The sequence below is a fragment of the Pseudomonas sp. FW300-N2A2 genome, from assembly GCF_017351735.1.
Classification (GTDB): Bacteria; Pseudomonadota; Gammaproteobacteria; order Pseudomonadales; family Pseudomonadaceae; genus Aquipseudomonas; species Aquipseudomonas migulae.
On the sequence record NZ_JACNDU010000012.1, the window covers coordinates 1 to 114015 of the forward strand.

General features: G+C 59.0%; 110 protein-coding genes and 1 tRNA gene (1 of these 111 only partly in view). 45 read left to right on the forward strand and 66 right to left on the reverse strand.

The features are described from left to right. Positions 1-41 precede the first annotated feature (41 nt). Positions 42-1358 (forward strand): MFS transporter, encoded by a 1317-nt coding sequence (locus J4E42_RS16480; RefSeq protein WP_207285730.1) that lies wholly within the window; start codon positions 42-44, stop codon positions 1356-1358. A gap of 88 nt (positions 1359-1446) precedes the next feature. On the opposite strand, the gene purT is transcribed toward J4E42_RS16480, so the two are convergent. The 5 genes from purT to J4E42_RS16505 all read right to left on the reverse strand — a co-directional run bounded on the left by purT (position 1447) and on the right by J4E42_RS16505 (position 4758). Further along, positions 1447-2628 carry a formate-dependent phosphoribosylglycinamide formyltransferase gene (gene purT, locus J4E42_RS16485; RefSeq protein WP_008042382.1) on the reverse strand — a complete coding sequence of 394 codons (1182 nt, stop codon included), beginning with the start codon at positions 2626-2628 and terminating at the stop codon, positions 1447-1449. Between the two features lie 100 nt (positions 2629-2728). Continuing rightward, complete coding sequence (locus J4E42_RS16490) at positions 2729-3196, reverse strand: VUT family protein (protein WP_008042383.1); 468 nt, start codon at positions 3194-3196, stop codon at positions 2729-2731. 171 nt (positions 3197-3367) lie between these two features. Next, positions 3368-3583, reverse strand: coding sequence for a DUF1289 domain-containing protein (locus J4E42_RS16495; protein ID WP_207285677.1), 216 nt, complete (start codon positions 3581-3583; stop codon positions 3368-3370). Beyond that, positions 3580-4104: a gamma carbonic anhydrase family protein gene (locus tag J4E42_RS16500; protein ID WP_008025583.1), complete on the reverse strand. Its 525-nt coding sequence runs from the start codon at positions 4102-4104 to the stop codon at positions 3580-3582. The genes J4E42_RS16495 and J4E42_RS16500 overlap by 4 nt, the downstream gene beginning before the upstream one ends. A gap of 54 nt (positions 4105-4158) precedes the next feature. After that, a complete protein-coding gene (locus tag J4E42_RS16505; RefSeq protein ID WP_008025581.1) occupies positions 4159-4758 on the reverse strand; it encodes a CoA pyrophosphatase in 600 nt (199 codons plus the stop codon). Positions 4759-4905: 147 nt separating this feature from the next. Between J4E42_RS16505 and J4E42_RS16510 the strand changes: the two genes are divergently transcribed. From J4E42_RS16510 to cmoB, 12 genes are all read left to right on the forward strand, one after another. Next, complete coding sequence (locus J4E42_RS16510) at positions 4906-5457, forward strand: NUDIX hydrolase (RefSeq protein ID WP_008042386.1); 552 nt, start codon at positions 4906-4908, stop codon at positions 5455-5457. Positions 5458-5508: 51 nt separating this feature from the next. Continuing rightward, positions 5509-6012, forward strand: a complete 504-nt coding sequence (locus tag J4E42_RS16515; protein ID WP_008025576.1) for a murein L,D-transpeptidase family protein — start codon at positions 5509-5511, stop codon at positions 6010-6012. Between the two features lie 292 nt (positions 6013-6304). After that, positions 6305-7036 (forward strand): GntR family transcriptional regulator, encoded by a 732-nt coding sequence (locus J4E42_RS16520; RefSeq protein WP_008042387.1) that lies wholly within the window; start codon positions 6305-6307, stop codon positions 7034-7036. Positions 7037-7084: 48 nt separating this feature from the next. After that, a complete protein-coding gene (gene nagA / locus J4E42_RS16525; RefSeq protein ID WP_207285678.1) occupies positions 7085-8191 on the forward strand; it encodes an N-acetylglucosamine-6-phosphate deacetylase in 1107 nt (368 codons plus the stop codon). Further along, a complete protein-coding gene (locus J4E42_RS16530) occupies positions 8172-9194 on the forward strand; it encodes an SIS domain-containing protein (protein ID WP_207285679.1) in 1023 nt (340 codons plus the stop codon). Before nagA ends, J4E42_RS16530 begins: the two co-directional genes overlap by 20 nt. Positions 9195-9358: 164 nt before the next feature. Then, complete coding sequence (gene ptsP / locus J4E42_RS16535) at positions 9359-11875, forward strand: phosphoenolpyruvate--protein phosphotransferase (RefSeq protein ID WP_207285680.1); 2517 nt, start codon at positions 9359-9361, stop codon at positions 11873-11875. Positions 11876-11908: 33 nt separating this feature from the next. After that, positions 11909-13624, forward strand: coding sequence for an N-acetylglucosamine-specific PTS transporter subunit IIBC (nagE, locus tag J4E42_RS16540; RefSeq protein WP_207285681.1), 1716 nt, complete (start codon positions 11909-11911; stop codon positions 13622-13624). A gap of 234 nt (positions 13625-13858) precedes the next feature. Then, complete coding sequence (gene lon, locus J4E42_RS16545) at positions 13859-16276, forward strand: endopeptidase La (protein ID WP_008042395.1); 2418 nt, start codon at positions 13859-13861, stop codon at positions 16274-16276. A gap of 218 nt (positions 16277-16494) precedes the next feature. Then, entirely contained in the window at positions 16495-16887 is a 393-nt protein-coding gene (locus J4E42_RS16550; RefSeq protein WP_008042397.1) for a protease inhibitor I42 family protein, read from the forward strand. 2 nt (positions 16888-16889) lie between these two features. Then, a complete protein-coding gene (locus tag J4E42_RS16555) occupies positions 16890-17525 on the forward strand; it encodes a lysoplasmalogenase (protein WP_008042398.1) in 636 nt (211 codons plus the stop codon). 153 nt (positions 17526-17678) lie between these two features. Further along, on the forward strand, positions 17679-18458 hold the full coding sequence (gene cmoA / locus J4E42_RS16560) for a carboxy-S-adenosyl-L-methionine synthase CmoA (RefSeq protein ID WP_177318187.1): 780 nt from the start codon (positions 17679-17681) through the stop codon (positions 18456-18458). Beyond that, a complete protein-coding gene (cmoB, locus tag J4E42_RS16565) occupies positions 18455-19411 on the forward strand; it encodes a tRNA 5-methoxyuridine(34)/uridine 5-oxyacetic acid(34) synthase CmoB (RefSeq protein ID WP_207285682.1) in 957 nt (318 codons plus the stop codon). Before cmoA ends, cmoB begins: the two co-directional genes overlap by 4 nt. A 97-nt stretch (positions 19412-19508) precedes the next feature. Here cmoB and tadA read toward each other — a convergent pair whose 3' ends face one another. From tadA to treP, 7 genes are all read right to left on the reverse strand, one after another. Further along, positions 19509-20006 (reverse strand): tRNA adenosine(34) deaminase TadA, encoded by a 498-nt coding sequence (gene tadA / locus J4E42_RS16570; RefSeq protein WP_192420139.1) that lies wholly within the window; start codon positions 20004-20006, stop codon positions 19509-19511. Further along, complete coding sequence (locus J4E42_RS16575; RefSeq protein WP_192228449.1) at positions 20006-21382, reverse strand: multicopper oxidase family protein; 1377 nt, start codon at positions 21380-21382, stop codon at positions 20006-20008. The genes tadA and J4E42_RS16575 overlap by 1 nt, the downstream gene beginning before the upstream one ends. A 125-nt stretch (positions 21383-21507) precedes the next feature. After that, the gene (locus tag J4E42_RS16580; RefSeq protein ID WP_207285683.1) at positions 21508-21798 is read right to left on the reverse strand and encodes a PTS transporter subunit EIIB; all 291 of its coding nucleotides are present in this window, start codon (positions 21796-21798) and stop codon (positions 21508-21510) included. A 2-nt stretch (positions 21799-21800) separates the two neighbouring features. Then, on the reverse strand, positions 21801-24335 hold the full coding sequence (ptsP, locus tag J4E42_RS16585) for a phosphoenolpyruvate--protein phosphotransferase (RefSeq protein ID WP_207285684.1): 2535 nt from the start codon (positions 24333-24335) through the stop codon (positions 21801-21803). Between the two features lie 62 nt (positions 24336-24397). Next, positions 24398-25621, reverse strand: a complete 1224-nt coding sequence (locus tag J4E42_RS16590; protein WP_207285685.1) for a carbohydrate porin — start codon at positions 25619-25621, stop codon at positions 24398-24400. 104 nt (positions 25622-25725) lie between these two features. Beyond that, a complete protein-coding gene (gene treC, locus J4E42_RS16595; protein ID WP_207285686.1) occupies positions 25726-27375 on the reverse strand; it encodes an alpha,alpha-phosphotrehalase in 1650 nt (549 codons plus the stop codon). A 35-nt stretch (positions 27376-27410) separates the two neighbouring features. Further along, complete coding sequence (gene treP / locus J4E42_RS16600; RefSeq protein ID WP_008042405.1) at positions 27411-28853, reverse strand: PTS system trehalose-specific EIIBC component; 1443 nt, start codon at positions 28851-28853, stop codon at positions 27411-27413. Between the two features lie 238 nt (positions 28854-29091). Between treP and treR the strand changes: the two genes are divergently transcribed. Next, a complete protein-coding gene (treR, locus tag J4E42_RS16605) occupies positions 29092-29796 on the forward strand; it encodes a trehalose operon repressor (RefSeq protein ID WP_192420129.1) in 705 nt (234 codons plus the stop codon). Positions 29797-29895: 99 nt separating this feature from the next. Next, positions 29896-32949 carry a membrane-targeted effector domain-containing toxin gene (locus J4E42_RS16610; protein ID WP_207285687.1) on the forward strand — a complete coding sequence of 1018 codons (3054 nt, stop codon included), beginning with the start codon at positions 29896-29898 and terminating at the stop codon, positions 32947-32949. 70 nt (positions 32950-33019) lie between these two features. Here the strand turns inward: J4E42_RS16610 and guaA are convergent, their stop codons facing one another. From guaA to J4E42_RS16630, 4 genes are all read right to left on the reverse strand, one after another. After that, complete coding sequence (guaA, locus tag J4E42_RS16615; RefSeq protein ID WP_008025547.1) at positions 33020-34597, reverse strand: glutamine-hydrolyzing GMP synthase; 1578 nt, start codon at positions 34595-34597, stop codon at positions 33020-33022. 84 nt (positions 34598-34681) lie between these two features. After that, complete coding sequence (gene guaB / locus J4E42_RS16620; protein ID WP_008042411.1) at positions 34682-36151, reverse strand: IMP dehydrogenase; 1470 nt, start codon at positions 36149-36151, stop codon at positions 34682-34684. Between the two features lie 236 nt (positions 36152-36387). Continuing rightward, positions 36388-36936, reverse strand: a complete 549-nt coding sequence (locus J4E42_RS16625; RefSeq protein ID WP_207285688.1) for a sugar ABC transporter ATPase — start codon at positions 36934-36936, stop codon at positions 36388-36390. Between the two features lie 177 nt (positions 36937-37113). Continuing rightward, positions 37114-37881 carry a sulfite exporter TauE/SafE family protein gene (locus tag J4E42_RS16630; RefSeq protein WP_207285689.1) on the reverse strand — a complete coding sequence of 256 codons (768 nt, stop codon included), beginning with the start codon at positions 37879-37881 and terminating at the stop codon, positions 37114-37116. Between the two features lie 100 nt (positions 37882-37981). On the opposite strand from J4E42_RS16630, the gene J4E42_RS16635 reads away from it, so the two are divergent. From J4E42_RS16635 to J4E42_RS16645, 3 genes are all read left to right on the forward strand, one after another. Further along, entirely contained in the window at positions 37982-38929 is a 948-nt protein-coding gene (locus J4E42_RS16635; RefSeq protein ID WP_008042417.1) for a LysR family transcriptional regulator, read from the forward strand. Positions 38930-39006: 77 nt separating this feature from the next. Beyond that, positions 39007-40386, forward strand: coding sequence for an exodeoxyribonuclease VII large subunit (gene xseA, locus J4E42_RS16640; RefSeq protein WP_032832722.1), 1380 nt, complete (start codon positions 39007-39009; stop codon positions 40384-40386). A 3-nt stretch (positions 40387-40389) separates the two neighbouring features. After that, positions 40390-41211 (forward strand): M23 family metallopeptidase, encoded by an 822-nt coding sequence (locus J4E42_RS16645; RefSeq protein WP_192228443.1) that lies wholly within the window; start codon positions 40390-40392, stop codon positions 41209-41211. Positions 41212-41327: 116 nt separating this feature from the next. On the opposite strand, the gene J4E42_RS16650 is transcribed toward J4E42_RS16645, so the two are convergent. Next, on the reverse strand, positions 41328-41684 hold the full coding sequence (locus J4E42_RS16650; RefSeq protein ID WP_008025532.1) for a hypothetical protein: 357 nt from the start codon (positions 41682-41684) through the stop codon (positions 41328-41330). Between the two features lie 388 nt (positions 41685-42072). Here J4E42_RS16650 and leuA point away from each other — a divergent pair, with 388 nt between their 5' ends. Further along, positions 42073-43752: a 2-isopropylmalate synthase gene (gene leuA, locus J4E42_RS16655; protein ID WP_008025530.1), complete on the forward strand. Its 1680-nt coding sequence runs from the start codon at positions 42073-42075 to the stop codon at positions 43750-43752. Positions 43753-43946: 194 nt separating this feature from the next. Here the strand turns inward: leuA and J4E42_RS16660 are convergent, their stop codons facing one another. The 21 genes from J4E42_RS16660 to trmJ all read right to left on the reverse strand — a co-directional run bounded on the left by J4E42_RS16660 (position 43947) and on the right by trmJ (position 62881). Then, on the reverse strand, positions 43947-44738 hold the full coding sequence (locus J4E42_RS16660) for an amidohydrolase (protein WP_207285690.1): 792 nt from the start codon (positions 44736-44738) through the stop codon (positions 43947-43949). Next, the gene (locus J4E42_RS16665) at positions 44726-45874 is read right to left on the reverse strand and encodes a pyridoxal phosphate-dependent aminotransferase (RefSeq protein ID WP_008042421.1); all 1149 of its coding nucleotides are present in this window, start codon (positions 45872-45874) and stop codon (positions 44726-44728) included. Before J4E42_RS16665 ends, J4E42_RS16660 begins: the two co-directional genes overlap by 13 nt. A 225-nt stretch (positions 45875-46099) precedes the next feature. Further along, positions 46100-47569, reverse strand: a complete 1470-nt coding sequence (der, locus tag J4E42_RS16670; protein ID WP_008025521.1) for a ribosome biogenesis GTPase Der — start codon at positions 47567-47569, stop codon at positions 46100-46102. Between the two features lie 139 nt (positions 47570-47708). Further along, positions 47709-48860, reverse strand: coding sequence for an outer membrane protein assembly factor BamB (gene bamB, locus J4E42_RS16675; protein ID WP_032828591.1), 1152 nt, complete (start codon positions 48858-48860; stop codon positions 47709-47711). Next, a complete protein-coding gene (locus J4E42_RS16680) occupies positions 48853-49494 on the reverse strand; it encodes a tetratricopeptide repeat protein (RefSeq protein ID WP_192228439.1) in 642 nt (213 codons plus the stop codon). Before J4E42_RS16680 ends, bamB begins: the two co-directional genes overlap by 8 nt. 42 nt (positions 49495-49536) lie before the next feature. After that, positions 49537-50826, reverse strand: a complete 1290-nt coding sequence (gene hisS, locus J4E42_RS16685; protein WP_008042422.1) for a histidine--tRNA ligase — start codon at positions 50824-50826, stop codon at positions 49537-49539. Positions 50827-50849: 23 nt separating this feature from the next. After that, a complete protein-coding gene (gene ispG, locus J4E42_RS16690; RefSeq protein WP_007903603.1) occupies positions 50850-51959 on the reverse strand; it encodes a flavodoxin-dependent (E)-4-hydroxy-3-methylbut-2-enyl-diphosphate synthase in 1110 nt (369 codons plus the stop codon). A 3-nt stretch (positions 51960-51962) separates the two neighbouring features. Then, a complete protein-coding gene (locus J4E42_RS16695; RefSeq protein WP_207285691.1) occupies positions 51963-53027 on the reverse strand; it encodes a RodZ family helix-turn-helix domain-containing protein in 1065 nt (354 codons plus the stop codon). Beyond that, positions 53027-53785 (reverse strand): type IV pilus biogenesis/stability protein PilW, encoded by a 759-nt coding sequence (pilW, locus tag J4E42_RS16700; RefSeq protein ID WP_207285692.1) that lies wholly within the window; start codon positions 53783-53785, stop codon positions 53027-53029. The genes J4E42_RS16695 and pilW overlap by 1 nt, the downstream gene beginning before the upstream one ends. A 17-nt stretch (positions 53786-53802) precedes the next feature. Beyond that, positions 53803-54945, reverse strand: a complete 1143-nt coding sequence (rlmN, locus tag J4E42_RS16705) for a 23S rRNA (adenine(2503)-C(2))-methyltransferase RlmN (protein WP_008025507.1) — start codon at positions 54943-54945, stop codon at positions 53803-53805. Between the two features lie 28 nt (positions 54946-54973). Beyond that, positions 54974-55399 carry a nucleoside-diphosphate kinase gene (gene ndk, locus J4E42_RS16710; protein ID WP_007916882.1) on the reverse strand — a complete coding sequence of 142 codons (426 nt, stop codon included), beginning with the start codon at positions 55397-55399 and terminating at the stop codon, positions 54974-54976. 88 nt (positions 55400-55487) lie between these two features. Then, a complete protein-coding gene (iscX, locus tag J4E42_RS16715; protein WP_008025505.1) occupies positions 55488-55688 on the reverse strand; it encodes a Fe-S cluster assembly protein IscX in 201 nt (66 codons plus the stop codon). Between the two features lie 14 nt (positions 55689-55702). Next, positions 55703-56044 (reverse strand): ISC system 2Fe-2S type ferredoxin, encoded by a 342-nt coding sequence (fdx, locus tag J4E42_RS16720; RefSeq protein ID WP_008025503.1) that lies wholly within the window; start codon positions 56042-56044, stop codon positions 55703-55705. Beyond that, positions 56044-57909 (reverse strand): Fe-S protein assembly chaperone HscA, encoded by a 1866-nt coding sequence (gene hscA, locus J4E42_RS16725; protein ID WP_008025501.1) that lies wholly within the window; start codon positions 57907-57909, stop codon positions 56044-56046. Before hscA ends, fdx begins: the two co-directional genes overlap by 1 nt. A 51-nt stretch (positions 57910-57960) precedes the next feature. Next, positions 57961-58482 carry a co-chaperone HscB gene (gene hscB / locus J4E42_RS16730; protein ID WP_008025499.1) on the reverse strand — a complete coding sequence of 174 codons (522 nt, stop codon included), beginning with the start codon at positions 58480-58482 and terminating at the stop codon, positions 57961-57963. An 8-nt stretch (positions 58483-58490) separates the two neighbouring features. Beyond that, a complete protein-coding gene (iscA, locus tag J4E42_RS16735; protein WP_003227904.1) occupies positions 58491-58814 on the reverse strand; it encodes an iron-sulfur cluster assembly protein IscA in 324 nt (107 codons plus the stop codon). A 34-nt stretch (positions 58815-58848) separates the two neighbouring features. Further along, positions 58849-59235 (reverse strand): Fe-S cluster assembly scaffold IscU, encoded by a 387-nt coding sequence (gene iscU / locus J4E42_RS16740; protein ID WP_003443374.1) that lies wholly within the window; start codon positions 59233-59235, stop codon positions 58849-58851. An 86-nt stretch (positions 59236-59321) separates the two neighbouring features. After that, complete coding sequence (locus tag J4E42_RS16745; protein ID WP_008025496.1) at positions 59322-60536, reverse strand: IscS subfamily cysteine desulfurase; 1215 nt, start codon at positions 60534-60536, stop codon at positions 59322-59324. A 50-nt stretch (positions 60537-60586) separates the two neighbouring features. Continuing rightward, positions 60587-61078 carry a Fe-S cluster assembly transcriptional regulator IscR gene (gene iscR / locus J4E42_RS16750; protein WP_008042436.1) on the reverse strand — a complete coding sequence of 164 codons (492 nt, stop codon included), beginning with the start codon at positions 61076-61078 and terminating at the stop codon, positions 60587-60589. 253 nt (positions 61079-61331) lie between these two features. Next, positions 61332-62108 (reverse strand): serine O-acetyltransferase, encoded by a 777-nt coding sequence (cysE, locus tag J4E42_RS16755; RefSeq protein WP_008025494.1) that lies wholly within the window; start codon positions 62106-62108, stop codon positions 61332-61334. Positions 62109-62110: 2 nt separating this feature from the next. Continuing rightward, on the reverse strand, positions 62111-62881 hold the full coding sequence (gene trmJ / locus J4E42_RS16760; protein WP_008025492.1) for a tRNA (cytosine(32)/uridine(32)-2'-O)-methyltransferase TrmJ: 771 nt from the start codon (positions 62879-62881) through the stop codon (positions 62111-62113). A gap of 146 nt (positions 62882-63027) precedes the next feature. Between trmJ and suhB the strand changes: the two genes are divergently transcribed. Continuing rightward, complete coding sequence (suhB, locus tag J4E42_RS16765; protein WP_008014726.1) at positions 63028-63846, forward strand: inositol-phosphate phosphatase; 819 nt, start codon at positions 63028-63030, stop codon at positions 63844-63846. Positions 63847-64088: 242 nt separating this feature from the next. Here suhB and J4E42_RS16770 read toward each other — a convergent pair whose 3' ends face one another. The 6 genes from J4E42_RS16770 to queA all read right to left on the reverse strand — a co-directional run bounded on the left by J4E42_RS16770 (position 64089) and on the right by queA (position 70190). Next, positions 64089-64640 (reverse strand): glycine zipper 2TM domain-containing protein, encoded by a 552-nt coding sequence (locus J4E42_RS16770; RefSeq protein WP_008025488.1) that lies wholly within the window; start codon positions 64638-64640, stop codon positions 64089-64091. Positions 64641-64772: 132 nt separating this feature from the next. Further along, the gene (gene secF / locus J4E42_RS16775; protein WP_008025485.1) at positions 64773-65687 is read right to left on the reverse strand and encodes a protein translocase subunit SecF; all 915 of its coding nucleotides are present in this window, start codon (positions 65685-65687) and stop codon (positions 64773-64775) included. Positions 65688-65696: 9 nt separating this feature from the next. Next, positions 65697-67565 (reverse strand): protein translocase subunit SecD, encoded by a 1869-nt coding sequence (gene secD, locus J4E42_RS16780; RefSeq protein WP_008025484.1) that lies wholly within the window; start codon positions 67563-67565, stop codon positions 65697-65699. 63 nt (positions 67566-67628) lie between these two features. Continuing rightward, the gene (gene yajC, locus J4E42_RS16785; protein WP_007916913.1) at positions 67629-67967 is read right to left on the reverse strand and encodes a preprotein translocase subunit YajC; all 339 of its coding nucleotides are present in this window, start codon (positions 67965-67967) and stop codon (positions 67629-67631) included. 43 nt (positions 67968-68010) lie between these two features. Next, the gene (gene tgt, locus J4E42_RS16790; protein ID WP_162130630.1) at positions 68011-69126 is read right to left on the reverse strand and encodes a tRNA guanosine(34) transglycosylase Tgt; all 1116 of its coding nucleotides are present in this window, start codon (positions 69124-69126) and stop codon (positions 68011-68013) included. A 14-nt stretch (positions 69127-69140) separates the two neighbouring features. Beyond that, entirely contained in the window at positions 69141-70190 is a 1050-nt protein-coding gene (gene queA / locus J4E42_RS16795; RefSeq protein ID WP_008025479.1) for a tRNA preQ1(34) S-adenosylmethionine ribosyltransferase-isomerase QueA, read from the reverse strand. 107 nt (positions 70191-70297) lie between these two features. On the opposite strand from queA, the gene J4E42_RS16800 reads away from it, so the two are divergent. From J4E42_RS16800 to J4E42_RS16820, 5 genes are all read left to right on the forward strand, one after another. Beyond that, positions 70298-70382: transfer RNA gene (locus J4E42_RS16800), tRNA-Leu, on the forward strand. Between the two features lie 152 nt (positions 70383-70534). Beyond that, positions 70535-70864 carry a hypothetical protein gene (locus J4E42_RS16805; protein ID WP_207285693.1) on the forward strand — a complete coding sequence of 110 codons (330 nt, stop codon included), beginning with the start codon at positions 70535-70537 and terminating at the stop codon, positions 70862-70864. A gap of 213 nt (positions 70865-71077) precedes the next feature. Beyond that, positions 71078-72265 carry a hypothetical protein gene (locus J4E42_RS16810; RefSeq protein ID WP_207285694.1) on the forward strand — a complete coding sequence of 396 codons (1188 nt, stop codon included), beginning with the start codon at positions 71078-71080 and terminating at the stop codon, positions 72263-72265. Beyond that, on the forward strand, positions 72265-73536 hold the full coding sequence (locus J4E42_RS16815; RefSeq protein WP_207285695.1) for a hypothetical protein: 1272 nt from the start codon (positions 72265-72267) through the stop codon (positions 73534-73536). The genes J4E42_RS16810 and J4E42_RS16815 overlap by 1 nt, the downstream gene beginning before the upstream one ends. A gap of 80 nt (positions 73537-73616) precedes the next feature. Continuing rightward, complete coding sequence (locus J4E42_RS16820; protein WP_207285696.1) at positions 73617-74429, forward strand: TIR domain-containing protein; 813 nt, start codon at positions 73617-73619, stop codon at positions 74427-74429. A 230-nt stretch (positions 74430-74659) separates the two neighbouring features. Here the strand turns inward: J4E42_RS16820 and J4E42_RS16825 are convergent, their stop codons facing one another. Together J4E42_RS16825 and J4E42_RS16830 are read right to left on the reverse strand one after the other, a co-directional pair. Beyond that, positions 74660-75523, reverse strand: a complete 864-nt coding sequence (locus J4E42_RS16825; protein ID WP_207285697.1) for a DUF4231 domain-containing protein — start codon at positions 75521-75523, stop codon at positions 74660-74662. 2 nt (positions 75524-75525) lie between these two features. Beyond that, positions 75526-76002 (reverse strand): TIR domain-containing protein, encoded by a 477-nt coding sequence (locus tag J4E42_RS16830; protein ID WP_207285698.1) that lies wholly within the window; start codon positions 76000-76002, stop codon positions 75526-75528. Positions 76003-76674: 672 nt separating this feature from the next. On the opposite strand from J4E42_RS16830, the gene J4E42_RS16835 reads away from it, so the two are divergent. After that, positions 76675-76980, forward strand: a complete 306-nt coding sequence (locus J4E42_RS16835; RefSeq protein ID WP_008036612.1) for a DUF3077 domain-containing protein — start codon at positions 76675-76677, stop codon at positions 76978-76980. Between the two features lie 189 nt (positions 76981-77169). Then, the gene (locus tag J4E42_RS16840; RefSeq protein ID WP_192227813.1) at positions 77170-77535 is read left to right on the forward strand and encodes a hypothetical protein; all 366 of its coding nucleotides are present in this window, start codon (positions 77170-77172) and stop codon (positions 77533-77535) included. Between the two features lie 107 nt (positions 77536-77642). On the opposite strand, the gene J4E42_RS16845 is transcribed toward J4E42_RS16840, so the two are convergent. Continuing rightward, positions 77643-78011, reverse strand: a complete 369-nt coding sequence (locus tag J4E42_RS16845; RefSeq protein ID WP_008025469.1) for a PH domain-containing protein — start codon at positions 78009-78011, stop codon at positions 77643-77645. A gap of 35 nt (positions 78012-78046) precedes the next feature. Further along, complete coding sequence (locus J4E42_RS16850; RefSeq protein WP_207285699.1) at positions 78047-78796, reverse strand: hypothetical protein; 750 nt, start codon at positions 78794-78796, stop codon at positions 78047-78049. 424 nt (positions 78797-79220) lie between these two features. Here J4E42_RS16850 and J4E42_RS16855 point away from each other — a divergent pair, with 424 nt between their 5' ends. Genes J4E42_RS16855 through J4E42_RS16870 form a run of 4 tightly spaced genes read left to right on the forward strand, consistent with a single transcriptional unit; the run spans position 79221 to position 84347 of the window. Further along, positions 79221-79697 carry a formate dehydrogenase subunit gamma gene (locus J4E42_RS16855; protein ID WP_207285700.1) on the forward strand — a complete coding sequence of 159 codons (477 nt, stop codon included), beginning with the start codon at positions 79221-79223 and terminating at the stop codon, positions 79695-79697. Continuing rightward, positions 79697-81256 (forward strand): NADH-quinone oxidoreductase subunit NuoF, encoded by a 1560-nt coding sequence (locus J4E42_RS16860; RefSeq protein WP_207285701.1) that lies wholly within the window; start codon positions 79697-79699, stop codon positions 81254-81256. Before J4E42_RS16855 ends, J4E42_RS16860 begins: the two co-directional genes overlap by 1 nt. Beyond that, entirely contained in the window at positions 81253-84129 is a 2877-nt protein-coding gene (fdhF, locus tag J4E42_RS16865; protein ID WP_207285702.1) for a formate dehydrogenase subunit alpha, read from the forward strand. Before J4E42_RS16860 ends, fdhF begins: the two co-directional genes overlap by 4 nt. Beyond that, positions 84126-84347 (forward strand): formate dehydrogenase subunit delta, encoded by a 222-nt coding sequence (locus J4E42_RS16870; RefSeq protein ID WP_008025460.1) that lies wholly within the window; start codon positions 84126-84128, stop codon positions 84345-84347. The genes fdhF and J4E42_RS16870 overlap by 4 nt, the downstream gene beginning before the upstream one ends. Before the next feature lie 380 nt (positions 84348-84727). Here the strand turns inward: J4E42_RS16870 and J4E42_RS16875 are convergent, their stop codons facing one another. From J4E42_RS16875 to J4E42_RS16890, 4 genes are all read right to left on the reverse strand, one after another. Next, entirely contained in the window at positions 84728-85069 is a 342-nt protein-coding gene (locus J4E42_RS16875) for a potassium channel family protein (RefSeq protein ID WP_207285703.1), read from the reverse strand. 91 nt (positions 85070-85160) lie between these two features. Further along, positions 85161-85613, reverse strand: a complete 453-nt coding sequence (locus tag J4E42_RS16880) for a hypothetical protein (RefSeq protein ID WP_192227809.1) — start codon at positions 85611-85613, stop codon at positions 85161-85163. A 55-nt stretch (positions 85614-85668) separates the two neighbouring features. After that, a complete protein-coding gene (locus J4E42_RS16885) occupies positions 85669-87027 on the reverse strand; it encodes an ATP-binding protein (protein WP_207285704.1) in 1359 nt (452 codons plus the stop codon). Next, complete coding sequence (locus J4E42_RS16890; protein WP_008036621.1) at positions 87024-87734, reverse strand: response regulator; 711 nt, start codon at positions 87732-87734, stop codon at positions 87024-87026. The genes J4E42_RS16885 and J4E42_RS16890 overlap by 4 nt, the downstream gene beginning before the upstream one ends. Positions 87735-87901: 167 nt before the next feature. Between J4E42_RS16890 and J4E42_RS16895 the strand changes: the two genes are divergently transcribed. After that, positions 87902-88693: a VacJ family lipoprotein gene (locus tag J4E42_RS16895; protein ID WP_008036622.1), complete on the forward strand. Its 792-nt coding sequence runs from the start codon at positions 87902-87904 to the stop codon at positions 88691-88693. A 215-nt stretch (positions 88694-88908) separates the two neighbouring features. Here J4E42_RS16895 and J4E42_RS16900 read toward each other — a convergent pair whose 3' ends face one another. After that, complete coding sequence (locus tag J4E42_RS16900; protein ID WP_207285705.1) at positions 88909-89808, reverse strand: LysR family transcriptional regulator; 900 nt, start codon at positions 89806-89808, stop codon at positions 88909-88911. 92 nt (positions 89809-89900) lie between these two features. Between J4E42_RS16900 and J4E42_RS16905 the strand changes: the two genes are divergently transcribed. The 4 genes from J4E42_RS16905 to J4E42_RS16920 all read left to right on the forward strand — a co-directional run bounded on the left by J4E42_RS16905 (position 89901) and on the right by J4E42_RS16920 (position 93548). Beyond that, on the forward strand, positions 89901-90446 hold the full coding sequence (locus J4E42_RS16905) for an NAD(P)H-dependent oxidoreductase (protein ID WP_207285706.1): 546 nt from the start codon (positions 89901-89903) through the stop codon (positions 90444-90446). A 59-nt stretch (positions 90447-90505) separates the two neighbouring features. Continuing rightward, positions 90506-90889 (forward strand): hypothetical protein, encoded by a 384-nt coding sequence (locus tag J4E42_RS16910; RefSeq protein WP_259331692.1) that lies wholly within the window; start codon positions 90506-90508, stop codon positions 90887-90889. An 83-nt stretch (positions 90890-90972) separates the two neighbouring features. Next, a complete protein-coding gene (locus J4E42_RS16915; RefSeq protein ID WP_207285707.1) occupies positions 90973-92895 on the forward strand; it encodes an alkaline phosphatase D family protein in 1923 nt (640 codons plus the stop codon). 137 nt (positions 92896-93032) lie between these two features. Further along, positions 93033-93548 carry an adenylate kinase gene (locus tag J4E42_RS16920; RefSeq protein ID WP_207285708.1) on the forward strand — a complete coding sequence of 172 codons (516 nt, stop codon included), beginning with the start codon at positions 93033-93035 and terminating at the stop codon, positions 93546-93548. An 87-nt stretch (positions 93549-93635) separates the two neighbouring features. On the opposite strand, the gene J4E42_RS16925 is transcribed toward J4E42_RS16920, so the two are convergent. Next, positions 93636-94811, reverse strand: a complete 1176-nt coding sequence (locus J4E42_RS16925; RefSeq protein WP_207285709.1) for an aspartate aminotransferase family protein — start codon at positions 94809-94811, stop codon at positions 93636-93638. A 102-nt stretch (positions 94812-94913) separates the two neighbouring features. Between J4E42_RS16925 and J4E42_RS16930 the strand changes: the two genes are divergently transcribed. The 4 genes from J4E42_RS16930 to J4E42_RS16945 all read left to right on the forward strand — a co-directional run bounded on the left by J4E42_RS16930 (position 94914) and on the right by J4E42_RS16945 (position 98385). Further along, positions 94914-95819: a LysR family transcriptional regulator gene (locus J4E42_RS16930; RefSeq protein WP_008025440.1), complete on the forward strand. Its 906-nt coding sequence runs from the start codon at positions 94914-94916 to the stop codon at positions 95817-95819. Between the two features lie 65 nt (positions 95820-95884). Continuing rightward, the gene (locus tag J4E42_RS16935; RefSeq protein WP_008025438.1) at positions 95885-96898 is read left to right on the forward strand and encodes a sensor domain-containing diguanylate cyclase; all 1014 of its coding nucleotides are present in this window, start codon (positions 95885-95887) and stop codon (positions 96896-96898) included. 78 nt (positions 96899-96976) lie between these two features. Next, on the forward strand, positions 96977-97927 hold the full coding sequence (locus J4E42_RS16940; protein ID WP_207285710.1) for a phospholipase D family protein: 951 nt from the start codon (positions 96977-96979) through the stop codon (positions 97925-97927). A gap of 65 nt (positions 97928-97992) precedes the next feature. After that, on the forward strand, positions 97993-98385 hold the full coding sequence (locus J4E42_RS16945; protein ID WP_008025435.1) for a GNAT family N-acetyltransferase: 393 nt from the start codon (positions 97993-97995) through the stop codon (positions 98383-98385). Between the two features lie 12 nt (positions 98386-98397). Here J4E42_RS16945 and msrA read toward each other — a convergent pair whose 3' ends face one another. From msrA to msrB, 3 genes are read right to left on the reverse strand one after another with little or no spacing between them, the layout of a single operon-like run. Next, positions 98398-99105 carry a peptide-methionine (S)-S-oxide reductase MsrA gene (msrA, locus tag J4E42_RS16950; RefSeq protein ID WP_207285711.1) on the reverse strand — a complete coding sequence of 236 codons (708 nt, stop codon included), beginning with the start codon at positions 99103-99105 and terminating at the stop codon, positions 98398-98400. 31 nt (positions 99106-99136) lie between these two features. After that, entirely contained in the window at positions 99137-100912 is a 1776-nt protein-coding gene (locus J4E42_RS16955; protein WP_207285712.1) for a cytochrome c biogenesis protein DipZ, read from the reverse strand. A 34-nt stretch (positions 100913-100946) separates the two neighbouring features. Then, entirely contained in the window at positions 100947-101465 is a 519-nt protein-coding gene (gene msrB / locus J4E42_RS16960) for a peptide-methionine (R)-S-oxide reductase MsrB (RefSeq protein WP_207285713.1), read from the reverse strand. A gap of 150 nt (positions 101466-101615) precedes the next feature. Here msrB and J4E42_RS16965 point away from each other — a divergent pair, with 150 nt between their 5' ends. The 5 genes from J4E42_RS16965 to J4E42_RS16985 all read left to right on the forward strand — a co-directional run bounded on the left by J4E42_RS16965 (position 101616) and on the right by J4E42_RS16985 (position 106922). After that, positions 101616-102332 carry a response regulator transcription factor gene (locus J4E42_RS16965; RefSeq protein WP_207285714.1) on the forward strand — a complete coding sequence of 239 codons (717 nt, stop codon included), beginning with the start codon at positions 101616-101618 and terminating at the stop codon, positions 102330-102332. After that, positions 102329-103846: a HAMP domain-containing sensor histidine kinase gene (locus J4E42_RS16970; protein ID WP_207285715.1), complete on the forward strand. Its 1518-nt coding sequence runs from the start codon at positions 102329-102331 to the stop codon at positions 103844-103846. The genes J4E42_RS16965 and J4E42_RS16970 overlap by 4 nt, the downstream gene beginning before the upstream one ends. A gap of 52 nt (positions 103847-103898) precedes the next feature. Beyond that, positions 103899-104399 carry a DUF6622 family protein gene (locus J4E42_RS16975; RefSeq protein ID WP_207285716.1) on the forward strand — a complete coding sequence of 167 codons (501 nt, stop codon included), beginning with the start codon at positions 103899-103901 and terminating at the stop codon, positions 104397-104399. A gap of 166 nt (positions 104400-104565) precedes the next feature. Beyond that, on the forward strand, positions 104566-105270 hold the full coding sequence (locus tag J4E42_RS16980) for a hypothetical protein (RefSeq protein WP_008025424.1): 705 nt from the start codon (positions 104566-104568) through the stop codon (positions 105268-105270). A gap of 221 nt (positions 105271-105491) precedes the next feature. Then, positions 105492-106922, forward strand: coding sequence for a PLP-dependent aminotransferase family protein (locus tag J4E42_RS16985; protein ID WP_207285717.1), 1431 nt, complete (start codon positions 105492-105494; stop codon positions 106920-106922). A gap of 110 nt (positions 106923-107032) precedes the next feature. On the opposite strand, the gene J4E42_RS16990 is transcribed toward J4E42_RS16985, so the two are convergent. The 9 genes from J4E42_RS16990 to J4E42_RS17030 form a co-directional block, all read right to left on the reverse strand. Beyond that, positions 107033-107833 (reverse strand): N-acyl homoserine lactonase family protein, encoded by an 801-nt coding sequence (locus tag J4E42_RS16990; protein ID WP_207285718.1) that lies wholly within the window; start codon positions 107831-107833, stop codon positions 107033-107035. A gap of 13 nt (positions 107834-107846) precedes the next feature. Beyond that, complete coding sequence (locus J4E42_RS16995; RefSeq protein ID WP_207285719.1) at positions 107847-108806, reverse strand: diiron oxygenase; 960 nt, start codon at positions 108804-108806, stop codon at positions 107847-107849. 67 nt (positions 108807-108873) lie between these two features. Continuing rightward, positions 108874-109632 carry a TauD/TfdA family dioxygenase gene (locus J4E42_RS17000; RefSeq protein ID WP_008025417.1) on the reverse strand — a complete coding sequence of 253 codons (759 nt, stop codon included), beginning with the start codon at positions 109630-109632 and terminating at the stop codon, positions 108874-108876. Positions 109633-109653: 21 nt separating this feature from the next. Further along, a complete protein-coding gene (locus J4E42_RS17005) occupies positions 109654-110526 on the reverse strand; it encodes a branched-chain amino acid aminotransferase (RefSeq protein WP_008045173.1) in 873 nt (290 codons plus the stop codon). A 24-nt stretch (positions 110527-110550) separates the two neighbouring features. After that, positions 110551-111891, reverse strand: coding sequence for a KamA family radical SAM protein (locus tag J4E42_RS17010; protein ID WP_207285720.1), 1341 nt, complete (start codon positions 111889-111891; stop codon positions 110551-110553). A 31-nt stretch (positions 111892-111922) separates the two neighbouring features. After that, positions 111923-112567: a glutathione transferase gene (gene yfcF, locus J4E42_RS17015; protein WP_207285732.1), complete on the reverse strand. Its 645-nt coding sequence runs from the start codon at positions 112565-112567 to the stop codon at positions 111923-111925. A gap of 206 nt (positions 112568-112773) precedes the next feature. Next, on the reverse strand, positions 112774-113241 hold the full coding sequence (locus J4E42_RS17020; RefSeq protein WP_008045169.1) for a cupin domain-containing protein: 468 nt from the start codon (positions 113239-113241) through the stop codon (positions 112774-112776). A gap of 82 nt (positions 113242-113323) precedes the next feature. Beyond that, positions 113324-113821 (reverse strand): RidA family protein, encoded by a 498-nt coding sequence (locus J4E42_RS17025; RefSeq protein WP_008025407.1) that lies wholly within the window; start codon positions 113819-113821, stop codon positions 113324-113326. 49 nt (positions 113822-113870) lie between these two features. Further along, positions 113871-114015, reverse strand: partial view of a biotin carboxylase gene (locus J4E42_RS17030; protein WP_207285721.1) — the 3' portion only. 1136 nt of this gene lie beyond the right edge of the window; only the last 145 of its 1281 coding nucleotides appear in the window; its start codon lies off the right edge, out of view; its stop codon occupies positions 113871-113873.

Sequence of the window (114015 nt, forward strand, 5' to 3'; positions counted from 1 at the left end):
AATTCGCTCCACTGGGGCACATGACTGTCAGGGATTACCGCATGACTACCAGCACGACCTATACCGAAACCACGCCTGCACAACCGACGAACTCCGCCACCCGCGTGGCGACCGCGAGTTTCATCGGCACCGCCATCGAGTTCTACGACTTCTACGTGTACGCCACTGCCGCCGCGCTGGTGATCGGTCCGGTGTTTTTTCCGCAGACCTCCGGCACGGCCCAGATGCTCTCGGCGTTTCTCACGTTCGGCATCGCGTTCCTCGCCAGGCCGCTGGGCTCGGCACTGTTCGGCCACTTCGGTGACCGCATCGGGCGCAAATCGACCCTGGTCGCCTCTTTGCTGCTGATGGGCGTGTGCACCACGCTGATCGGCGTGCTGCCGGGTTACGACAGCATCGGGGCCTGGGCGCCGATCCTGCTCTGCGTGCTGCGCTTCGGCCAGGGTTTGGGCCTGGGCGGCGAATGGGGCGGCGCGGCATTGCTGGCGACGGAGAACGCGCCCAAGGGCAAGCGCGCCTGGTTCGGCATGTTCCCGCAGCTTGGCCCGTCGATTGGCTTTCTCGCGGCCAACGGGCTGTTTTTGACGCTGGCAATGACACTGAACGACGAACAGTTCCGTTCGTGGGGCTGGCGGATTCCGTTCCTGCTCAGCGCCGCGCTGGTGATGGTCGGCCTGTACGTGCGCCTCAAGCTGCACGAAACCCCGGTGTTCGCCAATGCCATGGCCCGTCAGGAGCGAGTGAAGATCCCGCTGGTCGAGCTGTTCAGCCAGTATTGGGCGCCGATGCTGCTGGGCGCCGGTTCGATGGTGGTGTGCTACGCGCTGTTCTACATCTCGACGGTGTTTTCGCTGAGTTATGGCGTGTCGACGCTGGGCTACACCCGCGAAACCTTCCTCGCGCTGCTGTGTTTTGCGGTGCTGTTCATGGCCGCCGCGACACCATTGTCGGCCTGGGCCAGTGACCGTTACGGGCGTAAACCGGTGCTGATCATCGGCGGCGTGCTGGCGATTCTGTCCGGGTTCTTGATGGAACCGCTGCTGACCCAGGGTTCGACCTGGGGCGTGGCGCTGTTTCTGAGCATCGAGCTGTTTCTGATGGGCGTGACGTTTGCGCCAATGGGTGCGCTGCTGCCGGAGCTGTTTCCGACACACGTGCGTTATACCGGTGCGTCAGCGGCCTACAACCTGGGCGGCATTGTCGGAGCCTCGGCGGCGCCGTTCTTTGCGCAGAAGTTGGTGGCGATGGGTGGTTTGAGTTACGTCGGCGGGTATGTGTCGGGGGCGGCGGTGCTGAGTTTGATTGCGGTGCTGTGCCTGAAAGAGACGCGTCACAACGATTTGAATCGGGTGGCCTGATAGAAAAAGCTTCGCGGGCAAGCCTCGCTCCTACAGAATCACGCGGTTCTTGTAGGAGCGAGGCTTGCCCGCGAAGGCCGCGCCTCGGTTACAGCTCTACAACGACCGCCTGAGAAGCGCGGGTCGCTTTAGCGCGAGCAGCCTCGATCGACTCATCCCGCGCCAGCGCCACACCCATCCGGCGCTGACCATTCACTTCAGGTTTGCCGAACAGACGCAACGCCGTGTCCGGCTCGCTCAATGCCGCGCCGAGATTGGCGAAAGCCGTCTGGGTCGACTGCCCTTCCACCAGAATTACCGCCGAAGCCGAAGGCGCGAACTGACGGATCAATGGAATCGGCAGCCCCAGAATGGCCCGTGCGTGCAGTGCGAACTGCGACAGGTCCTGAGAAATCAGGGTCACCAGGCCGGTGTCGTGCGGGCGCGGCGAGACTTCGCTGAACCACACTTGATCGCCTTTGATGAACAGTTCGACGCCAAACAGACCACGACCGCCCAAGGCTTCGGTGACCGCCTTGGCCACACGCTCGGATTCCGCCAGGGCAACCGGGCTCATGGCTTGTGGCTGCCAGGATTCCTGATAGTCGCCCTTCTCCTGGCGGTGACCGACCGGCGCGCAGAACGTGGTGCCGCCGACGTGACGCACGGTCAGCAAGGTGATTTCGTAATCGAAGTCGATGAAGCCCTCGACGATCACCCGACCTTTACCGGCACGGCCGCCTTCTTGCGCGTAATCCCACGCGGTTTTCACGTCATCGACGCTGCGCAGCAGGCTCTGGCCCTTGCCCGACGAACTCATCACCGGCTTGACCACGCACGGGAAGCCCAGGTCCTGAACGGCTTTGCTGTAATCCTCGAAGGTGTCGGCAAAGTGGTACGGCGAGGTCGGCAGGTCCAGCTCTTCAGCGGCCAGGCGACGGATGCCTTCACGGTTCATGGTCAGTTGCGCAGCGCGTGCAGTCGGGATCACGGTGAAGCCTTCGGCTTCCAGTTCAACCAGGGTCGCGGTGGCGATGGCTTCGATTTCCGGCACGATGAAGTGCGGCTTCTCGGCTTCGATCACGGCACGCAGGGCAGCGCCGTCGAGCATGTTGATCACATGGCTGCGGTGAGCGACTTGCATGGCCGGCGCGTTGGCGTAACGGTCAACGGCAATCACTTCAACGCCCAGGCGTTGCAGCTCGATCACCACTTCCTTGCCCAACTCACCACAGCCACACATCAATACGCGGGTCGCGGTTGGCGACAATGGAGTTCCGATACGGGTCATCTCAGGTCCTCAAAGGAGCGGATCATCGAGGGTCGCGGTGCCTGGCACGCTTCCCATGGGGAGAAAGCGCGGCATTTTACATGAACCTGAGGGTTTGGCTTCAGCCGGCGATGGCCAGTTTACGCAAGCGCCACGCCATGATCAGCCACACGACGGTCACGCCGGCGAACTTCGAGCCCATGGCGGTGAGGATCACCGCCGGGGTGAAGGCGTCGATCATGCCGAAGAAGATGAAGGTATCGAGGGGAATGCTCAGGGCCGAACTTATCCACAGGCGGTCGTGCAGCGGGCGTTTGGTGATGCTGAACACCAGCCAGTCGATGCATTCGGAGACCGCGAACGCGGTGGCGCTGGCCAGAGCGATGGACGGATCGGAGGTGACATAGGACAGCACCAGCGCTGCCAGCATCGCCGCGATTGCACCGTGGCCGAAGCGGGTTTGCACCATGTCGCGCAGGACGAAGACCAAACCGCCCCAGGCGGACCAGATGATGTCCAGGTGCGGCGCGGTGGAAAAGGCGTAGTTGATCAGCACGACGCTGCTGATGTAGGCGATCAGGAAGAGCATGGGGCGCGAGAGTACCTGTCAATTTGGCGCACAGAGTACTGCAGAGAAGGTTGTGGTGTCAGCGCTGATGCCTTCGCGGGCAAGCCTCGCTCCTACGGATCTGCGTCGAACACGTAATTGTGGTTCAACCCTCCCCCTGTAGGAGCGAGGCTTGCCCGCGAAGGGCGCACCTCAATTATCCGGTTTTGCCCCGATCATCCAGAGCAACCCACTGGATTTCGCCCGCTCATGGCACAACCCCAACACCTTGCGCCGCTCTTCGTTGTCCATCCGGCTCCAGCCCGTGATTTCCGCCACGGTGCGCTGGCACCCGGTGCAGATGTCATCGTCGTCCAGCGCACAAATATTCACGCAGGGTGATAGCACCGGGCGTTCGGGCGTGTTCATTCTTCCTGCTCTGCCAGATCGCGGGCATAACGCTGGGAGTTATGCACATAGTGCGCAGCGCTGGCCTCGAGCATTTTTTTCTGCGGCTCGGTCAGCTCGCGCACGACCTTGCCGGGCGAGCCCATGACCAGCGAACCGTCCGGAATCTCCTTGCCTTCGCCGATCAGCGAGTTGGCGCCGATGATGCAGTTCTTGCCGATTTTTGCGCCGTTGAGGATCACTGCATTAATACCTATCAGGCTGTAGTCACCGACGGTGCAGCCGTGGAGCATGGCGTTGTGGCCGATGGTCACGCCGGTGCCGATGGTCAGCGGGTAGCCCATGTCGGTGTGCATCACGGTGCCGTCCTGGACGTTGCTGTTCTTGCCGATCAGGATCAGTTCGTTGTCGCCACGCAGCACGGCGTTGAACCAGACGTTGGCGCCCTCTTCCAGTTTGACCTTGCCCACCAGCACAGCGTTGGGGGCAACCCAGCTTTGCGGATGGGTGTCGACGCGGGCGTCGCCCAGGCGGTATTTCATCGTGTTGTCCTCAGGCTCAGGCAGCCGCGGCTTCACGCCATACGAGCGATGGCTTCAGGTGTTGATAAAACTCTTGGGCGGCTGGTGCAGGCTGATTTTGGCGTCATAGAGCAAGTTGATCAACTCGACGATCATGATCGCGGTCAGGCCCCAGATCTTGTATTCGCCATAACGATAACTCGGCACGTACCAACTGCGGCCCTGGTAATCGATGCGATGGGTATGTTCACGCGGGTCTTTGCGGAAGAATTCCAGGGGAACGCTGAACACCGCAGCGATCTCGGCGTCGTTGGCCAGGTACTCGACAAAATCCGGGATCACGCCGACATAAGGCGTGACCTTGATGCCGTGCAGGGAAATCAGCGGGCTCAACGGCCCGATCACTTCGACCAGCCCCGGCGGCAGGCCGATTTCTTCTTCGGCCTCGCGTAGTGCGGTGAAAATCAGGTCCGGGTCTTCCGGGTCGCGGCGTCCGCCGGGGAAGGCCACTTCGCCGCCATGGGTCGAGAGCCCGCTGGCGCGCAGGGTCAGAACCAGTTCCGGTTCATCACTGCGAGTGATGGGCACCAGAACCGCAGCCTCCGGGAAACGCTTGTCGGTTTCCAGTGTGCGTGGGATGTGGTTGCTTACTCGATGCAGTAGCTCGTCCAGCATGAGTCTTCTCGATTTATTCGCTACTTCGCATCATGCACCAATCACACCGACCGCCCAACCCCCCGAACTGCGGAGTGTCGCTAAACGACAACTTGCCGACAGACACCGCCGCACGCCAAGATAGGCGCAGCATTCAGGAACCCAAGCATGAAATTTTGCAGTCAGTGCGGCAACCCGGTCACCCAGCGCATTCCCGAAGGCGATTCGCGTCTGCGTTTTGTCTGTGACAGCTGTCAGGCGATTCACTACCAGAACCCCAATATCGTCGCCGGCTGCGTGGCGACCTGGGGCTCGAAAGTGTTGCTGTGCCGGCGCGCCATCGAGCCACGGCTCGGTTACTGGACCCTGCCCGCCGGTTTCATGGAGAACGGTGAAACCATCGAACAGGCGGCCATTCGCGAAACGGCCGAAGAAGCCTGCGCGCGGGTGCGTAACTTGAGCATCTATACGTTGATCGATGTGCCGCACATCAGTCAGGTGCATGTGTTCTTTCGTGCAGAGCTGGTGGACCTGGATTTTTCCGCCGGTCCCGAGAGCCTGGAAGTGGCACTTTTCGACGAAGCCGACATCCCGTGGTCCGACCTGGCTTTCCGCACGGTGGGCCGTACCTTAGAATGCTTCTTCGCTGACCGGCGGACCGAGGTCTACCCCGTGAGATCCGAGTCGATCCCGCCGCTTGCTCAGCCTGCCATCACCTAAAAAACATCTATAAATAAAATAGCCGCGACACCTCTTAGGGATATCGTTTCAATGCGCTGGTTGCTTGCCCTGTTTTGCTTGTCGTTCGTCGCTATCTCCCAGGCTTCCGTAGCGGAAACGCTGGACGGCAAAGTCATCGACAAAGTTCTGGTTCTCAAGTCCGCCCACCAATTGCAATTGATCAACGACGGCAAACCGTTGAAGACCTACCGCATCTCCCTGGGCAAACGCCCCAAGGGGCCGAAACTGATGGAAGGCGACAAACGCACGCCTGAAGGTTTCTATTGGCTGGACTGGCGCAAGGTCAGCGATAAATTCAACCTGGCGATGCACATCTCCTACCCGAACATCAGCGACTCCGCGCGCGCCCGGCGCGAAGGCGTCGAGCCAGGCGGCATGATCATGATCCACGGCACGCCGGACACCGAAGAAAACCCTGAAAACCTGTTCCACACCCTGGACTGGACCGACGGCTGCATCGCCATGCGCAACATGGACATGCGCGAGGTATGGGGCCTGGTGCCGGACGGCACGATGATCGAAATCCGCCCGTAACACCGACCTTCGGTCGCCTGTCACAAAATAAATTCTAAAGATCGCAGCCTTTGGCGGCGCCTGCTGGGTTGATACCACTCCCACCCTCAGGCACTGCCAAACGCTGCGATTTTTGCTTGCAACGACCTCTCCGCTAATACCACTTAAAACCAACAACCCTGTATGCCACCCACAAAGGCAGGTTTTACCGCGCCAACAGCAAAGTGGTCTCATTGACATGGTATTCAAGTGGTATTAGGTTTCGCTGCACTACCGGGCGACAACACTCCAATATCCGCATCGGACACCCAACATGAATGACCTCCAGGCCCTGCGCCCTGACGACACCCAACCCACGCCGCTGTACCTGCAACTGGCGCGTAATCTGGAAGCGGCGATCCACGCCGGCCAGTGGAAAGCCGAGCAGGCGATGCCGTCGGAACGCAACCTCAGCGAAATACTGGGCATCTCCCGCGTCACCGCCCGCAAGGCGTTGGAAGTGCTGTTCGATCAAGGCCTGATCCGGCGCAATCAAGGGTCCGGCACCTTCATCACCCCGCGCCTGGAACAACCGCTGTCGCGCCTCTCGGGGTTCAGCGAGATGCTGCGGCTGAAGGGCTTCGTCCCCGGCTCGCAATGGCTGGAACGGGAAATCACCCCGCCGACCCACGAAGAACTGATTCGCCTCGGCTTGTCGCCAAACGACAAGGTCGCCCGGCTCAAACGCCTGCGCAAAGCCGACGACACGGTAATGGCAATCGAGATGAGCACCCTGCCCGCCTCGATCATTCCCAAGCCGCAAGCGGTGGGCGATTCCCTCTACGAATACCTCGACGGCATCGGCAAACCGGTGGTCCGCGCCTTGCAACACATCCAGGCGATCAACGCCTCGGACGAATTCGCCGCACTGGTCGGCATCGCCCCCGGCACCGCCATGTTGCTGATGACCCGGGTCGGCTACCTCGAAGACAACACGCCGATCGAAGTCACCGACACCTATTGCCGCAACGACTACTACGACTTTGTCGCAGAGCTTCGTAGATAAAGAGCTTCGTTGATAAAGAGCTTCGCCGCTAAGAACCGAGACCCCATCATGTCCGAAGACAACATCCTCACCGCCGGCGGCTGGATACGCGGCCGGCTGGTTCACGAACACGGCAAGGTCCTGTCGATCGAAGGCGTGCCGTGCGATCCGGCAGACAACGACCTGCCTTACTTGCTGCCCGGCTTCATCGACCTGCACGTTCACGGCGGCGGTGGCAAAGACATCATGGAAGGCGCGACCGCCTTCGAAACCATCACCCGAACCCACGTGCGTTTCGGCACCACCTCGTTGCTGGCGACCACCATGACCGCGCCGAGCGAAGAGATTTCCAGTGTGCTCAAAGCCGTCGGCGAGTTCTGCGAACAACGCCCGAGCGGCAGCGCCCGCGTGCTCGGTGTGCACCTGGAAGGCCCGTACATCAACCCCGGCAAACTTGGCGCGCAACCGAATTTCGCCCATACCGCGTTGATGACCGAAGTCGAGGAATACCTGGCCCTGGCGCCGATCCGGGTCATCACCATCGCCCCGGAAATCGCCGGCCACGATGCCCTGATCCGCGCCCTCAGTGCGCGCGGCGTGCGCATGCAGATCGGCCACACCCTTGGCAGTTACGAGGAAGGTGTGGCCGCACTGGCCGCCGGCGCGAGCAGTTTTACCCACCTCTACAACGCCATGAGCCCGCTGCATCATCGCGAGCCAGGCATCGTCGGCGCAGCGTTGGCGCATGCGAAATACGCGGAACTGATTCCGGACTTGCTGCATGTGCACCCCGGTGCGATGCGCGTAGCCCTGCGCTCGATACCGTGCCTGTATTGCGTTACCGACTCCACTGCCGCCGCCGGCATGCCGGACGGTGAATACAAGCTCGGTAGCCACACGGTGACCAAATGCCTGGGCGGCGTGCGCCTGGCCGACGGCACCCTGGCCGGCAGCACGCTGACCATGGATCAGGCGTTGCGCAACCTGGTGAAGATCGGTTTGCCGATCGCCGAGGCTTCGCAACGTCTTTCGCAATTCCCCGCCGACTACCTCGGCATCACCGAACGCGGACGCCTGCAACCCGGCGCCTGGGCCGACTGCGTGCGGCTGGATCGCTCACTCACACTGACCGCCGTCATGGTCGAAGGAGAAGACATTGACTTCAAAAATGCTTGAAGAGGCGCTGTCCTCGTTCGAAGCCGTGCAGGCGCAGTTGCAGCAACTCGACCCGCAGATGATCGAGATTGCCGGGCGTCTGCGCCGTCAGCCGCCGCAAGTGGCGATGACCGTCGCACGCGGCAGTTCCGACCATGCCGCCAGCTACTTCGCCTACCTGACCATGCAGCAACTGGGAATTCCCGTGGCGTCGCTGCCGATGTCGGTGGTGACCATGCAACAAGCGCCGTTGAAGGTCAGCGGTCAGGTGGCGTTTGCCTTCTCGCAATCAGGGCAAAGCCCGGATCTGGTGAACAGCCTGCGTCTGTTGCGCAAACGCGGCGCCTTGAGCATTTCCATGGTCAACGCCGAAAGTTCGCCGCTGGAAGCCGCGTGCGAATTCAGCCTGCCGCTGTGCGCGGGGACGGAAAGCAGCGTCGCCGCGACCAAGAGTTTTATCGCCACCCTCAGCGCCAGCGCCCGCCTGATCGCGCACTGGAAAGAAGACGAGCAATTGCTCGAAGCCGGCCACGCCTTGCCGGAAGGTCTGCGCGAAGCGGCGCAGCAGGACTGGAGCCTGGCCATCGATGCCCTGCGCGATTGCCAGCGCTTGATGGTGATCGGCCGTGGCGCCGGCTTCGCTATCGCCCAGGAAGCGGCGCTCAAATTCAAGGAAACCTCGGCGATTCAGGCCGAAGCCTTCAGCAGCGCCGAAGTCCGTCACGGCCCGATGGCGTTGATCGACGAGCACTATCCGCTGCTGGTGTTCGCCCCACGCGGTGCCGAGCAGGCGGGCCTGATCAGTCTCGCATCCGACATGCGTCTGCGGGGTGCCCGCGTATTGCTGGCCGCGCCGGATGACATCGCCGAACGAGACCTCACCCTGACCCGCGCCGAACACCCGGCCCTCGATCCGATTCTGGCGATCCAGAGTTTCTACGTCATGGCCGCCGGTCTGGCGGTGGCGCGCGGCATGGACCCGGACCATCCACGGCACCTGAGCAAAGTCACGCGAACGCATTGATTCGAATGGTGAATGCATCCCCCCTGTAGGAGCCGAGCTTGCTCGCGAAGACGTTGGTACATCCGACGCATCATCTGCGGCTGAAACGCCGCCTTCGTGAGCAAGCTTGGCTCCTACAGGGGACGGCGTTGATACGAACTGTTGTTTTTTGATGAGACCGAGCCATGCACAACAATAATAAAGAGCTGACCCTCAGCGCCCCGCTCAGCGGCCCGGTGCTCACACTCGCCAAGGTCCCGGACCCGGTGTTCGCCAGCGGCGCGATGGGCGACGGGATCGCCATCGATCCGCTGAACGATACCCTGCACGCGCCGTGCGCCGGCGTCGTGGTGCACGTCGCCCGCACCGGCCACGCCATCACCTTGCGCGCCGACAACGGCGCCGAATTGCTGCTGCACCTGGGCCTGGACACCGTCGAGTTGCAGGGCAACGGGTTCTCGATGCTGGTCAAGGAAGGGGCGCGCGTCGCCAATGGCCAGCCACTGCTGCGCTATGACCTGGACAAGGTCGCGCAGCAGTGCAAAAGCCTTGTCAGCCTGATGATCCTGACCAACAGCGAGGACTTTCAGGCGCGGCCAATCACGCTGAAATCGGTGAAGGTCGGCGAACCGTTGCTGCACATCATTCGTCGGCAGGCGTCTGGCGCGCAGGCAGAAGCGGACCTGTCCGGGGAAGCGTTTGTCGGCCACATCCGTATCGCCCATCGGGGTGGTTTACACGCCCGGCCGGCAGCGCTGATCCGCCAGACCGCACAAGGTTTCAAAAGCAAATCGCAGCTGCACTTCGCCGGCAAATCGGCGCGCTGCGACAGCCTGATCGGGCTGATGGGGCTGGCCATCGGTGAGCAGGACGAGGTTCAGGTCAGCTGTCAGGGCACGGATGCCGAAGCGGCGCTGCAAGCGTTGTTGACGGCATTGTCCACCGCGCTGGCCGAAGACAGTCACGCCATCGCGCCAACACCGATTGCCCAGCGTGGGCGTGCAGCCGAAGCGGGTGTGCTTCATGGTGTGTGCGCCGCGCCCGGCCTGGTCGGCGGACCGCTATTTCGCTTGAACACGATCAGCCTGCCGGAGGACGCCGGCAACCACGTTCCAGAGCAACAACGCCAAGCCCTGGATACCGCGCTGAACGCCGTGCGCCGCGAAATCGACACCACGCTGGCTCAGGCCAGGAAGCACAAGGACACCGAAGAAGAAGCGATCTTCGCCGCGCACCTCGCCCTGCTCGAAGACCCGGCGCTGTTGGATGCAGCGCACGCCGCCATCGACCGGGGCGTGGCCGCGACTCACGCCTGGAGCCAATCGATCGACGTGCAATGCGACGTGTTGCAGCAACTCGGCAGCCCATTGCTGGCCGAACGCGCCAACGACTTGCGCGACCTCAAGCAACGGGTATTGCGCGCCCTGCTCGGTGAGAGCTGGCACTACGACCTGCCGGCCGGCGCCATCGTCGCCGCGCATGAACTGACCCCGTCCGACCTGCTGCAACTCAGCCAGCAAGGGGTCGCCGGGCTGTGCATGGCCGAGGGCGGCGCGACGTCCCACGTGGCGATTCTCGCTCGCGGCAAAGGCTTGCCGTGCATGGTCGCGCTGGGGTCGGCGCTGCTGGATCAGCCACAGGGCCAGGCGGTGGTGCTGGATGCCGACGGTGGGCGTCTCGAACTCGCGCCTTCTGCCCAGCGCATGGCCGACGTGCATCAGGCGCAACGGGACCACCAGCAACGTCGAGCGCTGCAACAATCTCAGGCGCATACCCAGGCGCTGACGCTCGACGGGGTGCAGATCGAAGTCGCCGCCAATGTCGCCTCCAGCGCTGAGGCAGCCGATGCGCTGGCCAACGGCGCCGATGGCGTCGGCCTGCTGCGCACCGAGTTTCTGTTCGTCGACCGCCACACTGCGCCGGACGAAGAGGAACAGCGTGTCGCCTATCAAGCGGTGCTCGACGCCATGGGCGACAAATCGGTGATTATCCGCACCATCGACGTCGGCGGCGACAAGCAGCTCGATTACCTGCCATTGCCGGCCGAGGCCAATCCGGTGCTCGGCTTGCGCGGGATTCGCCTGGCTCAGGCCCGTCCGGAAATTCTCGATCAGCAACTGCGCGCCCTGCTGCACGTCAGCCCGTTGTCACGCTGCCGGATCCTGCTGCCGATGGTCACCGAAGTCGATGAGCTGTTGCACGTCCGCCAGCGTCTCGAGGCCTTGTGCGCGGAGCTCGGTGTCAGCGAGCGCCCGGAGCTGGGGGTGATGATCGAAGTCCCGGCCGCCGCGTTGCTGGCCGAGCAACTGGCCGAACACGCGGACTTCCTGTCCATCGGCACCAACGATTTGTCCCAGTACACCCTGGCGATGGACCGCGACCACGCCGGCCTCGCGTCGCGGGTCGATGCCATGCACCCGGCGCTGCTGCGGCTGATCGCCCAGACCTGCGCCGGTGCCGCCGTGCATGGCCGCTGGGTCGGCGTGTGCGGCGCGCTCGCCTCCGATCCGCTGGCGACGCCGGTCCTGATTGGCCTGGGCGTCAGCGAGTTGTCGGTCAGCCCGGTGCAAATCGGCGAAATCAAGGACCGGGTGCGCCACCTCGACGCCAGCGAATGCCGACGCATCAGCCTCGGCCTGCTCAAGCTGAGCAGCGCCAGCGCGGTGCGTCACGCCTGTCATCAACATTGGCCTCTGAGCTGAACAACTAATAACAAGAATCCAGGGAGATCCGCCATGTACCAATACTTCATCGAAGGCCTGCAGCGCCTCGGCCGTGCGCTGATGCTGCCGATCGCTATCCTGCCGATTGCCGGGTTGCTGCTGCGCCTGGGCGACACCGACCTGCTGGACATCGCGATCATCCACGATGCCGGTCAGGTCATCTTCGCCAACCTGGCGATGATCTTCGCCATCGGCATCGCGGTCGGCTTCGCCAAGGACAACAACGGCACCGCCGGCCTCGCTGGAGTGATTGGCTACCTGGTGATGATCTCCACCCTCAAGGTGCTCGACGCGAGCATCAACATGGGCATGCTCGCGGGGATCGTCAGCGGCTTGATGGCCGGCGCGCTGTACAACCGTTTCAAAGACATCAAGCTCCCGGAATACCTGGCGTTCTTCGGCGGCCGGCGCTTTGTGCCGATCATCACCGGGTTCGCCGCAGTCGGCCTGGGCGTGGTGTTCGGCCTGATCTGGCCGCCGATCCAGCACGGCATCAACAGCTTCGGCGTATTGATGCTGGAAAGCGGCAGTGTGGGCGCCTTCATTTTCGGCGTGCTCAACCGCCTGCTGATCGTGACCGGCCTGCACCACATCATCAACAACATGGCGTGGTTCGTCTTCGGCAACTTCACTGACCCGGCCACGGGCGCACTGGTGACCGGCGATATCTCGCGCTACTTCGCCGGTGACCCCAAGGGCGGCCAATTCACTACCGGCATGTTCCCGGTGATGCTCTTCGGCCTGCCAGCGGCGTGCCTGGCGATGTACCGCAATGCGTTGCCGGAACGGCGCAAAGTGATGGGCGGGATCTTCCTGTCGATGGCCCTGACCTCGTTCCTGACTGGGGTGACCGAGCCGATCGAATTCGCCTTCATGTTTCTCGCGCCGCTGCTGTATCTGCTGCACGCGCTGCTGACGGGGCTGTCGATGGCAGTCACCAACCTGCTGAACATCCACCTCGGTTTCACCTTCTCCGGCGGCTTCATCAACATGATTCTCGGCTGGGGGAAATCCACTAATGGGTGGCGAGTGATCCCGGTGGGCCTGGCCTATGCGGTGATTTATTACACGGTGTTCGATTTCTGCATTCGCCGGTTCAACCTGAAGACGCCGGGGCGTGAAGAGGTGACCACGGCCGAGAAAGCGCGAGTGGCAGAAAACCAACGGGCCGGGGCGTACATCAAGGCGCTGGGCGGTGCGCAGAATTTGCTCACCGTCGGTGCCTGCACCACACGACTGCGACTGGACATGGTGGATCGCAACAAGGCCAACGATGCCGAGCTCAAAGCACTGGGCGCTATGGCTGTGGTGCGTCCGGGCAAGGGCGGGAGTTTGCAGGTAGTGGTCGGGCCGATGGCCGACAGCATTGCCGATGAAATCCGCCTGGCGATGCCGGCACTGGGTCGTGCGGCGGTGTCGACACCGGCGGCTGCGATTGATACGCCTGCCCCCGCTGCAGTGGAGCACCCGCAAGCACAGCGCTGGCTGAATGCGTTGGGTGGTGGGGAAAACGTCTTGCAGATGGATTGCGTCGCCATGACCCGGATTCGCCTGCAACTGGCCGACGGCAAGGCCCTGTCGGAATGTGATTTGAAGGCGTTGGGTTGCCAGGGGGTCAGTCAACTGGACGGTGGCATCTGGCATCTGTTGGTCGGCGACAAGGCGCCGAGTCTGACCGATGCGCTGGAGGCGTTGGTCAATCGCAGTGAGGTGAGTGCCAAGGTTTAGCTCGGCAGTGCCTGACCATCCGCTATCGCTGGCAAGTCGGGTCGCCGCATCGCAGCTCCTACAAAGGTTACGCATACCTTGTAGGAGCTGGCTGCCAGCGATAAGGCCGCACAAACACCAAAAATCCCCCAACCCTGTCGAAAACCTGAACGCACATCACGAAACACCCCCAGCCATTGAAACCACCCCCCACCTGCCCCATCTAAGATCCATACCCCATTGCGCAGGTGCCCCATGAGCGACCAGCAAGAATTCCCCGAAGACCCGAGCGACTACGCCGACCCCGAAAACGCCCCGCACCACTCCACCGGCAAAGGCCTCGCCCTGCCCGGCCAGAACCTGCCGGACAAGGTCTACATCATCCCGATCCACAATCGCCCGTTCTTCCCGGCCCAAGTGCTGCCGGTGATCGTCAATGAAGAACCGTGGGCTGAAACGCTGGATCTGGTGAGCAAATCCGATCATCACTCCCTGGCCCTGTTCTACATGGACACGCCCCAGGAAGACCCGCGCCATTTCGACACCTCGGCCCTGCCGCTCTACGGCACGCTGGTCAAGGTGCACCACGCCAGTCGTGAAAACGGCAAACTGCAATTCGTCGCCCAGGGCCTGACCCGCGTACGCCTCAAGACCTGGCTCAAGCACCATCGCCCGCCGTACCTGGTGGAAGTCGAGTACCCGCACCAGCCGACCGAGCCGACCGACGAGGTCAAGGCCTACGGCATGGCGCTGATCAACGCGATCAAGGAACTGCTGCCGCTCAACCCGCTGTACAGCGAAGAGCTGAAGAACTACCTCAACCGCTTCAGCCCCAACGATCCGTCGCCGCTGACCGACTTCGCCGCCGCCCTGACTTCCGCGACCGGCAGCGAGCTGCAAGAAGTGCTCGACTGCGTGCCGATGCTCAAGCGCATGGAAAAAGTCCTGCCGATGCTGCGCAAGGAAGTTGAAGTTGCGCGGCTGCAAAAAGAAATTTCTGCCGAAGTTAACCGCAAGATCGGCGAGCATCAGCGCGAGTTCTTCCTTAAAGAACAGTTAAAAGTCATCCAGCAAGAGCTGGGCCTGACCAAGGACGACCGCAGCGCCGACATCGAGCAGTTCGAACAGCGCCTGGTCGGCAAGGTGTTGTCGACGCAGGCGCAGAAACGCATCGAAGAGGAAATGAACAAGCTCTCGATCCTCGAGACCGGTTCACCGGAGTACGCGGTCACCCGCAACTACCTCGACTGGGCGACCTCGGTGCCGTGGGGCGTGTATGGCGAGGACAAACTCGACCTCAAGCACGCCCGCAAGGTGCTGGACAAGCACCACGCCGGTCTCGACGACATCAAGGACCGCATCCTCGAGTTCCTCGCGGTCGGAGCCTATAAAGGCGAGATCAGCGGTTCCATCGTGCTGCTGGTCGGTCCGCCGGGCGTGGGTAAAACCAGCGTCGGCAAGTCCATCGCCGAATCCCTTGGCCGACCGTTCTATCGTTTCAGCCTCGGCGGCATGCGCGACGAAGCCGAGATCAAGGGCCACCGCCGCACCTACATTGGTGCGATGCCGGGCAAACTCGTGCAAGCGTTGAAAGACGTCGAAGTGATGAACCCGGTGATCATGCTCGACGAAATCGACAAGATGGGCCAGAGCTACCAGGGCGATCCGGCCTCGGCGCTGCTGGAAACCCTCGACCCGGAACAGAACGTCGAATTCCTCGACCATTACCTGGACCTGCGTCTGGACCTGTCGAAAGTGCTGTTCGTCTGCACCGCCAACACCCTCGATTCAATCCCCGGCCCGTTGCTGGACCGGATGGAAGTGATTCGCCTGTCGGGTTACATCACCGAAGAAAAAATCGCCATCGCCAAACGTCATCTGTGGCCCAAGCAGCTTGAGAAGGCGGGCGTGTCGAAAGGCAGCCTGAGCATCAGCGACACCGCGTTGAAGGCGCTGATCGACGGTTACGCCCGTGAAGCCGGGGTGCGGCAGTTGGAAAAACAACTGGGCAAACTGGTGCGCAAGGCGGTGATGAAGTTGATCGACGAGCCAAAAGCGGTGATCAAGCTCGGCCCGAAAGACCTCGAAGCCTCACTCGGCCACCCGGTGTTCCGCAACGAGCAAGTGCTGTCCGGTACCGGCGTGATCACCGGGCTGGCCTGGACCAGCATGGGCGGCGCGACACTGCCGATTGAAGCGACGCGGATTCACACGCTCAACCGTGGTTTCAAACTCACCGGGCAATTGGGTGACGTGATGAAGGAGTCGGCGGAAATTGCCTACAGCTACGTCAGCTCGAATCTGAAGTCGTTTGGCGGCGATCCGAAGTTCTTCGACGAGGCTTTCGTCCACCTGCACGTACCGGAAGGCGCCACCCCGAAAGACGGCCCGAGCGCCGGCGTGACCATGGCCAGCGCCCTGCTCTCGCTGGCACGCAATCAGCCGCCGAAAAAAGGCGTGGCCATGACCGGCGAACTGACGCTGACCGGGCATGTTTTACCGATTGGCGGAGTGCGCGAGAAGGTGATTGCGGCGCGGCGGCAGAAGATTTTTGAATTGATTTTGCCGGAGCCTAACCGTGGGAGCTTTGATGAATTGCCGGATTATCTGAAGGAAGGGATTACCGTGCATTTTGCCAAGCGGTTTGCGGATGTGGCGAAGGTGTTGTTCTGATAATCATGTAGCGCCTGCAAGATCGCCATCGCCGGCAAGCCGGCTCCTACAAAGTATGGGTGTCAGCCACAAAAAATGTGAGCGGCACAAATCCCCTGTAGGAGCCGGCTTGCCGGCGATGGCGCCTGCACGGCCAACATCACTCCCCAGGCCGTCACAATTTGTCTCATCTTCAGTTATGCTCGCCGTTCGTCGTGAATGCCGGAGCCACTGACCCCATGTCCCCCACCCGCCTGTTTGTCCCCTTCGCCCTCGCCTTGCTGGCCGCGTGCGCCACGCAACCGAAACAGAACGTGACCGTGGAAAAACAAAGCGAATGCCCCGTGCAACTGCACAACGGGCAAAACCTGATCCTGTCCCTGCCGAGCAACCCGACCACGGGTTACCGCTGGGCGATCCAGGATTCGGCCGGTGGCGTATTACGCGCTCTGGGGCCAGAAGTTTATCGAAACCCGGAAGATGCCGGTGTCGTGGGCGCAGCCGGTGTGTCGACCTGGCGCTTTCAGGCGTTCGCGGCCGGTTCGGGGCGCTTGCGCCTGACCTCGCAACAACCCTGGGCGCCGGAAGTGCCGGCGGTGGAAACCTTCGACTGCGCGATCTCGGTTAACTGATCATGGGCTGGCTGATTCTGGCGCTGATGGGCGCGGTGACCTTTCTTTACGGCCTGAGCGTGCACGCCGCGCTGCTCTGCCTGCTGGTCAAACCGTTGCCCGTGCTGGCCTTGCTCGGCTGGCTGCACGATGCGCCGCCCAGCGAATATCGACGCTGGATCAGCCTGGGCTTGATCTTTTCCCTGCTCGGCGATGTCTTGCTCGCGTGGCCGGGGGATTTGTTTGTGTTCGGCCTCGGGGCGTTTTTGGTCGCGCACCTTGCCTATCTGAAAGCTTATTTGAGTGATTGCCGGCGGTTGGCGGTGCTGCCGTTGATCCTCGCGCTGGGCGTCGGCGCGGTGCTGTTGGGGATTTTGATTGCCAATGGTCTGGGCCCATTGCTGATCCCGGTGATCGTCTACGGTCTGGCCATCAGCGCCATGCTTTGGCGGGCACTGGCGCGTCTGGGCACCGATGTACCGAAGCGCTCTGCGCTGCTGGCGGCGGCGGGTGCGTTGGCGTTTGTGTTTTCAGATAGCGTGATTGGTATCAATCGGTTTGTTGCGCCGTTTCATGCCGCGCCTTACGTGATCATCCTCAGTTACTGGCTGGGGCAATGGGGGATTGCGGCATCCGCGTTCGGCACCAAACCGCGCTGAATTCATCGCGAGCAAGCCCGCTCCCACAAGGACGGTGATAAACCTGTGGGAGCGGGCTTGCTCGCGAAAGCAGTATCACTGAACACACAGACCTCAGAGCCTGTCGGTCGGTTTATCAGACAACCCGCGCATCCCCGCGCCAAGTTGGCTAAAATGCCGGCCTTTTCCACATACGCCGCTGGAACCGCCGTGAGCAAAGAACCCGATCGCCTTTTCGCCCAGCCTTTGGCCCAGGTGCCCGACTTCGCCTTTAACGAGGACGTGGTGCGGGTGTTCCCGGACATGATCAAGCGCTCGGTGCCAGGTTATCCGACCATTGTCGAAAACCTCGGCGTGCTCGCCGCGCAATTCGCCCAGCCCAACAGCGTGCTCTACGACCTCGGCTCGTCCCTCGGCGCCGTGACCCAGGCGTTGCGCCGTCACGTGCGCACCGATGGCTGCCGCGTCATCGCTGTGGATAACTCGGCGGCGATGGTCGAACGCTGCCGCGAATACCTCAACGGTCAGGATTCGATGTTCCAGGAGTTGCTGCCGGTGGAAGTGATCGAAGGCGACATCCTCGCCCTCGACTTTCAGCCAGCCTCGGTGGTGGCGCTGAACTTCACCCTGCAATTCATCGCTCCCGAGCAGCGCACCGCGTTGCTGAGTCGCATCCGCCAGTCGCTGCTTCCCGGTGGCGCGTTGATCCTCTCGGAAAAGCTGCGCTTCAACGACCCAGAAGAACACGCGCTGCTCACCGACCTGCACGTCGCGTTCAAGCGCGCCAACGGCTACAGCGAACTGGAAATCGCCCAGAAGCGCAGCGCCATCGAAAACGTCATGAAGCCCGACAGCCTCGAAGAACACCGCGAGCGCCTGTTGGCCGCCGGGTTCTCGAAAGTCGTGCCGTGGTTCCAGTGTCTTAACTTTGCCTCGTTGATTGCCTTGCCATGATTGATCTGTCCCCCCTCGCCCGCCGTCTGGCCGGTACACCGCTGGCCGAATGGGCCAACACCCTGCAGGCGCAACTCGACAAGAAAATGGAAAAGGGTCATGGCGACCTGGAGCGCTGGCAGAGTGCGCTGGACGCCTTGCCAAAAATCCAGCCGAGTGAAGTCGACCTGCTGAATGGCCTGACCCTGGACACCGATTGCGACGCTGAGACCCGCGCGCAGATGCGTACGGCGCTGATGGGTTTGTCGCCGTGGCGCAAGGGCCCGTTTGATTTGTTCGGCGTGCACGTCGATACCGAATGGCGCTCGGACTGGAAATGGTCGCGAGTCGCGCCGCATCTGGACCTGAAGGGCAAACGCATCCTCGATGTCGGCTGCGGCAATGGTTACTACATGTGGCGCATGCTCGGTGCCGGCGCGGACAGCGTGATCGGCGTCGACCCGAACTGGCTGTTCTTCTGTCAGTTCCAGGCGGTTCAGCGCTATTTGTCCGAGCCGAATGCCTGGCACCTGCCGTTTCCTTTTGAAGACCTGCCAGCGGAACTCGAAGGCTTCGACACAGTGTTTTCCATGGGCGTGTTCTACCACCGCCGCTCGCCGATCGAGCATCTGCTGGCGCTGAAGGATTGCCTGGTCAAGGGCGGCGAACTGGTGCTGGAGACGCTGGTGATCGAAGGTGATCAACAGCAGGTGCTGGTGCCGGAAGATCGTTATGCGCAGATGCGTAACGTGTGGTTCTTGCCGTCGGTGCCAGCGCTGATGCTCTGGTTGCGGCGTGCCGGTTTCACGGACGTGAAGTGCGTGGATGTCAGCGTGACGACCGTCGAGGAACAGCGCGGGACGGAGTGGATGAAGTATCAGTCGTTGAGTGATTTCCTCGATCCCGAGGATCACAGCAAGACGATTGAAGGGTTGCCGGCGCCGATGCGTGCCGTCATCGTCGCCCGTAAATAACCCATCCCCTGTAGGAGCGAGCCTGCTCGCGATGGAGTGTCAGATACGTTGATGTCGACTGACACACCATCGCGAGCAGGCTCGCTCCTACAGGGGGTTAGTCTGTAGGTTTCGCGCGCCGGGCCTTGAAGAATTCGCTGAGCACCGCCCCGCATTCCTCGGCCAACACCCCACCTTCATACAGCACCCGGTGATTCAAAAAGCCCTGGGTAAAGAACTGCCCCTGACTCTGCACAATCCCCGCCTTGGGCTCCAGCGCGCCGTACACCACCCGCGCAATGCGCGAATGCACGATCAGCCCGGCGCACATGCTGCACGGCTCAAGCGTCACGTACAGCGTACTGCCGGGTAAACGATAATTGCTGGCGGCCAGTGCCGCTGCGCGGATAGCGACCATCTCGGCATGCGCGCTCGGGTCGTTGCCGCTGATAGGGCAATTGAAGCCACGGCCGATAATTTCACCGTCCTGCACCAACACCGCGCCCACCGGCACTTCACCCAGCGCAGCGCCTTGTGCGGCCAGCGCCAGCGCTTCGCGCATGAAGTCGCGATCACGACTGCGGTCGATGATCGCGGCGGGACGAATCTGACGCATCACGCTACCTCGATCGCGGCCATCAGGCCGGTTTCCATGTGGTCGATCACATGGCAATGGAACATCCACACCCCAGGGTTATCCGCTACCAGCGCCACTTGCGCCCGCTCGTTCTTGCCCAGCAAGTAGGTGTCGGTGAAATACGGGATGACCTTGTGCCGGTTCGAGGCAATGACCTTGAAGCTCATGCCATGCAGGTGAATCGGGTGCTGGTACTGAGTCATGTTCTTCAATTCGAAAATGTAGCTCTTGCCCTTCTCAAGCTTGGCAATCGGGCGGTCGGCGCAGGTCTTGTCGGTGATGTCCCAGGCCTTGCCGTTGATCTGCCACAGGCTCGGCGGCCGGCCGTTGTCGACGTTCACCGAGACTGAACCCACCCATTCGAAATTGAAGTTGAGTTTCTCGGCATTGGCCAGGTCCGGCTCGGCCACCGGGTTGGCGGGCAGCGCGGGCGGCCACTCGGTTGGGGCATCGGTGTTCGCCACAGAGCGGAACGTGCCCAAGCGTACCGGGCCGTTGCGCAGGGATAATTCTTCACCGGCCGCAGGTGCCTTGATTGCCAGGCAAATGCGCATGCCTGGCCCGAGCCAGTATTCCTTGCCCAATGGACGCGGCTCGACGGGATTGCCGTCCAACGCGTAGATCTGCGCCTCGACACCGGGAATGTTGAGGCGATAGGTCAAGGTGTTATCGAGATTGAGCAGGCGCACGCGGGTGATCTGCCCGGCCGGCAAATCGATGACCGCTTGCGGCACACCGTTGATCGTCGCCAGACGCCCCGCCGTGCCGCCCCGGGCCGCTTCCCGGGGAATGCTGAACTCGACGAAATTGCCCACTTCGTCGACATGCCAGCTCTTGAGGCTCAAGGTTTTCTCGTACTTGAAACCGGTCGGCTCGCGCTCTTCGACAATCAACGGCCCCACCAGACCACGGCCCAGTTCTTCGCTGCTGTTCACATGCGGGTGATACCAATAGCTGCCGGCATCGGGCACGCGGAATTTGTAGTCGAAGTACTCGCCCGGCAGCACCGGCAGCTGCGAGACGTAGGGCACTCCATCCATTTCCAGCGGCAGGCGGATGCCGTGCCAGTGAATGGTGGTCGCCACCGGCAAGTGGTTGATGAACCGCACCCGCAACCATTCGCCCTGACGCACGCGCAACTCGGTGCCCGGCGCCGATGGGCCGAACGCCCAGGCTTGGGTCTTGTGCCCGGCTACCAGTTCGACGTCCAGCGGCGCCGCAATCAGCTCATAGTCGTGGCCCGCATCGGCGTCGGCCATCTTGCCCAGCCAGTAACGCGACGCGCCCCCCGCACCGACGCCAACGACAACAAGACCGGCCAGGCCACCGAGGATTTGGCGACGGGTAAAGGACATGAACTCAACTACCTCACGTATCAGCGACAGGTCCGGGGACCTGGAAAAGGCGAATACGATACACCTGCGGTTGAGAAACGGTAAGGGCGACCGAGAGACGCACATCATCTGTGGCGAAGGATCGGTTATGGCTGAAGGCCGGTGATCAGGTGCACCACGCCGCCCTCCAGCATCATGACGCCTGGCACACCTGCCAGATTCAAAGCCTGTCGATTCATCCGCCCCACATCGCGCAATTCCACCCGAACCCGGGTCAGCGCCACAGGCTGCTGCGACTTGAGGTTATCCACACCACCCAACGCAGCCACCACATTCGCTGCCAGGCCAGGCGCCGATGGCGCAGCCACCTTCGGTTCATCCACGATCAGATCCGGCGTCAAGGCTCTCCAGAACGCTCGCTGCATTTTCTCGAACATGTTCAGTTCTCCATAACCAGTGAAGTTTCGACCGTCGCGTCGCGATACAGCCTCAAGACCTCGCGTACTTGCCCGGCACTTTCCAGACCCAGGATCTGTTGGGCGATGGCCTGGCAATCCACCAGGTCCACTGTGCGAACCGCCGCTTTGACCGCCGGAATCAACGGCACACTCACCGACAACTCATCCACGCCCAGCCCCAGCAAAAGCGGCGTGGCCAGGGTTTCGGAGGCCAGGGCGCCGCACACGCCTACCCACTTGCCGTGGCTATGGGCGGCTTTCACGGTGCTGGCGATCAATCGCAGCACCGCAGGATGAAAACTGTCAGCCTGACTGGCCAGCCGCGGATGATCGCGGTCCATGGCCAAGGTGTATTGGGTCAGGTCATTGGTGCCGATGGAGAAAAAATCCACTTCGGGCGCAAACAGATCAGCCATCAGCGCCGCTGCTGGCACCTCGATCATGATCCCCAGCTTCGGCAGTTCCGTGAGGCCCAGGGCCAGCGCCTCCTCTTCGAGCAGTTGACGAGCCACACGCAACTCCGACAGCTGCGTCACCATCGGCAGCATGATGTGCAAACGCGTCAGTCCCGCACAGCTCAGGATTGCCTTGAATTGATCGCGCAACAGCTGCGGACGCTCCAGGCACAGACGAATCCCGCGCACGCCCAGAAAGGGGTTGGTTTCACTGTCCATCGGGACATAGGCCAAAGGCTTGTCACCGCCAACATCCAGCGTGCGCACCACCAGATTACGCGCAGGCCCGAGAGCTCGGGCGATGGCGCTGTAGGTGGAGGCCTGCTCGTCCTGGCTCGGCGCATGATGGCGATCCAGATATAGAAACTCCGAACGCAGCAAACCCACACCCGCGCCTCCCAACGCCATGGCCTGTTCGGCTTCAGCCAGCGAAGCGATGTTGGCTGTCACCTCGACATGATGTCCGTCGCGAGTACAGGCAGCCAGCGACGCCTGCGCCAATTCATGGTGCTGACGTTGCTGCGCAAGCGCGCGCCTGGCTTGAAGTTCTTCAATGGCAGCCAGATCCGGGTCGAGCTGCAACTCCCCCTTATCGGCATCGAGCAACACCTGGGTACCGTTGACCAGCGCCAGCACTTGCACCGGTAACCCACAGATCGCCGGCAAACCGAACGCCCGCGCCAGGATCGCGACATGGCTGGTGGCGCCACCGCCGACCGTGGCAAAACCCAGCACCTTACGGGTATCGAGCCCGGCGGTCTGGGACGGTGTCAGTTGTTCAGCAATCAGAATGGCGCCTTCAGGCAACTCCAGCTCGCGGTCCCGCACGCCGAGTAGCAACTTGAGCACTCTCTGACTGACATCGGCCAGGTCTGCCGCTCGTTCGGCCAGCAGCGCATTGCCCAGGCCTTTGAATAAGGTTGCCGTCGACCCGGTGGCCGCACGCCAGGCGAATCCGGCGCTTTTGCCTTCGTCGATCAGCACATGAGCCACCTCTAACAAACCCGGGTCTTCGAGCAGTTCCTGATGCGCCCTGAAGATCTCTGCCTGAGCATCGCCCGTGGCGTTATCACGCATCTGCTGCAACGCTGAAATTGCCTCGGTCAACGCTGCGGACAGATGATCGCGCTCAACCCGCGAACTCTCACCCCATTCGCTGACATCAAGGACCTGCTCGGCGATCTGTACCACTTGGCCAAATGCCGAACCCGCCGAAGCACATACCCCACGCAGCACCTTGGGTGATGATGCCTCCAGGGGCTGCGGGGCAACATCCGCCGTCACGGGCACGGTCTCGCCGCATCCGGCGGTCAGCAGCTCGGCCAGTGCCTTGATCGCCGCCTCAGCATCCGGGCCGACCGCACTGACTTGCACAACATCATCATGAACGGTCTGCAATGCCATGATCGCTATCAGGGATTTCGCATTCGCACTCTCCTGCTGTTTATGCAGGTGAATGCTTGCCGAGAAACCTTTCGCCGCTTGGGCGAACACCGCCGCAGGACGGGCGTGCAAGCCGTTCGGGTTGGGCAACGTCACCGGTTTGGAGAACAGCGCCTCGCCCTCTTTAGCCACAGACTCATCCGTTGTCAGCTCGACAGAATTCAAACCCAGCAACGGCTGACCACTGTCTACCCACCCGGTTTCCGCCGTCAGCCAAGTGAACGGCTCACCGCTGACCACCAGCATCAAGGTCAGCAGGCTGCGTGCATTCAACGCAACAAAATCAGCATCGAACTCAATCAGCGACTGCCCGACGGCAACCTGCTGCCCCTCCTCCACCAACCGCGTGAACCCCTTTCCTGCAAGGTTCACCGTGTCGAGCCCAATGTGCATCAACACCTGCACGCCATTTTCATCGGTGATGCTGACCGCATGCCCACTGGCCTGCACATTGCTGACAACCCCTGCCAGCGGCGCGCACAACGTTGTTGACGTCGGATCGATGCATAGCCCATCGCCGATGATCCGGCTGGAAAAAACTCGATCGGGCACAAGGTCCAAGGGCATCAATACGCCGGACAGGGGTGCGTGAAGCTGCAATTGTTGGGGTGTGGCCATGACTTCACCTGCTGTTCTGTTCTTTGAAGTGCCGATGGAGCGCGACGCTCCGACAGCATCGCTTATTTCCACCAGTACTCGACCTGCAATCCGACGTTCGCACCGTGTCGCGCCGTGCCGAAGGCTCCGGTGTCGGACAACGCTGAACCCGCTGCCAGTTCATTGGCCGCACGCTTGGCCGCCTCGTTCCAGCTGGCATAGGTGTAATACAAGCGCACTTCGGGCCGCGCCCAGAATTCAGGCCCCTTGGGCGACCAGGTCGGGGCAAAGGTGAACTTGCTCAGCTTGCGCGTGCCACCTGTGGCGTCGACCTGATCGTGACCCAGCTCGGTCACCAGTTTGAACTGCTCGGTAATCGCGTAGGCCGGCCGAACGCCCAGGGAAATCCAGTTCTGGTCTGATCCGTCGGGGCGAATATCCTTCTGGTAAACCGCCTCGACCTGCCCGCCAAACCGGGGCGTCACCTGCCAGTCGAAGAACTCCACCACCCGGTAGCTTTTATTGCTGTCATCCAGTTTCACGTTACCGGTATAGCCCAACCCGGTGCCAGGCCCTTCACCGTACTGAAACGCGAGTTTGTTCTTGCCACCCAGAAATCCTTTTTGCACATGCTGGGTGGTAATCGCCCAGCCACGATGAGCGTCGCGGCTGTCGGGTTTGTCGATGTAGCTCAGGCCAAACTCCAGCTCACCGCCGGGGTTAGTGTTGAAACCGGCAACGTTGAAATCGTGACGATTGATGTAATCCTTCTGGTACAGGTTGTCCTTGCGCGAAAAGGCGTAGCTGTATTTCAGATCTCCGATCAGCACGTCCTCGATGCCGCCGCCGGTGGCGCTCTGGTTCCAGTAGTAGAAGTCGGAAATGTGGATGTCGTTCCGTTTGTAATAGCGGCGACCGGCCCACAGCGAACCGCCGTTGAGGCCAGGCATGTTCGACCATTGCGCGTACAGCTGCGGCAAGCGCACCGAGCCGTTGTCGCCATTGAACGTCAGGTCCTTGTCGTACTGGTTATACAGTGAGGCCATGCCATCGACACTTAGCACCGAACCGTCATCCAGCGTGTACAAGTCCTGACGAAGTTCCAGTTCCCCATATTGCTCGCACTCGTTACCGAGGCGGTATTTGGTCTGTGCTCCGGGCAGTTGGAAACACTGTTGTTTACCACTGTTGACCGACGTACCGACGCCGCTGCGCAGGTAACCGCCGAACTCCAGCGCATGGGCCGTCAGTGGCAATGCCAGGCAAATGCCAGCGGCTGCAAGGCCGCGATTTATTGTTGTTTTCAAGAAACACTCCATTATTTTTATTGTGTGCAGCAGCAAAATCGGCGCGCAAAACTCCCCCGCGCAGCGTTCTGCGTGTTTTTGAAACGGTGTTTTTTTGTGAGGGGTCAGTGGTCAGTCAAGTGCAAGACAAACGACTCATACGGTCGTAAAAACACCTGTCGATTTCGCGGCGGACAGTCCGCATAGTTGCTGATGACCAAGCGCTGACTCATGAATTCAGCGATCACTGCATCCGGCAATTCAACTTCGCAAGGCGTCCCGTAAAAGTTGTTCAATACCAGCAACCGTTCGCCGCTTCCTTCCCGTACATAAGCCCAAACTTGCGCGTGCTCAGGCAACAGCTGACGGTAAACACCGTCGGATATCAGCACTTCGGTACGCCGCAAATTGATCAACTGGCGGTAGTGATGCAGCACTGAATTCGGGTCGTCGAGTTGAGTGGCGACGTTGATCTGCGCCGAGTTGGCCGGTACGCCGATCCAGGGTTGCGCCGTGCTGAAACCAGCGTTCGGTCCGGTATTCCAATGCATCGGCGTACGGCCGTTGTCGCGGGACTTCTGCATGATCGCCGCCATGTTGTCGGCATCGCTCGCACCCGCCTCGCGCTTGAGCCGGAAGATGTTCAGGGTCTCTACGTCGCGGTATTGATCGATGTGATCGAAGCCCGGATTGGTCATACCCAGCTCTTCGCCCTGATACACAAATGGTGTGCCCTGGAGAAAATGCAGCGCGGTGCCGAGCATCTTCGCCGACACCACACGGTGCTCGCCGTCATGACCAAACCGCGAGACCACCCGAGGTTGGTCGTGATTACACCAGAACAGCGCGTTCCAACCGCCGCCGGCCTGCATGCCGGTTTGCCAGTCGGAGAGGATGCGCTTGAGCTCGAGGAAGTCGAAATCGGCGCGAATCCACTTTTGCAGATTCGGGTAATCGACTTTCAGGTGATGGAAGTTGAAGGTCATCGACAGCTCTTTGGAGTCCGGCCGCGAATAACGAATACAGTGTTCGAGACTGGTAGACGACATCTCGCCGACATTGATCAGGTCATGGCCTTCGAACACTTCGCGGTGCATTTGCTGCAAGTATTCGTGAACATTCGGCCCGTCGGTATAGAAGCGTCGGCCGTCGGTATTGTCCTCGGGAAAGTCCGCCGGTTTCGAGATCAGGTTGATCACATCCAGCCGGAACCCGCCCACACCTTTATCCCGCCAGAATCTCATCATCTTGAAAACTTCGGCGCGCACCTTCGGGTTGTCCCAGTTCAGGTCGGCTTGAGTGTGATCGAACAGGTGCAGGAAATACTGACCGGTCTGAGCCTCGTACTCCCATGCCGAACCACCAAACTTGGACTCCCAGTTATTGGGCTGATCACGCCAGATGTAGAAGTCGCGATACGGATTATCGAGACTGCTGCGCGCCTGCTGGAACCAGGTGTGCTCGATCGAAGTGTGGTTGACCACGATATCGAGCATCAACTTGATCCCGCGCTTGCCGGCCTCGGCGATCAGCAATTCACAGTCGGCCATGGTGCCGTAGCTCGGATCGATGGCGTAGTAATCGCTGATGTCGTAACCGTTGTCACGCTGGGGCGAACGCAGGAATGGCGTGATCCACAGGCAATCGACGCCCAGCCAGTGCAGGTAGTCGAGCTTGGCCGCGACGCCGAGCAAATCACCCGTGGGATTGCCTGCGTGGCTGTAAAAACTCTTCGGGTAGATCTGGTAGATCACCGAACGTTGCCAGTCTTGCATGGCTGTATTCCTTCTTGAACTGCGATAGCGATCTATCAGGCGACCCGATACCCAGGCCGAACAATCTTCATGCTCAACCCACAGGTCAAAACAAACGGCACGACCATGGCGATGATCATCCCGATCACAAACATCGGGATGAACTGCGGAATGATCGAGATAAATCCGGGCAAACCGCCGACACCGATGGCCGAGGCCTGGACCTTGTTCATCGACAGGAAGATGCCCCCCAGCGCCGAGCCAATCAGTGCCGCGTAAAACGGAAACTTGTAGCGCAGGTTGACCCCGAACATCGCCGGTTCGGTGATGCCGAAATAGGCCGAAATCGCTGAGGTCGACGCCATGGACTTGTCCCGCGCATTACGGGTCATGTAGAACACCGCGAGCGCCGCGCTGCCTTGGGCGAGGTTGGACATGACGATCATCGGCCAGATGAAAGTACCGCCCTGGGTCGAGATCAGCTGCAAGTCGACCGCGAGAAACATGTGGTGCATGCCGGTGATCACCAAGGGGGCGTAAAGCAGGCCGAAGATCGCGCCGCCGACCATCGGCGCCAGATCAAACAGGGTGACCACTCCTTCGGTGATGAGAATCCCCAGATGCCGGGTCACCGGGCCAATGACCGCCAGCGCCAGCACGCCGGTAACCACGATGGTGGTGATCGGCACCACCAGCAATTGCACCGCATTAGGCACTCTCGCCCGCAGCCATTTTTCGATGACGCTCATCACGTATGCCGCCAGCAGGATGGGCAGGATCTGCCCCTGATAACCGACCTTTTCGATCTGGAACAGACCGAGGATGTCGAAATACGGCAGGCTCTGGCCGTCGAGACCTGCGACTGCCTTGCCATAGTTCCAGGCATTGAGCAGATCGGGATGAACCAGCATCAGACCGAGCACGATGCCGAGGATTTCGCTGCCGCCAAACCGCTTGGCTGCTGACCAGCCCACTAGCGCAGGCAGGAACACGAACGAAGTGTTGGCCATCAGGTTGATCAGGCTCCAGAGCCCGTCAAGCTTGGGGTAAGCGTCCAGCAGGGTCTGGCCCTCGATGAACATGCCCTTGGCGCCGATCAGGTTATTGATGCCCATCAGCAGGCCCGCGATGATCAACGCCGGAAGGATCGGCATGAACACGTCGGAAAACACCCGCACCAGACGCTGCATGGCGTTTATCTTGTCGGCGCTTTTCTGTTTAACGTCGGCGATTGTTGACGCGGCAAGACCGGTTTGATGGCGCAGCTCTGCGTAAACCTTCTCCACCTCGCCAGGACCGATGACCACCTGGAACAGGCCGCCGGTAAAGAATGAGCCTTTGACCAGGTCAATCTGGTTCAGCGTGGTGCTGTTGACCCGGCTCGGGTCCTTGAGGGCAAGGCGCAGGCGTGTGACGCAATGCGCGGCTTGCTCGAGGTTGTCGCTGCCACCGAGGCTTTGCAGCAGCTCGCTGACGATGTTCGGATAGTCGTGGCTCATGCTTGTTTTTCCGCTGTGGTTTTTTGTTATTGGCAGCACGCCGAAGCGAAAAGTACTCGTCTGTACGAGTTAAATCAACAACTCGTACAGACGAGTTTGAATTTGTTGGCTTGTCACCCGACCGGCGGCGATTTTTCCCACCCTCTCAGACGATGAAAACCCAAACCCGCATGGACAAACCCCTACCCTGCCCTTAAGGTTCGAAACCTTGAGCACATTGCGGCACAGAGCCATCCCCATGAGTAAATACAACCAGATCTACAGCGATCTGCTTGCCAGCATCACGACCGAACGTCTGGAGCGCGGCGCCCGGTTGCCTTCCGAAACCGAATTGATGGACAGCTACCAGGCCAGTCGCGGCACCGTGCGCAAGGCCATCGAGCAATTACAGGAGCGCGGGTTCGCCCAGAAAGTCCATGGAAAAGGCACCTTTGTGTTGTCGACCGACCCGATCGAATTTCAGTTGGGCGGCATCGTCAGCTTTCAGGAAACCTATCCGCGACTGGGCAACAACGTCAGCACCGAAGTGGTCGAGTTCAGCCAGATCCCTCTCGAAGGTGCGCTGCTGGAACATATCAAGGCTGAAGAAGGCAGCCTGATCACGAGGATCAAACGCGTACGGCGGATCGATGGAAAACGAGTGATCCTCGACATCAACCATTTCGTCAGCGACGTGATCCCCGGACTATCGCGGGACATCGCCGAGCACTCGATCTACGCCTTCATCGAACAGACCTTGCAACTGCAAATCGCCTACGCCCAGCGAACCATCGAAGCCGTGCCCCGCAGCAAGGACGACCAGCAACACCTCGACCTCGACGGCCAGAGCCATGTGATCGTGGTCAGCAACCATACGTTTCTGCAGGACGGCCGGCAGTTCGAGTACACGGAATCACGGCACACCCTCGACAAATTCTACTTTTCGGATGTGGCACGGCGCTGACCCTACAGGTAATTGAATCGCGTTTGGGCATAACTATGTAGTGCACCTCCTGCATGGAAACGGGCAATCATCGCTGCCCATTTCTCAAGGAGCGAGAGCATGTCCACCGAACAAAACACCCCCGCATCAAGCAATGCCGCCGATCAGGAAACACTCAGACTCATCGCGCCGGTCGTGGTGACAGCCTGCCCCGGTTTGCAGGAGGAAGCCCATGCGGTCGCCAGTGAAATCCTGCAAAAACACGGCATCACCCACCTGGACCCGGATCAGGTCTGGTGGCATCGCTTCAACAATGTCTCGGCCAGCAGCACCAAGGCTTTTCTGGGTTGGGAGCACGCGCCCAAACCCAGTGAATCTTTAACCCTGACGCAACTGGTGATCCATCGGTACCGCGTGACCGACCAGGACGACGCCCTCGAACTGGACAGCAATGGCGGGTTTTACACGGCGGATGCGAACGCCAGTATTTACAACGAAACCAATGAAGTGCGGATGTACCCCAGGCAGGTGCTCGCGGACCTGTGGGAGAAGAACCTCAGTCAACGCTACCTGGATAAGCTGAATGCATTCTGGGCCAGCCATTTTGATGACTACCGCACACTGGCCAAATGTAACTACCTCAGCAAAGCCGTGGAGGCGCGGCAAAACGGGCAACTCGAAGAGGAGGATTTCCAGACAGTCATCAGGGCCGTCATCGGTGGCGCGTCCTGGCCGATCACCTTGGCTACCCTGAAAGCGCAAACCGCTACGCCTGCGGATCTTCGTGTTTGCGCGCTGGATGTCGCAGGGCATGTCGCCACCGATATTCTGCGCATTGTTGAGCCCAACGGTCGGCAAATCACCTACGTTCCCGGCGCCGCAGAACCCTTCCACGTGCACCCGACATTGACGGACATGCATTGGTGGATGCTGTTGCAGATGAACGAAGAACACCCCCGAACCGAATTCATGACCCATTTCCCGCTGTCGGTTCGCAAGGAGGTCCACGACAATATCACCCCGCTGATGAACCAACTGGTCGGCACCTGGGGCAAGTACGACCACCATTTGATCAATCAAAAAGACATCACCATCAGCGGTGACGTGTTCACCTGGCAGAGCCGGGCCGTCCAGCACACGATGCTGGAAGAGGCTGACCTGACGCTGGTGAGCAATGGGCAGATGCGTAAGCAGCTATGGCTGGGTTATCTCACCGCCGCACTGCACGTTTTCGGCCCGTTGGCGGTGCTTGGCTGGCCGATCGCATTGCCGGTGATCGGGGCCAGCATCGCGGCCATGGGTTTGAACATCGACAAAGCGGTGAATGGCAAAACAGCGGCAGAACGCAAGGCAGGCATCATCGGCGCGGTGCTCGATGGCATCAATGTGCTGTTCAATCTCCCGCTGCTCAAAGAGGTCAGTGTGTTGGACGAAACCGGGGCTGCGGCTGAGGCGGCAGAAGCGGCCGAGATGGCGGACTTGAACAAGACGCTCGATCCAGAAGAAACCGCTGGCACGCAAGAACCGCAGGCGCCCGACGAATCGGAGGAAGTCACCCTGCAACCTGGAGAGTTGCCGGGCGTGCCCGATGAAACCGCGCAAGCGTTTGATGTACCGGAGCACTGGCAAAGCAATGAAATCCTCGAAAGCTACCCGATGGCCACCAGCGGAAAATTCCAGGGTGTCTACACACTCGATTCACAACCCTCCAATGCCATCCTGATCAACGAGCAGGCTTACTTCGTACGTTTCGAAGCAGACGCCAATGGTGGCGGAACCTGGGCCATCATTGATCCGCAGAACCCGAATGCCTTTACGGGGTCGATTCCCGTGCGCCTGAATGCCGAAGGTGAATGGGAGCTGGCGCCGAAAAGCGGGTTGAAGGGTGGCGGCAAAGGCCCCAGCAAACTTGTTCCCGGCCCCTCCCGGCCCGCTGCCCCATTGCCGCCCAAAGTGAATGATCACGCACACCTGACCCGATACGATGCCCCTAACGGTCGCTCGTTGAATTTCCTGGCGCTGGGAAAACAGGAAACCCATATAAAAGTCGTCAACATGCCGGGTGGGCAAATCAGAGGGGTCTCCCCCTACGAAGAGTATGTCGCCGGACGCCGCACGGCACTGGCCAGGGATGCAATCGCATTCCAGAAACCCAAGGACTTTTTCGCCTCGCTGCCTCCCCGACCGGTCCAGCCCGTGATCACTCCATCCACGACGGTCACCGAACTCATCGAGAAGGTATTCGATGCATCACCGGGGCTGGTGGTCGGTGAAAGTCAGGATCGCATTGCCAGCATGCGCTTCCTGATCGAAAACATGCCGACGCTGGCCAGGAAAGGCGTCAAGACGATCTACCTGCATCGTCTGCTCAACGACTTCAATCAAGTCGACCTGAACAACTTCGCCGAAACCGGAAATATGCATGGCATGCTGGAGATGTACCTGAAAAAGTTGCCAGGCGATCCTGCGGGACAGTTCACGCCGCTGGAGGTCGTCAAAACGGCCCAACAGAACGGCATTCAAATCCAGGCCACTGACTGCCTGGCGAGTTATCGTTATGAAGACTCGACCATGACCCTCAGAGCACAGCAATCCTTCAAGACCTACCTTACCCACACCATCATGCAGGCGACTCAAGCCCGCAACGGCGGCGGAAAATGGCTGGTACTCACCGACCAGGAGAGTACCAACACGTTCAGGGGAATGGCCGGCATCAGCGAAACGGAGGGTGGTATCGGTTTGCGCATAGAAGAAGTGCAACCCGATCAGAGTCTGCATCTGGACATCGACCATGGTATCGAAGTAGGCCATGAGATTGCCGGGGGAACTGGCCCGATGCACGGTAATACCGACACCCTGTATGCCGACATCAGCCTGCAGATGCCGACGCCGTTCATTCAACGAACGCCCGAGCAGATCAATCAGCTGCTGTTCCGCCAAGGCATGTTCACCATTGAAAGGTCGGAAGACACCTTCTCGCTGATTCATCGCAGCCGCACTGGCCAGATTGTGCGAACGACAATCGAGCGAACGATGGATAGCGGCTTTCGGATCAACCGTCCGGCCTGGGCGGGTGTGCATCAGGTCACCTACGCGAATCTGATCAGCCTTGCCCACGCACTCAACCGCATGGGCCTGACGCTGCAAGGGCGCCTGCCGGCTGTAACTGCCTGATACGCAAAGGCCCCGTGAATTCACATTCACGGGGCCTTTGAGGTGTTACAGGCGATCAGTCAGACCGGGATCATTCCCACTCGATGGTCGCTGGCGGCTTGCTCGACACGTCGTAAGTGACGCGGGAGATGCCTTCGATTTCATTGATGATGCGGCCGCTGACGGTTTCCAGCAGTTCGTAAGGCAGGTGAGCCCAACGCGCAGTCATGAAGTCGATGGTTTCCACGGCACGCAGGGCCACGACCCAGGCGTAACGACGGCCATCGCCTACAACGCCAACCGATTTCACCGGCTGGAACACCACGAATGCCTGGCTGACTTTGTGGTACCAGTCGGCCTTGCGCAGTTCTTCGATGAAGATGTGGTCGGCGCGACGCAGCAGGTCGGCGTATTCCTTCTTCACTTCACCGAGGATCCGCACACCCAGGCCCGGGCCCGGGAACGGGTGACGGTAGACCATGTCGTACGGCAGGCCGAGTTCCAGGCCCAGACGACGGACTTCGTCCTTGAACAGCTCGCGCAGCGGTTCAACCAGCTTGAGGTTCATTTCTTCCGGCAGGCCGCCCACGTTGTGGTGCGACTTGATCACGTGCGCCTTGCCGCTTTTCGCGCCAGCCGACTCGATCACGTCCGGGTAGATGGTGCCTTGGGCGAGGTACTTGATGTTGTCCAGTTTGTTGGACTGGGCATCAAAGACGTCGATGAAGGTACGACCGATGATCTTGCGCTTCTTCTCTGGATCGCTTTCGCCAGCCAGGTTGTTCAGGAACTGGTCTTCAGCGTTGGCGCGGATCACCTTGACGCCCATGTTCTCGGCGAACATGGCCATCACTTGCTCGCCTTCGTGCAGACGCAGCAGGCCGTTGTCGACGAAGACGCAGGTCAGCTGGTCGCCGATGGCTTTGTGCAGCAGCGCGGCAACCACCGAGGAGTCAACGCCGCCGGACAGGCCGAGCAAGACGTTGTCGGTGCCGACCTGGGCGCGAACCTGGGCGATGGCGTCTTCAGCGATCTTCGACGGCGTCCACAGTGCTTCGCAGCCGCAGATCTCGAGGATGAAGCGCGACAGGATGCGGCCGCCCTGCTTGGTGTGGGTCACTTCCGGGTGGAACTGCACGCCGTAGTAGCGCAGGTCATCGTTGAACATGCCGGCAATCGGGCAGCTCGGGGTGCTGGCCAGGATGTGGAAGTCCTGCGGCATTTTGGTGACCTTGTCACCGTGGCTCATCCACACATCGAGACCGAACAGGCCGTCGGCGTCGATGTGGTCTTCGATGCCGTCCAGCAGCTGGCTCTTGCCGACCACGTCGACACGGGCATAACCGAATTCACGCAGTTCGGAACCTTCGACCTTGCCACCCAGCTGTTCAGCCATGGTCTGCATGCCGTAGCAGATGCCGAAGACCGGCACGCCCAGGTCAAACACCGCTTGCGGGCAGCGAGGGCTGTTGGCTTCGTGCACGGACTCGGGACCGCCGGCGAGAATGACGCCTTTTGGAGCGAATTCGCGAATCGCTTCGTCGTCCATGTCGAACGGATGCAGTTCGCAGTACACGCCGATTTCACGCACGCGGCGGGCGATCAGCTGGGTGTACTGGGAACCGAAGTCGAGGATCAGGATGCGGTGGGCGTGAATGTCGAGGGCCATGAAGTCAGTCTCGTCTATGTAATTCAGAAACAACTCGGGGCTGAATAAAACAGCCCCGGGTTACTTAACGTTTTGCTTGAAGGCTCAACCTACGCGGTAGTTTGGCGCTTCTTTGGTGATCTGTACGTCATGAACGTGGGACTCGGCCATGCCAGCGCCGGTGATCCGCACGAACTCAGGCTTGGTGCGCATTTCTTCGATGTCGGCACTGCCGGTGTAACCCATCGAGGAACGCAGGCCGCCCATCAGTTGATGGATGATCGCGCTCAGGGTGCCCTTGTACGGAACACGCCCTTCGATACCTTCCGGAACCAGTTTCTCGGCGCCTGCCGAGGAGTCCTGGAAGTAACGGTCGGAGGAACCTTGAGCCTGGGACATGGCGCCCAGCGAACCCATGCCACGGTAAGCCTTGTACGAACGACCCTGGAACAGTTCGATCTCGCCTGGCGCTTCTTCAGTACCGGCGAACATCGAGCCCATCATCACGCAGGAAGCACCGGCTACGATGGCCTTGGACAGGTCACCGGAGAAACGGATGCCGCCGTCGGCGATCAACGGAACACCGGTGCCTTCAAGGGCAGCGGCGACGTTGGCGATGGCACTGATTTGCGGGACGCCGACACCGGCGACGATACGGGTGGTGCAGATCGAGCCAGGGCCGATACCGACCTTGACCGCATCGGCGCCAGCTTCGGCCAGGGCCTTGGCGGCAGCGCCGGTGGCGATGTTGCCGCCGATGACCTGCACTTCAGGGAAATTCTGTTTGACCCAGCGAACGCGGTCGATCACACCTTTGGAGTGACCGTGAGCGGTGTCGACCACCACCACGTCAACGCCGGCATTGACCAGCGCGGCAACGCGGTCACCGGTGTCTTTACCGGTGCCGACCGCAGCGCCTACGCGCAGACGACCTTGATCGTCCTTGCTGGCCAGCGGGTAAGCCTTGGCTTTTTCGATGTCTTTGACGGTCATCATGCCTTTGAGGGCAAACTTGTCATCGACGATCAGGACTTTTTCCAGGCGGTGCTTGTGCAGCAACTCGCGGACTTCGTTCTTGTTGGCGCCTTCACGGACGGTGACCAGACGCTCTTTAGGCGTCATCACTTCACGTACGGTGGCTTCCAGACGGGTTTCGAAGCGCACGTCACGGGAAGTGACGATGCCGACCAGGTCGCCATCGTGCAGTACCGGAACGCCGGAGATATTGTGCATGCGGGTCAGTTCGAACAGATCACGGACCGTGGCGTCAGCCTCGATGGTGATCGGATCCTTGACTACGCCGGCTTCGAACTTCTTGACCTTGCGAACTTCGGCAGCTTGCTGCTCGATGGTCATGTTCTTGTGGATAATGCCGATGCCACCTTCCTGAGCCATGGCGATTGCCAGACGGGCTTCAGTAACGGTGTCCATGGCGGCAGAAACCAGAGGAATGTTCAGCTCGATGCCACGGGTAAGGCGGGTCTTGAGACTGACTTCGTTAGGAAGCACCTCGGAATAACCGGGCACTAGGAGAATGTCGTCGAATGTCAGAGCTTCTTGGCTGATACGCAGCATCGCGGGGGCTCCCGAGCGGGAAAATGGAAGCGCGCCATTATAGTCAGACACCCCCTCGGGTTCAATGTAAAACTCTGTCTATTATCGATGCGGTGATCGACGGGGGGTTGGAACGCAAATCCTGTAGGAGCGAGGCTTGCCCGCGAAGGCGTCATCACTGGCGCTAAAAGCTTCGCGGGCAAGTCGGATCGCCGCACCGCTCGCTCCTACAGGTTATGGTTACGATACGGGTGCGGTTACAGTTCGACCTTCACCCAACTGACAGGTTGATCCAGCCAATCGGCAAACTCATCGATAAAGCTCTGCTTGAACCCGGCCTCGGCCCAGTTGTTGAAAATGAACCCCAGGTTGGAAAACCCGCATTCCTGCAAAAACAGAAAGCCATTGATGTCATCTTCATGCCCGCATTCGGGACAGGTGAAGTTATCGGTACGCCCCGGCATCCAGTCTTCGAGGCTTTCGAACAGCGCCTCGCCGATTTCCTTGCGGCACTCGGCGCAACCCGCCTCCCCCAGAAAACCTTTGGCCGGCGTATAAATGCAGCGTTTGGTAATGATCTCCAGGCCATTGACCGGCTCGCCGAACGGCAGCGCATCCGGGTGCAGCACCACGGTGCGGGCACCATCGGCGATCGCGTGGCCCATGCGGTTGCCGGTGCGGCCGCAAGTGGTCAGCTCTTCCTTGATGATGTCCTTGCGCACCAGCCACCGCACGACCGCCCGGGCCCGGGGTTCATGTACCGGCAGCGTGGAGATTTTCGGGACGATGATGCTTTGGGAATTCATGGGTGCAAGCCTGCTGCGTCAAATGGAAGTTCTGCGGTGTGCCGTCCTACGCCATCGCGGGCAAGCCTCGCTCCTACAAAGGCAGGCGCAGAACCTGTAGGAGCGAGCGGTGCGGCGACCCGACTTGCCCGCGAAGGCGTCCGAGCGGGCGGCAGCTTAATCCCTGACACTCTGAGGTCAAGTACTCAAATACCGCCCGATCAACGCAATCCCGCTGGCCAGCACCAACCAGGTCACCAGCCGCACAAACGCCTCGCGGGACAATCGCATGGTCAACCGCCGGCCGACCCACAACCCCAGCGCCATGGCCGGCAACAAACACAGCGCCAATACCAACAAGGGTAGCTCGGCATATACACCCGCGACAGCAAACAGGCTCAGGCGCACCACGGTGCTGCAGCTGATCAGCGCACTCTGGGTCGCCCGCGCCGCGTCTTTCGGCAACCGACTGTTCAAATAGATCGCATATAAAAAGCCACCACTGCCAAACAACGCCCCGAACATCCCGCCCACCGTGCCCATCGGCACTGCCCAGACGGCAGACAACTGCGTCGGCCGGGTTTTGACCCACAGGCTGTAAACCGCATAGGCGCTGATAAACAGCCCCATCAACAGCAACAACACGTCGGATTTCAGGTTCAGCAGAAAGATAACCCCCAGCGTGCAACCCACCGCCATGCACGGCAACAGCCGCAGCAACTCAGGCCTGGCCACATCCCGCCGCGAGGGCAGCAGATTGCCGAACGCCGCGACAAAATCCAGCAGCACCAGCAACGGCACGATCTTCGACAGCGGCATGAACACAATCAGAATCGGCCCCGCCACCAGTGCGGTGCCGAACCCGGCGATGCCAAACACGATGTACGCCAGGGCGATGGCCAGGCCGATCACCAACCAATCCGTCGCGCCGAATGGCCATTGGTGTAACAACTCCAGCACGTTCATCTGCACGCCTTTATCAAATACCTGTGATGACTTTAGCCAGCGCCGAGCCTTGCGACTAATATCTTCAAAGCCAACCTCTCATCTCAAAAAGGCATGACTTGTGCTTTCAACCCGTCAATTGCGTTACTTCGTGGAAATCGCCGAGTGCGGCAGCTTCAGTGCAGCCGCTGAGCGTTTGTTTGTTGCGCAGTCAGCCCTGAGCCGGCAGATCAAGGACATGGAAACCCGCCTGCAAACCCCGCTGTTCGAACGCACGGCGCGCCAGCCGCGACTGACCGCCGCTGGGGAGGCGTTCTTGCCGCGCGCCAGAAACCTGCTGAACGAACTGACCAAGGCCAGTGAAATGGCCACCCAAGTGGGCAACGGGCAACTGGGCACCTTGCGCCTGAGTCACTCCAGCACCGTGCCCATGAGTGGTCGCCTGCTACGGGGTATCAGTGCTTATCTGGACCAGCAGGCCGGCGTGTCCATGGAGATCGTCAAGCTGTCTTCCGAAGCGCAGCTTGAAGCGTTGGTCGACAATCGACTTGATGTCGGACTGCTGCGCCTGCCGGTGTTGCGCCAACGTGAAGGCGTGCAGATTGTTCCTTTGTATAGCGAACGATTGCTGCTGGCCGTTCCACCCAATCATCGGCTGGTTGTGGATAAGTCCGCTCAGGGCATCGATCTGGCGCAGTTGAAGGATGAAGCCTTTATCTCCATCCCTCACCCGCAGCGCGGCGGTTTGAGTTATCTGTCCGCCGAGCTGTGTATGCGCCAGGGATTTTTCCCGAAGGCGGCGCGGGTGGTCTCGCGCAAAACCACGCAACTGCAATTAATCCAGGCCGGATTCGGCATCGCCCTGCTGCCTGAGTCGATGCAGGACATCGCGCCACCCGACATTCATTTTCTGCCCCTGGCCGACCCGGATTGCCACAGCACCGTCGCCCTCGCCTGCCGGCAGAATCCCACGGCGCTGATTCAACACTTCATAAATGTCTGCACAGACCATTGTGGGAGCGAGCCTGCTCGCGATAGCGGTTTAACATTCAATAGCACTGTCGACTGACACACTGCCATCGCGAGCAGGCTCGCTCCTATAGGGGATCGTGCATTCGGTTGGAGAATGCCTTTATCATGCGCCCCATGATTAAAGATCCCTTTGCAAGACTCGGCCTGGACCGTGAAGTCCTGACTGTCAGCCAGCTCAACGGCCGCGCGCGGGTGTTGCTCGAAGACGTGTTCAGCAATATCTGGGTCGAAGGCGAAATCTCCAACCTCGCACGCCCGGCGTCCGGCCACGTGTATTTCACCCTCAAGGACAGCGGCGCCCAAGTACGTTGCGCGCTGTTTCGGCAGAACGCGGCGCGGGTTCGTCAGGCGCTGAAGGACGGCCTGGCGGTCAAGGTGCGCGGCAAGGTTTCGCTGTTCGAAGGCCGTGGCGACTATCAGCTGATTCTCGACACCGTCGAGCCGGCCGGTGACGGTGCGCTGCGCCTCGCCTTCGATGCCTTGAAGGAAAAACTCAGCGCCGAAGGCCTGTTCAGCGCCGAGCGCAAAGTGCCGCTGCCGGCGCATCCGCAGCGTATCGGCATCATCAGTTCGCCGACCGGCGCGGTGATCCGCGACATCATCAGCGTGTTCCGCCGTCGCGCACCGCAGATCCAGCTGACGCTGATCCCCACCGCCGTGCAGGGCCGCGAAGCGACGGCGCAGATTGTCCGAGCGTTGAAACTGGCGGACGCCCGTGGTTTCGATGCATTGATCCTGGCCCGAGGCGGTGGCTCGCTGGAAGACCTCTGGTGCTTCAACGAAGAAGCCGTGGCCCGCGCCGTGGATGCTTGCGTGACGCCGATTGTCAGCGCCGTCGGCCATGAAACCGATGTATCGATCAGTGATTTCGTGGCCGACGTTCGCGCCCCGACGCCGTCCGCCGCCGCTGAACTGCTGGCGCCGGATTCCAGCGACCTGGTGCGTCGGGTCGAAAGCCTGCACCGTCGGCTGGTGATGCGCATGCGCGACCGTTTGATGCGTGATCGCCTGCGCCTGGAAGGCATCTCTCGTCGCCTGCGCCATCCCGGTGAACGTCTGCGCCAACAGGCGCAACGTCTGGATGATCTGGACATGCGCATGCGCCGCGCCTTCGAGCGAAGCCTCAATACCCGTCGCGAACGGCTGATCCGCCTGGAAACCCGCCTCGCCGGACAACATCCGGGGCGGCAACTGGCGATGTTGCGTCAGCGCCTCGACAGCCTCGCCGAACGCCTGCCTCGGGCCATGCGCGAAGGGCTCAAATCCCGTCGTCTGCAACTGCAAAGCCAGGTGCAGACCCTGCACGTGGTCAGCCCTTTGGCGACCCTCGGGCGTGGCTACAGCATTTTGCTGGACGAGCGTGGCAACGCGATCCGCAACGCCGCGCAAACCCACAACGGCCAGCGCCTGAAAGCCAAACTGGGTGAAGGCGAGCTGCAAGTGCGGGTCGAAGACAACCACCTGACACCTGTCACCCTTTCTTTACTGGATTGATCCATGCCGCGTTTTTTAGCTTCGCTGCTGTTGCTGTGCCTGACCTTCAACGCCCACGCTGACAGCTACATCACCCGCCTGTTGAACAAACCGGTTCCGGGGGGCGTGGCGGTGGTGGATCTGGGCAGCTCTGCCCAGGCGCCGAAAGCCAGCTATCAGGGCAAACCTGTGCTGGTGGTCAAGGAACAGGACAATTGGCTGGCGATTGTCGGTGTGCCGTTGACCGTCAAACCGGGCGCCCAGTCCATCAGCAGCGGCGGCCGCAACTTGAGTTTCACCGTTGGCAACAAGAAGTATCCGGAACAGCGCATCACGTTGAAAAACACTCAACAGGTCAACCCGGACCCGGACAATCTCAAGCGCATCGAGCGCGAACTGGCCGAACAGATCGCCGCGTACCGCACGTTCAGCCCGAATACGCCGAGCAACCTGCTGCTGGACAAACCGGTCAACGGCCCGCTGTCGAGCAAGTTCGGCGTGCGCCGTTTCTTCAACGGTGAAGAGCGCAATCCCCACTCAGGCCTGGATTTCGCCGTGGGCGCCGGCACGCCGATCAAGACCCCGGCGGCGGGCAAGGTGATTTTGATCGGTAACTACTTCTTTAACGGCAACACGGTGTTTGTCGACCATGGGCAGGGCTTTATCAGCATGTTCTGTCACATGTCGAAGATCGATGTGAAGGTGGGGCAGCAACTGGCGCGTGGTGGTGTGGTTGGCAAGGTCGGTTCGACTGGACGGGCGACCGGGCCGCACATGCACTGGAATGTCAGCCTGAATGATGCGCGGGTGGATCCGGCGATTTTCATAGGCGCGTTTCAACCTTAGATTTTCGGTGAGGTTGATGGCCTCATCGCGAGCAGGCTCGCTCCCACATTTACCGTGTTCACACCGAACAAATGTGGGAGCGGGCTTGCCCGCGAAGGCGGCATCACTGACAACAATTACTCCGCGTCCAGGTCCTCTATCCCATGGACCTCTCGATCCGCCAGGCAGTGTTTGACCCACTCCTGCGTCTCGACTGAAAACCAGCTCAACTCCTCTGCCGTGATCAATTCCCGCGCGCACAACCCAAGCAAGTGCGAGCGGGCTTCATGACGCGAAAACCTGAAAACACCAAACGCCCAGTACAGCTCCTTTTGCCCGGCTTTCAGCAGCTCCTCGCTGGCATCTATTCGTTCGTAGGGCGCGTTGCTCTTATCCAGCAGCGTTTTTTCGACATCCGACAAAATCCGCTCGCACATCCGCTCATGTGCCACCGGCCGTAACACGCAATACTGCTTCCAGTCAGACTCGTTCATCGCCGACTCCTGAATGCCAGTCGAGGCTTTAAGAATAGCCCGACTGTCAGCGCCCGGCGCTCAAACCATCAATTGCGCATCGCTTGAAGCTCGCGCAAAAAACCAAACAATCACGGGGACTCACAGCAATAAAATCTCGATAAATACGCGCTAGCGAGTATTCCTCTCAATTTTTTTCGACTGCTTGCCATCCTTCACCCTCGCGGTTAGGGTTGAAGACATGAAAACCTCTCACACCCTCATTCAGCTTCGCCAGCACCGCAGCCTGTGCCTCGTCAGCGCACGACTGCCGGGCTGAATCGCGACGCCTCGTTTTACGCTTTTCCCCAAGAACTTTTGATCCACCGGCAGGCCGCCTTTTTTCGGCCCACACAATAAGGATTTCCCGATGAGCATGCTCAAAGACCCGTCTTCGAAATACCGCGCGTTCCCGACCATCGACATTCCGGACCGCACCTGGCCGTCGAAGACCATCACCGCCGCGCCGATCTGGTGCAGCTCCGACCTGCGCGACGGCAACCAGTCGCTGATCGAGCCGATGGACGCGGTCAAGAAGCTGCGTTTCTGGAAAACCCTCGTACAGGTTGGCGTGAAAGAAATCGAAGCGTCCTTCCCGGCTGCGTCGCAAACCGACTTCGACTTCGTGCGCACCCTGATCGAAGGCAACCACATCCCGGACGACACCACCATTCAGGTGTTGACCCAAGGCCGTGAAGACCTGATCGAGCGCACCTTCGAATCCCTGCGCGGGGCGAAGAAAGCCATCGTTCACCTGTACAACGCGACCTCCCCTTCCTTCCGCCGCATTGTCTTCAACCAGGACAAGGACGGGATCAAGGCCATCGCCGTGAACGCCGCCAAGCTGTTCGTCAAGTACGCTGCCCAGCAGCCGGACACGCAGTGGACCTTCGAATACTCGCCGGAAACCTTCAGCGCCACCGAGCTGGAGTTCGCCAAGGAAGTCTGCGACGCGGTCATCGAAGTCTGGAACCCGACGCCTGAGCACAAGGTGATCCTCAACCTGCCGGCCACCGTCGAATGCGCGACCCCGAACATCTATGCCGACCAGATCGAATGGTTCGGCCGCCACATCAACCGTCGTGACAGCGTGATCATCAGCCTGCACACCCACAACGACCGTGGCACCGGCGTGGCCGCCACCGAGTTGGGCCTGATGGCGGGTGCGGATCGTGTCGAAGGCTGCCTGTTCGGCAACGGCGAGCGTACCGGCAACGTCGACCTGGTCACCGTGGCACTGAACCTCTACACCCAGGGCATCCACCCTGAGCTCGATTTCTCGGACATCGACGGCGTGCGCAAAGTCGTCGAAGAATGCAACCAGATCCAGGTGCACCCGCGTCACCCGTACGTCGGCGACCTGGTTCACACCGCGTTCTCCGGCTCCCACCAGGATGCCATCCGCAAGGGCTTCGCCCAGCAGAAACCGGACGCCCTGTGGGAAGTGCCGTACTTGCCGATCGACCCGGCCGACATCGGCCGCAGCTACGAGGCGGTGATCCGCGTCAACAGCCAGTCGGGCAAGGGCGGTATCGCTTACCTGCTGGAACAGGAATACGGCATCAGCTTGCCGCGTCGCATGCAGATCGAGTTCAGCCAGGTCGTGCAGCGTGAAACCGATCGTCTGGGCCTCGAAATGACCGCCCAGCAGATCCACGCGTTGCTGCACAGCGAGTACTTGCAGGCCAACACCCCGTACGCGCTGGTCAGCCATCGCCTGCAGGAAGAAAACGGTCACAGCGCCGTGGAAGTGGAAGTTTCCGGCAAGGGCCAGGGCGAAACCAACCTGCACTGGCGTGGCAAAGGCAACGGCGCGCTGGAAGCGCTGGTGGCCGGTCTGCCGATTCCGGTGGAGATCATGGACTACAACGAGCACGCCATCGGTGCGGGCACCAACGCCAAGGCCGCGGCCTACATTGAGCTGCGCGTGGAAGGCCAACGTGCGGTGCACGGTGTGGGCATCGATGAAAACATCACCACCGCCAGCTTCAAGGCCCTGTTCAGCGCGCTGAACCGCTCGTTGAGCCAGCCGGAAGCGAAAGCGGCGTAAGCCTTCGCTGCAATGCAAAAGGCCCCAAGGTGCGAACCTTGGGGCCTTTTTGTTTGCCTGCAATATTTATGTTGTCTGTCCCGGCCCCATCGCCAGCAAGCTGGCTCCTACAGTTGACCGAGTTGTTCTGACAGACGCGGTCAACTGTAGGAGCCGGCTTGCCGGCGATGGCGTCCTGTCAGTCAGCAAAAATCTCAGGTGAACTCGAACGTATCCGCATCCAGATTCGCCGGAAACCGCGTGCGATAAGCCGCCAGTTCCGCCGCATCCAGAACAACCTGAAACACCCCATCCGCCTCACCGGCGCTGAGCAATGTCTCGCCCTGAAAATCCAGGACCTGGCTGTCGCCGGTATAGGCAAAGCCTTTCCCGTCAGTGCCGATGCGATTCACCGCCGCCACGTAGCACAGGTTTTCGATTGCCCGCGCCGGCAGCAAACGGTTCCAGTGCTGGCGCCGCGCCCCCGGCCAGTTGGCGGTGTACAGCAAAAGGTCTGTGTCCTGGGCATCGCGGCTCCACACCGGGAAACGCAGGTCGTAGCAAATCAGCGGCCGGACGCGCCAGCCTTTGAGCTCGAACTGCACCTGGCGCTCGCCCGGTGTGTAGTGATTGTGCTCGCCGGCCATACGGAACAAGTGGCGCTTGTCGTAATGCCAGACTTCGCCATCCGGCCGCGCCCACAACAGGCGATTGCGATGGCTGCCATCAGCGGCCTGAACGATGATGCTGCCGGTGATCACCGCATCGAGTTTTGCCGCCTGGGCGCGCAGCCATTTGCTGGTGGGACCGTTTTCCGCCTCGGCAAGCGTCTCGGACTCCATGGAAAAACCGGTGGTGAACATCTCCGGCAGGATTATCAGGTCCGCGCCGCGAGCCTGCTCCAGCAGTTGCTCGAAATGCTCCAGATTGGCCTGGCGGTCGTGCCAGGCCAGGGTTGTCTGGACCAGCGCGATGGTCAGATTCGGCAATGCACTCAGATCACGCATAGTTTTGCCGCTGCTTCACGCAGGGTCTCCTCGCGTTTGGCGAAGCACAGGCGCACCAGGCGCTGGCCTTCGGGTGGCGTCTGGTAGAACACCGAGATCGGGATGCTCGCCACGCCGTGTTCGCGGGTCATCCACAGCGCCATCTCGACGTCGTTGAGGTCGGGACGGATCTGCGAGTAATCGACCAACTGGAAATAGGTGCCGGTGACGCGGGTGAAACTGAAACGCGATGGCATCAGCAAGTCGCAGAACAGATCGCGCTTGGCCTGGTAGAAGCCGGGCAATTCTTCGACGTGTTCAGGATGCTCCGCCATGAAGTCGGCCAAGGCGTATTGCAAGGGGGTTACGCCGCAAAAATTGACGTACTGGTGCACCTTGCGCAGCTCTGCCGACAAGGCCGGTGGCGCGACCACGTAGCCGGTTTTCCAGCCGGTGACGTGGTACGTCTTGCCGAAGGAGCTGACCACGAAGGCGCGCTGATACAGCTCTTCATGGGCCAGCACACTGACATGGGGCACACCGTCGTAGACCAGGTGCTCGTAGACCTCATCGCTGATCACATAGATGTCGCGGTCACGGATCAACGCCGCCAGTTGGTCCAGCTCGGCACGGTTGATCAGTGCGCCGCTGGGATTGTGCGGGGTATTGAGGATGATCATCCGCGTGCGCGGACTCAGCGCCTGGGCGAGCTTTTCGAAATCGATGCTGAAGTCGTCCAGCCCCAGTTGCACGTGAACGCAACGGCCACCGGCCAGCTGGACCGAGGGCTCGTAACTGTCATAGGCCGGATCAAACACGATGACTTCGTCACCGTTGTGGATAACGGCCTGAATGGCGCAAAAAATCGCCTCAGTCGCACCGGGAGTCACGGTCACTTCGCTGTCCGCATCGACGGTGACGCCATAGCTGCGGGCAATTTTCGCCACGATCTGCTGACGCAGTACCGGCAGGCCGGTCATCGGCGAGTACTGGTTATGGCCATTGGCAATGTGCCGACCCACCGCATCGCACAAGGCTTGCGGGGCATCGAAATCGGGGAAACCCTGTGACAGGTTGATCGCCCCGGTTTGCGCCGCAAGCTGAGACATCTGCGTGAAGATAGTGATGCCGACATTCGGCAGCTTACTGGTGATCATCGGTGATTCCCTGCTCTACACCCGGCTCTAACGGCGGCGCGGGAGAGCCCGAGGATAGCCAAACGGCGCCCATAAAAAAAGGGCACATAAAGTGCCCTTTCTGCAACCGCGATCCCTGTAGGAGCGAGGCTTGCCCGCGAAGGCCACACCGCGGTGTATCAGATACACCGCGTTATCGTTGTTCGCGGGCAAGCCACGCTCCTACAGGGGCGCGTGAACCTACAATCAGCGCTTGTCGCGGCGCTTCTTGTCGGCTTTCTTGTGGTGCGACATCAAGCGACGCTTCTTGTTGACCTGACGGTCAGTGAGCGAGTTCTTGTTGCCTTCGTACGGGTTCTCGCCGCCCTTGAACTCGATGCGGATCGGCGTACCGACCAGCTTCAAGACACGACGGTAAGTGTTTTCCAGGTAACGCACGTAGGACTTCGGCACCTTCTCGATCTGGTTACCGTGAATCACGATGATCGGCGGGTTGGCACCACCCAAGTGCGCATAACGCAGCTTGATCCGGCGGTTGTTAACCATCGGTGGCGCGTGCTCGCCAACCGCATCTTCCAGAATCTGGGTCAGGCGGTTGGTCGGCCAGCGGGTGACCGCGGACTTGAACGAGTTCTGTACGGAAGCGTAGAGGTTGCCCACGCCCGTGCCGTGCAGCGCCGAGATGAAGTGAATGTCGGCGTAGTCAACGAAGAACAGTCGACGTTGCAGCTCGACCTTCACGAAGTCACGCTCGCTCGGCGTCATGCCGTCCCACTTGTTGATCGCGATGACCAGCGCACGACCCGACTCAATGGCGAAGCCCAGCAGGTTGAGGTCGTGGTCCACCACGCCTTCGCGGGCGTCCATCACGAAGATCACCACGTTGGCGTCTTTGATCGCTTGCAGGGTTTTGACCACGGAGAATTTTTCGACTTCTTCGTGGATCTTGCCGCGCTTGCGCACACCGGCGGTGTCGATCAGCGTGTACTTCTCGTCGTTACGCTCGAACGGGATGTAGATACTGTCGCGGGTAGTGCCGGGCTGGTCATACACGATGACCCGGTCTTCACCGAGCATGCGGTTGACCAGGGTCGACTTGCCGACGTTCGGGCGGCCGATGATGGCGATCTTGATCCCGTCTTTTTCGCTTGGGCCAGGAATGCGCTTGGCTTCCTCGCCTTCGGCAACGTCCTCTTCCTCGCCTTCTTCCAGCTCTTCTTCGTCTTTCGGGAAGTCGCTCAGGGCGATTTCCAGCATCTGGGTGATGCCACGACCATGAGCACCAGCGATCGGGATCGCGTGGCCCATGCCCAACGGGGCGAATTCGGCGCGGGCCATTTCAGGGTCGATGTTGTCGACCTTGTTGGCAACCACGTAGGAACGCTTGTTACGTTTGCGCAAATGCTCGGCGATCATCTGGTCGGCGGCGGTGAAACCGGCCTTGGCATCTACCAGGAACAGAACGACATCGGCTTCTTCAATGGCCAGCAGCGACTGCTCGGCCATTTTTTCGTCCATACCGTGCTCGTCACCGGAGATACCGCCGGTGTCGACCAGAATGTAGGAACGCCCTTGCCACTTGGCCTCACCGTATTGGCGATCACGGGTCAGACCGGACAAGTCGCCGACGATGGCGTCGCGAGTCCTGGTCAGGCGGTTGAACAAGGTGGACTTGCCGACGTTCGGTCGGCCCACCAGGGCGATTACGGGAACCATGCGGCTCTCCACTTCGTTATTTCAGAAAATACAAAAGCCGCTGCGAGGCAGCGGCTGGTGCTCGGGGCAGCGTTTGAAAACGCTGCGAGCCCCGCAGAACGGGGCCGCTTGGGGGTTAACCCCAAGCATAGTCAAAACATTACTTGATGGTCAGGGCTTCCAGTTTGCCGCTGTTGCCATAAAGATAAATCGTGTCACCCACCACCAGCGGACGGGCACGCAGGCCGTCGCTGTCGATGCGTTCGCGGCCGACAAAACGACCGTCCACCTGGCTCAGCAGGTGCACATAGCCTTCCATGTCACCGACTGCAACATAGCTGGAGAACACTTCCGGAGCCGACAGTTGACGGCGAGCCAGCGAGTCGTTGCTCCACAAGGCTGTGGTGGAACGCTCGTCAACGCCTTCAACGGTGCCCGAAGCCAGGCTCACGTACACAGTGCCGAAGCCCTGCGCAACGCCGGCATAGCTGGAAGCATCACGCTGCCAGAGCTGACGACCGCTTTCCAGGTCCAGTGCCGCAACGCGCCCCTGATAGCTGGCGACGTACAAGGTACCGCCGGACAGCAGCAGACCACCGTCGATATCGACAACGCGCTCCAGCTCCGAACGACCTTGTGGGATCGCAACCCGCTGTTCCCACACCGGCACGCCGTTGGAGATATCGAGTGCAACCACTTTACCGGTCGACAGGCCAGCCACCGCAAGGCGGTTGGTCACGATCGGCGCACTGGTGCCACGCAGGGTCAGGACCGCAGGCGTGCTGTCATACAACCAGCGCTGGTTGCCGGTAGAGGCGTCCAGACCGATCAGACGGTCATCCTGAGTCTGAACGACCACCACGTCACCGTTGTTGGCCGGCGGCGCGAGAACTTCGCTGGACACGCGAGCGCGCCATTTCTCTTCACCGTTGGTGGCGTCCATCGCAACGATTTCGCCCTTGGTCGTACCGATCACGAGCAGGCCATAACCTACGCCAACGGCGCCGGAAACAGGCAGTTCGAGGTCTTTCTTCCATTTGACGTCGCCATTGCTGCGATCCATCGCCATCACCACGCCAGTGACGTCGGCGGCATAGATGGTATCGCCATCGATCGCCGGAACCAGCATGTTGTAGGTTTCGCCCTGACCGTCACCGATCGAACGACTCCACTGCTTTTGCAGGACCACTTCTTCTTTGAAGTCGACCAGCTCGGCAGGCGGCAATTCTTTTTTGCTGTTGCTGCTGCAACCCGCGGCCAAAACGGCCAGAGCCAGCAATGCTGCATGTTTCCAACGGATCACGTCACGCATCCCCTTTGGCCAGATCGTCCAACTTGATTTGTAGGCCACCGACTGCCGCTTCATCCGACAGTGCCGCCTTGGCTTTTTGATACGCAGCGTGCGCTTCGTCGGTACGACCCAACTGCACCAGCAGGTCGCCCTTGAGTTCTTCGCGGGTGGCGAGGAATGCTTTATCGGCATCGCCTTCGAGCAGTTTCAGGGCTTCATCGACCTTGTTCTGCGCGGCCAGTACCTGCGCCAGACGCTGACGGGCGATTTCGCCCAGTGCCGGGTTGGCCGGTTTGGCAACGATTGCTTTCAGCTCGGTGGCAGCGTCGTCCAGCTTGCCGCTGTCGACCGCGACTTTCGCCACGAACAGGCTGCCGTATTGCGCGTAGGCGCTGCCGCCAAATTCGCTGTTGAGCTTGCCGGCCAGGTCCGAAACACGGGCGGCATCAGGCTTGCCGTTGGGCGTCAGCGTGGTTTCGAGCAATTGCTGATAGAGCATCGAGGCGCCTTGCGACTGATTGCTCTGATACTTTTGAAAGGCCTGCCAGCCGAACACGATGACCAGCGCCAACAGGCCGCCAGTGACCAGGGGCTTGCCGTTGCGTGTCCACCAGTCCTTCAAATCCGCCAGCTGTTCGTCTTCGGTACTCGACACCCCAATACTCCTTAATCGCTAAATCGGCTGTTTATGACAGCTTCAACCCTGCACGACGCAGGTGGCCAGGTGTGCAGCAAGCGCATCCCAGGCAATGCTTTGTTGTTCGCCCTGGCCACGCAGGGGTTTGAAACCTACCACTTGCTGGGCCATTTCGTCGTCACCGAGGATCAGCGCGTACAGCGCACCGCTCTTGTCGGCCTTCTTGAATTGACTTTTGAAGCTGCCGGCGCCGGCATTGATCTGCAGACGCAGGTTGGGCAACTGATCGCGCACCTTCTCGCTCAACGTCAGGGCCGCCAGTTCGGCAGCCTCGCCGAATGCGCAGAGATAGACGTCGACCTGACGGGAGATCTCTTCCGGGATCTGCTCCAGGGTTTCAAGCAGCAGCACCAGGCGCTCGATGCCCATGGCGAAACCAACGCCCGGGGTCGGCTTGCCGCCCATCTGTTCCACCAGACCGTCGTAGCGGCCGCCGGCACACACGGTGCCTTGAGCGCCCAACTTGTCGGTGACCCACTCGAAAACCGTCTTGCTGTAGTAATCCAGCCCGCGTACCAGCTTCGGGTTGATCACGTAAGGAATACCGGCGGCGTCCAGGCGAGCCTTGAGGCCCTCGAAGTGCACGCGGGATTCGTCGTCGAGGTAGTCGGCCATTTTCGGCGCGTCGACCAGGATCGCTTGAGTGTCGGCGTTCTTGGTGTCCAGAACGCGCAACGGGTTGGTCTTCAGACGGCGCTGGCTGTCTTCGTCGAGCTTGTCCAGGTGAGCGGACAGGAACTCGACCAGCGCTTCGCGATAACGACCACGGGATTCGCTGGTGCCCAGGCTGTTGAGTTCGAGCTTGACCGCATCACGGATGCCCAGCTCGCCCCACAGGCGCCAGGTCAGCACGATCAGCTCGGCGTCGATGTCCGGACCGTCGAGGTTGAACACTTCGACTCCGATCTGGTGGAACTGGCGATAACGGCCTTTCTGCGGACGTTCGTGGCGGAACATCGGGCCGATGTACCAGAGTTTCTGCACCTGGCCGCCGCCAGTGATGCCGTGCTCGAGCACCGCACGCACGCAAGCCGCCGTGCCTTCAGGGCGCAGGGTCAGCGAATCACCGTTACGGTCTTCGAAGGTGTACATCTCTTTTTCGACGATGTCGGTCACTTCACCGATCGAGCGCTTGAACAGCTCGGTGAACTCGACGATCGGCATGCGGATCTGCTTGTAACCGTAGTTATCCAGCAGACGCGAAACGGTGCCCTCGAAATGACGCCACAGGGGAGTCTGTTCGGGCAGGATGTCGTTCATGCCACGAATGGCTTGCAGAGACTTGCTCACTTTAAATCCTTAAATTCGTTCGATCAGCCGCGAGCGATTACAGCTGCGTCAGCTTCGACCTTCTCGGCCGCTTTCTGGCGGATCAAGCGTTCAAGCTCATCCACCAGATTGTCATTCGTCAGTTTCTGCGACGGCTTGCCGTCGATGTAAATCAGGTTTGGCGTGCCGCCGGTCAAGCCGATATGGGCTTCCTTGGCTTCGCCCGGCCCGTTGACCACGCAACCGATGACCGCGACATCCAGCGGCACCAGCAGATCTTCGAGGCGCCCTTCCAGTTCGTTCATGGTCTTGACCACATCGAAGTTCTGCCGCGAGCAGCTCGGGCAGGCGATGAAGTTGATGCCACGGGAACGCAGGTGCAGGGATTTGAGAATGTCGTAGCCGACTTTCACTTCCTCGACCGGGTCGGCCGCCAACGAGATGCGGATAGTATCGCCAATCCCTTCGGCGAGCAGCATACCGAGGCCCACGGCGGATTTCACTGTGCCTGAACGCAAACCACCGGCTTCGGTGATGCCCAAGTGCAGCGGCTGGACGATTTCCTTGGCCAGCAAGCGGTAAGCGGCGACGGCCATGAACACGTCGGAGGCTTTCACGCTGACCTTGAAGTCCTGGAAGTTCAGGCGCTCAAGGTGCTCGACGTGACGCAAGGCGGATTCGACCAGCGCGGCCGGGGTCGGCTCGCCGTATTTCTTTTGCAGGTCTTTTTCCAGGGAACCGGCGTTGACGCCGATGCGGATCGGAATCCCGCGATCACGGGCGGCATCGACCACCGCACGCACGCGGTCTTCACGACCGATGTTGCCCGGGTTGATCCGCAGGCAATCAACGCCCAGTTCGGCTACGCGCAAAGCGATCTTGTAGTCGAAGTGGATGTCGGCCACCAACGGCACTTTGACCAGTTGCTTGATCTTGCCGAAGGCTTCGGCGGCGTCCATGTCCGGCACGGAAACCCGCACGATATCAACACCAGCGGCTTCCAGACGATTGATCTGGGCAACGGTGGCGGCAACGTCATTGGTGTCGCTGTTGGTCATGCTCTGCACAGCGATGGGCGCATCGCCGCCAACAGGCACGTTACCGACCCAGATTTTCCGGGATTCGCGACGCTTGATTGGAGATTCGCCGTGCATGACTTATTGACCCAACTTCAGGCGAGCAGTCTCGCCACTGGTGAATGGAGCGACATCAACCACCTGACCGTTGTAGCTGACCTGCGCGCCACGGGCGAAGCCCAGACGCACGGCAAACGGCGGCTTACCACTGAGGGAAACGGTTTCGCCTTTGCGCTTGAGACCACTGAGCAGCACTTTGCCAGTGCCGTCGGTGACTTGTGTCCAGCAATCAGCGGTGAATTGCAGTTGAACCTGGCCTTGGCCGGCAACCGGAGCAGCCGGAGCAGCCGCTGCCGGAGCAGGAATGGTCGGCGTTACCGAGGCAGTTGCAGGCGGGGTCGACACAACCGGAGCCGTCGGGGCCGCAGGCGCGACAACTGGCGCGGTGCTGTGCGCCGGGGCAACGGGTGCCGGAGCAGCCGGCGCGGTGTTATGTGTCGGTGCAACTGGCGCCGGGGTAGCCGGAGCGGTCGGAGCGACCACAGGCGTAGCCGGCTCAGCTTCAGTCGAAGTCTCGGCTTGCGGCAATGCGAGAGCGGTCGAACTTTCAGCCTGACCTTCCGCGACAGCCTGGTCTTCCGGCTCGTCCAGCGGATGGATCTGGGTGGTGCCGTCGGCGCCTTCGACTTCAACGTGCTCCGGGCTCAGGCTGATCAGGTCCTTGGTGCGCAATGAGGTTTGATCCTGCCACCAGATGAAACCGCCGCCGATCACCGCGATCAGCAACAGCAAGCTGACGATTCGCAAAATAGTGTGGGAAACCCGAACCGGCTCTTCGATGCGACCCAGGCTGTGGACGTTGGCGCCCTGGGAGTCGGTACCGGTGGACTGGTCGAATTGCTGAACCAGAACGGTCTGGTCCATGCCGAGCAATTTGGCGTAGGCGCGAATATAACCGCGGGCAAAGGTATGCCCCGGCAGCTTGTCGAATGCGCCGGCTTCCAGATTACTCAGGGAATTAACGGTGAGGTTGAGCTTGAGGGCCACTTCGGCCAGCGACCAGCCATTGCTTTCGCGGGCCTGGCGCAAGGTTTCACCGGGGTTAACGCGATTCGCTGCTACAACTTCGGGATGCGCCGCTTTCATCATTGCTCCGACAGGTATTGCTGATATTCCGGCGTACCGGGATAGAGTCGTTTTAGTTGCAGGCCATAACTGGCTGCCTTGTCGCGATCTTCGAACACTTTTGCCAGCCGAACGCCGAGCAATAGACTACGTGCATTTTGCTCGGTGAGCAGGCTAAAACGGTCGTAATAGTCACGCGCGGGCACATAATGCCTGTCTTCGTAAGACAACTCAGCCATTTCCAGCAATGCACGGGGTTGCTGACGGTTCAAACGCAAAGCTTTTTCCAGCTGCTGCTGGGCCAGATCACGCTGGCCAAGCTTGGAAGCGGTCATGCCCAGGTTCTCGAACACTCGCGAACGCTCAGGATACAGGGTATCGGCAGCGGCTTGCTCGAAGCGCTCGTAAGCCTCTTTGTAACGTTTCTGTTCGAAAAGAAAACTGCCGTAATTATTCAGGATACGGGCATCGTTGGGGCGGGAAGAAAGCGCCTTGCGAAAGTGCTCATCCGCCAGCTCCGGCTCCATCTCGGCCTGAAACACCAGACCCAATGCGGCATTGGCGTCAGGATCCGAACCGTCCAGCTCCAAGGCCTTTTTCAGCGGGACCTTGGCGCGTTCGGTCATGCCCTGCTGCAAATAGCCCAAGCCCAGTTGCACGTAGGCAACTCGCGCTTCATCGCGGCCCTTGCTGGTCTTCATCGGATTGAAATCGCCCGACAGGACGCAGCCAGCACAAAGACTGGCCAACAGCAAAAGCAGCGCAAAGCGCAGGGACATAGAGATCCTCTCTTGAATTATTTCGCAGCGTTCGAAGCCATATCGTTGTCGGCGCTCAACTCGCGCACGGCGATATAACGTTCACTGCGACGGGTGCGATCCAGCACCTGCCCTACCAATTGGCCACACGCGGCATCGATGTCTTCACCGCGGGTGGTGCGTACGGTGACATTGAAACCTGCATGGTGAAGCTGATCCTGGAAACGACGAATCGCATTGTTGCTCGGACGCTCGTAACCGGAATGCGGGAACGGGTTGAACGGAATCAGGTTGATCTTGCACGGGATGTTCTTGAGCAACTCGATCATCTCAACGGCATGTTCAACCTTGTCGTTGATGTCCTTGAGCAAGGTGTACTCGATAGTCAGCACGCGTTTTTCGCCCAGGGACGACATGTAGCGCTGGCACGACTCGAGCAGCATCTTAAGCGGATATTTCTTGTTGATCGGCACCAATTGGTTACGCAATGCGTCATTCGGTGCGTGCAGGGACAACGCCAGGGAGACGTCGATGTGCTTGGACAGCTCATCGATCATCGGCACCACGCCGGAGGTCGACAGGGTCACACGGCGCTTGGAAATGCCGTAACCCAGGTCGTCCATCATCAGATGCATGGCCGCAACGACGTTGTCGAAGTTCAGCAGCGGCTCGCCCATGCCCATCATCACCACGTTGGTGATGGCACGGTCGGCGGTCGCCGGGATGCTGCCGAACGATTTATTGGCAATCCACACCTGGCCGATGACTTCGGCGGCGGTGAGGTTGCTGTTGAAACCTTGCTTGCCGGTAGAGCAGAAACTGCAATCCAGGGCACAGCCTGCCTGGGACGAAACGCACAGAGTGCCGCGTTTGCCCTGGGGAATGTAAACGGTCTCGACGCAGCTGCCGGACGCCACGCGCACCACCCACTTACGGGTGCCGTCGGTGGAAATGTCCTCGCTGACGACTTCAGGACCGCGAACTTCGGCAATGGCCTTGAGCTTGTCGCGCAGGGCCTTGCTGACGTTCGTCATGGCGTCGAAATCATCGACGCCAAGGTGGTGAATCCATTTCATTACCTGACCGGCACGGAAACGCTTCTCCCCGATTGAGTCGAAGAATTTTTCCATTTCCTGTTGAGTCAGACCCAGCAGGTTGGTTTTTACAGTCGATGTAGTCATGGATTCACCTTCACTCTTAAGCCAATGCTTAGCGAGTGGTTACTTCAGTAGCTGCGAAGAAGTACGAGATTTCGCGAGCAGCAGCGGCTTCGGAGTCCGAACCGTGTACAGCGTTGGCGTCGATGGAATCAGCGAAGTCAGCACGGATGGTGCCGGCAGCAGCTTCTTTAGGGTTGGTAGCGCCCATCAGCTCACGGTTCAGAGCGATAGCGTTTTCGCCTTCCAGAACCTGAACAACAACAGGACCGGAGATCATGAAAGCAACCAGGTCGCCGAAGAAACCACGAGCGCTGTGCTCAGCGTAGAAGCCTTCAGCTTCGGCTTTGGACAGTTGCTTCAGTTTCGAAGCTACAACGCGCAGGCCTGCTTTTTCGAAACGAGTGGTGATCTCGCCGATGACGTTTTTAGCAACAGCGTCAGGCTTGATGATGGAGAAAGTACGTTGAACAGCCATGGTGTAACTCCAGAAACGGTAATTTGTGAAAAATTAAACCCGCGAATTATACGCGGGTTCTTGGGTATTGCCTAACCTGCAGCGTGGCTCAGTCGCGTTCTTCGATCCAGTGGGCCTGAATGGCCTCGAGGATCTTTTCGCCACAATGCTCAGGCAGGTCGTCGAACTCGGGCAATTCCATCACCCACTTGCGCAGATCGACGAAGTTGACCGACAAAGGGTCAACATCGGGCTTGCTTTCAGCCAGCTGGATTGCGATTTCCAGCACATCAGTCCACTTGAGACTCATGACAGTTCCTTGAATCAGTGCGGCGCTTCGGCGGCGTGGTTGAGCGAATACTTCGGAATCTCGATGGTCAGGTCTTCAGTCCCGACGATCGCCTGGCAGGCCAGACGCGATTGAGCTTCCAGACCCCAGGCACGATCGAGGAAATCTTCTTCCAGTTCATCCGCTTCTTCCAGCGAATCAAACCCTTCTCGAACGATGCAGTGACAAGTGGTACAGGCGCAAACGCCGCCACAGGCACTTTCCATCTCGATGTGGTGCTCATGGGCCAGCTCGAGAATCGATGTACCGGGCTCAGCCTCGACCACCATGCCTTCCGGGCAAAACTTCTCGTGTGGCAGAAAAATGACCTGCGGCATCAGTTATCCTCGATTTCATTCAGATTGCGCCCCGCCAGCGCGGCTTTCACCGTCGAGTCCAGGCGGCGGGCAGCAAAGGCGTCGGTGACTTGCGACAGACGCTTGGTCTGCTGCTCAATGGCGTATCCATCGGCACCTTTCATCAGTTCGGTCAGTTCCTGCATCTGCAATTCGATGACCATGCGCTCCTCAGCGTCGAGCAAACGCTCGCCGTCGGCTTCGAGAGCGGCTTGCACCGCTTCGATCAGGCGCTGGGCATCGACCTGCTGCTCACGCAGCACACGGGCGACCTTGTCGTCGTTGGCGTGCTGGAACGAATCCTTGAGCATCTTGGCGATTTCGCCGTCGGTCAGGCCGTAGGACGGCTTGACCTGAATGCTTGCTTCAACACCCGAACCCAACTCACGGGCCGAGACGCTGAGCAGACCGTCGGCGTCAACCTGGAAGGTCACGCGGATCTTCGCTGCACCGGCGACCATCGCCGGAATGCCGCGCAACTCGAAGCGTGCCAGGGAGCGGCAGTCACTGATCAGCTCGCGCTCACCCTGCAACACGTGGATCGCCATGGCCGACTGGCCATCTTTGTACGTGGTGAAATCCTGGGCACGAGCGACGGGAATGGTGGTGTTGCGCGGAATCACCTTCTCCATCAGGCCGCCCATGGTTTCCAGCCCCAGGGACAACGGAATCACGTCGAGCAACAGCAGTTCGCCGCCATCGCGCTTGTTGCCGGCCAGCGTATCGGCCTGGATCGCAGCACCGATGGCCACCACTTGATCCGGGTCGATTTCAGTCAGCGGCTGGCGACCGAAGGCTTCGGCGACGGCTTCGCGAACGCGAGGCACACGCGTCGAACCGCCAACCATGACCACCGCGTGCACGTCTTCCAGCTCGACGCCGGAATCACGCACCGCGCGACGGCAGGCTTTCAGGCTGCGAGCAACCATCGGCTCGATCAGCGCATTGAAAGCTTCGCGAGTCAGCTCGGCTTTCCAGTCGCCATAAGCGACTTCAACGGCCGCAACATTGGTCAGCGCTTCCTTGGCCGCGCAGGCAGTTTGCAGCAGGTTACGTTGCGCACCCGGATCGAGATCAGCGGACAAACCGGCGCTCTCGATGATCCAGCCGGCAATCGCATGGTCGAAGTCATCGCCGCCCAGGGCGCTGTCGCCGCCGGTGGCCAGCACTTCGAACACACCGCCGGTCAGGCGCAGAATCGAAATATCGAAGGTGCCGCCGCCCAGGTCATAAATCGCGACCAGGCCTTCAGCATGTTGATCCAGACCGTAAGCCACGGCAGCGGCGGTCGGCTCATTGAGCAAACGCAGCACGTTCAGGCCGGCCAGTTTGGCCGCGTCCTTGGTGGCTTGACGCTGAGCATCGTCGAAATAGGCCGGAACGGTGATCACCGCACCCACCAGCTCGCCACCCAATGTCGCTTCAGCGCGCTGACGCAATACCTTGAGGATATCGGCGGAGACTTCGACCGGGCTTTTCGGCCCTTGAATGGTTTCGATGAACGGCATGTGCGACTCGCCACCGACAAAGCGGTACGGCAGTTGCTCGCCCAATTGCTTGACGTCGGACAGACCACGACCCATCAAGCGCTTGACCGACAGCACGGTGTTCAACGGATCGGTAGCGGCAGCCAGCTTGGCCGACTCGCCCACTTCGACGCGATCGGCGTGGTAACGCACGGCGGACGGCAGGATGACCTGCCCGTCAGCGTCGGCCAGAGGCTCGGAAAGACCACTGCGCAATGCAGCGACCAGCGAATTGGTAGTGCCCAAGTCGATCCCCACAGCCAGACGACGCTGGTGCGGTTGAGGACTTTGGCCGGGTTCGGCGATCTGCAGTAGGGCCATCGTGATCAGGACTTATCTGTATATCAGGCGTGCGACCGGAGCGGCACTGGGTTAATCGTCGAGGCGCTCTTCTAACTGGCGCACTTCGTAGGTGAGCTTGTCGAGGAACTGCATGCGCCGCATCAGGCGTTCGGCCTGTTCACGTTGCGCTGCATCATTCCAACAGGCTGCGAAACTGTCGTTCAGTTTTTCCTGAGCAACTTTCAAACGACGCTTGAAGACCGCAACGCCATTCAGGTCGGCGCTGTCCTGCAGGTCTTCGAGCTCTTCGCGCAACTCCATCTGTTGCAGAAGAAACTCCGGATCATGCACCGTGACCTCCAGCGGCAGCTCGCCACCATTCAGGGCGAGCAGGTATCGCGCGCGCTTCGGGGGACTTTTGAGCGTCTGGTAGGCCTCGTTGAGGCTCGCGGATTGCTCTAGCGCCAGCCGTTGCTCGCGCTCGGAAGCGTCCGCAAAACGGTCCGGATGAACACTGCGCGCCAACTCACGGTAGCGCGTAGCCAGCTGGTCGAGGTCCAGATTGAAACTCGGTTGCAGCTCGAATAAAGCGAAATGACAAGGAGTACCCACAAGAAGCCTCAGATGTTGAAGCTTTCGCCGCAGCCACATTCACCGCGTACGTTGGGGTTGTTGAACTTGAAGCCTTCGTTCAACCCTTCCTTGACGAAATCGAGCTCGGTGCCGTCCAGGTAGGCCAGGCTTTTCGGGTCGATGATCACTTTCTCGCCGTGACTTTCGAACACCTGATCCTCGGCAACCACCTCGTCGACAAACTCCAGCACATAGGCAAGGCCGGAACAGCCCGTGGTGCGAACACCCAGACGAATCCCTTCACCTTTGCCGCGCCCGTCGAGGGAGCGTCGCACGTGTCGAGCAGCCGCTTCTGTCATGCTGATAGCCATCGGTGACTCCTTACTCGTCGCAAAATCTTGAAAATCAGATCAAGCCTTTCTTCTGCTTGTAGTCGCGAACGGCCGCTTTGATAGCGTCTTCAGCGAGTACGGAGCAGTGAATTTTCACCGGCGGCAGAGCCAGTTCTTCGGCCAGTTGAGTGTTTTTGATGGTCTCTGCTTCATCCAGAGTCTTGCCTTTCATCCACTCGGTCGCCAGGGAGCTGGAGGCGATAGCCGAACCGCAACCGTAGGTCTTGAACTTGGCGTCTTCGATGATGCCTTGCTCGTTGACCTTGATCTGCAGGCGCATCACGTCGCCGCACGCCGGAGCGCCGACCATGCCGGTGCCGACATCCGGGTCTTCCGCGTCCATCTTGCCGACGTTACGCGGGTTTTCGTAGTGGTCGATGACCTTTTCGCTGTAAGCCATGATTCTTAATCCTCACTCATCAGAGAGTCGCTCTTGAAGCCCTGCCTACCTTAAGTTTACAGGGCCTGGTTTGCGGCGACTTGAAATCAGTGTGCCGCCCACTCGATTTTCGAAATGTCGACACCGTCTTTGTACATGTCCCACAGCGGCGACAGAGCGCGCAGCTTGGTAACGGCCTCGCAGACTTTCTGCGCGGCGTAGTCGATTTCTTCTTCGGTGGTGAAACGACCGAAGGTGAAGCGGATCGAGCTGTGTGCCAGTTCGTCGTTGCGGCCCAGGGCGCGCAGTACGTACGAAGGCTCCAGCGAAGCCGAGGTGCAAGCCGAACCGGACGAAACAGCCAGATCCTTGAGCGCCATGATCAGCGACTCGCCTTCAACGTAGTTGAAGCTCAGGTTCAGGTTGTGCGGAACGCGGGCGGTCATGCTGCCGTTGACGTACAGCTCTTCCAGGTCTTCGACCTGCTTGAAGAAACGGTCGCTCAAGGCTTTGATGCGCACGTTCTCGGCAGCCATGTCTTCCTTGGCTACGCGGAAGGCTTCACCCATGCCGACGATCTGGTGGGTCGCCAGGGTGCCGGAACGCATGCCGCGCTCGTGACCGCCGCCGTGCATGGTCGCTTCGATGCGCACACGCGGCTTGCGGCTGACGTACAGCGCGCCGATGCCTTTAGGGCCATAGGTTTTGTGGGCGGAGAACGACATCATGTCGACTTTCAGCTTCTGCAGGTCGATCTCGACCTTGCCGGTGGACTGAGCGGCGTCGACGTGGAACAGGATCCCTTTGGAGCGGGTCAGTTCGCCGATGGCTGCGATGTCGTTGATGGTGCCAATTTCGTTGTTCACGTGCATGACCGAAACCAGGATGGTGTCGTCACGCAGTTCAGCTTCGATCATTTCCGGCGTAACCAGACCGTCAGTGCGAGGCTCGATGTAGGTCACTTCGAAACCTTCACGCTCCAGTTGGCGCATGGTGTCGAGGACAGCCTTGTGCTCAATCTTGGTGGTGATCAGGTGTTTGCCCTTGGTCGCATAGAAATGCGCCGCACCCTTGATTGCCAGGTTGTCGGACTCGGTGGCACCGGAGGTCCAGACGATTTCACGCGGATCGGCGTTGACCAGGTCTGCGACCTGACGACGGGCGTTTTCGACGGACTCTTCAGCTTTCCAGCCGAACACGTGGGAACGGGACGCCGGGTTACCGAAGTTTCCGTCGACCAGCAGGCATTCACTCATTTTTTGCGCAACACGCGGATCAACCGGGGTGGTCGCAGAGTAATCAAGGTAAATCGGCAATTTCATGGACTATCTCCTAAATCAGGCTGGCTGGCGTGCCGCTAGCTCTTTGGCTGTCATTCGACGGCGGACGCTTCAATCTTGTCCAGGCGTGGCGTCTTGCTGTTGCAACGACGCTGGTCCTGACGCTGGGCTACTTCTTGTACCTCACGGCGAGTAACAAGATCAGCCAAGCTGATACCGCTCAGAAATTCGTGGATCTGCAGGCTCAGGTCGCACCACAGGTGGTGGGTCAGACAGGTGTCGCCTTGATGGCAATCGCCCTGCCCCTGGCACTTGGTGGCATCAACCGATTCGTTTACCGCATCGATCACCTGGGCGACCTGGATGCCCTGCATGTCGCGGGACAGCTGGTAACCGCCGCCCGGACCGCGGACGCTGGACACCAGATTGCTGCGGCGCAATTTGGCGAAAAGCTGTTCGAGGTAGGACAGGGAGATGCCTTGGCGCTCGGAGATATCGGCCAGGGACACGGGCCCGTGCTGCGCATGCAACGCCAGATCAAGCATGGCGGTCACGGCGTATCGGCCTTTTGTAGTCAGTCGCATGGACAATTACCACGGAGTTCGGAATGGGGCGAGTATGCAATTCCCGAGTATTTAAGTCAACTATAAGACCTAGTACTTTAGTCAGGTTTACCCGCAAAAGAGCGGCCGCATCATAACAAAGGCTGGGCGGTTACAGCCAGCAATTGCGCGTTATCGTTCTTCGCGGGCAAGTCGGATCGCCGCCCGCTCGCTCCTACAGGATTAACGAAACCCTTGTAGGAGCGAGGCTTGCCCGCGAAGGGGTCGACTCGGTCTAGCTGGCCTGGCTCTGATCCTTGTCCTTCACACACGCAAAGTCTTCTTCGCGCAGCTCAGGCAGATCTTTCGCACAGTAATTACTGCCCAGATCCTTCAACGCCCCGCACATCCCCTCCAGACGACCATCAACAGCCTGCAGGTGATCGAGCAATTGGTTAATGGCACGCGCCACCGGGTCCGGCATGTCTTCGCCAACACCGTAGGCATCGAAACCGATCTTCTCGGCCATGGCCTTGCGCTTGGCGTCCTGCTCTTCATCGGATTTGACGATGATCCGCCCTGGAATGCCGACCACTGTTGCACCGGGCGGCACAGCCTTGGTCACCACGGCATTTGAACCGACCTTGGCGCCGGCACCCACGGTGAACGGGCCGAGCACCTTGGCACCAGCCCCCACCACCACACCGTCTTCCAGTGTCGGGTGACGCTTGCCTTTATTCCAGCTGGTGCCGCCCAGCGTCACACCCTGATAAAGGGTGACGTCGTTGCCGATCTCGGCGGTTTCACCGATGACAATGCCCATGCCATGGTCAATGAAGAACCGACGACCGACCTTGGCGCCCGGATGGATCTCGATCCCGGTCAACCAGCGACCGAAGTTCGACACCAGCCGCGCCAGCCATTTCAGCTCGGCGCGCCACAAGGCTGCCGACAACCGGTGGATCCAGATGGCGTGCATGCCCGGGTAGCAAGTCAGGACTTCAAAAGCGTTACGCGCCGCCGGGTCACGATGGAAAACACTCTGGATATCTTCACGCAAACGCTCGAACATCATTAATCCTTCCGCTTTAGAAGCTCACCACGGGCCGCTTTCTGGGTTTCCGTGAGGATGCCACGCAATATATTCATTTCCGCCCGGCTGACCGAGCTTCGTCCGTACAACCGACGCAGGCGCGCCATCAAGTGCCGTGGCTTTTCAGGATCGAGGAATTCGATGGCCACCAGGGTTTGCTCCAGGTGCTCATAGAACCGCTCCAGCTCATCCATGGTCGCCAGCTCAGCGCTTTTGACCGATGCCACTTCTTCCTTCTCGACCTTGCTCGGCTGGCCTTGGGCCGCCAGCCAGGACATGCGCACTTCATAGCTCAACACCTGCACCGCCGCCCCAAGGTTCAGCGAACTGAACTCAGGGTCTGATGGGATGTGCACGTGATAATGACATCGCTGCAGCTCTTCATTGGTCAGGCCGGAATCTTCACGACCAAATACCAAGGCGATTTCGGCGCCCTGCCCGGCTTCCTCGACCACTTTCGTCCCGCATTCGCGGGGATCGAGCAGCGGCCAGGGAATGCGCCGGTCACGGGCGCTGGTGCCGAGCACCAGATTGCAGCCGACCAAGGCATCTTCCAAAGTGGCGACGACTTGCGCGTTTTCAAGGATGTCCCCGGCGCCAGATGCACGGGCATCGGCTTCGTGGTGCGGGAACAACCGTGGTTCGACCAGCACCAGCCGCGACAGGCCCATGTTCTTCATGGCACGCGCAGCCCCGCCGATATTGCCGGGGTGGCTGGTATTGACCAGGACGACACGAATGTTTTGCAGCACGGGAGGCGTTCTCGAACACAATAATCGGGAGCCGAATCTTACAGCTCAACCTACCGTTAAGCTATGAAAGCGAACACTGACCTTCACCTGTAGAAAAGTTCTGATAGAATGCCCGGCTTTCTTTAACAACCTTAGGTGACACATCCATGCAGCCCATGCTGAATATCGCGCTGCGCGCCGCCCGCAGCGCCAGTGAATTGATCTTCCGCTCCATCGAGCGCCTGGATACCATCAAGGTCGACGAAAAAGACGCCAAGGATTACGTATCCGAGGTGGATCGCGCCGCTGAACAGAAAATCATCGACGCGCTGCGCAAGGCTTACCCGAACCACTCGATCATGGGTGAAGAAACCGGCATGCACGCCGGCACTGGGATCGAAGGCGAAGAATACCTGTGGATCATCGATCCGCTGGACGGCACCACCAACTTCCTGCGCGGCATTCCTCACTTCGCTGTCAGCATCGCCTGCAAATACCGCGGTCGCCTGGAACACGCTGTTGTTCTGGACCCGGTTCGCCAGGAAGAATTCACCGCCAGCCGTGGTCGCGGCGCTCAACTGAACGGTCGTCGCCTGCGCGTCAGCGGCCGCACCAGCCTGGACGGCGCCCTGCTGGGTACCGGCTTCCCGTTCCGTGACGACCAGATGGACAACCTCGACAACTACCTGGGCATGTTCCGCGCCCTGGTTGGCCAGACCGCCGGCATCCGCCGCGCTGGCTCGGCGAGCCTGGACCTGGCCTACGTGGCTGCCGGCCGTTTCGACGCTTTCTGGGAGTCGGGCCTGTCCGAGTGGGACATGGCTGCAGGCGCCCTGCTGATCCAGGAAGCTGGCGGCTTGGTGAGCGACTTCACCGGCGGTCACGATTTCCTTGAGAAAGGCCACATCGTTGCCGGTAACACCAAGTGCTTCAAGGCAGTGCTGACGGCGATCCAGCCGCACCTGCCGGCCTCGCTGAAGCGCTAAGCTGCCAGCGACAAAAAAGCACCCTGCGGGGTGCTTTTTTTATGCCTGGAATTCGCCCTCAAGAACACCGCATATCCCTGTAGGAGCCGGCTTGCCGGCGATAACGGTCTGACATTCAACATTTATGTCGACAGTTATACCGCTATCGCCGGCAAGCCGGCTCCTACAGGGGTTGCGTGAATTTTGGGTACAAAAAAGCACCCCGAAGGGTGCTTCTTTTTCAGCGGCTGACAATCAGCTCATCAATGCGCCTGTTCATTCTGCGTCAGGATCAACTTACCTTCCTTATCCACCGGAATCTGGTTGCCCGGATCACGATCCATCCGCACCTTGCCTTCCTTGCCGTCCAGCGAATAACGAACGTCGTACCCAACAACCTTGTCGCTGATGTCATTCACCGTGTTACAGCGAGTTTGCGTCGTGGTGTAGGTGTCACGCTCTTGCATGCCCTCCTGAACCTTGTTGCCGGCGTAACCACCACCGACCGCGCCCGCAACCGTGGCAATTTTCTTGCCGGTGCCGCCGCCGATCTGGTTACCCAGCAGACCGCCTGCCAGCGCACCCACCACCGTACCGGCAATCTGGTGTTGATCTTTCACCGGCGCTTGCCGGGTGACCGCTACATCCTTGCACACTTCACGTGGAGTCTTGATTTGCGTCTTGACCGGCTCAACGGCGAGCACTTGCGCATACTCGGGACCGTTATTTTTTACCAGGCTGTAGGTGGCCACAGCACCCCCGGCAGTCACACCGACAGCACCCAGTACAGCACCAACCAGCATCGACTTGTTCACATGAACCTCCTGACCATCACATGCGGGATAAACCCGTGCTTCTCCCAGCCTTGGAGCATAAAAAAAGGCGCGAGTTCAACTCGCGCCTTTTTGGACTACATCGCTGGGGAACTGCTCTGGACTAGAGAGTCCTCAAGGACGGTCGTCGACTTCCTTCTCGGTATTCACCGTCGGGATCAGGTCTTCGGAACTCAGGTTCAGCCAGATCAACACCACGTTGGCGATGTAGATCGACGAATAAGTACCCGCCAGAACACCCACCAGCAGCGCCAGGGAGAAGCCGTAGAGGTTGTCACCACCGAAGAACAGCAGTGCCGCAATCGCCAACAAGGTAGAAACCGACGTCGCGATAGTCCGCAGCAGGGTTTGCGTGGTCGAGATGTTGATGTTCTCGATCAGGCTGGCCTTGCGCAGTACACGGAAGTTCTCACGAACCCGGTCAAATACCACGATGGTGTCGTTGAGCGAGTAACCGATGATCGCCAGTACCGCCGCCAGCACCGTCAGGTCGAAGGTGATCTGGAAGAACGACAGGATACCGATGGTCACGATCACGTCGTGAATCAAGGACACGATCGCACCGACGGCGAATTTCCACTGAAAGCGGAACGCCAGGTAGATCAGGATGCCGCCCAGCGCCATCAGCATGCCGAGGCCGCCCTGGTCGCGTAGTTCTTCACCCACCTGCGGGCCGACGAACTCGACGCGCTTGACCGTCGCCGGGTTATCGCCGCCGACCTTCTGCAACGCCGCTGCCACCTGGTGACCCAGCTGCGGATCTTCGCCAGGCATGCGCACCAGCAGATCGGTAGTCGCTCCGAAGTTCTGCACGATGGCTTCGTGATAACCGGACGAAACCAGCTGCTCACGCACCTTGGTGACGTCGGCCGGACGCTCGTAGGTCAGCTCGATGAGCGTACCGCCGGTGAAGTCCAGCCCCCAGTTCATGCCTTTGTGGAAGACACTGAAAATGGCCAGCGCAGTAAGGAACAATGTGACGCCGAACGCGAAGTTGCGAACGCCCATGAAGTTGATTGTACGTAACATGGCAGCCCCTTAAATCCACAACTTCTTGAAGTCACGACCGCCGAAGATCAAGTTGACCATCGCGCGGGTGACCATGATGGCCGTGAACATCGAAGTCAAAACCCCGAGGGACATGGTCACTGCGAAGCCTTTGACCGGACCTGTACCCATGGCAAACAGGATCCCGCCCACCAGCAAGGTGGTCAGGTTGGCGTCGAGAATCGCCGTGAATGCGCGACCGAAACCTTCGTTGATTGCCCGCTGTACGGTCATGCCCGCCGCGATCTCTTCACGAATCCGCGAGAAGATCAGTACGTTGGCGTCGACCGCCATACCCATGGTCAATACGATACCGGCGATACCCGGCAGGGTCAGCGTTGCACCCAGCAGCGACATCAGTGCCAGCAGCAGCACCATGTTCACACCCAGCGCAACGGTGGCGATGATGCCGAAGAAGCGATAGATGGCGATGATGAACAGCGAGACAAACAGCATGCCCCACAGCGATGCATCGATACCTTTGGTGATGTTGTCCGCACCCAGGCTCGGGCCAATGGTGCGTTCTTCAGCGAAGTACATCGGCGCCGCCAGACCACCGGCACGCAACAGCAGCGCCAGTTCGGACGATTCGCCCTGGCCGTTCAGGCCAGTGATGCGGAATTGAGCACCCAGCGGCGACTGAATGGTCGCCAGGCTGATGATCTTCTTCTCTTCCTTGAACGACTGCACCGCCACGTCTTTCTCGACGCCATCAACCACTTGCTTGGTGTAAGTGGTAACCGGACGCTGCTCGATGAAGATCACCGCCATGCTGCGACCGACGTTCGAACGGGTTGCGCGGCTCATCAGCTCGCCACCGTGGCCATCCAGACGGATGTTCACCTCTGGCGTGCCGTGCTCGCCGAAGCCAGCCTTGGCGTCAGTTACCTGGTCGCCGGTGATGATCAGGCCACGCTCGATCAGCGCAGGAGGACGATTGCCTTCACGGAACTCGAAGGATTCGGAAGTGGCTTTCGAAGCGCCAGGCTCAGCAGCCAGACGGAACTCAAGGTTGGCCGTCTTGCCGAGGATACGCTTGGCTTCTGCGGTGTCTTGTACGCCCGGCAGCTCAACCACGATGCGGTTGGCGCCCTGACGCTGAACGATCGGTTCGGCAACACCCAGCTCGTTGACGCGGTTACGTACCGTGGTCAAGTTCTGCTTGATGGAGTATTCGCGGATTTCCGCCAGCTTGGCCGGGGTCATCGCCAGACGCAGCACCGCCTGACCATTGAGGTCGGCCGGAACAATGTCGAAATCGTTGAAGTTCTTGCGGATCAGCGCACGGGCCTGTTCACGGGAAGCTTCATCAGAGAAGCCCAGCTGAATGGCACCGCCCAGTTGCGGCAGGCTGCGATAGCGCAGTTTCTCTTTACGCAACAGGCTCTTTACATCGCCCTCGTACACTTTCAAGCGTGCGTCGAGGGCTTTGTCCATGTCCACTTCGAGCAGGAAGTGCACACCACCGGACAAGTCCAGACCCAGCTTCATCGGGTGCGCGGCCAGGCTGCGCAGCCATTGCGGGGTGGTTTGTGCCAGGTTCAGAGCAACGACGTAGTCATCACCCAACGCCTTACGCACGACGTCCTTGGCAGGCAACTGGTCTTCAGCCTTGACCAGACGAATCAGACCGCCCTTGCCGTTGGTCGCCAGCGTGGCCGCCTTGACGTTGATCCCGGATTCCTTGAGCGCAGCGCTCACTCGATCCAGATCAGCCTGATTGACCTGCAGCGCAGTGCTTGCACCGCTGACCTGAATGGCCGGGTCATCAGGATATAGATTGGGAGCGGAATAAATCAGACCGATCGCCAGCACCGCCAGGATCAGAATGTATTTCCACAGAGGGTATTTGTTCAGCATCACGCCGCCCGCTTATGACGCGGGGCGCCTTGCGCGCCCCGTCGATTGAGTAGAAGTTGAAACTTAGATCGCTTTCAGCGTGCCTTTTGGCAGCGTGGCGGCAATGGCGCCTTTCTGGAACTTCATTTCGACGGTGTCGGAAACTTCCAGAACCACGAAATCGTCAGCCACTTTAGTGATCTTGCCGGCGATGCCGCCGGTGGTCACAACTTCGTCGCCTTTTTGCAGGCTGCTCAGCAGGTTCTTCTGCTCTTTGGCGCGCTTGGCCTGTGGACGCCAGATCATCAGGTAGAAGATGACCAGGAAACCGACCAGGAAAATCCACTCAAAACCGCCACCCATTGGGCCGGCAGCGGCCGGTGCAGCGGCGTCAGCCATGGCATTCGAGATAAAAAAGCTCATTTAGCACTCCAGTTGCAAATGTTGAATCTTGGGGTCAGAAAACTCAGTCCAAAGGCGGAACAGGTAACCCGCGTTTGGCGTAGAAGGCATCGACAAAGGCGGCCAATGTACCCTGTTGAATAGCCTCGCGCAAACCAGCCATAAGCACTTGATAATGACGCAAGTTATGGATGGTATTGAGCATGCTTCCCAGCATTTCGCCGCACTTGTCCAGGTGATGCAGATAAGCGCGAGAGAAGTTCTGGCAGGTATAGCAATCGCAGGTCGGATCGAGCGGCGAATCATCATGGCGATGGAACGCGTTACGGATCTTCAGCACGCCAGTATCAATGAACAGATGCCCATTGCGGGCATTACGGGTTGGCATCACGCAATCGAACATGTCCACACCGCGGCGCACACCCTCAACCAGATCTTCCGGTTTGCCAACGCCCATAAGGTAACGAGGTTTGTCAGCCGGCATCTGACCCGGCAGGTAATCCAGCACCTTGATCATCTCGTGCTTCGGCTCGCCCACCGACAAACCGCCGATAGCCAGGCCATCAAAGCCGATCTTGTCGAGGCCTTCCAGCGAACGCATACGCAAATCCTGGTGCATGCCGCCCTGAACGATGCCGAACAGCGCCGCCGTGTTGTCGCCATGGGCATTTTTCGAACGCTGGGCCCAACGCAACGACAGTTCCATCGACACGCGAGCGACGTCTTCGTCAGCCGGGTACGGCGTGCATTCGTCGAAAATCATCACGATGTCCGAGCCCAGGTCGCGCTGGACCTGCATCGACTCTTCCGGCCCCATGAACACTTTGGCGCCGTCGACCGGAGAAGCGAAGGTCACGCCCTCCTCCTTGATCTTGCGCATCGCACCCAGGCTGAACACCTGAAAACCGCCGGAGTCTGTAAGAATCGGGCCTTTCCACTGCATGAAATCGTGCAGGTCGCCGTGCTTCTTGATCACTTCGGTGCCAGGACGCAGCCACAAGTGGAAGGTGTTGCCCAGAATGATTTCCGCGCCGGTCGCGGTGATGTCCCGCGGCAGCATGCCCTTCACGGTGCCGTAAGTACCGACCGGCATGAAGGCCGGGGTCTCGACGGTACCGCGCGGGAAGGTCAAGCGACCGCGACGAGCCTTGCCGTCAGTAGCAAGCAACTCAAACGACATACGACTTTGGCGACTCATTCTTTGTCCTCAGGGCCACGTGGTGCGGGATTACGGGTGATAAACATCGCATCACCGTAGCTGAAAAAGCGGTATTCATGCTCAACGGCGGCTTTATAAGCGGCCATGGCTTCGGGATAACCGGCGAACGCCGAAACCAGCATCAACAGCGTGGATTCGGGCAAATGGAAGTTGGTGACCAGGGCATCGACCACATGAAACGGCCGGCCCGGGTAGATAAAGATGTCCGTGTCGCCACTGAACGGCTTGAGCACGCCATCGCGCGCGGCACTTTCCAGCGAACGCACGCTGGTAGTCCCCACCGCCACCACACGCCCACCGCGAGCGCGGCACGCCGCAACGGCATCGACCACGTCCTGGCCGACTTCCAGCCATTCGCTGTGCATGTGATGGTCTTCGATCTTCTCGACCCGCACCGGCTGGAACGTGCCCGCGCCAACGTGCAAGGTCACGAACGCCGTCTCGACGCCCTTGGCCGCAATCGCCTCCATCAGCGGCTGATCGAAATGCAGCCCCGCCGTCGGCGCCGCCACCGCGCCCAGGCGCTCGGCGTACACCGTCTGATAACGCTCGCGGTCCGAGCCTTCATCCGGGCGGTCTATATAAGGAGGCAACGGCATGTGCCCGACGCGGTCGAGCAACGGCAACACCTCTTCGGCGAACCCCAACTCGAACAACGCATCGTGACGCGCCAGCATTTCAGCCTCGCCACCGCCATCGATCAGGATCTTCGAACCCGGCTTCGGCGACTTGCTGGAGCGCACATGGGCCAGCACGCGATGACTGTCGAGCACCCGCTCCACCAGGATTTCCAGCTTGCCGCCGGAAGCCTTCTGGCCAAACAGCCGCGCCGGAATCACCCGGGTATTGTTGAACACCATCAAATCGCCCGGGCGCAAATGCTCAAGCAAATCAGTGAATTGACGGTGTGCCAGGGCGCCGCTGACCCCATCAAGGGTCAACAGGCGACTGTTGCGACGCTCGGCCAAAGGGTGGCGAGCAATCAGCGAATCAGGGAGTTCGAAAGTAAAGTCAGCAACGCGCATGATGGGGTTCGTCTAGCAGGGCCCGGAAGTCTAGCCGAAATAGTGAAAATTCTCTATGTACCTGATTGACCGACGGTAATCTCATCTCTATACTTCGCCGCCATTGAGCCCTGATGGCGGAATTGGTAGACGCGGCGGATTCAAAATCCGTTTTCGAAAGGAGTGGGAGTTCGAGTCTCCCTCGGGGCACCAAAATTAAGAAAGGTCTTGCATTGCAAGGCCTTTTTTTTCGCCTGCGATAAAGTGGTTGGCCTCCCGCCGACCTGTAGGAGCCGGCTTGCTGGTGATGCTTTTGACCTTCTCGCTTGTTTCGGCGGGCACGACAATTCTCAAGGATTCATCCCATGGAACTGCTGCTGGAAACTGTTGCTCTGTTCTGTCTCAAGCTGGCTTATGAGACGGAGGGGTCGAGTCCGATTTTACGGGATGATCCGATCATGAGTGATTATGAGCGGGAGGTGTTTGGGTTGTTGGTGCGGCGGGGGGATGTTGAGGGGATTCAGGTGAAGGTGGGTGAGTGTGTGGGGTTGGCGCTGAAGGCCATTGGGGGTGTGGATAAACCGTTGGGGCGGGAGTTGGGGAGGTTGGCGAGTGAATTGGCCGGGATTCAGACGATGGAGCAGCTTCATGGTCCGCTCATCGCGCTCAAGGACTATCTGAAAGACATTCTATGAATGAAGACGGGCGGCCTAAAAAACAGGAACGTCTGATAGCGGGCTACGTTGATCGCCACGCCTTATCCAACAATAAATCTGCCCCCCTTTCCGATGGCGTTGCGCTACCATCTCGTATCTAGGGGTAGCAATGGGGGGTTAGCCGCTTTTGACATTGCTGCCCACCCCCAAACGGAACGTCTGACTTGTAAGAATAAAAAAATGGAGAATTCGATGTTTGTTCACAAAATGGAAGACAGTAGGATTAATTGCATTTCAATCCTTACAAGCATGCCTACGATTGAATACCTAACTATTATAGATGGCGTTTATAAAGATAAGGGTGGAATCGACGGACAACGTAGTGCCCTTAAAACTAAAACAGCCATAACAATTCGAAATCGAATGGTAGACGACATCAAATCCGGAGCTATTTTACCCCCTATTGTTATCGGGATAATGGCAAAAGGAAATGAAATGGACATAATTCGGAGCATTCAAAATCCGAATGAGCTCATAAAATATGTCAGCGAGCTTGAAATCGGCAGAGTCTCCATTATTGATGGCATGCAAAGAACAACAGCAATCATTGATGCACATCGTGAATCACCACTCGAAGCGAATCACGAAACAAGAGTTGAGTTCTGGGTAGCAAATAACGTCAACTCGTTAATATATCGTATGCTAGTACTAAATACTGGACAAGTTCCTTGGGATATCGGCCGTCAACTCGAAACAGTATACTGGCAACTAATCCTACAAATTAAGGAATCACTTGGAGAAAACGTCACTATATTCCTAGCCGACAGCAAAAAACGCAGATCTCAGCCCGGGCAATACCAAAGCAAAAACATAGTAGAGCTTTTTCTTTTATTCTCCTCTAGAAAAAGCGAGGTAGAAATTAAGGACAAAATCTCGGAAGACTTTGTTCGACTGGATGCCATTGAAACCACATCAAACAATGAAATCCTTGAATTCTTCATTAAAACCGTAGCACTTATGAGCAAATTAGATCGGGAATTTGCAAGACTTTTAACAGATCAAGGTGCAGCACAACCTGAGTCTGAACGAATAAACAACGGGAAAGATGTATTTAAGAGCTTTCCTGCTATGGCTGGTTTTTGTGCAGCTTGTGCAATTGCGGTACTGGATGAACCAGGCTTCCCCATTGATATACGCTCCGCCCACACAAAAATGGAAGAGGTTGAAAAATCGATTAACGGGCTATGCGCGAAAATATCCGACCACACTCAAGATCAACTTAATAATTTCATGCAGCTTGAACTTCTCAATGAAAAATTGAAACAGCGCAGTAGTCAGGTTGGGCGATTTGAAAGGGAGTTTTTCAGAAAAGCATTTGCCTCTATGATTAGAAACTCAGATCGGCTAGAAACCTTGGAACCGTGCTGGATGGCTCATTAATGGCGGTTGAGATCGGCGGATTAATGGCAGCCGCATTTACAGAGCTTTTGTCGGCAGGTGGAGCCGTTAGCGGCGACTACAAACTTCTTAAAACTACGCAGATAAGTGATGACCGCAGGATCGACCAGTACCGTAGGATTAAGGATCTTTGTGGACAGCGGCCCGAAATTATACATCTGCACAACGACGGGTTCATTGTAAGATTTAAGTGCGAAAACGATTTTTATTTAATTCTAAAAACCGAGGACTTGACAGAAACTGAGATTCGTAAAACTTCCGACTACTTAGCAACCTTCGGCCTTTCCGATCACGAAATGGAGGAATGCTTTTTTCTTTACCTAAGGCTCCACTTAAACAAACTATTCAAAGTCAAAAAAATACGTAGAGACGTCGACCGCGCAAGGGACATACTGGAAGTATCCGTAGAGCCAGGGTACGCCGGACATGACATATATGATCTTATAACCTATCACGAAAACCTTAACATATATAAAATCGATCAAAACAGTACATTCTCAACCGACGAAATGTGGCAAATCGCCTCAAATATCGCTTGCAATCTTTCTGGTTACAGATCCGTCTTGATTGAAGAAAGCACAGCTCAAGAAATGCTTTCAATATCAGACATCGCCCCGCATCTTTCAGAAAACGTATACACCGCGCTAACCTCCATTCACTGGAAGTATACTTTTTTTGAACTATACAAATGCTTGGAGGCCTTATTTTTCTTACCTTGGGGCATGTCGACAAAAAATGCGTTTCAGTTAAAGCTTACAGCTTTAGAATCTCACCGCGCAGTTATGAAGATCACATCCTTTCGGGAAAAAGAAGCCGAATCAGTGGTAAAACTCTTTGAAATGCTCGACGACTCTATCGTTGCCAATGCCAAAGCTGGGACGATAATATCGTTCCGAAGTCTCGCACTGGATGGTGCAGAAGATAAACTCACCGCATCTAAGCAGTCGATAGGGCGTAGGATTTACAAAATAAGGAACACTTTAGTTCACCAGGAGGACTATGAGGACAGAGACCCCTTAGACCTTGAAAATGAAAACTGGAGTGAGCTCATAAAATTCTTATGCGAATCCATAAAGTACCTGTATGGTAATTACAGATCAGATTTAGATATAAGACAAACCACTACCTCAACTGAAGTCACTGGTTCATCTTTTACATTAGCTCTAATTCCATCGACAAGCGAACAAACTTTTACTCCTATTTCGCCCGATGCCTTTAACGACTTACCGGCTCGAGTTGATGTATGGGATTAAAATGGGGGCGGTTTTATTTTCGGAATTAATCCAATAACAACCCGCCCCCTTCCTCTGCAAACAAACCAGGAGCCTCTGAGTTGATTTCAAAAGAAAAAGCCATCGAAAAAATTAAATTATTGATCGCAAGAATTAGCGATCTTCAAAAGTCAAAGAGAGGAAGCGCACAATTCAAAAAATGGATCCGCGATACCCAAGTAGCGTTAGAACATATTTTTGGTAGCGAGTCTCGGCACATTACTGATTTCAGTCAAATAAGGTATTCACTAGGTGCGTTTTCTAGCTCAACCGTCGAGTATAAATTTCAGGAACGTTACGTTGACGGCTTAGAAAATGCGAGACATGTCCTTACATCAATGATTGAAGAAATTCAGGAGTACTGGAACGAAGGAGCGGAGACAACTTCCACTCCAGATAAAACCTTGAGAGATCCGCTCGAAAAAACCGACTCCAGCAAAGTATTTATTATTCATGGCCATGATGGAGGAACAAAGGAAACCGTAGCGCGGTTTATCTCAAAACTGGGGCTTGAACCTGTGATCCTGCATGAGGAGGCAAATCAAGGAAGAACAATTATCGAAAAATTTGAAAATCATTCAGATGTTGGTTATGCAATCGCCCTTATAACACCTGATGATGCTGGCTCCTCTATCAAAGAACCTGAAAATATTCGCCAAAGAGCCAGACAGAACGTGATTTTTGAGTTCGGATACTTTATAGGAAAACTAGGCCGCCACCGAGTTTCCGGCTTGGTAAAGGGCGATATCGAGATCCCATCCGATTATGCCGGCATTATGTATATACCGATCGACGAATCGGGAGCATGGCGTTTTCTACTAATAAAAGAGCTAAAATCAGCGGGTTATGATGTTGATGCCAACAAGGCAATATAGACCTACAGATTTCAAACAATAATGTGACGCACCGCGTATGATCACTAATTAACTACTCAATTACAATTGCCTGACCTATGCCCCCCCTACTTAAACAACCTCAGAAATTGACTTAGAATGCGCCACTCCATTATCTTGAGTGGCAATCTTAGGCACTCTAAAAGCCACAACCCGAAATAAAAACACTCATCACAGTTAAAAGCCATGCCTATGAACCATTCCCAATGAATTCAAACATCTTGCCTAGCTACCCATTGAGTATGCTCGCGCGAGAAAGCATTTTCAGCATCACCAACGAATTTAGAGAACTCCTCGTCAGTGATTGGCATTAGTGCTTGCTCACGAATCAATCCAATTTCATGAGCAGCAAGTGCGTAAGATGCAGCAAGCTCAGAAAACCTTTTTGCTTGCATCCAACTTAATATACTAGCAGCCATCGCAACAAACACATCGGTCGGCCAGAATTGCGCATCAGGGAATTTAATTCGTAAAGCCGCACACACTACCGCGACTACGTTAATAACAATTAAAATCCAGAAAAATACATTAGACGTTTTCTTATTAAAAACCGCCTTTTTAGCATACCAACTTAATTGGTTTTTTATGCGACCCTTCTCGTAACTTTCCTTTCTTTTATCAAGAGACGCAGCCCGCATTCGCGTCATCGTTTGAGTTACTTGAGGATCATCCAAATGTTCCGTCAATGACTGAGCTACATCCTTATTCTGATCTACAATTGCCTTCAGTCTATTATGAAAATCTTTCAGCGCAAAGGCGTCACTACCCTGAAATGGCTCCGCACGGCAAACAAAACGCCATGTGATTGTTTTTATTGACTCGGCTACAGCTCTACCAGCATACCAGTTATGATCGGGACGCCTGCTGAATAAGTAAACAGAGCAGGATAATGCACCTAACAATGCAAGAAGTTGGCAAACCGCGATAGCCCAATGAGGAGAGCTCACAATTGATAGACCGGCAGCAAACACTAGCAGTAACAAGTGCACCTTCAGCGCTCGCAAAAATTGCCTTTGCGACTCCGAAGACAGCCTATCCGCCGATCGATATAGCGCAGGAAAATCATGTTCCAACATAATCAAACCTTATATCCCAAACCAGCATATACATGATCATTATAATGATAATCATCATTTGGGCTAGCGCGATAATTTTCTAGCGCATAGGCAACAATTTTAGGCGAAAACGGGACGAAAACAGCCCCAACATCACGAATAATCGGTGGGCAAGTAGAATCTACTACCCTTCGAGAACCATCCAAATTTATTCCAATAATTCTACATTTTTTTTCTAGTGCAACCTCCATCTCCCAACGCACATACTTATGCTTTGATCGAGTATCCCTCCCAATCAATACAGCAAACGTACCCGCCATATCAATCCTTTCGCGACACTTACGTTTGATATAAGCCTCATCCCAAGAGTTTATCTCCTGAGACAACTGACAATTGGTGAAGTTGAAATTAATATGCTCATGCTCCTTCCAGGCGAGCATTAGCCTATAGTAATTAATATCAGTACTACTAAACCCAATAAAAGTACGCGGAAGACCCATAACACCCTCCAAACCTTAATAAAATATATCGCTTATCGCACAACAAACTCGCCAACCATATAGGTTACTGCCGTATTTTAGTGACAATTGTACACCACCCGGGCGACATGCCCCAAGAAACTACACGATCAATAACCCTCGAAACCTCACCAAACTCTGATCCCATGCGTGATCTACGGCAGGAGTTAGTATTAGGGAGTCATGTACAGAATAAATTTCCATCACTACGATAATTGTTTGATTAATTAGGGGGACAGCGCACATTTTCTCATTTCGGGTGATCGTAGATCCCCTTCAAGGTTGCAGGAAAAACGTCTGCACGATACCCTCCCACCCGTCGCTGCCAATTCAGCGACCGGGTGTGGAAACCCGTGTAATTCAAGGCGCAACAGCGCCCCCATCACGTCTGCCGGCGCTTTTTTTATGCCTGCGGCGTGAGTTATGGCGGCTGTGCGTGGGACGTCTTCGGGCGTGCCGGTTTCCTTGATTCCCGGTTTTCCACCCTGCGCACAGCTGTCACCCATTCGTGTGGAAACGAACGTGGCAGCTCCATATATCAAGGAGTCTGATAATGCGCAGCATCAATCCGTACAAATTTTGGCTTTTCCCTCTACGCAATTCCCAATCGCGTAACGCCTTCCCCCATTGCCTCTCCATCCTTGGAGGTGCCCAATGACCAACCAACCCGAACTCAAAACCATCGGCCTAACCCCCGCCATTTACTGCGGCGATCAACCACTCTTCCACGTCACCCGCGACGTCCCCCTCGGCGATGCGTTATCTATGGCTTCCGATTTCCTGTTCCTCGCCAAAACGCTCACCGAAGATGCTGCCTATGCCAAAGACACCGACCGCCACGCCTGGGCTGCGCATTATTTGACGTCGATGAGTAAGGCGCTGGTGGATGATGCGGTGAAGGTGTTGACGCGGGATCGGGATTCTTTGTCGGGGTCCAAGCGGGCGGGGGCGAAGGCTTAAGGGTTGTAGCCGTCAGTCGATAAGGTAGGAAGTCTGTGGGGGCGGGTTGCTTGCGATGGTGGCAGTCGTTCGGTGGTGATGTTGGCTGGTTTGGCGCTATCGCCAGCAAGCTGGCTCCTACAGGGGGTTGGGGTTGTTTGTAGGGTGATGTTGGCCCTGAATTTTTTTAACCAAGGAGTGGAGTGAGTAATGTTGTTTGATTCGCTGGTTATTTACGGTGCTTGGATTGGGGTGTGGGTTTGGATCGTGCGCTGTCGTGGCACGCTGAATCTGTGGCTGGCTAATCTGGCGGGGTTTGTGTGTGGCTGTATTGTCGGGATGGTGGTGGAGCAATTGACTCGTGCCGCCAGCGGGATTCTGTCGCCGGATGCGCCATTTATGTTGTATTCGATTATGGCTGGGTTTGGCACGTTGGTTGGGACATGGATGTGGCTTATTGCGAGGCTTGAGCAGCCGGAGGATCTGTTTCTGCGCCATTTGTTTGCCGGGGCGGTGAGTGTTTTTGTTGGCGCGGTTGTGCTTGGGCAGGCTTGGTCGTATTTGGTTTCTGGGTGAGTGTCTTTGGGGTTGGTGGTGGCTGGTTTGGCGCTATCGCCAGCAAGCCGGCTCCTACAGGGGGTGGGCGTTAGCCCCGGGGTTTTCGGGGCTTTGGGGTGCTCGGGTTAGAGGAGGTGTTGGGAGATCAGTTTTGAGATTTCTACCATCGATGTTCTGCCGGTGAATTCGAATTTCACTTTGCCCAGCGACGAGAAGTAGATCTCCAGTTCCGAGTCCAGGTCGAAGGTGCCGGAGGTTTCTACCGAGTAGGCGACGATGTTTTTGTAGGGCAGTGAGGTGAAGTCTTTTTTGCTGCCGGTGATGCCCTGTACGTTGACGGCGATGATGCGTTTGTTGGTGAAGACGACGCCGTCGCGCATGGATTTGTACGAGTCGATGACGTGCTCGCCTTCCAGCAGCAGTGCACTGACCCGTTCTGCGTATTCTTCGTTTTGCTTGAGTTTGAAGAAGCCTTTGTTGTTGAAGTCGATCATCTGCCCATCCTCCGTTCGAAGAAAAATCCTGCGGATTACTTCACCACTTTCACGACTCGAATGTTGACGGGGAATCCATCCTGTCCGGGCAGTTTCTTCCATCCCACATACTGAAAAATCGCTTCTTCATCAATGTACTCGCCCCACTCCGCGACTTTGCCGCCCAACACTGCGACGTTCCGGTTAATGGCGCAGGTGCCATCGTCAGGACCGACGGTGTAGATCACATAAGGTTTGACGTATTTCGCGGCGCGGAAATGTTCGCCGCAACCAGAATCGACTCTGATCATCAAGGTCTTCAGATTTGCTTCACCATCCAGCTCGGCGTGCTGGTCGAGTTCCCCGATTTCGCCGACGTCGGTGAAGCCCAGAGAGCGAGCGCGCTTGTATGCCGGGGAGGCCAGGTGTTTGATCTGGGCTTGCGCGAGATACTCGTCCACGTCTTTGCTGAGTTCAATTTCGCCCTTGTGCGCGATCTCTTCCGCTATGGGAACGCCGCTCTCACAACGAGCGTATTCGGGGGAGCCAAGGCTTGACGGGGATAGGTAGTAGCGATGGAACTCAAGGGTACTCAGATGCATCTTGATAGCGGGATTAGCTTCTTTGGGCGTCTGGCGCCCGGCCTGCACCTCGGCCACCACCTGCAGAAATTTCTGGCAATCGGAGAGGTAGCCGTCCCAGGCGTATGTCGGGGTTTCACTCGACAGGCCGGCGAGCGCCGGGGTCATCACGACGGCGAAAGTGATTGCGCAGAACAGGCGCGAGACTCGAGTGACAGTGGCCATGTGTAGTCCGTTACAAAGTTGATGAAAGTGGCGCAACGCTACTGTTTTGCCGCCTTGCCGTCCACTGGCAGCAAAGGGGACAGACTCTATTTCCTGCTAGTCCCTGCTTATTGAATTGAATCCCGAGTGCCAGGTACATCTGACGCCTTCGGCTGCCTCTCGTCTAGACTTAATGGGTGGTCGTAGACAGAACCGAACACGTCGCTTTGGTGCGGACTAATAAAAGGCCGCGTGGCAATCTGACTTTTATGCCCTTACTGAGGTGCGGCGAAGACCGTGCCGGGCACAACAAGATGCCCATTCAGGGTGCCCTGGCCACCGGCCTGAAATTGCCACGATACCGTGACGTGGTGTGAGTGCCGCAGCCGACACTTTCGGACGACCGACAACCTTCTGGTTTGTCCGTGACCGTGAGGATTGCTGAATGCCTGATGAGAGTTTGCACCTGCCTTTGGTCAACAGCCTGCTGGAGCGCCACAAAGGCTCCCCCGGCGCTCTGTTGCCCATTCTTCATGATATTCAGGAACGCATCGGTTACATCCCCGATGTGGCCGTCCCCGAGATTGCTCATGCCCTCAACCTGAGTCAGGCCGAGGTTCGCGGGGTGATCAGTTTTTACCATGACTTCCGTACCGCGCCGCCGGCCCGCCATATTCTGCGTTTGTGCCGGGCTGAGTCCTGCAAAAGCCGTGGTGCCGAAGAGTTGGCTGCGCAGTTGCGCGACCGCCTGCAACTGGACGATCACGGCAGCAGCGCCGACGGCAACATCAGTTTGCGCCCCGTTTATTGCCTCGGCGCCTGCGCCTGTTCGCCGGCCCTGGAGCTGGATGGCCGGGTGCATGCGCGGCTCAGTGCTGAGCGTCTCGATGCCTTGCTCGACGCTTGCCGGGAGGACGCGTGATGCCGACTCTTTATTTGCCCTGTGATTCCCTTGCCCGTGCTGTTGGGGCCGATGAAGTCTCCACAGCGCTGATCACTCAGGCCAAGGAACGCAATCTGCCGCTGGAGTTGCAGCGCACCAGCTCGCGCGGTTTGTATTGGCTGGAACCGCTGCTGGAAGTGGACAGCCCGCAAGGCCGGATCGGCTTCGGTCCGCTGACCGCAGGCGATGTGCCGTCCGTGCTCGATGCCTTGAAAGGCGACCCATCCGCTCACCCACTGGCCTTGGGCCTGGTGGAGGAGCTGCCTTATCTCAAGTCTCAACAACGCCTGCTGTTCGCCCGCGCCGGTATTACCCGGCCGCTGTCGCTTGACGATTACCGGGCCCACGGCGGTTTCGAAGGCCTGACAAGGTCCATCGCCATTGGCGGCGAAGAGACCGCAACCTCAGTGTTCGATTCCGGCCTGCGTGGCCGTGGCGGCGCGGCCTTCCCCGCCGGAATCAAATGGCGCACGGTGCGCGGCACTCAGGCGGCGCAGAAGTACATTGTGTGCAACGCCGACGAAGGCGATTCCGGCACCTTCGCCGACCGCATGTTGATGGAAGGCGACCCCTTCCTGCTGATCGAAGGCATGGCCATCGCCGGCATTACCGTCGGCGCCACCTTCGGATACATCTATGTTCGTTCGGAATATCCGGATGCCGTAGCCACTCTGCGTGCAGCGCTGAACATTGCTCGTGAAGCGGGTTACCTCGGCGCCAATGTCGGCGGCAGCGGTCTGGCCTTCGACATGGAAGTGCGGGTCGGTGCCGGCGCTTACATCTGCGGTGAAGAAACCGCGCTGCTGGACTCGCTTGAAGGCAAGCGCGGGATCGTCCGCGCCAAGCCGCCGATCCCTGCGTTGCAGGGCCTGTTCGGCCAACCGACGCTGGTGCACAACGTGCTGACCCTGGCCTCGGTGCCGCTGATTCTGGCGAAAGGTGCGCAGTTTTATCGCGACTATGGGATTGGCCGTTCAATGGGCACGATGCCTTTCCAACTCGCGGGCAATATTCGTCACGGCGGCCTGGTGGAACGGGCGTTTGGCCTGACCCTGCGGGAACTGGTGGAAGACTACGGCGGCGGAACCGCCAGTGGTCGACCGCTGAAAGCCGCGCAGGTGGGCGGCCCGCTCGGCACCTGGGTACCGCCGTCGCAATTCGATACACCGCTGGATTACGAGGCCTTCGCCGGCATCGGCGCGATGGTCGGTCACGGCGGTGTGGTCGTGGCTGACGACACCTTGGACATGGCGCAAATGGCCCGTTTCGCCATGCAGTTCTGCGCCGAGGAATCCTGTGGCAAATGCACGCCTTGCCGCATCGGCTCGACCCGGGGCGTTGAGGTTATCGATCGGATGCTGGCCGCGCCGGACCAGAGCGAACGCGATGCGCAGGTGATCATCCTCAAGGACCTGTGCGACACGATGCAATACGGTTCGCTGTGCGCCTTGGGCGGCATGGCCCCCTTCCCGGTCACCAGCGCCCTCAAGTATTTCCCCGCTGACTTCGGTCTGCAGCCTTCGGAGGCCGAGCAATGATTACTCTCTTCGACCCGAAAACCGATATCGACCTTGGCACTCCCGCTCGCGAAAGCCAGGTGCAAGTCACCCTGAACATCGACGGCCGCAGCATCAGCGTGCCGGAAGGCACCTCGGTGATGCGCGCCGCTGCGCTGATGGGCACCACCATTCCGAAACTGTGTGCCACCGACAGCCTGGAAGCCTTCGGCTCCTGCCGCATGTGCCTGGTGGAGATCGACGGCATGCGCGGTTATCCCGCGTCCTGCACCACGCCGGTCACCGAAGGCATGACCGTGCATACGCAGACGCCGAAGCTCGCGACCCTGCGCCGCAATGTCATGGAGTTGTACATCTCCGATCACCCGCTGGACTGCCTGACCTGCTCGGCCAACGGCAACTGCGAACTGCAAACCGTCGCCGGCCAGGTCGGTCTTCGCGAGGTGCGTTACGGTTATGAAGGCGAGAACCATCTGGAGGACGTGAAAGACACCTCCAACCCTTATTTCGACTACGACCCGAGCAAGTGCATCGTCTGCAACCGCTGCGTGCGCGCCTGCGAAGAAACCCAGGGCACCTTTGCCCTGACCATTACCGGTCGCGGTTTCGAATCCCGCGTGGCCGCTGCTGGCGGTGATAACTTCCTCGATTCGGAATGCGTGTCCTGCGGCGCCTGTGTGCAGGCCTGTCCTACCGCGACGCTGATGGAAAAAAGCGTGGTCGAACTCGGCCAGCCGGAACGCAGCGTGATCACCACCTGCGCTTATTGCGGCGTAGGCTGCTCGTTCCGCGCCGAGATGAAAGGCGACCAACTGGTGCGCATGGTTCCGGACAAGAACGGTCAGGCCAACCACGGCCACTCTTGCGTCAAAGGGCGCTTTGCCTGGGGCTACGCGACCCACCCGGATCGCATCACCAAACCGATGATTCGCAAGAACATCAGCGACCCATGGCAGGAAGTCAGCTGGGATGAAGCGGTGACCTACGCCGCCAGCGAATTCCGTCGCTTGCAGCAAAAATATGGCCGCGATTCCATCGGTGGCATCACCTCCAGCCGTTGCACCAACGAAGAAACCTATCTCGTACAAAAACTGGTGCGCGCCGCGTTCGGCAATAACAACGTCGACACCTGTGCGCGGGTTTGCCACTCGCCGACCGGTTATGGCTTGAAACAAACCTTGGGCGAGTCCGCCGGCACCCAGAGTTTCGACTCGGTGATGCAGGCTGACGTGATCCTGGTGATGGGCGCCAACCCGAGCGATGCGCACCCGGTGTTCGCTTCGCAGCTCAAACGCCGCTTGCGTGAAGGCGCACGGCTGATCGTTATCGACCCACGTCGCATCGATCTGGTGGATTCGGTGCATGCCCGCGCCGAATATCACTTGGCCCTGCGCCCCGGCACCAACGTCGCCATGCTCAACGCGTTGGCCCACACGATCATCACCGAAGGCTTGCAAGACCAGCCCTTTATCGACGCTCGTTGCGAGGGCAATGACTTCGCCCGCTGGAGCGAGTTTGTCAGCCGTGCGGAGAATTCGCCGGAAGCCCTTGCCCCTGTCTGCGGGGTCGATGCTGCCGACATCCGCGCCGCCGCCCGCCTGTATGCCACTGGTGGCAACGCGGCGATCTATTACGGCCTGGGCGTCACCGAACACAGTCAGGGCAGTACCGCCGTGATGGGCATCGCCAACCTGGCCATGGCGACCGGCAACATCGGCCGCGAAGGCGTGGGCGTGAACCCGCTGCGTGGGCAGAACAACGTGCAAGGTTCCTGCGACATGGGTTCCTTCCCCCACGAGTTGCCCGGCTATCGGCACATTTCCAACGAAACGGTCCGTACGCAGTTCGAACAGGCGTGGAACGTCACCCTGCAACCCGATCCGGGCCTGCGGATTCCGAACATGTTCGAGTCTGCGCTGGCCGGCAGTTTCAAGGGCCTGTATTGCCAGGGCGAAGACATCGCTCAAAGCGATCCGAATACCCAGCACGTCACCGCAGCCCTGTCGGCCATGGAATGCGTGGTGGTGCAGGATATCTTCCTCAACGAAACCGCCAAGTTCGCCCATGTGTTCCTGCCGGGCGCTTCGTTCCTGGAAAAAGACGGCACCTTCACCAACGCCGAGCGCCGTATCTCGCGGGTGCGCAAGGTCATGGACCCTCTGGGCGGCAAGGCCGACTGGGAAGGCACCGTGGCGCTGGCCAACGCCTTGGGTTACCCGATGAACTACAAACACCCATCGGAAATCATGGATGAAATCGCCAGCCTGACACCGACGTTCACCAACGTCAGCTACGCCGAACTGGACCGCCACGGCAGCCTGCAATGGCCGTGCAACGCCGCCGCACCGGACGGCACGCCGACCATGCACATCGATCAATTCGTGCGTGGCAAAGGGCGGTTCATGCTCACCGGTTATGTGCCTACCGAGGAGAAGGTCAACAACCGCTATCCGCTGCTGCTGACCACCGGACGCATCCTCAGCCAGTACAACGTCGGCGCTCAAACCCGGCGTACCGAGAACGTCGCGTGGCACGACGAAGACCGTCTGGAAATCCACCCGACCGATGCTGAAAGCCGTGGTATCAACGAAGGCGACTGGGTGGGCATTGGCAGCCGCGCCGGGCAAACCGTGCTGCGTGCGCGAGTCACCGAACGGGTTGCGCCGGGCGTGGTGTACACCACGTTCCACTTCCCTGAATCGGGGGCCAACGTGATCACCACCGATAACTCCGACTGGGCCACCAACTGTCCGGAGTACAAGGTCACCGCCGTGGAAGTCAGCCGCGTGTACCACCCTTCGGAGTGGCAAAAACGCTTCCAGGAATTCACCGACGAACAGCACCGTTTGCTCAAGGAACGTCGTCAAGGTGCTAAAGCGGAGGTGCGCCGATGAGCACTGCCAACCTGATCAAGATGGTCAACCAGATCGCCCAGTACTTCGCCACCGAACCGGACCGGAAACAGGCCGTGCTCGGTGTGCGTAATCATCTGCAGATGTACTGGACGCCGGGCATGCGCAAGGAGTTGCTGGCCTGGCAGACAGAGCATCAGGGGGCGGATTTGCATCCGTTGGCGCAAGAGGCGGTCAGCGGGGCGGGTTGGGAGGCGTAGATCTAGAAAACGACGAAAAAACCTGTAGGAGCGAGCCTGCTCGCGATGCGGTGTGTCAGTCACCATCATTATTGACTGACATACCGCTATCGCCGGCAAGCCGGTCTCGCTCCCACAGGGGTTGTGTGTAGTGTTCCGCCTTATTTATCGCCATCGGTCACCCGCACCGCGATCTCAATCGCCCGCACGCTGATCGCCGCAAAGGCGGTCAGCGGGGCGGGTTGGGAAGCTTAGATCTAAAAAACGACGAAAAAACCTGTGGGAGCGAGCCTGCTCGCGATGGTCGTCAACGATAACGCGGGCTGTCTGGATGCCCGCGTTGTATGGACTTGCATCGCGAGCAGGCTCGCTCCTACAGGGGTTGTGTGTGGTGTTCCGCCTTATTTATCCCCACCGGTCACCCGCACCGCGATCTCAATCGCCCGCACGCTGATCGCCGCAAAGATCGCCGTGAGCAGCACGCCGTTGAACCCGAGCAATATTGCCAATATCCGCGAAACCGGCAACTTCGGCACCAACTCGCCATAGCCGATGGTCAAGCCGGTCACGAAGCCGAAATAGATGCCGTCGAAAGGATCCCAACCTTCCAGGTAGCTGATGATCAGGCCGCACGTGACGATGACGATCAGCATGGTGGAAAGGATGGGCCAGACAACTCGAAGGTAATAGCCGACAGCTTTGTAGAACTCTCGACGGATGTTCGACGTATTTGCAGGCTTCATGTCGTGGGTTTCCTGAGGGCGGCAGGCGGATTGACACTCATCAGCTTGGCACAAGTATTGGAAATCGATGCCGCGTCCCAGGATGTAATGGCTACTCGATCTGAATCGGCCCCTTGGTCCCGGCATCGCTGTCGGTCCAGTAATCCTCATTCTGCAACCGCCGATCGCCCTGAATCGTGAAGGTGAGTTTGCCCTGATGAAACTGCAGCGTGCCATCGGTGCGCTTGGCATTGACCCGCTTGCCGTTGACCCAGACCTGCTCCTTGGCATCGATACGAATCGTCGCAACGGTCGCGCCGGCATCGCTCTTGGCGACCCATTGCCCGGCGTAAGGCGTCTGGGTATTTGTGCTGTCCGCCGCGGGGTTGGTGAATCCGGCCTTGGCGTTTTCCGCTTTGCTCTTGTGGATATCGCAGCCCTGAGTCTCGCTGACCTGGGTGCAACCGGATTGCTCAAGTTGTTTGCGGTACTTGTCGTTGATGGCATAGGCCGGGAGTTGCACCAACATCATGGCGGCCAGTGCCGGCAAGATGATCCGTTTCATAAGTCCTCTCCTCTGATCTGCGCCTTCCCCAGCGCCCGCGAACTGCATGGATCATTCACTGTAGTCCGAATCCTGTCCCCGGATGCACCGGCAAAACCACCAACGCCGCCAACCCGCCCTTCGACCGGTTGCGCAGCGTCAGCTCACCGCCGTGCTCCAACACAATCGCCCGTGCAGCCGATAACCCCAACCCTACCCCGCCCGTGCTTTTATTCCGCGACCCTTCCAGACGAAAGAACGGCACAAACACCTGCTCAAGACTGGCCTGCGGAATTCCCGGGCCACGATCCAGCACGTTGATCCGCACTTCCCCCGCATCAGGCATCAGCTCAATCGCGGGCTCACTGGCGTACTTGATCGCGTTATCCAGCAGATTGGTCATCACCCGCTTAAGCCCCAACGGCCGCCCGAAATACACCAGCCGTTGCGGTCCACTGAAGGCAATCTCGACACCCTGATCCCGGTAGTCATCCCGCAAGGTTTGCAGCAGTTCCGCCAGATCAAACTGGGTCGCCGGTTCAAGCCGCGCATCGTCCCGAAAGAATTCCAGCGCAGAATTGATCATCGCCTGCATTTCATCCACGTCACGAAACAACCGCTGCTGTTGCTCGGCATCCTCGATGAATTCGCCGCGCAAACGCATGCGCGTCAACGGTGCGCGCAGGTCGTGGGAGATGGCCGCGAGCATTTGCGTGCGGTCGCGGATGAAGTGTTGCAACTGGGCCTGCATGGCGTTGAAGGCGAGGATCGCCTGGCGGATTTCCTGGGGGCCGAGGGGTTCGATGGGTGGGGCGCGGAAATCGATGCCGAAGCGTCGGGCGCCTTCGGCGAAGCGCTGCAAGGGCGTGGCGAGGCGGCGGGTGGCGATCAGGGCGACCAGCGCGGTGGAGATCAGCACCAGCAGGATGACGATCAGGTAACGCGGCGTTTCGTCGAGGCCCCAGCTGCGTGAGGGCGCGGAGAACATCAGCCAGGACGAGTCGGGCAGCTCGATCAGCAACGCGTAATGCGCGTCCGCCGAGGGTTCCGTCCAGTCAGCCGGCTCGTAGGTCTGGATTCGACCCGCGAATTTAAGCAACGGCTGCAAGAGGGTCGAGCCGATTTCGGAATCCAGATCCTCCACGGGAGGCAGGTTGAGCTCACGTCGATCAAGGTGCCAACTGACGGTAAAGCCTTCATCGCTGACAGCTTGTGCCAACTGGCTGCGCAGGGGCACCGGGGCAGCCTTGATGACACGGGTGATGGCGGCCATTTTTTCCAGCAGCCCGGTTTCAGTCAGCGGCGGCCGCGCCCAGACGCCGGCGAGCTGGATGAACAGCCCGTTGAGCGCCAGGGAAATGAGCATGGCGAGGATGATGGTCAGGGCGATCCAGCGCGCCACCGTGTCCCGGCGAATCCGCTTCAGCCAGTTCATCGCCGCGTCACACTTGGAGTGAACAGGTAACCGCCGTTGCGCACGGTGCGAATCATCGCCGGGCGCTTGGTGTCGGATTCGAGTTTGCGTCGCAAGCGGCTGACTTGCACGTCGATGCTGCGGTCGAACGCGTCGTGACAATGCCCGCGCGCCAGGTCCAGCAATTGCTCGCGGGTGAGGATGCGTTGCGGGTGTTCGACGAAGACCAGCAACAAATCAAACTCACCGGCCGACAGCGGGATCATCACGTTATCCGGCGAGCGCAGTTCCCGGCGGGTGACGTCGAGGTGCCAGTCGGCGAAGTCGATCAGCGGCCGTGGACGTTCCTGCGCCAGCGGTCGACGGTCCTCCACGCGGCGCAACACGGCACGCACTCGGGCCAGCAGTTCGCGGGCGTCGAAGGGTTTGGTCAGGTAATCGTCGGCGCCGAGTTCGAGGCCGACCACCCGATCACTGAGTTCGCCCATGGCGGTGAGCATGATCACCGGGATCGCGTGGCGGATGCGCAGTTGCTGGCACAGGATCAGCCCGCTGTCGCCGGGCAACATCACGTCGAGAATGATCAGGTCTGGCGCCTTGCGCTCGATGGCCGCCCACAGCGACGCGCCGTCGGTGGCGACCTCGACGCTGTAGCCGTGCTGGACGAAGAATTTTTTCAGCAGATCGAGGACTTCAAGGTCGTCGTCGACAATTAAAAGGCTGTTCACCGAAGGTCACTTAACGGGGCGAATGGAACCGTCATCTAAAACCATTCACGGCAGCGCGTCATATATTTCAATCCTGCAATAAAACGACAGCGGCGCAATAAACCGGACATCTTTGCGCAAGGCTCGGGGCCCAGCATCGCCGCCAATTCCTCCCGAGACTCGCGTCCATGTTGCCTTTCAAATGTGCTCCCTGGCTGGCCCGCAACACCTCGATTGCCGTGCTGGCCGCCGGGTTGGCGGGCTGTAGCAGCCAGCCGTCGTCCAGCGCCGAAGTGAGCTGCGCCGACATCGCCTATTCGGTGTACGACCCGGCGGAACCGCTCAATCGCGGGGTCTTCGCGTTTAACCGGGTGGTGGATGACTACGCCCTGGCTCCGGTCGCTCGCGGCTATCGCCACACGCCGGACTTTTTCCAGACGGGTGTGCATAACTTCGTGGCGAACTTCGGCGAGCCCGAGGTGTTTATCAATGACCTGCTGCAAGGCAACCCGATGCGTTCGGTCAATACGCTGGGGCGGTTCGCGCTGAATACCACGGTGGGCGTGGTGGGGTTGATCGACGTCTCCGGCATGGCCGGCATTCCACGTCATAAAGCCGACTTCGGCCAGACCTTCGGCGTGTGGGGCATCGGCGACGGGCCAATCGTCGAACTGCCGTTGCTCGGCACGTCCAACAGCCGCGATGCGGCCGGGCGTGTGCTGAGTTTCGTGGTCGATCCGTTCGGCGACAACAGCGATACCGTGGACACGCTCTCAACGATCAACACCGTCGGCGACATCGTCGATGGCCGAGCCGAAGTGCTGCCGCTGACCGACAGTCTGCAAAAACTGCCGGACTATTACAGCGCGTTGCGCAACGTGGTGGCCGAGCATCGCGCCGCTTTCGTGGTCGAGGGCAAACAAGGCTCGCCGAAGAACACTCAACCACAATGCACAGGAGCACCGGCCGATGGTTTCTGAAGGCCTGACTCTTCAACACCGCGTGACCCGCGACGACGAGGCGAATCTGCACTGCCGGGAAATCACCCTGCGCCTGTCCGCAGACTGTCGCCAACTGGTGCTCACCCGCTACACCGAACACTACGGCCCGGCGGTGGTGCGCTGGATCGAGCGCAGTCACACGGTGTCGGTGAGCGAGCTGTTTCGCTGGCTGGTCGCCAACGGTGAGGCGGATGTCAGTGAGCAGCGATCACTTCCTCCAACACCCGCGCTACGCACTGCACCGCCGCGTCCTCATCGCGGCGTTTATGCCAGGCCAGATGCACCGCAAATCCCTCAACCTCAATCGGCGGTTGCACGGTGTGCAGCGTCTTGGCCATCGGCATCGACAGGCACTGGCTGGGCAACATCGCAATCAGGTCCGAGCCCAGCAGCAGATCCGGAACCATGACGAAGCTCGGCACGACGATCCCGACCCGTCGCGCCAGCCCCCTCCCTTTCAATAATTCGTCGAGCGGGCCCCAGGTTGCGCCTCGGCCAGACACCAGCACGTGTGGATAACTCAGCCAGCGCTCGAGATTGAAGTCTGCAATTGCAGGATGCCCGGCGCGCATCGCCACCACGAAATGCTCGTGCAACAGCAGGCGGCGGGTGTAGTCCGGTCCGAGGGGCGGGAAGACCGACATGGCCAGATCGCTTTGGCCGCGACTCAAACTTTCCTGAGCCGCTTCGCCGCCCTGCCAGGGTTGAATCACCAGGTCGATGCCCGGTGCCAACTCGGTCAGTCGCTGGTGCAACTGTTGCGCGACGATGATCGCCGGGAAGTCGGCCATGACGATGCGCACGGTTTGGCGCAGGGTGCTCAGGTCGGCACTGGCAGCGCCGACCAGCGTGCTGACCGAGCCCAGAATCTGCTTCAACGGACCGCGCAAGGCCTGCGCCTTGGGGGTCAGTTGCATGCCGCCCGGCACGCGTTCGAGCAGGCGATCCTGGAACAGATGCCGACAACGCTCCAGCGCATTGGAGGCCGCCGGTTGCGACAGGCCGACACGCTCGGCCGCGCGGGAGACGTGGGCTTCGTCGAGCAACGCATCGAGCACGGTCAACAGATTGAGGTCCACCGAACGTAGATTCATTGAATCAATACCTAATTAGACAAACCATCCATTGGAGCAATTTATAGCACGCTGGCACGCTGTGGCTCCCTTCACTTGAACCGGGTAATCCCATGAACGACACCACGCTGATTATGAGTTTTCACCCGGATCTGGGAAGTTCACACGCCAACCGCGCCTTGCTTGATGCCGTGAAGGATCTGCCGGGCGTCTCCATCGTCGATCTGTATGGGCTTTACCCGACCGATGAAGTCGACACCGCCGTGGAGGTGCAGCGCTTGTTGTCGGCAAAGCGGCTGGTGCTGCAATTTCCGGTGCAGTGGTACTCGACGCCAGCGCTGCTGAAAAACTGGCAGGACCGCGTGCTGACGCAGATGTACTACATCGCTTATGAAGCGCAGGGTTCCAGGCTTGAAGGGTTGCCGATCATGATTGTGGCGACGGCGGGCAATACGCCCGAGGCCTACAGTGAAACCGGCGTTAACCTGTTTCCCCTTGAGCAATTGTTGCAACCGCTGCGCGCGACTGCGCATCGCTGCCAATGGGCGTGGAGCGAGCCGTTTCTGGTGTATCGGGCCAACAAGCTGCCGGGGTCGGAATTGAATGTCATCGCCACTGAATACCGGGGCAGGATTGAGCAGTTTCAACGCAACCCATGACACTCTTCAGCTCAAAGCCACTGATTTGATATCGTGCACGCCATCGTCTCTCCCGACCCATGAACAAGGAAGAATCAATGGTACCCCTCGGCATTTTGGTGTTCCTCGCTGCATCAGCGGGGATATGGCATTGGATCGTGAGGAATCGTGGCAGCGTCAATCTGTGGCTGGCCAACCTGGCAGGTGTCCTGGCCAGTTTCCTTGTGGGTGTGGTCGTGCTGATCTTTATGGCCCCCGAACAGGCTGGAACACGGGGCCCGACGTATTTTCTTTATTCGTTGATGGCGTTCATCGGGGTGTTCATCGGGACGTGGCTCTTCGTCATCGCCCGATTCAAGGAAGGCGAACATCCGGTCGGCCGTCATTTTATCGCCGGGGCCTGCAGTGTGGTGGCGGCATTTTTCACGTTGTTGCTGTGGGTAACGACCTTCCCCCCCAAGTAAACGTTACCCCAGGCAATTGATGAAGTTCAGGCAGAGGTCTGCGTTATCATCGCCGGCCTGTGCGCCAAGAGTCTTGAACCCGGATGTCCGAATCACTGCCACTGCCTGACAACTGCACCCCACTGCCACCGGTTCTGGTCGGGCCGCTGTTGCGGCGCCTGGAGCCTTCACGGCTGGTGCTGTGGCTCGTGGGCACCCGGGCGTTGTCGCTGACGTTGCGCCTGCAAGGTGTTGGCGACATCCGCCTCGACGCCGGGCAATGCACGATCATTCCCGTCGGAACGCACGCCTTTATTCATTTGATCGATGTGCCGCTCGACAACGCCCTGCCCTGCGACACGTTGATCGAGTACGACCTGTTGATTGATGACGCGATGACGGGCATCGCCGAATGGGCGCCGCATCTGTTGTATGGCGAAGCACGCTGCCCGAATTTCGTTTTGCGCTCGCGGATCGACCAACTGCTGCATGGTTCCTGCCGCAAACCTCATCATCCCGCCGCCGACGGCTTGCTCTGTGTCGATCATTTGCTGGCCTCGGAACACGAGGCCACTGAGCGCCCGGCGCTGCTGATGATGAGTGGCGATCAGGTGTACGCCGACGATGTCGCCGGGCCGATGCTGCGGGCCATTCATGCCTTGATCGCACGGCTGGGATTGTTCGGCGAACACCTCGAAGGCGCCGTGGTCAGCGACAGCGCCAAGCTCTATGAGCATGCGGCCAGCTACTACCACCGTGCGGATTTGTTACCGGCGCTGCAAAGCAATGAAACCCTGCGCGAGCGATTTTTCGGCGGGGCGCGCAAGCCGATTTTCACCAGCAGCAGTGCCGATAATCATCTGGTGACCTTCGCTGAGGTCATGGCCATGTACCTGCTGGTGTGGTCGCCGACACCCTGGACGCTGATCACGCCAAAACCGCCGAAGTTGATTCCCGAACGGCGCGAGCGTTATGCGTTGGAGCAGACCCGCATCGATACCTTCAAGGCTGGCCTGGGCGGTGTCGCACGGGCCTTCGCGCATCTGCCGTGCCTGATGATCTTCGACGACCACGATATTACCGATGACTGGAATCTTTCCGCGCAATGGGAGGAAACGGCCTACGGCCACCCGTTCTCCAAGCGCATCATCGGCAACGCACTGATCGCTTACATGTTGTGCCAGGGCTGGGGCAACAACCCGGATGCGTTCGGCGCGGTGCTGGCGAAGACCGATGGTTTCAGTGCGACCGGGGAAGACGGCTATCTCGACAGCCCGGTGCAGGACGCCTTGATCGATGAACTGCTGAAGTTTCAGCACTGGCATTACGTGCTGCCCACCAGCCCCGCGATGGTGGTGCTCGACACCCGCACCCGGCGCTGGCGCAGCGAGATGACGCTCAAGCAACCCTCGGGTCTATTGGACTGGGAAGCCCTCTGCGAACTGCAACAGGAACTGCTGGATCACCCGTCGGCGATCATCGTTTCGCCCGCGCCGGTGTTCGGTGTGAAGCTGATCGAAACCGTGCAACGGGTGTTCAGCTGGTTCGGTTATCCCTTGCTGGTGGACGCCGAAAACTGGATGGCCCATCGCGGCGCGGCGCAGGTGATCCTGAACATTTTCCGACACTCGCGTACACCGGGTAACTACGTGGTGCTGTCAGGCGATGTGCATTATTCCTTCGTCTACGAAGTGCTGATCCGACACCGCAAGGCGGGCCCCAGGATCTGGCAGATCACCAGCAGCGGCATCAAGAACGAATTTCCGCCGACGCTGCTGGAATGGTTCGACCGGCTCAACCGCTGGCTCTATTCGCCACGTTCACCACTGAACTGGCTGACCAAGCGCCGACGGATGCGCATCGTGCCGCATGTTCCGGAGCATGCCGAGGCGGGTGAACGGTTGTGGAATTCGGCGGGGATCGGGCAGGTGTTCTTTAATGAAAAAGGACAGCCGCAGGCGATTTACCAGCACAACTCGGATGGCTCGCCGAAGACGCGGATGGTGGCGCCTGAGGCTGAGGATTGAAGGTACACCCTGTATGACTGGTCATCCCCAAATCCTGTGGGAGCGGGCTTGCTCGCGAAAGCGGTTTGTCAGCCGCCATCAATGTTGACAGACACACCGCTTTCGCGAGCAAGCCCGCTCCCACAGTGGTTCTGAATATGAATCTCACCCGAACGCTGATCATCGGCAACTCCGGTTCCGGCAAAAGCTGGCTGGCCGAGCGATTGGCCGAGCAACTGCAAATACCCCGGATCGACCTAGACACCCTTCACTGGCTGTCCGACGAACACAGCATCACCCGCCCCCGCGCCGAAGCCCTGGGCATGGCGCGGATCGCAGCAGATGAAGAGCGCTGGGTGATCGAAGGTGTCTACGGCTGGATCGTCAGCGAACTTATCCACAGGGCCACGGCGTTGATCTGGCTGTGTATTGACGATGAGGAATGCGTCGCCAATGTTCGTCTGCGTGAGGCTAATCGGGATGAGCAGGACGAGAGGCTGATCGCCTTGCTCGACTGGGCCGGCAGTTATCGTGCTCGCGAGGGTTCAAGTGGGTTTGCCGAGCATCGGCAGTTGTTCGAAGGGTTCTCCGGTTCAAAACTGCGACTCATGAACCGCGCGGACATCACCGACTTCGCTGATTCCCGGCCGTATAAAAGCGAACCGCACCTGTAGGAGCCAGGCTTGCCGGCGAAAGCGTCCTCAAGAGCGCCTTCGCCGGCAAGCCTGGCTCCTACAAAAAGCGGTCAGCATTAAAGTCGTTCAGACCGTTTTCACCGCCCGACCAACCCCTCTGACAATCATTTCCACCTCGCGCTCATCAATCGTCAGCGGTGGCAGCAGGCGGATGGTCTTGCCCCGTGTCACGTTGATCAGCAAGGCGTGATCCCGCGCGGCGATCAGGGTCAGGTCGCGGATCGGTTGCTTGAGTTCGATGCCGATCATCAAACCCTGGCCGCGAATCGCCAGCACGTTCGGGTCATCGGCCAACTCGGTGCGCAATCTGGCGAGCAGGCGTTCGCCCTGTATTTTGGCGTTTTCCAGCAGGCCCTGTTCTTCGATGATGTCCAGCACGGTGCAACCCACGCGGCAGGCCAGTGGATTACCGCCGAACGTGCTGCCGTGGCTGCCGGGGGTGAAGAGGTCGGCGGCTTTGCCCCGGGCCAGGCAGGCGCCGATGGGGACGCCGTTACCGAGGCCTTTGGCCAACGTCATGACGTCCGGAACGATGCCTTCGTGCTGGAACGCAAACCACTGGCCAGTGCGGCCGATGCCGGTCTGGATTTCATCGAGCATCATCAGCCAGCCACGCCGATTGCACAGGTCGCGCACGGCCTTGAGGTAACCGGGCGGTGCCAGTTGCACACCGCTTTCACCCTGGATCGGCTCCATCAGGATTGCCACGATTCTTGCGCCGTGGGCCTGCTGGACCTTGTCCAGCGCCTTGAGGTCGCCGAACGGCACTTTGACGAAATCACCCGGCAGTTCATTGAACCCCAGGCGCACGGCCGGGCCATCGCTGGCGGACAGGGTGCCGAGCGTCCGGCCATGGAACGCGTTTTCCATGACGACCACCAAGGGTTGTTCGATGCCTTTGTGCCAGCCATGCAGCCGCGCCAGTTTCAGCGCAGTCTCGTTGGCTTCGGCACCGGAGTTATTGAAGAACGCCCGCTCCATGTCCGCCAGCCGCGTCAGTTTCTGCGCCAGCCGCTGTTGCCAGTCGATGCTGTAGAGGTTGGAGGTGTGCAGCAGCAGGCCGGCCTGTTCGCTGATCGCCGAGACGATTTTAGGATGAGAGTGCCCAACGTTGGTCACCGCCACGCCCGCTACCGCGTCCAGGTATTCACGACCGGCCTGATCCCACAGGCGTGTGCCCAGGCCTTTACTGAAACTCAGTGCCAGCGGTTGGTAAGTACTCATCAGGCAGGCGGCGGTCATGACATCAAGCTCCATCAATGGTCGGTGTTTTTGCAGTATGGTTAGCCACCTGAGCTGGATAAACGCTGCAATACTTCAATCATTTTAAAGTCGGGCTTGATAATGGATTTGTTCCAGGCAATGACCGTGTACGTAAGGGTGGTGGAATCCGGCAGCATGACCGCCGCCGCTTTTCAGTGCGAAATGTCCACCACCATGGTGGGCAATCACCTGCGGGCACTGGAGCAGCGTCTGGGTGTGCGCTTGCTCAACCGTACGACCCGGCGCCAGCGGTTGACGGAATTTGGCACCGCGTACTATCAACGCTGCCTGGAAGTGCTGGGACTGGTGGCCGAATCCGAACGCCTCGCCGAGCAGGCCCTCGACGAGCCGAGCGGCACCCTGCGCATTACCGCCCCGTTAACCTTCGGCACGGAAAAACTGGCACCGGCGCTCAGCGAATTCGCCCTGCTGTGCCCGCGCGTCAAGCTGGACGTTGTCCTCACCAACCGCCGCCCGGACCTGCTTGAAAACGGCATCGACGTAGCGTTTCGCCTGGGCAACATGGAACAGACCAACCTGATCGCCCGTCCACTGGTGGACTACACCCTGACCATGTGCGCATCGCCGATCTACCTGGCGCGTCGCGGCAACCCGGAAAAACCTGATGACCTGCGACACCACGACTGCCTGTCCTTCGCCTACCCGGCCGGTGATGACTGGCAATCGGTGGAAAAGGAATGGCGTCTGAGCGGGGCCGAAGGCGAGGTAGCGGTGGCGGTCAGTGGACCGATGCTGATCAACAGCTCCGCCGGTTTGCATCAGGCAGCACGCACCGGCATGGGCATCGTGCTGTTACCCGACGCCTTGGTAGAACAAGACCTCAAGGACGGAACACTGGTGGCCTTGATGCCGAATTACCCGCCGCCGAGCCGGCCAATGAGCCTGATGTACGCTCAGGATCGCTACCGCTTGCCGAAATTACGCCGTTTCGTCGACTTCGCCATGGCGATGTGGGGCAAGCACTAGGCGGTTGAATGCACCATCGACTAATCTCCTCGACTGGCGGGTCGCTTTGGTCAGGGAGAGCAGTGATGGATGGGGCCTCGGATATTGAAGCGTTGAAGTTCAATCTGTCGGATTTGAACGAAGACATGCTGCACACCATTCTGGAACTGGTCAGTGATGGCATCTGGGACTGGAACGCCAATACCGGGTTCGTTTACCGCAACCGCGGCTGGTACGAAATGCTCGGGTATGCGCCTCATTCCCTCAACAACACGGTATTCACCTGGGAATCGGTGATGCATCCCGAGGATTACCCACGGGTCATGGCCTTGTTTGACGCCTACCTGAGCCAACAGGCTCCCGGCTATCAGGCCGAGTATCGCTGCCGCATGCAGGATGGTAGCTATACCTGGGTCGAAGACCGCGGCTACGTGCTCGCCCGCAACGCCGACGGTTCGGTGGCGCGCATGGTCGGTGCGCACCGCAGCATCGAAGACAAGAAGCGTCTGTTCGAAGAGCTTGAACGAAAGAACAAATCCCTCGAAGCCATCGTCGAAGAACGCACCCGCGAGTTATCCCGGGTCAACCAGCAACTGCAGATTCAGCTCGAAGAAAACCGCAAACTGGCGGAAACCGACGCACTGACCACAATCGCCAATCGCCATCGCCTGAGCAAGGACCTGCCTCAGGCATGTGATCGCGCCCAGCGCTTCCGACAGCCGCTGTCGCTGATTGCCATGGACATCGACGACTTCAAGAACATCAACGATCACTACGGTCATGCCTTGGGGGATGCCGCGTTGGTGCAGGTAGTCCAGAGCGTGAAACATTGCGTACGCGACGGCGATTTGCTGGCGCGCTGGGGCGGTGACGAGTTCATCATCATTCTTCCCGATACCCCGTTGGCCGACGCCAGAAGCCTCGCGGAGACAATCCGCCATAGCGTCGCCAGTTTGCTGCCAGTGGGAGACTTTCAAGTCACCATGAGTTTTGGCGTCGTACAACGCTTTGAAGAAGAACAACAGACCGGGCTGCTGGCCAGGGCTGATCAAGCGTTGTATCGGTCGAAAGTGGCGGGCAAGAATGTGATTTCAGGGTGAAGGTATTGGTTAATCCATGATCACCTCAAGATGTAGTGACAACCTCAGCAAGTCAAAAAATGGAGCAATAGCATTGTTATGGAAATTCTGAACAACGAAAACAATCTAAATGCTTATTTAGAAAAAATTCACAACAAACAAATAACAATAGTTAGTGCCTTTGCAAGCAAAACAGAAAACCTGATTGACACAATGCTAAAAAATGAAAACTCCATTGAGCTTATTATCGGAACAATCAACTCATTCTCCTCCCCCGATTTCATTGAACACTGCAGAGACATCAAAAATAACAAGCTTAACTTTTCTGTAGACTTTGGTTATCAGGCAAGCACCCATTGGAAGGTGTACTTGATAGCCCCGAAGACCGTCATTATTGGAAGTGCCAATTTTACAAGCACCGGAATCAGTCTATTTCGCGACACTTGTGTAGTTATTACCAGCAAGGAGCTTCACAACAACTACAAAAAAGAAATTGCAACAATCAAAAAATCACCCGCCGTTATTTATTCTCGTACGGACACCTTCAACAGGCATTTAAACCTTTACAGAGCGAATCACGACAAGATGCAAAAGGCCTTAGCCAGAGGCATGCAATACGCCGACGGTCCTGATTGGCTAAAGGATGAGTCTAACCAGTCACTGCCAATTTTTATATGGGACACCTATCACACCGAGAAGACAAAAGAGCGCGCACAGAAAGTACTAAAGGAAAACACTTCAACCATTGAGCATAAGGGCATTCGTGACTTTTTCTGTTATGACGCTTCAAGCGGATGCCCCTACAATGAGGGCGACATCGTTATCTGCACCAGCAACAAAGGTCACTACCTTGACTTTTACAGTTTTGACCGAATCATAAAAAGCGGCAAGACATATTACATCTACTCATTAAAACAAGGAAAACGCTTTCGCCCCTTCCCGATAAAACATAGAAAAAGCCAAATTAAAATCCACCTTTCAGACTGGTACGAGCAAGGTATTACTAAGCTGAACAGAGACAACATATCCAGCTTTATGTGTGACGACTAGACTTTAGTTATTTCCATCGTCATGTGCACCAGACAAGGCATCACCCAACGACCATGAGAGACACCATGTACATCTGTGACTTGAAACCCGCAGCGGTTGAATCTGTTCGCCTTTTTCTCGCAAAGAACGGATGGGCCCATCGCACAGGTTCGTCTGATCATTTTGCTCTGCTGATCGCTAACTCCCAACGCACAGCCATTGCGGTGAAGGATTCCAGGATCATTGGGTTCGCCCGAGGCATTACCGATGGACTGTCCAACGGTTATCTGTCGATGGTTGTCGTATGTGAGCACCATCGACTCAAAGGTGTCGGGCGTGCTCTGGTTGAGCATGTCATGGGTGACAACAACGAGATCACCTGGGTTTTACGAGCGGGTCGCGAAGGTGCTTCGGATTTCTTTTCGGGCCTGGGGTTTGAAACGTCGACCATCGCGATGGAGCGTCCGCGTCGTAAGTAACCAAGCCGCCAGTTACATCCCCGCCTTCACCAACACCGGTTTCTCTTGATACCGCTCCGGAAACAACTTCTTCAACTGGGCCACTTTCGGTAGATCATTGATAACGATGTACGGATAGGTGGGGTGTTCAGTCAGAAAGTCCTGATGTTCCTCTTCTGCCGGGTAGAAACCGTTATAGGTTTCCAGTTTGGTGACGATCGGTTTGTTGAACGATTTCGCAGCGTCGAGCTGGGCAATGTAGGCCTGGGCAACACGTTGCTGCTCGCTGTTTTCCGGAAAAATCGCCGAGCGATACTGCGTGCCGTGGTCAGGTCCCTGACGATTGAGTTCGGTCGGGTTGTGAGCCACCGAGAAGTAGATCTGCAACAAGGTGCCGTAGCTGACCTGAGTGGGGTCGAAGGTCACCTCGACCGATTCCGCGTGACCGGTATTGCCGTCGCTGACCCGCTCGTATTGAGCGGTGTCGGCCGCCCCGCCCGCGTAACCGGAGACGGCTTTCTTCACGCCTTTGACATGCTGAAACACACCTTGGACGCCCCAGAAGCAACCGCCGGCGAACACGGCGGTTTCGCTGTGGGCCTGGGTGATTTCGTCGAGTGTGGGTGCGGGGATGATGACCGCGTCTTCGGCGGATCCGAAAGAGAACGCAGAGCATTGGCCGATGACGCCAGCGGCGGCCAGTCCCAACAGGGTGCGACGCAAGGTGAACAGGGTTTTCATGAGGCGGACTCCTGAATCAGTGAGGTGGCGATCAACCGAACGTAAAGGCATATGCCGAGACACCCGGATCGAGAAATTCGATGCTGAACGTCCGATCCGTTACTGCGCCGGACTGGCGCACCAGTTGATACAAACGTTGTTCGGTGACGCTACCGCTGCCATCGGGCGCCACGTCTGTACCGTGGGCATCGCCGGGGGCTTTTCCGTCAATCAGCACTTTGAAACGCACCGGCCTGCCGTCTGCGCCGGGTCCCAGTACCAGATGCAAATCACGTGCGTGGAAGCGGTAGACAATGCGACTGGCGGGCGCGCTTGAAGTGGCCCGCTCCGGACCGACAATCCACTGACCACCCAGGCTCCAGTCATTCAGGGCCAGTTGCGACGGAGGGTTGTAGGTCATCAACTTGTCGGGAACCAGACTGGTTTCGGGGACGAAATGCTCCGAGCGCTGGTAGCCGAGATAGGTTTCCGGCGACTGCACTTCGTTCATGTCCGGCGCGAGTTGAACACCCTCGGCATTGGCATTAATCAACCCGTCATCCACCTTGGCGGCACCCGCTTCACGCAGCAATTGCTGGATCACCCGCTCCGACTCGGCGTACTCGCCTTCGCCAAAGTGGTGATACCGAATGCGCCCCTGGGCGTCGGCAAAATAGTGGGCCGGCCAATACTCATTGTTGAAAGCTCGCCAGATCTTGAATTCATTGTCGATGGCCACCGGGTAGTTGATACCCAGGTCCTTCATGGCTTTGGTGACGTTGCCTACGTTGCGCTCGAAGGCGAATTCGGGCGCATGGATGCCAATCACCACCAACCCCTGATCGCGGTATTTTTCAGCCCAGGCTTTTACATAGGGCAAGCTGCGCAGGCAGTTGATGCAGGAGTAAGTCCAGAAATCCACCAGCACTACCTTGCCCTTCAACGCCTGGGCATCGAGTGGTGGCGAGTTGAGCCATTGCACGGCGCCATCCAGCGATGGCAGCTTGCCTTCGATGGGCAGTGTGCCCGGCGCTTTGTCAGCCACATTCATCGCACCGTCAGCGGTCGGGTTCCTCGTCATCATCGCCTCGCTGCCGTTCGGTGTCTTACCGGCCAAACGACCCACCAGCGCCTGCTCGATACCACCGGTAGATGCCGTAGAAAACCGCGCCAGAATCCCGGTATCTAGCCCCAACGAAATCGCCGCCACACCCGCCAGCATGGCCGCGCCCAAACCTCGACGGACCCACTCGCCAGCACCGATGGAACGCTTCATGGCGGCAAAAACCTTACCGCCCAGCAGCAACGCAACCGCAAGGGAAGTGGCGGCACCGGCGGCGTAGGCCAGCAGCAACAGGGTGGTGGCGATGCTTGCCCCTTGCAGCGCGGCGCCGGTTAACAACAGGCCCAGAATTGGCCCGGCACACGGCGCCCAGAGCAGCCCCGTGGCAACACCGATCAAAAACGAAGCACCGGGACGCGGCCGGGCATCGGCGCCCGCCGCCTCCGACAACCGACTGCCAGCCGCCACCAACGGGCGCGTCAGACGTTCGGCCAACTGCGGCAGCAACAGCGTCAGCCCGAACAGGGCGACAAACACCAGCGCGAGCCAGCGTCCATACTGATTGAGTTGCACCACCCAACCGCCGCCCACTGCCGCCAATGAAGCGACCAGCGCGAAGGTCAGCGCCATGCCCGCCAGCAGCGGCAGGCTGCTCTTCATGAACGGCTGCCCGGTGCGAGCGAAGACAAACGGCAACACCGGCAGAATGCACGGGCTGACGATCGTCAGCACACCACCGAGATAAGCGAGGATCAGAAGCCACATAGCGTCGACCTGCAGGAAATGAGAGAAAAAGGAATCAAGCCGCCTGTGGCTTGAAGGTCATCGCCAGACCGTTCATGCAGTAGCGCAGACCGGTAGGTTTGGGCCCATCGTCGAAGACATGGCCCAGATGACCGCCGCAACGCCGGCAGTGAACCTCTTCGCGCACCACACCAAAGGACCGGTCCTGACGGGTCGCCACCGCCTTGTCCAGCGGTGCCCAGAAACTCGGCCAGCCGGTGTGGCTGTCGAACTTGGTGGCAGAGGAAAACAGCGGCAGATCGCAACCGGCACAGGCAAAGGTTCCATCACGATGCTCATTGTTCAGCGCACTGCTGTAAGCCCGTTCAGTGCCCTCTTCCCGCAGGATTTCGTACTGCTCGTCACTGAGCAGGGCACGCCATTCGCTGTCAGTGTGCGTCACCTCGAAAACCTCCGCCGCGCTGGCCTCGCTGACCAGCGCAGAGCTGGCAGCAAATTTTGGCAATACACCGATCGCCAGGGCTGCAACCCCCAGCCCGCCGCTCGCTACAAGAAATTGTCGCCGTGAAAACATGGCCGTCTCCAAAATCCAAAGTGCCTTTCATGGAACACAGCCTAGGCTTGGGTTGATCGCCAAATCCTCACGGGAAGTTAAACAATTCGTGATAACTCTGGCCCCGGAAAACCCGCACAATGCGCTCATTGCGCCGAAGGATTGAGCTTGATGGAACCGACCAAACGCGTCCTCGTGGTCGAGGACGACCTGCATATCGCCGACCTTATCTGCCTGCATCTTCGTGATGAGCAGTTCGAGGTGGTGCACTGCGCCGATGGCGATGAAGGCATGCGAATGCTGCAGCAAGGAAGCTGGGATGCACTGATCCTCGACCTGATGCTGCCGGGCGTCGATGGCCTGGAAATATGCCGGCGCGCCCGCGCCATGGCCCGCTACACACCGATCATCATCACCAGCGCGCGCTCAAGTGAAGTGCACCGGATTCTGGGGCTGGAACTCGGTGCCGACGACTACCTGGCCAAACCCTTTTCCATGCTCGAGCTGGTCGCCCGGGTCAAAGCGCTGTTGCGACGGGTCGACGCCATGGCCCGCAACCTGAAAATGGACGCCGGCAGCCTGATTGCGGACGGGCTCGCCATCGACCCGATCACCCGCGACGTGTCCCTTGACGGTCGCCGCCTCGACCTCACGCCACGGGAGTTCGACCTGTTGTATTTCTTCGCCCGTCAGCCCGGCAAAGTGTTCTCACGCATGGACCTGCTCAATGCCGTGTGGGGTTACAGCCATGAAGGCTACGAGCACACGGTCAATACCCACATCAATCGCCTGCGCGCGAAAATCGAGGCCGACCCGGCACAACCGGTGCGCATCCTCACGGTGTGGGGCCGTGGCTACAAATTCGCGGCCAGGGAGGAACAGCCATGAGGCTGACCCTCACCCAGCGGCTGTCGCTGGTGTTCGCCGTGCTGTTGCTGGTGTGCTGCGGCACCTCGGCATGGATGCAGGTGCGTTCCAACCAGATGCATGAACAGGAAGTGGTGCAAGGGCTGTCGCGGGATCTGGCCCAGCACATCGCCCGTGACACCGTGCTGATGGACACCCAGGGCCTGATGCCCAATGCCGTGCGTGACCTGTTCAGCAAACTGATGCTGGTCAATCCCAGTGTCGAGGTTTATCTGCTCGACACCGAGGGCAAGATTGTCGGCAGCGCCGCGCCCGAGGGCCGGATTCATCGCGAGCGGATCGACCTCGCGCCGATCCAGCGCCTGCTCAAAGGCGATGCCCTGCCGATTCTCGGCGACGACCCGCGCAGCGTCGATGCGCGCAAGGTGTTCAGCGCCGCGCCGCTGAAAGTTGACGGCAAGCCGGCTGGTTATCTCTATGTGGTGCTGCTCGGTGAGGACCACGATCGCCTGGCTGAACGCGGCGCCACCAGTGCGGCACTCAATACCGCCCTGTTATCGATCGGGTTGGTTGCACTGCTGTGCCTGATTGCCGGTCTCACCGCATTTGCGCTGATTACCCGACCTTTGCGCCGACTGACCGAAACCGTCAGCCAGTTCGACATCGATGGCGTCCCGGCCACGCCTCCTGAATCAGCGCCGGTGGAAAAAACCGCCAGCCACGATGAAATTGCCATTCTCGACGCCACCTTCCGACAGATGCAGGCGCGCCTCAGTGAACAATGGCGTTCGTTGACCCGCCAGGATCAGGAACGCCGCGAACTGGTGGCGAACATTTCCCACGACTTGCGCACGCCGCTGGCCTCGCTGCACGGTTATCTGGAAACCCTGTCACTCAAGGACGCCACGTTGTCCCCCGCCGACCGCCGTCGCTACCTCGGCATCGCTCTGGACCAAAGCCGCAAAGTCGGCGGTCTGGCGCAATCGCTGCTGGAGCTGGTGCGCCTGGAACACGGTTTTGTGCAACCGGTGCTGGAGCGCTTCTCCCTGACCGACCTGGTGCAGGACATCTTCCAGAAATTCGAACTGACCGCCGAGGCGCGTCAGGTCGAACTGAAAGCCAACTTTGCCCCCAACGTTGCAGCCGCCTGCGCCGATCTGGGGCTGATTGAACGGGTGCTCACCAATCTGTTCGACAACGCTCTGCGCCACACCGCCCAAGGTGGGGAAGTCGAACTGAGCCTGCGCCCTCAAGGGTCTTTCGTCGAAGTCACCGTCAGCGACACCGGGCCCGGCATCGCGCCAGAGCTGCGCGAAGGGTTGTTCCTGCGCCCGTTCAACATTGGCGGGGCACGGCGCGATGGCGGACTCGGGCTGCGAATCGTGCATCGGATCCTGCAACTGCACGGTCGCGATATCCAGCTGATCGACGTGCCCGGGCGTGGTGCAACGTTCCGCTTCACACTGCCGGTTGATCAGCAAACCGCAGAGCAATGGGCGGTGCGGTCGATGAATCTGAATTCACCGGGGAAATAGTCGCCGCAACCGCTATGATCCCGACTTCACTTTTCGGCAAGGACGCTGCTCGATGCTCAACACCCTGGAAAACACCCCGCTGTGGGTTTATGCAGTATTTCTGCTGCTCTGTTACTACGGCATCAAAGCCCTGTCCCCGACCCGTGAAAGCAAATTTTCACTGCTGATCACACCGCCGATTTTGTTAGGCTGGTCGCTGTATTCGCTGAATCTGACTCCCGACTTCTCACTCTCAATCAGTTGCTGGCTGGCTGCGGTGATCGTGGGCAGCGTCGTCGCACTGGTGATTTTTTCGCGCAAGGGTGTCGAGCTGGATCAAGCGCAAACCGGGCTGATCGTGCCGGGCACGACAAAAACCCTGGTGCTCTACCTGCTGTTCTTCGCTGTTAACTATTACTTTGGCTACCAGGCCGAGGTTGATCCGCAGCACTCGGCCACGCTGTCGATGGTGTTGCTCAAGGCGTGTACATCGGGGTTTGCGAGCGGTTTGTTCTGCGGACGCTCATTCCGGTTTTATCAAACATTCCGCTCCCTGAAGCCCGCCATCCTGTAGGAGCCATCGCCAGCAAGCCGGCTCCTACAAGGTGGTGGTAGCCAGTTCTTTTGCCCGCTCGCCTGTTCACCCGTGACAACGCCGCGCAGGTCCAATAGATTAGGCGGCCTGAAAAAGCCCTGTGCTTTTTCGCCCCAATTCAAGTTAAAGAAGTAGTGAAATTTCAATGTCCGATTCCAATACCGCTGAATCCGTAGTCACCTTGTCGTCCAAAGCGGAATACGAAAACTCCATCAATCTTTCACAGCACGTGCCCCAGGCCAAGACCATCGCCGAGATGGTGCTGGACGCTTTCCAGTCCACCCGGGAAAGCGACCAGATCCGCGAGCTGCGCGCCGCGATTCGCCAGGCCCACGACCGCTTCGACGACGATAAAGCCTATGAATTGATGGGCGAACTCAAGCAACTCAAGGACGCCGAGGCGGCCGATATCGCGGCCCTTGAAGACCTGAGCAGCAAATTCTCGATCAGCCGGATCCTTTCCAGCTTCAAGGACGATCCTGCGTTTCAGGAGATCGTCTACGGTCTGGCCCTGAAAGTACTGAACCAGACGCATCAGGCCATCAGCAACCCAACCAGTGGCAAGAGCAAAACGGCCCGCGCCAAGAAAGATGTCGAAGTGTTCACCATCAGCAAGGACGGGATCAGCGTCACGCTGCCGCTGCGCACTCCGCGCTCGCGCCTGAACGTTGACCGCGAGGCCCTGGAGTTCCTCGGCTTTACCTTTGTCGGCGAAGGCGATGAAGCAGAGCTGGAAAGCGAATCGTTCCTGGACAGTAGCGGAACCGAACACGCCGTTAACCGCAAAAACATCATCACCGCGCTTCAGCAGCAAACCGCGTTCGATGGCTACAGCATCGCCGCGCAGTAACACTTCCCGCTCAGCAGCGCCTCAAGCGCCACTGACCTAAAAGCCCCGCCCTAGAGCGGGGCTTTTTATTGCCCGCGATTCCGGCAAAAGCGCGATTACTCTCTGTGTATCGACGCCAGAAAAAAACTTCCCTTAACCCTTGAGCACCACGGGTCCGCCTGCGGGGAACGTCAACTTTCTTTCCAGCCCAAGACCTCAGTGGTGCGATTGCTGAGGTCATCATGCACCCGACCCCCTTGTATCGTCAGTTAGCCAACCACTACCTCGACGCGATCCGCAGCGGCACCTTGAAAACCGGGGAACGCTTCCCCTCCATTCGGCTGATGATGGAAAAACACGCCGTCAGCCTGTCGACCGCGGTGCAGGTGTGCCGGGAGCTTGAGGACTATGGCGTCCTGGAAGCCCGTCCGCGTTCCGGCAACTACATTCGCCAGCCGGACACCTTGCCCAAACCGGTCGTGACCACAACGCCTGCGCCCCTTGATACCGAGGTCTATCTCGGCATTCACGAGCAAGTGTCATCGGTGCTCAAGGCCAGCCAACGCGCGACGGTCAAGGTCAATTTCGCCAGCGCCTACTGCGCGCCGGAACTCTATCCGTTGAAGATTCTGCAAGACCATATGAGCAAGGCATTGCGTCAGGATCAGAAACTGCTGGGTGCGACAGGCCCGACCTGCGGCAACATCGAGTTGCGCAACATCCTTGCCCGACGAGCGCTGACGGCAAAGGCCAACTTGAGCGCCGAGAAAATGGTGATCACCAACGGCGCGACCGAAGCGATCAACCTGGCCTTGCGTGCGGTGACCCACCCCGGCGACACCGTGGCCGTGGAATCCCCGACCTTTTACGGCCTGCTGCAAATTCTCGAAAGTTTGAACTTGCGAGTGCTCGAAGTCCCGGCAACGGCCCATTCGGGCATCAATCTGTTCGCGCTCGAACAGCTGTTGCAAGGCCCCGAACGGATTCGGGCGCTGATCGTCATTCCCAATCTGCAGAATCCGCTCGGCAGCATCATGCCCGACACCCACAAGGCGCGGCTGGTGCAATTGTGTGCCGAGCACGGCACCGTGCTGATCGAAGACGATACCTACGGCGACCTGGTGGACACCGAGCAGCCGTTATCCACGCTCAAACACTGGGACCGCACCGACAACGTCATCTACTGCGCGTCGCTGAACAAAACGCTGGCGCCGGGCATACGCCTGGGCTGGATCAGCGCCGGGCAATGGCACGACCGCGTGGAAATGCTCAAACACACGCAGTCCCGAGGTTGTGAAGCGTTGTCGCAACTGGCGGTCAGCGCGTTCATGAAGACGCCGTCCTACGAACGTTACCTGCGCCGCTTGAGGAAAACGCTGACACAGCAGCGCCAGCAGATGAGTGCGGCGATCACTCGCTATTTTCCACCGGGCACCCGCATCACCCATCCACAGGGCGGTACGTTGTTGTGGGTGGAACTGCCGGTTGAACAGGCGTCCATGGCGTTTTTTCATGCGGCGTTGAAGGTGGGCATCCAGATTTTGCCTGGGGATATCTTTTCCAACGCCCAGCGCTTCAGTCACTTTGTGCGGATCGGTTGTGGGGCGCCGTATTCGCCGAAGATTGATGAGGCGCTGGCGACCCTCGGCCAGCTCCTCAAAAACCAAAGCTGACGTATTTCCTGTAGGAGCGAGCGGTGCGGCGTTCCGACTTGCCCGCGAAGAACGATAATGCGGTCATTCAGGAGAACCGCGTTATCGTTCTTCGCGGGCAAGCCTCGCTCCTACAAGGGATTGGCGTGCAGGCAGATGATGTGCGGATCGTCGTTCCAATGCGGGAAGCGCTCGGCGATCAGCGGGTCATGGCCGGGAATGACGTGGTCTTCGCCGTCGGCCAAACGGTCGATTTCGATAAACGCTTCCAGCGTCTGCGCCAGATCATCAATGATCGGGAACGGACTGCGCTGGCGAATGTTCGCCCACAAATGCGCCGCATCCGATGCCAGAACAATCCACCCGCGTGCGGTGTTCACCCGCACCACCTGGCTACCCGGCGTATGGCCGCCCACCGGGTGCAGCGTTACGCCGGGAACCACCTCGACCGTGCCGGTATGCAAGCGCAACCGGCCTTCGAACAGCGGTGGCAGAGCCGACATCACATCCTCGACCTCGTAGGTTTTGTTCACCGTGCGATGGGCCATTTTCGGACCGGTGCAGAAGCGCAGCTCCGCTTCCTGCAAATGCACCGTGGCTTTCGGAAACAACCCCAGGTTGCCGGCGTGGTCCCAGTGCAAATGGGTGAGGATCAGGTTCTCGACCTGCGCCGGATCGATGTCCAGTTGACGTAGGGAATCTTCCGGCAGGCGATACATCTGACGGTTGCGCCGATCCGCTGTCGCGGGTTGAAAGCACGTGTCGACCACAATCACCTGCTGCTCATTACGAATGACCCAGAAGTAGTAATCCAGCGGCATCGACGCATTCGGATCACCGCAGCAGGCATCGTAAAGAAAGTTCTCCCGGGCAGTGCGCTGGGCATTGGCGCCGACTCGGATGGCGAACACTTCGTACACAGGAACGGACATATTCACCTCCCGATCAGGCCACTGCAGCGGTTTTGAGGGTCGGACGGAAGTCGAAATCGATCTCGTCGCTAATCCCCAGATCCTGCGCCAGACGATGCAGGCCGCTGTAGTCGCGCATGATCGTGGCGTTCTTGTTGCTCTCCCGGGTGTCGGCAATGATCAACGCCGCATCCTCGACGCCGAGTTGCGTCAGAATCGCCTCCCACATCGAGTAGTCCTGAGCGACAAAGGCGCTCAGCGCCACCGACAACGTCTGTGCGAAAAATGCCCGTTGAGGCGGCTGCATGTTGGCGTACATGATCTTCGCCACTTCCGCGAGAATCTTGCTGTGGGCATATTCATCACGGTTGTGCAGTTCTGCCACGCGACGGTTTTGCGGTTGAATGGTTTGATCGTCGGCCAGCAGATCCAGGTAAGCGTTGACGCTGATCTCGGCCACTACCGCGAAAGTGATCGCCGCCAGATCGCGCTGCCACTGCTCGGGCAATTCCTCACGCAGCGCGGCAAGACGCAGATAGGTCACCGACGGCGGCAGGTCCAGATCCTGATCGAGCGCTCGATCCTCTTTGGTCCGTTCGATGGCCCGCAGGTGCATGAGCGTGTGGTAGTGCTCGTCGATCAATGTCTGCTGCATCGCTTCGCGAAAATGCCAGTCGTTTTTGCCCAGGTACTGATTGGCGATGACGCTCAACGCAGGGTTCACCACATGCTCTTCGGCCGTGACCGTGCGCAGGTTGTAGCCGATCCAGCCCCAGGTCACCACGGTGCTTTTGAGCTCGTCGCTCAGGGCCTGGAATTTCGGGTGATGGAAAAACGGCACCATGCACTCCGGGTAATCCGGGCGCGTCGGGTCGAACGTTTCGCTGACCGAGGTCTTGTCCGGTGCGCACACCGTGGCCCTTTTGGTCCAGGCCTGATTGAGCCGCACGACCAGTTGATGATCGACCTTGGCGATCTCGATTGCTGTTTGCATGACGCGATACCTGTAAGACGCGTACCCGCCGAGGGGTACGCCGATGGAATTGTGGGCGACGGATGAATCAGGCCAGCCAGTAGCGAGTCAGGTTTCGCGCCGGGTCAGTGTATCGACTGCGGGCGTGGATCATTCGCCAATTGTCCCAAATCAGCATGCAGCCGTCGGGAATCAGCACCGGCGTGTTGTGCTGGATGAAGTATTCCTCGCCGAGCATCGCGAACCTGGCCAGTGGCGATGAGCTGTTCGTCACCTTCGATTGCTGCAGATCCTCCTCGGAAGGGTTCACATCGCCGTAGTGAAACTGGTTGTAGCTGAAGCGGAAAATGTCCCCGTCCTCTGTAGGCGTCAGGATGTATTCCTTGACCCGCGTTTGCGCCACTTCACCCGGTTTGGCGGTGGCCACGAACTCCACGGGCGTGTCGTCGATCCATTCGCGCAACTCGGGCTCCGTGCGTTCGAGGAATGCCAGGAACTCGATCCCGTCGACCAACCCGGTATGTCCGCCACCGCACGTGGCCTGATGATGACAATGCAGCGCCAGATAACGCGGCGGCGGGCCGTAGACCGGCGCTTCGGTGTGCGGGCCGATGCCGTTCATGCTCTGGGAGTACGGCAACGCTTCGTACCCCGGTTTGCGGGTAATGGCGAAGGCCGTCTGCCCGTTGAATTGCGGAATGATCTGACCGAACGCCTGCAATGTGCCGACGACATCGTAGGCAAATTCGGCCGGGGTCAGTACCGTCCAGCCACGGGACGACAATTCGTCATGGCGGTGGCCCAGTGAAACGTAAGGTGTAGACGCAACAATCCCTTGATCTGACATGGTGAAGTTCCTGGCGGTTTATCAGGCGTTAACGGTTGAGGTGTAAGCGGCAATGAATTCGCGGCAGGCGTTGCCCGGTCGGTAGCGCTGCTCGTCGATGCTCTGCACGGGGGTGATTTCGGCGGCGGTACCCGTCAGAAAACACTCATCGAAATCGCCAAGCTCCGTAGGAAGAATGGTGCGCTCGACCACTTGGTAATCCAGCGCCCCGGCCAATTCGATAACGGTCTGGCGGGTGATGCCATTGAGGAAGCAATCGGGTAGCGGCGTGTGCAGCGTCCGGTCCTTGACGAAGAACACGTTGGCGCTGGTGGCTTCGGCGACGTGGCCGCGCCAGTCGAGCATCAACGCGTCGTGAAAACCGTTGTTTTCCGCATCGTGTTTGCTGAGCGTGGCGATCTGGTAATGCCCGGACGCCTTGGCTTCGAACGGGCTGCTGCTGGGTGGCGGACGCCGCCATTGCGCGGTCTTCAAGCGAATGCCGCCCATGTGCCCCGCCGGGTCGAAGTAACTCGGCCATTGCCAGCAGGCGATCGCCACGTGCACGCGGTTGAAACGAGCCGAGGTCGAGATCATTTCACTGCCGCGCCACGCCACCGGTCGCAGATAACCGTCCACGACGTTGTTGCGTTGCAGCAGTTCATGACTGGCCGCTTCCAGTTCGGCCAGCTCATAGGGAATAGCGAAATCCATCAACTGTGCCGAGCGATACAGCCGCTCGCTGTGTTCGCGCAGCTTGAAGATCTTGCCGTTGTAGACGCGCTCCCCTTCGTACACCGTACTCGCGTAATGCAGGCCGTGACTCAGCACATGCAGTCGCGCCTGGGACCACTCGACGAACTCCCCGTCGAGCCAGATAAAACCTTCTCGCTGATCAAACGGAATACTGCTCATATCCTTATCTCCTGATGAATCGTCCTACGCCGTTTCGAGCAGGACCGGTATCAATTCGGGCACTGCCGCAGGCTCCGGCTGAAAGAAGAACGCACGCTCGCCAAACGCTGGCCGCAACTCGTCGAACCAGGTCACGTTCGGATCAAAGCGCGCATAGAACGTGCGCAATACCCATTGCGGGTCCCGAGCCTGGAGAAACTGCAGCACGAAGACTTTCTCCCCGGCCACGGTCTCGATGCCGTTGATCAACACCTTGCCGTAGAAAGTGCTCATGGACGGCCCGCGCACGGTGCGCGCCAGCCCGGACACCGTGCGGTAAGCCGCCTGGAAGATCTCGAACGCACGCGCCAGTGGCATCGCGAAGTAGTGGCTGGGCCCGGTATCGCGCTCGACGAACATGTAATAAGGCACCGCACCCAACCGCACGCCTTCAGTCCATAGTTCGGCCCAATCGCCGGGGTTCTCGTTGATGTGACGGATCACCGGCGCCTGCATGCGCAACGTCGCGCCGGTGGAACGAATGCGTTCGACAGCCTGCCGGGCAATGTCCTGGCGAATCTCGACCGGGTGGTTGTAGTGCCCCATGACCGAGAGGTTTTTCCCGGCCGCAACGATGCGCTTGAACAGATCCAGCAGCTGCGGCGCATCTTTGTCGCTGACAAACCTCTGTGGCCAATACGCCACGGACTTGGTGCCGATGCGGATGCTTTTGAGGTGCGGCAGCGCCAGCAGCGGCTCGATGTAACCGGCCAGCGAACGGGTGTTCATGATCATCGGATCGCCACCGGTGATCAGCACATCCGTCACTTCAGTGTGCACCCGCAAGTAATTCACCAGCTCCTGGGACTCACGCGCGTTGAACTTGAGCTCTTCTTCGCCGATGAACTGCGCCCAGCGGAAACAGAACGTGCAGTAGGCGTGACACGTCTGACCGGCACCGGGGAAAAACAGCACGGTCTCGCGGTACTTGTGCTGAATGCCCGGCAGGACTTTTCCGTCGAGGGTCGCGCCGTTGTGCGTCAGCTGACCGGCCGGATGCGGATTCATGCGCAACCAGATCGCCTCGATCCGTCGCTTGATGGCGACGGCGTCATCCCGTTCGATCAGTTGCTTGAGCGACGCGTATTCGTCCGGTAGCAGCATGTCCTTGTGGGGAAAGGTCATGCGAAAAATCGGATCGTCCGGAATGTTGTTCCAGTCGATCAACGTGCCCAGCACATATTCATTGGTGCGAAACGGCATGACCCGGGCCACCACGGTCATGGCTTCCTGCAACGCTGGCGTCAGTTTCTGCCAGTACGGCGTGTCGCGAATGGTGCGTGAGTTGTAGGGTTTGTATCTTTCCAGCTCCGACGGTCCCTGCATGGCAGCGCTCCTGGTGATTGCCTGGCGTTAGTTACTGGATGGCCGGCGCTGCGCGCTCTATGTCCATCCATGCCCGAACGCTGTCGCGATCCCACTGCCGACGCACATAGGCCGCGAGCCGCTGAGGAACGCGGTCGCCATTGGCGAGCAGTCGATTGAGCATGATTGCCAGGTCGGTGTCGGCAATGCTCCAGTCACCGAACAGGTGATCGGCGCTCTCCTCCAGCAACCGATCCGCGACGAAGAACAGCCTTGCGACAGCGGCCTGGGCTTCGTCCGACAACGGGGTTTCTTTCTTGCCGAAGTAGATGAGGTCCGCCGGGCGCTCTTTGCGAATTACCAACAAATCACTGCGCAGCCAGGCCTGGAGTTGACGAGCGCGAGCGCGCTGCTTGATGTCGAGCGGGAACAGTTTTTTATGCCCCGGCGCTATTTCTTCCAGGTATTCGGCAATGGCCGAAGATTCAGACAGTGCAAAACCGTCATGAACCAGCGTGGGAATCTTGCAGGTCAGCGATACATCACGATAACTCGCCAGGTAGTTATCACGCGCCTTTAAATCAACCTTAACAAGTTCAAATGAAAGTTGCTTTTCTTTCAGCGCGACAAATGCCGACATTGCAAAAGCACTGACAAAATCTGCGCCAACATACAGTTTCAGCTTCGTACTATCCATAGAACGCTCCCTTGCACTAACCACAATAATCCGTTGCATTGGAATCGATCGTAGTTAGTTGGCCAGGTGCTGAACAGATACAGAAATTATCTGTTTCTACGGATACAGAAAGTCAAAACAGCCATGGCCTGCCGGGGTAGCAGAAATGAAAAAGGGAGCCTGCGCATGCGGACTCCCTGGTGGGCAAAACGGGAAGATCGAGCGTGTCAGACCGTGGCGTCTGCCGCATTGGAGAGCAACGCCATCTGGGGCATATTGCTCATGTTCAGCATGGCCAGCGGCTCAGTGGCGCTGGTGTTGACGAAGCCGTGCCGGGTCCAGGCCGGTACCAGCAACACGTCGCCGGGGCTGATGTTCACTGCATCGGCATCGCCCAGGGTCAAGGTGCCGCTGCCGGACTGAATGATGAAAAGGTGCCACCACGAATGGGCATGACCGTTCAGTTCGGTGCCGGGGTTCAACCATTGCATCGACACCGCCATCCCTGGCGTCAACTTGCAACCTTCGCTGCTGTCATGGTGAGCCAGCGCGACAATATCGACTTCGCTGGCGGCAAGGCTCTGACGCATATCGGTAAGTTCATCGCCCTTCCACACCCGCGCACTCACCGGTGGACGGGTCAAACTCTGGCGAAAGTCCTTATATGAAAAAAAACCACCTTGAATGTTATTCATCCGTAAACACCGAGTTATGAGCGACTTAAGTGACCAGACACTAGGCGAACAATTGATCACTGTAAAGTCGGCACACTAACACTCACAAGACCGAAGGCCGAAGCGCCACAATCATGTCAACTTCTACGGCGGCATTTTTCGGTAACTGATAAACGCCGACAGTGGTTCGAGTATGTTTGCCCGCATCGCCCAGCACATGGCTGAAGACATCCGATGCACCGTTGGCAACTTCGCTGAGGTCAACAAAGTCCGCCGTGGACTTCACGTAAACCGTGATACGTATCAGCGACTTAATTTTGTCCAGCGAGCCGATGGCATCAACGATCAAGGCCAGCCCGCGCATGGCGCTGATACTGGCGGCCGCTTGTGCATCGGCCAGGCTGAGTTCCAGCCCCACTCTGCCGGGGTAGCGGATTTCGCCGGTCATGCGCGGCACCAGACCGCTGAGATAGAGCTCATCGTGATGCCGAATCAGCGGCGCGTAATGACCACCCGCGGTGTTTTCGCCGTAGATGTCATAGTCCAGCTCTTTCGCCAGGGCTATAAAGCGCTCATCACAGGTCATTTTTTGCTCGATCATTGAAACAATCCTCTCAACTCAAAAATACCAAAACGCAGGTCCGGGAGACTTAACCCGCGGCTCTCGCCGGGGCCGCCAGGCTAGTGACCTCGACACGTGATTCGATCGCGTCTGCCAGGCGCAGCAGGTTGTCGCTGAGCTGTGCGTAGTCTTCGCTGAACAACACGATGTGGCCGATAAACGAAGTGTTGTCC

What these genes read in the sequence shown, in the direction of transcription:
- J4E42_RS16925 (WP_207285709.1), bottom strand. Translation starts at nt 94,811, where the DNA reads ATGACCGCCGCCTGCCTGATGAGTACTTACCAACCGCTGGCACTGAGT.
- xseA (WP_032832722.1), top strand. Translation starts at nt 39,007, where the DNA reads ATGATTAAAGATCCCTTTGCAAGACTCGGCCTGGACCGTGAAGTCCTG.
- J4E42_RS16905 (WP_207285706.1), top strand. Translation starts at nt 89,901, where the DNA reads ATGAACGACACCACGCTGATTATGAGTTTTCACCCGGATCTGGGAAGT.
- J4E42_RS16965 (WP_207285714.1), top strand. Translation starts at nt 101,616, where the DNA reads ATGGAACCGACCAAACGCGTCCTCGTGGTCGAGGACGACCTGCATATC.
- J4E42_RS16970 (WP_207285715.1), top strand. Translation starts at nt 102,329, where the DNA reads ATGAGGCTGACCCTCACCCAGCGGCTGTCGCTGGTGTTCGCCGTGCTG.
- J4E42_RS16520 (WP_008042387.1), top strand. Translation starts at nt 6,305, where the DNA reads ATGAATGACCTCCAGGCCCTGCGCCCTGACGACACCCAACCCACGCCG.
- J4E42_RS16915 (WP_207285707.1), top strand. Translation starts at nt 90,973, where the DNA reads ATGTCCGAATCACTGCCACTGCCTGACAACTGCACCCCACTGCCACCG.
- J4E42_RS16845 (WP_008025469.1), bottom strand. Translation starts at nt 78,011, where the DNA reads ATGATCGACTTCAACAACAAAGGCTTCTTCAAACTCAAGCAAAACGAA.
- J4E42_RS16935 (WP_008025438.1), top strand. Translation starts at nt 95,885, where the DNA reads ATGGATGGGGCCTCGGATATTGAAGCGTTGAAGTTCAATCTGTCGGAT.
- iscA (WP_003227904.1), bottom strand. Translation starts at nt 58,814, where the DNA reads ATGGCTATCAGCATGACAGAAGCGGCTGCTCGACACGTGCGACGCTCC.
- hscA (WP_008025501.1), bottom strand. Translation starts at nt 57,909, where the DNA reads ATGGCCCTACTGCAGATCGCCGAACCCGGCCAAAGTCCTCAACCGCAC.
- J4E42_RS16625 (WP_207285688.1), bottom strand. Translation starts at nt 36,936, where the DNA reads ATGAATTCCCAAAGCATCATCGTCCCGAAAATCTCCACGCTGCCGGTA.
- J4E42_RS17005 (WP_008045173.1), bottom strand. Translation starts at nt 110,526, where the DNA reads ATGAGCAGTATTCCGTTTGATCAGCGAGAAGGTTTTATCTGGCTCGAC.
- tadA (WP_192420139.1), bottom strand. Translation starts at nt 20,006, where the DNA reads ATGCGTCAGATTCGTCCCGCCGCGATCATCGACCGCAGTCGTGATCGC.
- J4E42_RS16580 (WP_207285683.1), bottom strand. Translation starts at nt 21,798, where the DNA reads ATGTTCGAGAAAATGCAGCGAGCGTTCTGGAGAGCCTTGACGCCGGAT.
- iscR (WP_008042436.1), bottom strand. Translation starts at nt 61,078, where the DNA reads ATGCGACTGACTACAAAAGGCCGATACGCCGTGACCGCCATGCTTGAT.
- J4E42_RS16885 (WP_207285704.1), bottom strand. Translation starts at nt 87,027, where the DNA reads ATGAACTGGCTGAAGCGGATTCGCCGGGACACGGTGGCGCGCTGGATC.
- J4E42_RS16825 (WP_207285697.1), bottom strand. Translation starts at nt 75,523, where the DNA reads ATGTTGGAACATGATTTTCCTGCGCTATATCGATCGGCGGATAGGCTG.
- J4E42_RS16830 (WP_207285698.1), bottom strand. Translation starts at nt 76,002, where the DNA reads ATGGGTCTTCCGCGTACTTTTATTGGGTTTAGTAGTACTGATATTAAT.
- msrA (WP_207285711.1), bottom strand. Translation starts at nt 99,105, where the DNA reads ATGAAAACCCTGTTCACCTTGCGTCGCACCCTGTTGGGACTGGCCGCC.
- der (WP_008025521.1), bottom strand. Translation starts at nt 47,569, where the DNA reads ATGGTTCCCGTAATCGCCCTGGTGGGCCGACCGAACGTCGGCAAGTCC.
- yfcF (WP_207285732.1), bottom strand. Translation starts at nt 112,567, where the DNA reads ATGGATAGTACGAAGCTGAAACTGTATGTTGGCGCAGATTTTGTCAGT.
- secF (WP_008025485.1), bottom strand. Translation starts at nt 65,687, where the DNA reads ATGTTACGTACAATCAACTTCATGGGCGTTCGCAACTTCGCGTTCGGC.
- J4E42_RS16610 (WP_207285687.1), top strand. Translation starts at nt 29,896, where the DNA reads ATGTCCACCGAACAAAACACCCCCGCATCAAGCAATGCCGCCGATCAG.
- J4E42_RS16665 (WP_008042421.1), bottom strand. Translation starts at nt 45,874, where the DNA reads ATGATCACCAGTAAGCTGCCGAATGTCGGCATCACTATCTTCACGCAG.
- J4E42_RS16900 (WP_207285705.1), bottom strand. Translation starts at nt 89,808, where the DNA reads ATGAATCTACGTTCGGTGGACCTCAATCTGTTGACCGTGCTCGATGCG.
- J4E42_RS16975 (WP_207285716.1), top strand. Translation starts at nt 103,899, where the DNA reads ATGCTCAACACCCTGGAAAACACCCCGCTGTGGGTTTATGCAGTATTT.
- J4E42_RS16930 (WP_008025440.1), top strand. Translation starts at nt 94,914, where the DNA reads ATGGATTTGTTCCAGGCAATGACCGTGTACGTAAGGGTGGTGGAATCC.
- J4E42_RS16575 (WP_192228449.1), bottom strand. Translation starts at nt 21,382, where the DNA reads ATGTCCTTTACCCGTCGCCAAATCCTCGGTGGCCTGGCCGGTCTTGTT.
- iscX (WP_008025505.1), bottom strand. Translation starts at nt 55,688, where the DNA reads ATGAGTCTCAAGTGGACTGATGTGCTGGAAATCGCAATCCAGCTGGCT.
- bamB (WP_032828591.1), bottom strand. Translation starts at nt 48,860, where the DNA reads ATGCGTGACGTGATCCGTTGGAAACATGCAGCATTGCTGGCTCTGGCC.
- J4E42_RS16980 (WP_008025424.1), top strand. Translation starts at nt 104,566, where the DNA reads ATGTCCGATTCCAATACCGCTGAATCCGTAGTCACCTTGTCGTCCAAA.
- guaA (WP_008025547.1), bottom strand. Translation starts at nt 34,597, where the DNA reads ATGGCCCTCGACATTCACGCCCACCGCATCCTGATCCTCGACTTCGGT.
- J4E42_RS16985 (WP_207285717.1), top strand. Translation starts at nt 105,492, where the DNA reads ATGCACCCGACCCCCTTGTATCGTCAGTTAGCCAACCACTACCTCGAC.
- J4E42_RS16920 (WP_207285708.1), top strand. Translation starts at nt 93,033, where the DNA reads ATGAATCTCACCCGAACGCTGATCATCGGCAACTCCGGTTCCGGCAAA.
- J4E42_RS16875 (WP_207285703.1), bottom strand. Translation starts at nt 85,069, where the DNA reads ATGAAGCCTGCAAATACGTCGAACATCCGTCGAGAGTTCTACAAAGCT.
- J4E42_RS16940 (WP_207285710.1), top strand. Translation starts at nt 96,977, where the DNA reads ATGGAAATTCTGAACAACGAAAACAATCTAAATGCTTATTTAGAAAAA.
- ispG (WP_007903603.1), bottom strand. Translation starts at nt 51,959, where the DNA reads ATGCACGGCGAATCTCCAATCAAGCGTCGCGAATCCCGGAAAATCTGG.
- fdx (WP_008025503.1), bottom strand. Translation starts at nt 56,044, where the DNA reads ATGCCGCAGGTCATTTTTCTGCCACACGAGAAGTTTTGCCCGGAAGGC.
- lon (WP_008042395.1), top strand. Translation starts at nt 13,859, where the DNA reads ATGAGCGACCAGCAAGAATTCCCCGAAGACCCGAGCGACTACGCCGAC.
- cysE (WP_008025494.1), bottom strand. Translation starts at nt 62,108, where the DNA reads ATGTTCGAGCGTTTGCGTGAAGATATCCAGAGTGTTTTCCATCGTGAC.
- rlmN (WP_008025507.1), bottom strand. Translation starts at nt 54,945, where the DNA reads ATGACTACATCGACTGTAAAAACCAACCTGCTGGGTCTGACTCAACAG.
- J4E42_RS16805 (WP_207285693.1), top strand. Translation starts at nt 70,535, where the DNA reads ATGGAACTGCTGCTGGAAACTGTTGCTCTGTTCTGTCTCAAGCTGGCT.
- ptsP (WP_207285680.1), top strand. Translation starts at nt 9,359, where the DNA reads ATGCACAACAATAATAAAGAGCTGACCCTCAGCGCCCCGCTCAGCGGC.
- ptsP (WP_207285684.1), bottom strand. Translation starts at nt 24,335, where the DNA reads ATGGCCACACCCCAACAATTGCAGCTTCACGCACCCCTGTCCGGCGTA.
- cmoA (WP_177318187.1), top strand. Translation starts at nt 17,679, where the DNA reads ATGCCGGCCTTTTCCACATACGCCGCTGGAACCGCCGTGAGCAAAGAA.
- J4E42_RS16910 (WP_259331692.1), top strand. Translation starts at nt 90,506, where the DNA reads ATGAACAAGGAAGAATCAATGGTACCCCTCGGCATTTTGGTGTTCCTC.
- J4E42_RS16870 (WP_008025460.1), top strand. Translation starts at nt 84,126, where the DNA reads ATGAGCACTGCCAACCTGATCAAGATGGTCAACCAGATCGCCCAGTAC.
- J4E42_RS16695 (WP_207285691.1), bottom strand. Translation starts at nt 53,027, where the DNA reads ATGAAAGCGGCGCATCCCGAAGTTGTAGCAGCGAATCGCGTTAACCCC.
- J4E42_RS16955 (WP_207285712.1), bottom strand. Translation starts at nt 100,912, where the DNA reads ATGTGGCTTCTGATCCTCGCTTATCTCGGTGGTGTGCTGACGATCGTC.
- J4E42_RS16895 (WP_008036622.1), top strand. Translation starts at nt 87,902, where the DNA reads ATGTTGCCTTTCAAATGTGCTCCCTGGCTGGCCCGCAACACCTCGATT.
- J4E42_RS16855 (WP_207285700.1), top strand. Translation starts at nt 79,221, where the DNA reads ATGCCTGATGAGAGTTTGCACCTGCCTTTGGTCAACAGCCTGCTGGAG.
- treR (WP_192420129.1), top strand. Translation starts at nt 29,092, where the DNA reads ATGAGTAAATACAACCAGATCTACAGCGATCTGCTTGCCAGCATCACG.
- J4E42_RS16515 (WP_008025576.1), top strand. Translation starts at nt 5,509, where the DNA reads ATGCGCTGGTTGCTTGCCCTGTTTTGCTTGTCGTTCGTCGCTATCTCC.
- J4E42_RS16880 (WP_192227809.1), bottom strand. Translation starts at nt 85,613, where the DNA reads ATGAAACGGATCATCTTGCCGGCACTGGCCGCCATGATGTTGGTGCAA.
- ndk (WP_007916882.1), bottom strand. Translation starts at nt 55,399, where the DNA reads ATGGCTGTTCAACGTACTTTCTCCATCATCAAGCCTGACGCTGTTGCT.
- J4E42_RS16505 (WP_008025581.1), bottom strand. Translation starts at nt 4,758, where the DNA reads ATGCTGGACGAGCTACTGCATCGAGTAAGCAACCACATCCCACGCACA.
- leuA (WP_008025530.1), top strand. Translation starts at nt 42,073, where the DNA reads ATGAGCATGCTCAAAGACCCGTCTTCGAAATACCGCGCGTTCCCGACC.
- J4E42_RS16660 (WP_207285690.1), bottom strand. Translation starts at nt 44,738, where the DNA reads ATGCGTGATCTGAGTGCATTGCCGAATCTGACCATCGCGCTGGTCCAG.
- nagE (WP_207285681.1), top strand. Translation starts at nt 11,909, where the DNA reads ATGTACCAATACTTCATCGAAGGCCTGCAGCGCCTCGGCCGTGCGCTG.
- fdhF (WP_207285702.1), top strand. Translation starts at nt 81,253, where the DNA reads ATGATTACTCTCTTCGACCCGAAAACCGATATCGACCTTGGCACTCCC.
- J4E42_RS16550 (WP_008042397.1), top strand. Translation starts at nt 16,495, where the DNA reads ATGTCCCCCACCCGCCTGTTTGTCCCCTTCGCCCTCGCCTTGCTGGCC.
- J4E42_RS16555 (WP_008042398.1), top strand. Translation starts at nt 16,890, where the DNA reads ATGGGCTGGCTGATTCTGGCGCTGATGGGCGCGGTGACCTTTCTTTAC.
- queA (WP_008025479.1), bottom strand. Translation starts at nt 70,190, where the DNA reads ATGCGCGTTGCTGACTTTACTTTCGAACTCCCTGATTCGCTGATTGCT.
- J4E42_RS16480 (WP_207285730.1), top strand. Translation starts at nt 42, where the DNA reads ATGACTACCAGCACGACCTATACCGAAACCACGCCTGCACAACCGACG.
- guaB (WP_008042411.1), bottom strand. Translation starts at nt 36,151, where the DNA reads ATGCTGCGTATCAGCCAAGAAGCTCTGACATTCGACGACATTCTCCTA.
- J4E42_RS16650 (WP_008025532.1), bottom strand. Translation starts at nt 41,684, where the DNA reads ATGAACGAGTCTGACTGGAAGCAGTATTGCGTGTTACGGCCGGTGGCA.
- J4E42_RS16990 (WP_207285718.1), bottom strand. Translation starts at nt 107,833, where the DNA reads ATGTCCGTTCCTGTGTACGAAGTGTTCGCCATCCGAGTCGGCGCCAAT.
- J4E42_RS16815 (WP_207285695.1), top strand. Translation starts at nt 72,265, where the DNA reads ATGGCGGTTGAGATCGGCGGATTAATGGCAGCCGCATTTACAGAGCTT.
- msrB (WP_207285713.1), bottom strand. Translation starts at nt 101,465, where the DNA reads ATGTTTTCACGGCGACAATTTCTTGTAGCGAGCGGCGGGCTGGGGGTT.
- treP (WP_008042405.1), bottom strand. Translation starts at nt 28,853, where the DNA reads ATGAGCCACGACTATCCGAACATCGTCAGCGAGCTGCTGCAAAGCCTC.
- J4E42_RS16645 (WP_192228443.1), top strand. Translation starts at nt 40,390, where the DNA reads ATGCCGCGTTTTTTAGCTTCGCTGCTGTTGCTGTGCCTGACCTTCAAC.
- J4E42_RS16745 (WP_008025496.1), bottom strand. Translation starts at nt 60,536, where the DNA reads ATGAAATTGCCGATTTACCTTGATTACTCTGCGACCACCCCGGTTGAT.
- tgt (WP_162130630.1), bottom strand. Translation starts at nt 69,126, where the DNA reads ATGTCGTTTGAGTTGCTTGCTACTGACGGCAAGGCTCGTCGCGGTCGC.
- pilW (WP_207285692.1), bottom strand. Translation starts at nt 53,785, where the DNA reads ATGTCCCTGCGCTTTGCGCTGCTTTTGCTGTTGGCCAGTCTTTGTGCT.
- J4E42_RS16500 (WP_008025583.1), bottom strand. Translation starts at nt 4,104, where the DNA reads ATGAAATACCGCCTGGGCGACGCCCGCGTCGACACCCATCCGCAAAGC.
- secD (WP_008025484.1), bottom strand. Translation starts at nt 67,565, where the DNA reads ATGCTGAACAAATACCCTCTGTGGAAATACATTCTGATCCTGGCGGTG.
- J4E42_RS17020 (WP_008045169.1), bottom strand. Translation starts at nt 113,241, where the DNA reads ATGAATAACATTCAAGGTGGTTTTTTTTCATATAAGGACTTTCGCCAG.
- J4E42_RS16490 (WP_008042383.1), bottom strand. Translation starts at nt 3,196, where the DNA reads ATGCTCTTCCTGATCGCCTACATCAGCAGCGTCGTGCTGATCAACTAC.
- J4E42_RS17010 (WP_207285720.1), bottom strand. Translation starts at nt 111,891, where the DNA reads ATGCAGGGACCGTCGGAGCTGGAAAGATACAAACCCTACAACTCACGC.
- J4E42_RS17000 (WP_008025417.1), bottom strand. Translation starts at nt 109,632, where the DNA reads ATGTCAGATCAAGGGATTGTTGCGTCTACACCTTACGTTTCACTGGGC.
- J4E42_RS16850 (WP_207285699.1), bottom strand. Translation starts at nt 78,796, where the DNA reads ATGGCCACTGTCACTCGAGTCTCGCGCCTGTTCTGCGCAATCACTTTC.
- J4E42_RS16630 (WP_207285689.1), bottom strand. Translation starts at nt 37,881, where the DNA reads ATGAACGTGCTGGAGTTGTTACACCAATGGCCATTCGGCGCGACGGAT.
- treC (WP_207285686.1), bottom strand. Translation starts at nt 27,375, where the DNA reads ATGCAAGACTGGCAACGTTCGGTGATCTACCAGATCTACCCGAAGAGT.
- suhB (WP_008014726.1), top strand. Translation starts at nt 63,028, where the DNA reads ATGCAGCCCATGCTGAATATCGCGCTGCGCGCCGCCCGCAGCGCCAGT.
- iscU (WP_003443374.1), bottom strand. Translation starts at nt 59,235, where the DNA reads ATGGCTTACAGCGAAAAGGTCATCGACCACTACGAAAACCCGCGTAAC.
- J4E42_RS16840 (WP_192227813.1), top strand. Translation starts at nt 77,170, where the DNA reads ATGTTGTTTGATTCGCTGGTTATTTACGGTGCTTGGATTGGGGTGTGG.
- J4E42_RS17025 (WP_008025407.1), bottom strand. Translation starts at nt 113,821, where the DNA reads ATGATCGAGCAAAAAATGACCTGTGATGAGCGCTTTATAGCCCTGGCG.
- purT (WP_008042382.1), bottom strand. Translation starts at nt 2,628, where the DNA reads ATGACCCGTATCGGAACTCCATTGTCGCCAACCGCGACCCGCGTATTG.
- nagA (WP_207285678.1), top strand. Translation starts at nt 7,085, where the DNA reads ATGTCCGAAGACAACATCCTCACCGCCGGCGGCTGGATACGCGGCCGG.
- J4E42_RS16945 (WP_008025435.1), top strand. Translation starts at nt 97,993, where the DNA reads ATGTACATCTGTGACTTGAAACCCGCAGCGGTTGAATCTGTTCGCCTT.
- J4E42_RS16810 (WP_207285694.1), top strand. Translation starts at nt 71,078, where the DNA reads ATGTTTGTTCACAAAATGGAAGACAGTAGGATTAATTGCATTTCAATC.
- J4E42_RS16995 (WP_207285719.1), bottom strand. Translation starts at nt 108,806, where the DNA reads ATGCAAACAGCAATCGAGATCGCCAAGGTCGATCATCAACTGGTCGTG.
- cmoB (WP_207285682.1), top strand. Translation starts at nt 18,455, where the DNA reads ATGATTGATCTGTCCCCCCTCGCCCGCCGTCTGGCCGGTACACCGCTG.
- J4E42_RS16860 (WP_207285701.1), top strand. Translation starts at nt 79,697, where the DNA reads ATGCCGACTCTTTATTTGCCCTGTGATTCCCTTGCCCGTGCTGTTGGG.
- J4E42_RS16835 (WP_008036612.1), top strand. Translation starts at nt 76,675, where the DNA reads ATGACCAACCAACCCGAACTCAAAACCATCGGCCTAACCCCCGCCATT.
- J4E42_RS16495 (WP_207285677.1), bottom strand. Translation starts at nt 3,583, where the DNA reads ATGAACACGCCCGAACGCCCGGTGCTATCACCCTGCGTGAATATTTGT.
- J4E42_RS16510 (WP_008042386.1), top strand. Translation starts at nt 4,906, where the DNA reads ATGAAATTTTGCAGTCAGTGCGGCAACCCGGTCACCCAGCGCATTCCC.
- yajC (WP_007916913.1), bottom strand. Translation starts at nt 67,967, where the DNA reads ATGAGCTTTTTTATCTCGAATGCCATGGCTGACGCCGCTGCACCGGCC.